Source organism: Ignavibacterium sp., assembly GCF_025998815.1.
GTDB lineage: Bacteria > Bacteroidota > Ignavibacteria > Ignavibacteriales > Ignavibacteriaceae > Ignavibacterium.
Genome location: NZ_AP026678.1, coordinates 3,217,501 through 3,332,843, shown reverse-complemented (window position 1 = coordinate 3,332,843; position 115,343 = coordinate 3,217,501). Strand labels below are relative to the sequence as shown.

Genomic DNA, 115,343 nt, shown 5'->3' with positions numbered 1-115,343 from the left:
TGTTCTTTGACAGATACATCAATCAAAACATTTCCCGGCTTTGAAATCAGAACCAATTTAATTTTTCCTTCAGAAGTTTTCTTATCCGATTTCATAAATTTAATAACAGTACATAGATCAATATTAAAAAGTTTTTTATTTAGAGGAAGAAACTGAAAGTCAGACAAATATTTTTTCATTTCTGATTCCGAAACTAAGCCAAGCTTTTTAGATACAATTAAGGAAGCAAATATTCCTGCTATAACAGCTTCTCCATGTTTAATCTGAAATTTCATCGTTGACTCAAATGCATGTGCAAATGTATGACCAAGGTTTAATACTTTTCTCAATCCCGACATCTCTTTTTCATCATTCTCAACAACTGCTGCTTTAAGTTTAATACATTGTGCAACCAGATTTTCATCAAACTTTTTTTCTGAAAGAAGTTTAGCAAGTTTATTTCTTATCAAAAGATAATTTTCTTCATCAGCAAGAAATGCATATTTAAATATTTCTCCGGCACCTGAAATAATTTCTTTGAGAGGAAGAGTTTCTAAAAAATTCAGATCAGCATAAACTTTTTCTGGTTGATAAAATGCTCCAATTAAGTTTTTTACTTCAAGAAAGTTTATTCCGGTTTTCCCGCCAACAGAGCTATCAACCACTGAAAGAAGTGTTGTAGGAACCTGATAAAAAGGAATTCCTCTCATATAAGTTGCTGCAACAAATCCGGCGACATCCCCAACTATTCCACCACCAAGAGCAATAATAGAATCTTTTCTCGAGAAATTATTCTTCAATAAATACTTATAAATCAATTCTGTATTTCTGAGATTTTTATTTCTCTCGGTAGAATTAAATGCGTAGACATAAAAATTTTTTTTTGAATTTAATAGATCATCTATTCTGTTTTTATGTAACTTGTAAACATTGCTATCACAAACAACCAAAACTTTGAAATCAGTTTTATTTAAATCTTTGATAAGTTGAGAAAAAACATTTTGTCCGATTAAAACATCGTAAGACTTACTCTCTGTTTTAACATTAATTTTCTTCAATGTGAAAATCCTTTCTGAGAATTTTTACAAGTTTGTCAACAGTTATTCCCACAGGTTTGTTATCAGTATTTATTTTCAGATCTGCCTGATTGTAATATTTCAACCTTCGGTTAAGAATCGTGTTAATACGATTGAGAAATTCTTCTTTAGTTGGTTCGTTATCATCAAAAAGTAATGCTGGTCTGTCACGCTTAAATCTCAGTCTACGATAAGCTGCCTCTGGAGAAGTTTCAAGATAGACCAGAATTCCACTTTTCTTCATCTGGTTCAGGTTATCTTCGCTTTCGATTGTTCCACCACCAAGAGAAATAACATGTTTTGAAAGCTTAGTTAATTCCTTCAGAGTTTGTGATTCAAGTTTCCGAAAATATTCCTCGCCATATTCCTTAAATATCTCGACTATTTTTTTATTTGTTTTTTCCTCGATTACTTTATCAAGATCTAAAAAGTCCCAACCAATTGTGTTTGCTAATATTGGTCCAATTGTACTTTTGCCTGAAGCCATAAATCCGGTTAAAAATATCAAATCCCTTTTCATAATTTCTTTTTGTGTGTAATCAATTATCAATAAATTCAATAACTACTTTACTCTTACAATCATTTCAATTTCAACTGCAGCATTCAAAGGAAGTTCACTTACCCCAACAGCACTTCTGACATGCAAACCATTATCTCCAAATATTTTTCCCACAAGCTCCGAAGCACCGTTTGCAACTTTAGGTTGTGCAGTAAAACCATCGGCGCTGTTTACAAATACTGTAAGCTTAACTACTTCTTCAATATCATCAAGGGAACCAACAACACTTTTAATTGCAGCAAGACAGTTTAATGCACAAACCTGGGCTGCTTTTTGTCCATCCTCTTCCGATAAATCTTTCCCAACTTTACCAACAAATTTCATTTCACCTTTAACGATTGGGACTTGTCCGGATGTCATTACAAGATTTCCAACTTTCTTTGCGGGAATATATGCTGCCAACGGTTTGGCGACTTCAGGTAATTCAAATCCAAGCTGTTTAATTTTTTCTTCAATCATATCCGACTCCAAAATTTTACTGAAATTTTTTAACTATTTTTCGCCATAAAAAAAGGAGATTTAATGACGCAAACCAAATTTAATGAATTAGTTCAGATAGTTAAACGATTAAGAGTTGAATGTCCGTGGGACAGAGAACAAACAAATGATTCAATCAAATCAGCTACTATCGAAGAAGCTTACGAAGTTGTTGAAGCAATTGATAAAAAGGATTATGAGGATTTGAAAAAAGAATTAGGAGATCTTTTATTACATGTTGTATTTCATACAGTAATTGCAGAGGAACAAAATCATTTCACGATTGATGATGTAATTGAAACAATTAAAGAGAAACTTATCCGAAGACATCCGCATGTTTTTGGAGAAACCAAAGTAAATGGTTCAGAGGAAGTAAAAAGAAATTGGGAAAAGATAAAACTAGAGGAAGGCAGAGAATCAATTCTTGATGGCGTTCCACCTTATTTGCCAGCTTTGCAAAGAGCGCATCGCTTACAGGAAAAAGCTGCAAAAGTCGGTTTTGATTGGACTGATAAAGCTGATGTCTGGAAAAAAGTAATTGAGGAAATTCAGGAGATGCATGAGATTGATGAAAAAAAGAAGAATTCAGTTTCAAAAGAAGAAGCTGAAAAACTTTCAAAAAAACTGGAAGAAGAGGTTGGTGATGTGTTTTTTGCATTGGTGAATTATTCAAGATTTCTTGGAGTAAATCCCGAAGAAGCTTTGAGATTCACAAATAATAAATTCATAAAAAGATTTCAATACATTGAAAGCAAACTCAGAGAAAATGGTAAATCAGTTACAGATTCGAATTTGGAAGAAATGGACAAGTACTGGAACGAAAGTAAAAACAATAAACTTACTTAATCACCATTTCCGTTAGAATATTTTTCATAAGCGTTAATAATATCTTTAACAAGCTTGTGTCTTACAACATCTTCTTTATCGAAGTAAACAAATCCGACACCATTAATACCTTGCAGAATTTCTTTTGCCTGAATCAAACCACTTTTAGTTTTTGATGGTAAATCAATCTGTGTGATGTCTCCGGTAATGATAGCTTTAGAATTTGCACCAAGTCGTGTTAAAAACATTTTCATTTGCAGAGCTGTTGCATTTTGTGCTTCATCAAGTATAACATAAGCATTATTCAAAGTTCGACCTCTCATGTAAGCAAGCGGTACAATTTCCACAATTCCCTTTTCAATATAGGTTCTGAGTTTTTCTGTAGGAAGCATTTCATCAAGTGCATCATAAAGTGGACGAAGATAAGGATCAATTTTTTCCTGGAAATCACCTGGTAAAAATCCAAGACTTTCACCAGCTTCAACTGCCGGACGAGCAAGAATTATTTTTTTCACCAATCCTTTTTTAAGCGCAGAAACTGCTAAGGCAACTGCCAGATAGGTTTTTCCTGTTCCAGCAGGACCAATTGCAAAGCAGATATCATTTTTTTGTGCAATCTGAATATACTTTTTCTGTCCGGGTGTTTTGGCTTTAACAACATCACTTTTAGTATAAAGAATAATTGATTCGAAATCATTATCCGAAACCACCTCCTTGCCTTCTACTGTAAGGTTCAGAATAGTTTCAACATCATTTGCATTCAATTTACCACTTGTATTAAGAACATAAACCATTTCCTTTAAAATCTTTTCTATAGATTCTACCTCTTCGAGCACTCCTTTAATGCTTACAACATCACCGCGAACAGTAATTGATGCATTAAATCTGTCTTCAAGCAAGTTTAGATTAGCATCATTAACTCCAAGCAATGAAGCTAAATCTACATTTGATAAAGTAATTTTCTTTTCAACTACAGTCATAATTCATTTAAATACAAAAAGCCCTTATCAATAAAGACAAGGGCTTTGATGTTTAGAAAAATTAAACAAGTTAACTATTGAACCGGAGCTGGTTTATAGTTTTTTCTGATTTTTTCGTATTTAGCTTTTTCTTCTTCAGTAAGATTAGGAATCTTGAATACTTGTTTTGGATAAATCAAATCAGGATTCTTAATCTTGTCTCTGTTAGCTTTGTAAATTACAGGCCAAGCAAAACCATTACCATAATGTTCTTTCTTTTTAGCAATTCCCCATAAGTGATCACCTTTAACAACGGTGTACATAATTTCTTTTGGTTCTTCAACCCAGTTGTCTAATGCTCTTTGCATATCAACATGAACTTTGTTGAAGAATTCCGGTAATGCACTGATTCTGTTTTTCTTTAAAGCATCAAGGTCAGTCTGTCTGTCAGCTTTCGGACCTTCTTTTCTTTTAATTTTTCCATCAAGTTCATTGACTGCTTGTCTGAAGTTAGCAACATCATTTCTATTAGCGCCAACCATCTGATAGAGTTCATCAATGCACTCTTCAGGATCCTGAAGATTCATAGCTTTAAGGTTGTCGATATCTGACCTTAAAGCATTAATTTCCTGAGTAAGAGCATCCTTTTTAGCTTTAAGTCTGCTCATTTCTGCTTCCCACTGTTCTTCGGTCATCTCCTGAGCAAAACTTACTGCAGAGAAGATGAACAACAGGGAAAGAATGCCGATTAAATTTAATTTCTTCATTACTATTCCTCCGATACTTTTTTAAAAATCTAGTTAGTTAATTATTTAGGAAGTTTCTCAAGATTAGCTCTTGTCTCATCCTTTTGCTTCTGGCATTCAGCAAGTTTGCGGTTCTGTTCTTCAATCTGCTTTTCAAGTCTTGCTCTTTCTTCTTTGAGTGAATTAGCTTCATTCTCTAAAGACTGAACTTCACTTTTTAAAGCATTGAGTTCAGCGATCTGAGCTTCACTAAGACCGCCGCAAGCACTCAGAAATACAGTCATTGCAGCAATTCCGCCGATTACAACGACTGATTTCATTTTACTTACCATTTTCATTACTACCTCCGGTATTTGTTTGTTTATTGATTAAAGTACCTGTGCAAATTTATGATTTAAATTGGAATTCTGAAAAGAAATTCATCAATTTTCAATACAATTTAACAATTTTTTAGCAATTAAATAAGTCTTCTTTCCACAAAACTTGTGTAATTATTTCCGGCAATTATAATGTGATCAAAAATGGGAATATCCATTATTTTTCCAGCTTCAACCAACTTTCTTGTTATGACGATATCCTCATTACTTGGTTCCGGATTTCCACTGGGGTGATTATGCATTAAAATTAAACTGGCAGCGTTGTTATCGATCGCAACTTTAAAGACTTCTCTCTGATGAACAACACTGGAATTTAAATTCCCGATTGAAATTGCTTCCTGTTTGATAATTTTATTTGAGTTGTTCAAACATAATACCCAAAATTGTTCTTTGGTTTCATTTTTTAGTAATGGGATATAGATTTCCGCAACATCAGAAGGTGAAGTAATCTTTTTATCGAATAGCCATTTTTGTTGGTGAAGAATTCTTTTGGCAAGCTCAAATGCCGCGACTAATGTTGCAGCCTTATCCTTTCCTATACCACTGGTTTTAATCAAAGCAGCATGAGATTTGGATGATAATACAGCAAGGTTACCTTCTTTATTTATCATCTCCTGCGCAATTGTTAAAACTGACTTTCCTTTCATTCCGGTTCGAAGCAGAATTGCTATTAATTCTGCATCGGACAGACTTTGAGGTCCTCTTAAAATTAATTTTTCACGAGGACGATCATCAAGAGGAAGATCTTTTACCTTCTGAGAAATGGTTGTCTCCTTTATTCTGTTCCACGATACTTTTCAATTAGTTGAAATTTACCATCTGAGTAATTCAGAATGTTTAGATAAAGATTTCTCTTTTTCTTGCTGAACGAAATGTTGTTATGATAACCGTTGCTTTTTAATCCTGAGTCAATTTTTAATTTAACGGTATTTCTTGTTGGCTGAATGGCACGCAATACAGTAACAAGATACTTTGCAGCATCGTAGCCATATAAAACATTGCGGGTAATTTCTTTATCGGTTGTATTAAGAAAATTCTGATTGAACTCAGTAAATGATTTATCAGTAAAATCGATAAAATAATCTGAAGTGATTTTTAATGAGTTACTGATTGTACTTGATGTTTCAAGTCCTTTTGCATTTAACCAGTCCTGATTACCATAAACTGGAACAATAAAATTTTGTTTCAGCATTTCGGATAAAATTATTTCTGCATCGGCTTTATCAGATAATGGAATGTAGATTCCGTCAAGTTCACCAAGATATTGAGATAAATTAGAAATTTGTTTTGATAAGTCAACCGATTTTGAACGATAAGTTTCTTTAGAAAGAATATTTCCACCTAACCGTTGAAACTCGTCTGCAAATGATTTAGCCAGGATTGGAGAATAACCTTCGAGCGAATTCAGTATAGCAAAATTTTTCTTTCCTTCTTTCAAAAAAATATACTGAGCAAAAACTTTTCCCCGAACCGTGAAAGGAGGATTTGCCTGATAAAACTGATCATTATTTTCTGTTAAATCTTCATCAGTAGCAGTTGGTGAAATGAACACAAGATCAGTTTGACTCAATGCAGAAACAACTATTTCTGATTCATCGCTGTATACTGGTCCGATAACTGCTTTAACTCGTTTATCTGAATCAAACTCCTGAACGATATCCCTGATTTCTTCCTCATTTCTTTTTGAGTCTCTGATAAGTAAACCAATTTTATTATCCCGATTAAAATTAATTTCGTGGAAAGCGTATTTTATTCCCTCCAGCATTTCCTCTGCAGCAATGTTTCGTTTGCCATCTTTATCTGTAAGCGGAAGAATTACACCAACAATTATTTCATCCTTTACTTGTTGATTTTGATTTGAACCTAATGAATTCCTGGCAAGAAAATATTCATCTGTTTGAGGATATTCGTTAACAATCTCTTCTAATATTTTTATTCCTTTATCCGATTGACCTTCCAAAGAATATAATTCAGCAAGTGTGTAAAGTAAAAAAGCTTTTATCTTTTTATCATTTTCCTTATCTGAATATTCTTTCAGGTCATAACTTGATAAATAATTCCTTGCAATTTTCTGAGCAATTGATTTAGCATCTATTTTATAAGAAGTGGAACTTGATGATTTGAGCAAATCAATCGACTGTCTGAAAGCTGACTTATATTTCTTTTGTTCAAGAAAACTTTTAATCAGAAGAATATTAACTTCATCAGCGTATTTGCTAGAACTGAATTTTTCTAAAAATTCTATAGCTTCTTTTTCAGCTTCAGAATATTTCTTCAGTTCGATAAGTGATTTAACTACAAAAAATTTTGCTGCTGTTTGATTTGGGTTTTCTTTATCCGAAATTACTTTGAAGTTTGTAAGTGCAGTTTGATATTTTCTATCTTTGAATAGTTTAACTGCTTCATTGAATTTCTGCTCATCCGAACTCTGCGCGGTTATATGAAAAGCAAGTATTGTTAAAATTAAACCAATAGTCTTTAATTTCAATTTATTCATTTTGTATCAGATATTTTTGAAATTCTGGATTTTATAGCAATCACTTCCGGATTTTCTGATTCTTCATCATCAATTAATGAAATAACCTTTTCAGCATCTTTAATTCTTTTTAATCCCAAGAAATTTTCAGCAAGAGTAATCAGGTAATCATTTGGAACTGTTTTAGAAACTTCGCCATACATACTCAGATATTTGTTTGCCTTCTTAAACTGTTCAAGTTTATTATAAATTTTTGCAGCTTCTAAAAGTATCCCTGCACTTTTTCTGTTAAGTCTTAGTGCTTTTGTAATGTAGAGTGAAGCGTGAGTAAACATTCCAAGCATCCGATAAGATGAAGCCAGATAAAAATAAAAATCAGCATTGCTGTTCTGATGAAATTCAGATTCCTTAAATCTTTTGATTGCTTCTTCGAAATTGTTTTCATGATAATTAGCGATGCCAAGATAATAAACAGCTTCTATTTTTAATTCAGGATCATCTTCCGACTTTATAAATTTCTCGAGATAGTGTTTTGCAAATTTGTAATCCTCTGTTTTCAGATAAGCGAATCCCAGAATAAAATCAACCACTGATTTTTTATTAGAGTCAACCATTGATAGAATCTCTATGATCTTTTCCCAATTTTTGCTTTTAATAAGAAGAGAGGAAACTTCTAGTCGCATTTCATCATTATTGGGAAATTCATCAAGGACTGAAATGTAGTATTTGTCAGAGGCGTCTATGAAGCCCATTTGAAGATATGTTTCTGCAAGACTGAATTTATAATCCATTTTTCCTGTTTCATCAAGCAAACGATGATAAATCTGAGCAGCGTGCAGATATTTTCCTGTCAGAACAAAATTATCAGCCATCTGTTTTAATTTTTCTTTCTCCTGAGCATCCATTTGTTATTCCCATTCAATTGTAGCAGGTGGTTTAGAGCTTATATCATAAACCACTCTGTTAATTCCTCTTACTTTATTTATGATTGTATTTGAAACTTCAGCAAGAAAATCATGATCAAATGGAAACCAATCTGCAGTCATTCCATCAACTGATGTAACAGCACGCAAAGCAAGTACATTTTCATATGTTCTTGAATCGCCCATAACACCAACACTTTGAACTGGTAAAAGCACTGCAAATGCCTGCCAGATTTTTTTGTATAAATTATGTTGTTTAATTGCTTTGATGAAAATATCGTCAGCTTCTCTTAGAATATCAAGTTTTTCTTTATCAACCGGACCAAGAATTCTTACAGCTAAACCCGGGCCGGGAAAGGGATGTCTTTCAATAAATTCTTCTGGAATGTTAAGTGCTCTGCCAACATTTCTAACTTCGTCTTTGAATAATTCCCTGAATGGTTCAATCAATTTCAGATTCATTTTATCCGGAAGTCCACCTACATTGTGATGAGTCTTAATTGTTGCTGAAGCACCTTTAACTGAGACTGATTCAATTACATCAGGATAAAGTGTACCCTGAACAAGAAATTTAACATTCTCAAATTTTTTAGCTTCTCTATCAAATACTTCAATAAAAGTATTACCAATAATTTTTCTTTTTAATTCAGGGTCAGAAACATTTTTTAATTTCTCAAGAAAAATTTCAGAAGCATCAATGTGAATGTGCTTAAGATTTAATTTCGAATTAAATAGTTCACTGATTTCTTTGCTCTCATTTTTTCTCATCAGTCCGGTATCAATATGAATGCAAATAAGCTGTTCGCCGATTGCCTGCTTAACTAATACAGCTGCAACAGTTGAATCAACTCCACCGCTTAATGCACATATCACATTAGCAGTACCAACTTTGTCTTTAATTTCTTTAATGCTTTGATTGATAAAGTTTGCGGGTGTCCAGTCTCCTTTACATTTACAAATTTCGAAAAGAAAATTTCTAATAATTTTTACACCCTCTTCAGTGTGATGAACTTCCGGATGAAATTGAACTCCATAAATTTTTCTTTCAGCGTTTTCAATTGCACAGATTGGCGAATGTTTCGAAATCGCAATTACTTCAAATCCCTTGGGAGGTTCGGTAACATTGTCTCCGTGGCTCATCCAGACTACAGATTTTTTCTTAACATCTTTAAAGAGAACAGAACCTTTCAAAACTTCACATTCAGTTCTGCCATATTCTCTATCGGAAGCTCTTTCAACTTTACCATATAATTTTTTTGAAATGAGTTGAAGCCCATAGCAAATACCTAATATCGGTATTCCCAAGTTGAAAATTTTATCATCAACATCAGGGGCTCCATTATCGTAAACACTCATTGGACCGCCTGAGAAAATAATTCCTTTTGGATTAAGCTCTGTGATTTTTTCTAATGAAATTGTGTGCGGATAAATTTCAGAATAAACATTCGCCTCTCTGACTCTTCTTGTAATAAGCTGAGTGAATTGAGAGCCAAAATCTAAGATTAGAATAAGTTCAGTATGCTGCATTTTTATAATGAATTTAGTTTAAAATGAAAAAACAAAACTCCGCAATTAAGCAGAATTTTGTTTTTTCCAATTTATCAAAAAACTATTGACCAATCAGATTTTTATAAGCGGTTGCATCTAAAAGATCATCGAGTTCTGAGGTGTTGCTTATTTCAGCTTTGATCATCCAACCTTTGCCATAGGGATCTGAGTTCAATAATTCAGGATTATCCTTAAGCTTCGGATTAACTTCAACAACTTTTCCGGAGAAAGGTGCAAAAACATCGCTTACGGTTTTAACTGCTTCAATTGTTCCGCAAGAAGCACCTTTAGAAATTTCTGCAAGTGATTCGTCTATATCAACAAAGACGACATCACCGAGTTCGCTTTGAGCATAATCAGTAATTCCGATTACTCCGATGTTTCCTTCTACACGAACCCATTCGTGATCTTTTGTGTACTTTAAGTTTTCAGGAATATTCATAATAACCTCTGTATTTAATCTAGTTTTTTAAATGTGAATTTTTCTAAAAAGCCGGTATCAAAATTACCACTAATAAATCTTTCATCCTGCAAAACCTGAAGATGAAATGGTATAGTAGTTTTAATTCCCTCAATGATAAATTCCTCGAGTGCTCTTTTAGCGCGGGCAAGTGCCTGAGGACGATCCTTTGCCCAAACAATAAGTTTAGCAATTAACGAATCATAGTATGGTGGAATTGTATACGACTGATAAATGTGTGAATCTATTCTTACTCCTAATCCACCTGGAAAATGTAACGAAGTAATTTTCCCAGGACTTGGTCTGAAATCTTTTTCTGGGTCTTCTGCATTAATTCTGAATTCAATTGCATGTCCCATATGCTTATGCGGTGGAGGAGATGCTTTCTCTCCTGCTGCAACAAGAATTTGTTCTCTTATCAAATCAACATCGTAAACCATTTCGGTAACAGGATGTTCAACCTGAATACGGGTATTCATTTCCATAAAATAGAAATTATGATATTTGTCCAGCAGGAATTCAATGGTACCAGCTCCGAGGTAATTAACAGAATGAGCTCCAAGTACAGCTGCTTCACCCATTTTCTCGCGAAGATTTTCATCAAGAACAGGTGATGGAGCTTCTTCAATTAATTTCTGATGACGACGCTGAACTGAACAATCTCTTTCGCCATAGTGATAAACATTTCCGTGCTTGTCTCCAACAACCTGGACTTCAATATGTCTTGGATTTTCCAAAAACTTCTCAATATATACATCAGGATTTCCAAATGCTGATTCAGCTTCTGTTTGTGCAGTAACAAATGCTTTTTCAAAATCTTTTTCTTCCCAGACAATTCTCATTCCTTTACCACCACCACCAGCAGAAGCTTTTATTATAACAGGAAATCCTATTTCGTGTGAAATTCTTATTGCTTCTTTTAATTCTCTGACAACTCCATCGCTACCCGGAATTACAGGCACTCCGTTTTTTTTCATTGTGTCTTTTGCATATGACTTATCACCCATTGCGGTGATCATCTGCGGAGTTGGTCCAATAAAAGTGATGTCAGATTCTGTACAAATTTCTGAGAAGTTAGCATTCTCTGCCAGAAAGCCGTAACCCGGATGGATTGCATCTGCTCCGGTAACCTGCGCAGCGGAAATGATTGCCGGAATTTTAAGATAACTTTCTTTGCCTAAAGGTGGTCCGATACAAACGGCTTCATCGGCGAAAGTTACATGTAACGACTCACGATCAGCTTCTGAATAAACAGCAACTGTTTTAATTCCAAGCTCTTTACAAGCTCTGATTATGCGAAGTGCTATTTCGCCTCTGTTAGCAATTAAAATTTTATTAAACACAATCTACCGTAATCTGTGAATTACATTGGTTGAATTAAAAACAATGGTTGATTGTATTCAACCGGTTTTCCGTTTTCGACAAGAATTTTTACTACTTTACCATTAACATCGGATTCGATTTCGTTCATTAGTTTCATCGCTTCAACAATACAAAGAACAGTTCCGACTGAAACAACATCTCCAACCTGAACATAAGGATCAGCATCGGGTGCAGGTGCGCGATAAAATGTTCCAACAATTGGAGAACGAACTGTATGAAGATTTGATTCAGCAGATTCGTCGGATGTTTTCTTTTCAACTGGTTTAACTTCTTCTTTCTGCTGAACGGAAACAGAAGTTGGTTGAGAAGGAACAGTGGAAATCGTTTGCATTGCAGGAGCAACACGGACTTTTTTAGCAACCTTTATTTTGGTTCCATTCTCTTCAATCTCGATGTCAGTTACTTCACTTGTCTCGAGAATTTTAACGAGTTTTTTAATTAGATTCAGATCCATAAACTTCTCCTGTTTAATTTGACTTTACACGTTCAACATATTCACCAGTACGAGTATCAACTTTCAGCACATCCCCTATTTCAATAAAGAGCGGAACATTAATCGTTGCCCCAGTTTCAAGTGTTGCAGGTTTAACAGCACCGGTTGCAGTATTGCCTCTGAAGCCAGGTTCTGTTTGAGTAACTGCAAGGTTTACAAAAATTGGTGGTTCAACAGTTATGATTTCATTATCACTGAAAAGAATTTCAACTTCAGTGCTTTCCTTCAAAAATTCAACTGAGTCACCAAAAAGTTCTTTAGGAACATTTATCTGTTCGAATGTTTCATTGTCCATACAAACAAGAAAATCTCCATCACGATAGAGGTATTGAAATTTTCTTCTTTCAACTCTTATGATTTCAATGCTTTCACCAGCTCTGAAAGTATTCTCGAGTACTCTACCGGTTTTAAGATTTTTCAAAGTTGTACGGACGAATGCACCACCTTTACCAGGTTTAACATGTAAAAACTCTGTAATTACATATGGTTCATTTCTGAACTTAATGATAAGACCATTTCTGAAATCTGATGTATCTGCCATAATCTCCGAATTAATTGTTAAAAAATGGTTGAAAAAAATAGATATAGAACCCGCTAAAGTCAAGAAAATGAATTTTTAAAAAATTAACAAAAAACCGTGAAAAAATTCACGGTTTTATATAAAAATTTGTTAAAAATGCCCAAATTCTGTTTAGTTCAATTCTGTGAAGTAACGGTCAACCTGAGCAAAAGCTGTAGATGTTTTATAATCATCTTTTATTATCTGGAACAATGCCTTTGCTTCATCCTTCTGACCAGCTTTCATATAGTTGATTCCCGCTCTTAGCAGATAATCGGGACGACTTGGATTGATTTCAGAGACATTAGAAGCTTTCTTGAATAAGTCAGCGGCTTTTTCGTATTCTCCTTTAGTTACATAATATCCCGCCTGACCAGCTAATGCAGCTGCTTTATAAATATCATTTGAGCCGCCATAATCCTTATAAAGCTCAAAAGCTTTTTCGTATTGACCCAGGAAAGTATAGGCATTTGCGAGATATATTTTAGCCGTTTCGCCATTTTCGGTACTTCCATAATCTTCCACAATTTTCTTCAGCCCAACAAGGTTAGTTCCTTGTTTGCCTTCAATTGCTTCCAGATAAGAGCCCTGATCATATAAATCAATTACACGAGCTAATAAAGTTCCGGCTTCTTCATTTTTTGAACTTCGGAAATTCAGATAAAAAATCACAGCTACTACTAAAATAGCCAGAGCACCTGCATACATTAAAACTTTATTTTTGTTTTCTTCAATGTAATGCTGAGCTTTATAATAGAACTCAACAAGTTTGTCTTCTTTTATTTCCTTTTTTGTAAGTTTTTTTCTTTTAGTTAACATCTCAATCCTTTTTAAGTTTGATAAAAATAACCCGCCAAATTTAATACAGCAGTGTTGATTGTTCAAAAAGTAATTTGTACGCCCGGCAGGACTCGAACCTGCAACCTTTGGAACCGGAATCCAACATTCTATCCAATTGAACTACGGGCGCAAAGAAGCGTTATCAACATTAATTTCAAATTCCAATTCTGATATGATTTGAAAAAATCCATGCTCTACCGTCTTTATAGATTTCTACCCTGTAAGCACCTTTTTTATTTATTTCAAACTCTGCTGAAAGTCCTTTGACCAGCTCAACAAGATGACCATTTCTTATCAGGCGAATTTCTGATTCCGCTCCGGGTAACAAAACATGAAGCAGAATATTTTTTGAGTCAGAAATTGATTCGCCCATATTAAAAATTTTTCCTTTCTGCTCTGCATAAAATCTGAATCCTTTAGACTCGGCGACATAATCATTCGCAACGAAACATCTTCCTTCTCTTAGTGCATTATAGATTTGCCATTTGGCTGTTTCAATATCTTTCTGGCTTTTACCTTTTTTGATTTCTTTATCCAATAAAACATGAGTTCTTATTGATTTGAAAAGTACTTTGTAAGGAAAAATTTCTACTTCAAGAAATCCGACCAGATTATATTTGTGTGCATGTGCATCAACTCCACCAATACCGACAACTCTTCTTTTAAGATTCAATTCATCCCATACTTTAAGTGTTTCTTTAGGAGGTGCTGTAATTGTTCTTAGCGGATGAAGAAAAGAGCGATATTTATTTTCTTCAGTAAGATTTTCAACCCATTCTGACATATGATTCCAGATTTCAATTCCTGTAAAGTCTTCAATTTCCCAATCAACCCAAGGGTATGCAGGATGTTCTTTATGAGTTCTTTTTTCATGAGGATGAGCAATAAATCCAATTCCACCAAGCTCTTTAACTTTTGCAACATATTTCTTTGCCGGAGTTCTGGTGGAAAATGCTTCATCAATTCCAAAAGCCAGATAATGATTTTTATTTTCTTTATCATTTATTTCACAGCCAACAAGAAGCAATGTGTTGCCATACCATTTTTCATAACCTTCAGTCAAAGCTCTTACTGTATTGTGGTCTGTTAGCATAATAAAATCAAGACCAACCTCATCAGCAAACTTAGCTATATCCGGAACTTCGCCCGTACCATCTGAAAAAACTGAATGAATGTGAATTGCGCCAATATATTCGTGCATACTTAAAACTCAGTGAATGAATAATTTCTAATCAAAGATAGAGATAAAGGATTTTTTTAGAAAGGATATATTAAAACTCAAAATTAAAATCTTGTGGTCAATCCAACTAAAACACGACTTGTTGTTCGAGAGGATTCAAAAGCACCTTCATAAGAAATAAATAGACTAATCATTTTGAATAGGTTTAGATTATAATCAATCAGAAATGCATTTTCATTGAATGAATTTTGAGATACAGGAAATTTATAATTCGTTTTGCGGTAACCAATACTTAAATCAGAATTTAAGTCATAAAAAGTCTTCGTCATATAAACAGAATAAACATCACCATCCACATAATTTGAAATCAATTTGTTGTAAGAAAGATTTATCCCGGATTCAATAATTGGCAGAAGTGAGAAGTAGATTGTTCCTCCAAAATTTCTTGAGGGTTTAACATCAGATTTTCTGAAACGATAACCAGCAAAAAAACTTGCACCAAAGTACTTAAATGGTTTAATTGATGTTCTTATTCGGAATCCTTGTCGGGTTTCATTTTCAATAACACTATCAGTTAATGATTGGAAAGTTTCATAATAAATTACATTCTTTCGGGCATCGTAACTAAGATTAAATGATAATTCACGGATAGGGACATAATTTGCCGAAAGAAAAATACTTGTAAAGCTGAACTGATTTTTTTGAACACCAAGTTCTTTTTTATACAAATCAATTTCAGTTGAAGCAAAAAGATTAAACTTTCTTATTGCATTATTTGAATGTTGGAGATAAAGGAATCTTCTATCAATTTTTGCGTTATTGGTTTGCTGGAAAAATGAAATTGTATTCTCCATATAACCCATAGCAAAACTATCTTTCCTCGATACAAAAGCTCCGTATTCTATGAGTTTTGGATTAAATGTAAAATCTTTCCAATCTGGTCTTGAGCCACCTACGATTCCAAATGAGAATGAATTGAGATTTAGTTCTGCAAGTAATCCATCAATAGTGCTTATGTTAGAAATTCTAGGATGTAAGAATCGTCCAATCCAAAACTGAAAACTTTTACTGAAATCATATTTCAAATGAAGGTCGTAAACCTTGAGAGCTTTAAAATAGTTTTTTGTAACTGAGCTCCAGTCTGAAGTCCGATAATTAAAAATAGAATAAGTAGAAAAAGATAAATCTGAATTCCCGATTCTCTCAAAATCAATTCTTAATGTATGACGCCAGCTTTGATAATCATTTCTGCTGAAGTTATCGATATTAGAATAAGATTGAATGGAATATTTACCTGAAAAATTATTTCCACTAATTTTTGAAAAAGTTGAGTTTGAGGATTCCACATTAATTACTTGAGCGTTATTCTGTTGCTCCGCTAGCGAATCATTTTTCTGTAAAACAAAAGAAGTGTCACTTTCTGATTTATTTGCATCCTTTGTTTCAATAATAGCATAATAAGTGTCGCCAACTTTTAATTCAAAATCATAAATTTTTTCGCAAGCAACTGAAATTGATGATACAAACTTTACTAAAAGTTTTGGCTGGTATTTTTTATTTACAGACTGATATAAAGTATCGTTCGGATTTATTCCATCAGTATTTTGAAATTTAAGATAAATTAACTGTGGAGTAATATAACTTACTTTACCTTCGACAAAGCTCCTGTTCTGAGCCAGAACTGATGAACTAAAAATTAAGAATAATACTAAAAAATTGAATTGGTATCTCATGCTCTATTCATTGATGAATCTTTGTTGAATTAAATTCCTATGCCTTCCATCAGGATGACAATTATAACAAGCGTTGCTTTCATAGACATAATTTTGTACTCCCTGATGCTCAGAATCCATCTTGGTTTTATTATGTTCGTGACAGTTTATACAACTAAACACTGAATAGTTACTTGGCACAGTGTGACAATCCGAACAAGCACTCCACTTACCCTTGTGCTTTCCTGAGTATATCGGGAAAAACTGATTATCGTGATCAAATGTGGCTGGTTGCCATCCATTTGTTGAATGACATTCATTACAAGTTGTAGGAAATGAGACTGCTATGTGATTTGGATTTGTTGTATTATTATAATCAGTCTGATGACAGGAGTAACAATCTGTTGGTGTATTTGAATATCCATTCGAATGACATTGAGAACATTGTGCTGTTGTGTGTTTACCTGTCAGTGGAAAGTTTGTTTGGTTATGATCAAAAGTAGCTGGTGACCAAGCATTAAAACTATGGCAATCTTCACAGCTATTTGGAAATCCGGATGAAATATGATTTGGATTATTAGCATTTTGAAAATCATCGTTATGACAGTTAATGCAACTCTGTCCTAAATTTGAAAAATTTCCGTTATGACAACTATTACAATCGTTAACCTGCAAATGCGCCCCTAATAATGGATACACTGAATTGTGATTCGGAAACAATGCAGGCGACCAATTCGGTGTTGGAGTATGGCAAGTATTGCAATCAGTTGATAATGCTAATGCAGTATGATTCGGATTTGTTGATGAGTTAAATTCTGAAAGATGACAATCAGAACAAATAGTACTGGCATTAGTGTAACCGTTAGTATGACACTGTGAACATTGAGCATTTAGATGTTGTCCAACCAAAGGAAATTCAGAGGTACCGTGATTAAATGCTCCATCTTTTCTTCCTGCAGGATGACAAGAATAGCAAGCATTACTTTCATACAGATAACCTTGTACACCCTGATGCTCAGAATCCATCTTGGTTTTATTATGTTCGTGACAGTTTATACAACTAAACACTGAATAGTTACTTGGCACAGTGTGACAATCCGAACAAGCATTCCATTTATCCTTATGCTTTCCTGAGTATATCGGGAAAAACTGATTATCGTGATCAAATGTAGCTGGTTGCCATCCGTTTGTTGAATGACATTCATTACAAGTTGTAGGAAATGAGACTGCTATGTGATTTGGATTTGTTGTATTGTTATAATCAGTCTGATGACAGGAATAACATTCTGTTGGTGTATTTGAATATCCATTCGAATGACATTGAGAACATTGTGCTGTTGTGTGTTTACCTGTCAGTGGAAAGTTTGTTTGGTTATGATCAAAGATTGCTGGTCGCCATCCATAAATGTTATGGCAACTTTCACAGGTTGTAGGAAATCCCGCATTGATATGATTCGGATTTGTTGCTGACTGGAAATTCGATTGATGACAAGAATAACACTGCTTCGATAGTCCACCAAATCCCTGTCCCTGATGATGGCAGGAGTAACAGCTCGGTAATGAATGACCGCCAACCAACGGAAAGAAACTGTGGTCCACATTAGTTGCACTCCAGGATAATGCGTTAAGATTATGACACTCCTGACAATTTGTTGAAAATCCTGCTTGAAGATGATTAGGTGTTTTAGTATTCCGATAATTTTCAGCATGGCAAGCAAAGCAATCAACATCTAATGGTTCAAACTTTAAATCAGCAAATCCGGTATGACATTGTTTACAATCTGCAGTTTTGTGAGCACCTAATAACGGAAATCTTCCTACCTGATGAACAAAATTAATATCTTTAACAACCCAGGATTCAGATGTATGACATCTTGAGCAATTCTCTCCTACTGTGTTCTGATGAATATCTTTATGGCAACTGTTGCATGTATTTTTCACTTCAGAAAAAATCAAAGACTTATGACAAGACCTGCAATCTGCATTCTGATGTTGCCCAACCAATTCAAAATTTGTGTTCGAGTGATCAAACTGAACTTTTTTCAAATCAATTTTCCAGGTTGTGGACTGATGACATTCAGAACAATCATTCTTTAATCTATCACCATGCGGTGATTGACTAAAAATATTTATAGTCAGTAAAACTATAACCGTTGTGAATGACAGGATGCGCATTTGAAATCATCCAATTTATATTTTATAAAAGTATTTCCGTTTTTTGATTCTGAAGGATGGCACTGCGAACATTTTAATTTGCTATGTGCACCCTCCAATGAAAATCTTGTTTTGTTATGGTTAAACTTCTCTGGCTTCCAATTTTCAAATGAATGACACTTTAAACAATCTGATTTACCATTTACTTCAAACTGTCCGAAGTGAATATCCTTATGACACTCAATGCATTCATTATTCAATGAAACAAATTTGAATTTTCTTTTATTATTACTTTCAATTTTATAATGACAATCGCGACATTCAACTTTAGAATGTTTACCAAGCAGTTCAAATCCTGTTCCCGAATGATTAAATGAAATAGTTCTCCAGGAAGCAGAATTGTGACAGCTCTGGCAATTATTGCCTGGTAAAAATTTCTCTGTTAATTCATTTCCGTGAACATTTTGGTGACAACTTTGACAGTCAGTTCTGGTAAATCTAAAATTCCATTCTTCATTTTTTTTATGACAACTGAAACAAGGAATAGCCAGATGAGCACCATCTAACTTAAACTTCAACTGATTGTGCTGCTCAACAGTAAAAAGCGATGGGCTAAATCCCATTTCATTATGGCATGCTTTACAATCTGTTACGATATTATTCCTGACAAAATCACCATTATGATAATCCTTATGACAATCAGTACACTTTGAAAATAATGGTTTGTTATTTATTGAACCTTTATGACAATCATTACATTTGACAGAATTGTGTTTTCCAACTAACGGAAACCTTGTTTTGGAATGATCAAATGCACTCTGATTAATAATCTTGAATGATTTTGTTATATGACATGATTTACAATCTTTACCAAATGCACCTTTGTGAACATCACTATGACAGGGCGAGCAGTTCGAAAAACTTAATCCTTTGAATTTTGTTTTTTTAACTCCGTTTTTTACTTCAGATGGATGACACTTTGCACATTCAACGGATTCATGAGAACCAGTGAGTTTAAACTGAGTTTTATTGTGATCAAATTTTTTAACATCATTGAACTTTTCTGTATTATGACAGCTTGCACAATCAGTTCCTAAACTGCCTTTATGAAAATCTTCGTGACAGGAAATACAATTTGTATTAAGACCGAGATAAGTATTTTTTCTTTTTTTGATTTTAGCATCAGAAATAAATATTGATTGATGACATTTTTCGCAATCAATTTTTTCATGAGAACCGGTTAAAGAAAATCCTGTTTTTGAATGATTAAAATTATCTTTATTAAAATTTATTATTCTAAAGTTTCTCCCATGATGTTCACTATGGCAAGACCAGCAATCTTTTGATTTAACTTCGCCGGAAGAGTGATAACCTCTGTTGTTTGAGATTAAAAATTTAATTTCTGTATGACAATCAAGGCACTTTGAGTTAAGTACCTGTTTACCAAGTTCGTGACATTTTGTACAATTACTTAATCCTTCAAGATTTGCGTGGAAAGATGTCAGCTCACCGGGTGAAATCTGTGCAGATATCTTTATTGATAAAATTACAATCAAACAAAGTATTTTGTCTAAAACTGTTTTATTCATGTTTCAGAATTGCTTCGCCAAATTTTTTGGTAATCTTTATTCCGATGCTTTCAAGAAAAGTTATTGGAAGAATTCCTCCGACAAAAACATAAACAAGATCATTTTTCAACTTCATTAACTTTTGTTCTGGTCCTACTAATAATTCAACTTCGTTATCAAAAATTTCTTTAACCACAGAATTAAATATTACATTAACTTTTCTCTTCTTTATGTATTGATGAATTCTTTCATAATTAAGTGGTTTTATTCTGGAAAAATTTTCTCCACGATAAGAAAGTGTAACTCTGTTTGATTCATCAGCTAGAAGCATTGCTGACTCAACTGCAGAATCTCCACCACCTACAACAAGTATATTCTGATTATGAATTAATTCAGGTTCAAGTAACCTGTAATAAACTTTACCTTTGTTTTCACCGGGCACACCAAGCTTTCTCGGGCTTCCTCTTCTTCCGATTGCCAACAAAACACCATTTGATGTGTATTGGTCGTGATTGGTAGTAACTATAAAATAATCATCTATTTTTTCAATTCGTTCAACCTTTTCCTCTTCATTAATTTTAATTTTATTTTTCTCAAGAACATTTCGCCATAAATCAATCAATTCACTCTTGTTTGTCTGAAATAATTTGACCTTTCCCCAAAGCGGTAAATCCATTGGTGAAGTCATAACAATTTTAGATCTGGGAAAACTCATTACCGTACCGCCAATTGTATCTTGTTCAAGAGTTAAAAATTTTAGGTTATTCTTTGCAGCAGTAAGAGAAGCAGAAATTCCAGCAGGACCAGCTCCAACAATTATAATATCATATTTAGCTTTTGCTGATCTTTTTAATTTTCTTGCAAAGAATTCTACAGCTTGCTTGCCTTGTTCTACTGCATTTTTAATTAATCCCATTCCGCCAAGTTCACCGGCGATATAAACAGCCGGAATATTAGTTTCAAACTCCTGTGAGATGTGTGGTAATTCAACCCCTCTTTTTTCTGTGCCGATGCAAAGTGTAATTGCCTGAACAGGACAAGCATGAAAACAAGCTCCATGACCAACGCACCTTGATGCGTTAATTGTTGTAGCTTTTCCATTTAGTAATCCGAGAATATCTTTTTCAGGACAAGCTTTAATACAAGCTCCACTTCCGATACAAATATCAGGATTAACAACAGGATGCAACGAAACCGGTTCGTGTAAACCGGTTTCTTTTGCTTTTTTCAGCTTTGCGTAGTTTTGGTAAGATTGTCTTTTGTTCTTCCGCAAGTAAATGAAGATAATGACAATTGCAAGAGAAAAAACTAAAGCATAAGCTATTAGATTTTCTATCAATTGCTCCATTTACTTCAGTATTGTTAATGCATTGCGGGCAAGTTCTGCAGTTTCAGATTTAGGATCTTCCTGAATAAGTTTATTCCAGATTTCACGTGCTTTCTCATTGTTACCTCTTGTGGCTTCAATTGCACCAAGATTATACTTTGCCATCGAATCATTTTTATCAATCTCTAATATTTTTTTTGTTTCTTCCTCTGCTTTATCAAGTTCACCTTTATTGTAATAAATAAATGTTAAAGAGAAACGAATGTCTTTTCTTTTCGGATCTTTCTTTAAAATCATCTCATAATAAGGAATTGATTCGTCTGGTTTGTGAGCAGCGAGTAAGAAGTCAGCAAACTCCCTTACCTTGGAAGTATCATTTGGATTTGCGTCAACAGCTGCTTTCAGCTCTTCCATTTTTTTCTTTACTTCTTCACTAACTTTAACTTGTCCGTGAGGATTTTCTTTACCAAGATTTTTATGAACATCATCCTGAGGCATTTCCTTGTTTGCGATATCTTCAATAGCTGATATTTTTTCCTCTCTCTGATTTGTCGCAATGATTATTACAGCAATCACAGCTATTAAAATAATTCCATAGATATAAACTGGTTTGAATTTCATTTAATTCCTCCTTAAAAAATCCATTTATAACCAAAAATAATTGTAACCATTATATGAACAATCATAATAATAAACATAATTATTGCAAAGGGAAGATGAGCTATGTGCCAGTATCGGAAAAATTTTTGCATAGTTCTTAAAAGCCCGATTCTTCTTGTAAGAATTATCTCAGCTTCAACAAGTCTTTTTAATTCTTTAAATCTGAATTTTGAAATACCAGCTTTTTTAAGATGCGTAATTAATTTTCCTTTAAATCTTCTTATCCTGATTGCATCTTTTATAAAGAAAGAGATTGAGTTTACCAGATTAAAATCTTTATATCTTTCTGGTGATGTAAGAATTGAAAATTCATCAAGTAAAGATTTGTCAAAAATTATTTCGGAACTTAAACGATCGGACATTTCATTCCTCATTTTCATCAGTTCAGTAATATCAAGTTCTCTTCCCTGAATAGTTCTAGGAATCTGAATATAGATAAATCTTCCAACTGCGCCTGAAAGTACTACAAGCACCATACTCCAGAAACTGACAGATACAATTCCACCAAATTTGAAAGCAGTGTGATATAAAACTAAAATCGGTCCAACTGTACAAAGGAAAATATGTAATTCAAGCCAATGTTTGAGATATCCGAAATTAAAAAGTACTCTGCTTCTTTTTCTAATCATATAAATACTTACACCAAGGATCATCATAAGAGAACCTATTATACCAAAACCGTGTCCGAGATAACCACTTGGTTTAATCAAATTATGTTGAGGATGAAAAAATCTCTCTTCGACTGAAGTTGTGTAATAAGAATATCCGTTAACTGCTAATAATACAGTTACTGAAATTCCTATCAGAAAAAATAAAACTATGTAAATCCTGTGTAAGGTTTTATTCATTTTGTGTTAACTGATAAAATTTTTATTCTTGCTCAATCTTAAGGAATGGTTGTATACAAAAAAAGAGCCACAAGGGCTCTTTTATTCTAATTGGGGAAGTTCTACAAGTGTTGTGTATTTAGCTGAATGGTTAACTGTCATATCGGTAATTTTGCTGATGAGAAGATTTACTCGTTCGTCAGTATTGTCGTCATAATTGTCGTAAACTTCTTCATTAGCAAAGACATATATTTCCTGAAAATGATTGGGTTTACCTTTTACCTCATAAACATTGTATGATTCAATACCTTCAGTTTTAACCAATAATTTCAATTCTTTTATAGCTTTAAAGTAATCTTCTCTCTTTTCAGGATTCAGCTCGTACGAAATTGTGAAAAGAACCTTTGCCATTGTTACTCCATTTTAGTGAAAAAATTACCAGAAATTTTTCCTTCAAAGACAATCTTTGCAGGACCCGTTAGCGTTACATTACTAACTTTCTGATTTTCTATATCGAAATTTACAATTAATGTTTCGCCTCCCCAAGTGATTAATGAAATTGGCAGAGAAATTTTTTTATTTACAAAAGCTGATATGGCAACTGCAACCGAGCCAGTTCCACAAGCTAAAGTCTCATCTTCAACTCCTCTTTCGTAAGTACGTATATAGATTTTATCATTTTCGAATTTATAAAAATTCACATTTGTACCAATTGGAGCAAAATCTTTATGGTATCTGATTTCCCTTCCAAGCTCATAAACAGGAACCTCAGAAATTTCCTGATAATTTGAAAATGGATTTTTAGGATCTTTAAGTATTTCAGAAATTTCTATAACAATGTGTGGTGAACCGGTATCAATAAAATCTGCTTTAATTAATTGATCAGCAGCTTTTATTCTGAAATTGAATTTTGCTTTAGTCGGAGGATTGAGATTAAACCTAACTAATTCATCACTGATTACTTCACCGGAATATTCAACTGAATTTGAGATGAATTTAGCTTTCCGATTTTTCAGACGATTAGTTTTTTCTGCAAACCAGATTGCACATCTTGCACCATTTGCACACAAGCTTCCGGTAGAGCCATCAGCATTATAATAAAGCATTTCGAAATCATACTGTGCAATATCTTTAATAATTATAACTCCATCAGCGCCAATTCCGAATCTTCTGTCGCAAATACTTTTTATCTGTGATGCCGATAAATTGATATGTGGATTTTGTCTTTTATCAATAAAGACAAAATCATTTCCTGCACCTGTTAACTTATAGAAATAAATTTCATTCATAACAGGTGTAATTTATTCTTAACAATTTTTGATTACAACTTTTTTCAGATAAGATTAATCAAAAAAAGAGTTGTCCAGTCCTGTAAATGAAATAACTAAGAACTACGAATACTGTTTAATCATCATCGCAACTTGTTGCGCAGTTTTTATATTAAACTCCAGAGCAAGCTTCTTGTGATTAACTAAATCCACAATTGTTCCGATTAAACATAAACCACCAGTAAGAAGATACAGAACACCCATTCCAACCTGACCCAAAACAAATCTGTGAACACCAGCTATTCCAACAAAACCAATCAAAGCGAATATTAGTATGTTGGTTGGATCTTTTCTTCTTGACATATAGGTTAATGCAAACTGCTGTGCCTGCTGATCAGTAAAGTCTTTGATTAATTCCTGAATGTATGCCATTTCTTCCGGTTCAAGACTTGGCATTAATTGAAATACATTAGGCATGACTTGCTCCTTTATTTATTGGTTTGAAATAGTGATTAAAGTTATTTCTTATCAATTGGAAAATTCTGAATAAAATAATTATCAGTGCAGGAATGCCAAGCCAGTGAAAATCAAATGAATGGAGAAACTGTCCATGTAAAACCACAGAGACAGACCTACCCAAACCACAACCAGGACAATTATCAATTCCTAAATTCGAAAGTGGACAAATAGTAAAATGATTCTGATTATAATTTGAATAAGTGGCGAGATAAATTAAAGCTGATATCCAAACGATTCCCTCAAGTCCAACAAGTTTATAAAATGAATTTATTAAACTCTTAACCGTGATGACGAATGATTTAATATTTGGCAAGTAATTTTTCATATTCTCAATAATTTCAACAGAAACATAGATAATTAAATCTGAATGTTCAATTGTTTTGAGGATAAATGGTTGAAATTTTATTTGAGTGAATAAATCAAGTAACTGCAGTAGAATTGAACTTATAAATTAAAAACAGAAATTACTTGTGGAGTGATTTATTTGAGTTATGAAAAAAAGTTTTTAGTGGAGGTGGCGGGAGTCGAACCCGCGTCCGGAATTAAGATCCAAAGAACATCTACGCACATAGTCTGTCTATTTTTTTAGCTTACTACTGCCCGACAGACAGGGATCGTATTAAGCTTGTCTGTTTTAAGTTTCGCCTCGTCTGCACAGACATCAGACTTAGCTATCATACCTAAACGACGTTCATCTTTATCCCGGTATGAGAGGATAAAGTGAACGAGCTGCTTTTAATTAAGCAGCTAAGGCGTAGTTATATTCGCCAGTTATTTTTTATTCCCAATTCTTTAACGTGTACTTGGGGAACACGATGCGCAGTTCTAAGTCTCTTCAATCCCGTCGAAACCAATTTCACCCCCGAGTAAACTTTTTACTGAGGTTTCCAAATTGTGTCAGGATAATTTGAGACTTTATTTTCATAACGAGAAAGAACAAAAAATAAATCGGAAATTCTATTTAAGAAGACAATGATGTTTTCATTAATCTTTTCAAAATTTTTCAAAGCAACAATTTCTCTTTCAGCACGACGACAGATTGTTCTGCAAACATGAAGCATTGCTGAACCTTTAGACCCGCCAGGCAGAATGAAGTTCCGTAGTTCGTCAAGTTTCTCTGTAAAGATATCTATATCGGCTTCTGCTTTTTTTATAAAATCCTCGCCTGTTCTGGTGATATTAAGTTTTTTATTTTTTTCCGTATCCGGTGTAGCCAAATCAGAGCCAACTATGAAAAGCTTGTTTTGCAAATCAATCAGCACATTTCTGATTTCATCACTTTTTATTTCCGTAAGAGCTAATCCGATGAAAGCATTCAATTCATCAACTGTTCCGTAAGCGTTTATTCGTTGATTATTTTTTTGAACTCTTTCTCCTCCAAAAAGACTTGTTTCACCTTTATCGCCGGCTTTAGTATAAATTTTCATCACTATTTCTTAAATGGTAAACTTGTAATTCTTGCTTCCGTCTTTGAATTTCCATTCACAACAAAAAGAGTAGAATCTTCGTTCAAATAATTCTTTTTAACTACTGCCAATCCTATTGGCCTTTTCAACTTTACCGAATTGATAAATGAAGTAACAAATCCCGCACTTTGATTTTCAGAATCAACAAGCTGCGTTTCATTGTTTAGTTCAATAGAAGATTCGAATGTCAAACCGGTTAATTTTTTCTGAACTTTATCATAAGTTTCTAATCGTGCCAAAACTTCCTGACCGATGTAGCAGCCCTTTTTTGTATCAATTAATTCAGAAAGATTTAACTCGTGTGGATTGAATAAATCACATATTTCATTTGGTGCTGCAGGAATTCCCTGCTCAATTCTGAAACTGCTATAAGCTTCTTCGCCAATCAAACTGAAATCAAATGGTCCGGTATTTTCCAAAACATAATTTAGTAATCTGATTGTATGTGAATTATCAGTCAATGCCCAGAATTTTTTAAATCCTCTTTCATCTTTCATTTTTGCAAGGAAAAAAAGTATTCCTTCAACATTCATAACTTTAAATGAATCAACAGGAATATCCGAAACTGCTGAGCCACAAACCCATGTCATAAACGAATCTGCCTGAGGACCTGAAAACTCAAGTATGTTGAAACGATGATTTGCATCGCTTTGTTTTACATCATCACTGATGACATAACGATTTATCCAACTCATCACCTTTACTTTGTTTGATAAATCTCCAACCAAAATCAGATGTGATTCAAAATTAAGAACTGAAACGACATCGATTATTCTTCCCTTTTCGGTTGTGAAAATTGTTTTTCTAATCTGCTCTTTGGTAAGATCTTTAAGTCCATTTGTTGTAATTCTGTGAAGAAAATCAGCACTGTCCTGCCCTCTCAGCTCAATGATCGAGGCAGAATGCAGATGTCTTAGACCAACTCCGTTGTAAAGACTAAATATTTCGTCCTCAGGTTTGGAAAAACTTTTTATAACTGCTGTTCCGTTATTACGATCAACATTGTATCCTTTGGATTCGAAATATGTAAGTAATTCATTAGGTATCATAGTGTTATCGAACATTTATTCTCCGTTTTAATTAACAAATCATCCAAATAGATAGTGATTAGTTTTTGATTTGCTGTGAAAAAATTGCAGGACAAAGATAAAAAAATTTTTAATAACGACGTGTAATTTTTTTGCCTGATGTACTGTGGTATAAACTGTCTTTGGGATTATAAATAAAAGCAACCGAATCTTTATGAATTACACGATCAGGAAAACTGTAGAAAATATGTTCATAATAATCCGGAAATTTATCATCATTTATATCAGCCAAAGTTCTCCGGAAATCTATTCCATTATAAGTCATAAGCAAGTGCGGTTGATTTCTTATTCCGTCAATCAAAAAATAATTATAGTTAATATTGCCAACTCCCTGACCATAATGGAAATTAATTTCAACATAAGTTAAACCTTTTGGCGACCAATTCCTTAAACTAAATTTATTAAATCCACCGTGCGAAGGAACAGGTGCTTCCCAGACGGTAAATAATTGATCTCCTTTACATTCAAATAACACAAGATAAATGAATGGAGTACCAAGCTTTGTGCTATCAAGATCAATAAAGCTTTGATCATAACCAACAATATTTGAAGGTTCAATAAATCTTTCGCCAGGTCTCGAACGAGCAATCATAGCAAATATGTATTTACTTCCATCAGTGTAATCATAATAAATCAAAGCTGGTTTTGGAATATCATAAACTGATGATTTATCAAATTTCAGAGGATATGTTCCGGCCGGAAAATTTTTAAGAATAAACTCAATTACACTTATCGTATCACAAGGAAATCTGTTTGTGCTTTCACTCTTCATCTTTTCAAGATTATAAAATTGAATTGAAGCATCCTTTTCAGAACTCAGCTCAACTTTTTCCTGATAATTAACAGGAATATTTTCTTTCTTTTCTTCTTTGCAGGAAGAAAAAATAATAACACAAGTTAAAAGTATAGTTGAGATTTTATTCATAACTAAAAGAGAGTGTGTCCCGGTCAAGTAATATCCGGGACACATTAAAAAAATTATACTCTTGAAAATTCATCAAGAAAATATGCTGAACTTTTTATTCCAAGTTTAAAGTGATTGAGATTAAAATGTTCATTTGGTGAATGAAGATTTTCACTATCCAATCCTAATCCCATTAAAACGGGACAGGCTTTCAAACGGTTTGCAAAATCAACGACAATAGGAATAGAACCTCCTTCACGCATAAAAACTGTTTTCTTCCCAAATGCCTTTGACATTGCTCTTGAAGCAGCTTTGGTTGCTTTATGATCTAATGGTGCAAGCACAGGATATCCACCGTGAATTGAAGTAACTTTCACATTAACATAATCAGGTGCGATTTGTTTAATATACTTTGTGAAAAGTTTTTCAATCTTTTTCGGATCCTGATTCGGAACAAGTCGCATACTTATCTTAGCAGAAGCTTTTGATGGAATAACAGTTTTAGCGCCTTGTCCTGTAAATCCACCAACAATACCATTGCAATCAAGAGTTGGACGAGCCCAGATTCTTTCAAGCACTGAGTAACCTTTTTCGCCGACAGATTTTTTAATGCCGATACTTTTTGCAAATTCTTTTTCAGAAAATTTAAGTGCTTTGAAATTCTGTCTTTCTTCTTTGGTAAGCTTCAGAACATCTTTATAAAATCCGGTAATCGTTATTCTTCCATCTTTATCTTTCAACTTTGCAATCATTTCAGCAAGAATATTAATCGGATTTGGAACAGCACCACCATAAGTTCCTGAGTGAAGATCACGATTTGGTCCAACAACTTCAACTTCCATATAAGCAAGTCCGCGTAATCCATAAGTAATTGTTGGAACACCAACATCATATAAAGAAGTATCTGAAATCAAAACAGCATCAGCTTTCAGAAGTTCAACATTATTCTTAAGAAAAGAAGTTAAGTTTGAACTTCCGATTTCTTCCTCACCTTCAATAATAAACTTAACATTGAGAGGAAGACTTCCGTAAGTTTTGAAATAAGCTTCAACACTTTTAATGTGAACAAACATCTGACCTTTATCATCTGTAGCACCGCGAGCATAAATATTATCACCTTTAATTGTTGGTTCAAAAGGTGGACTTTCCCACAACTCTATTGGGTCAACCGGCTGAACATCATAATGTCCATAAATTAAAACTGTCGGTTTGCCGGGAGCACCTAACCATTCAGCGTAAACAAGAGGATGACCTTCGGTCTGAAAAATTTCAACTTTATTCATTCCTGCATCTTTAAGTTTAGCAGCAACAAACTCAGCAGCAGTTTGCATATCTCTGCTATGTTCGGGAAGTGTACTTATTGAAGGAATTCTTAAGAACTCTTTAAGTTCATCAAGATATCTTTCATAATTCGAATCAATAAAATCAACAACTTCTTTCATTTAAACTCCTTTCAGAAAATTCGATTAGAAAAATTTTACTTATTCCTGCAAACAAAAATAAGCTATAAGACACTATTAAACCTATGCAATTCATTTCCTTGTTAAGTTTTTTTTGCTTGGTTATATTCGGTTTATGATTTTGTACAGATATATACTTCGTAATCACTTCATTCCATTCATTTTTTCACTGATTACTTTGATTTGCATCTTTTTGCTTCAGTTTCTTATGAAATTTGCTGATAGAATGGTCGGGAAAGGTTTAGATGGCTGGATTATTACCAAGCTTATTGTCTTTAATTTAAGCTGGATGGTTGTGCTTGTAGTTCCGATGGCAACTCTTGTTGCTACCCTTATGGCTTTCGGAAATATGAGTCAGAATAATGAAGTAACGATTATGAAATCATCAGGTGTAAGTTTGTACAAAATGATGTTGGCTCCAATTGTTGCGTCACTGGTTTTATCATATCTCTTATATCTGTTCAACAACGAAGTTCTTCCTGATGCAAATCACGAAGCTAAAAATCTGATGAGCGATATCTCGCGAACAAAACCAACTCTCTCACTTGAGCCGGGATTTTTTTCGCAGGAAGTTCCCAACTATGCGATTCTTGCGCGAAGGATAGATCAGCAAACCAATGTACTTTATGATCTTACAATTTATGATTATTCAAATGCATTGCTGATAAATGTTGTAACTGCAAAAAAAGGAAGAATCTTTTTCTCAGCAAATCAAACAAAGCTTATAATGGCTTTGGAAGATGGAGAAATTCACGAATCGAATGTTGAGAATACAACAATGTACAGAAAACTAAGATTTGAAAAACATAAAATTGCAATGAATGCTGATTTGTTTTCTTTTCAGCAATCAGGACCGACATCAAGAGGAGAACGTGAGTTAAGTGTTGAGGATATGAAATACATTACTGATAGTCTTTATAAAATTCAGGCATCCAATTATAAATCACTAAACAACGAAGTTGAAAAGTATCTGTTGTTTAAAAATAAATTTCCATTCAAAGCATCACCTGTTCAGAATCAAAGTAAAGATGTTGAGAGAATAAAAAACCTTGACAGAGTAAAAACAGCGTTGAATATGGTGCTTTCAGCTTATCGAAGAGTTGAATGGACTCAGCGGGAAATTGAGAAATATGAAGTTGAGATTTATAAGAAATATGCAATTCCTGCTGCCTGTTTTGTATTTATCTTAATTGGAGCTCCACTTGGAATTATGGTTCGAAAAGGTGGTTTTGGTGTTGCTGCGAGTATCAGCTTGTTTTTCTTTTTACTCTACTGGGCATTTTTAATAGGTGGAGAAAAACTTTCTGAACGAGGAATTATTTCTCCTTTTATGGGAATGTGGTCAGCTAACATCCTGCTCTTTATCGCAGGAACATTGTTAACAATTCAGACAAATCTCGAAACAAAAACAATTTCTTTTGATGTATTGAAAAAACTCATACCGAAATCTTTCCAGCAGAAAGCCGAGAGCGATGAAAATCAAAATTCTTGACAGATATTTAATCAAACAATTTCTTCAAACGATTTTATTTGGATTGCTTGCTTTTACTTTGATATTTGTCGTGATTGATGCAATGGAAAATCTTGATGACTTTATTGATCAGAGTGTTCCAACATTAAAGATCCTTCATTATTATTTTGTGTTTTCACCTGAGATAATAAGATTGATGACTCCGGTTGCGGTTTTGTTTGCAGCATTGTTTACCGCAGGAAAAGCTGCAAACCTTAGTGAACTTACTGCAATTAAAGCAAGCGGAGTAAGTCTGTTTCGCTTTATGCTGCCTTTTATTGTAACCACTTTTTTCATTTCATTATTTTCAGTTTACTTTGGTGGCTATCTGGTACCTATGGCAAACAAAACAAAGATAAACATCGAGCAGGTTTATCTGAAAAAGAATTTATCTTTTGCAGAGAGCAACATCTATTTTCAGGATAGCAAGACTAGAATAATCAGTATTTCGTATTTCGATTCTGAAAGAAACCGGGCAAACAGAGTAAGCATTCAGGATTTTTCTTCAGATGATTTAACCAGAATGATCAGAAGAATTGACGCCGTTTTTCTTCAGTATGATTCAACTAAGAAAACCTGGATTGCTGATAATGGCGTTGAAAGAATTTTTTATCCGGATAAACAGGAAGCAAAATATTTTAATCAATTAGAAATAGATAATTTGAATTTTCTGCCGGATGATTTAACCACAAAGCAAAGAAAAACATCTGAAATGAACCTGGCAGAATTAAAAGATTTAATTAATTCTCAATTAAGAGCCGGAAATGATCCTACATCAACACTAATCGAATATCATTCAAGATTTGCCTTTGCTGCAACAAACTTAATTGTAGTTTTATTTGGATTGCCAATCTCTGCAAACAAACGTAAAGGTGGATTAGCTGTTCAGGTTGGAATAAATATACTCGTCACATTTATTTATTTAGTTTTCATGAAAATCAGTCAGGCATTTGGAAAGAACGGAGCACTTGATCCAATACTAACTGCATGGTTTGCTAACATAATATTTCTGATTGCAGCAGTTTATAATTTATTCAGAGCGAGGTTGTAAGGAGAAAGGAAATAAGGAATAAAGGTATAAGGAAATAAGGTATTGGGTCAGAGGAATAATTTTGAGTTTGAAATGAATTAGGTTGTAAAGTTCGAATTCTGTTCTAAGTTAAAAAAGAAAAGGAGCGAACTGTAGTTCGCTCCCGGCAAAAATATTAAATTAGTTAATCTTGTCTTCTTTAATAGGAACAAAACCAAAGTGCTGATTCTGCGGTGGCTCTATTCTAATCTCACCAAATCTTGCTTCATATTTTTTAATGTTATCTTCAAGAGCTTTCATCAGCATTTTTGCATGCTGCGGTGTGGTTATAATTCTTGCATGCACTTTTGCCTTTGGTACACCAGGAACAATTCTGGTAAAATCAATAACAAATTCTGCTGGTGAATGAGAAATAATAGCCAGGTTAGAATAAATTCCCTCGGCTTCTTTTTCACCAAGCTCGATATTTATCTGTTGTCCCTGTGGAGGTTGTTGTTTGCTATCCATATTTACTTTCTTAATTCGTCTGCTTTGTTAAATGCTTTATTTGCATCTTCAGTCATACCTAAAACTGAATAAACCCGACCTAATAATTCCCAGGTGTTTGCATCTGCTTCGGGCATTTCAACTGCTTTTTCAAGATATGGTAATGCTGCGCGATATTTTTCTTTGTAAGATTCATCAATTTTATTTTCAGCTTCGGCTTTCTTTTGAATTGCCAATCCCCATTTAAGATAAGTTACACCAAGATTATAAATTGCATTATTATAGTTCGGATCTATTTCCAGAGCTTTCTTGAATTGCTCTTCTGCTTCAGCAAATTTTTCAGCACCAAGTAAAAGTACACCGTAATTGTATCTGTAATATTTATTATTTGGTTCAGCTTTTACACCTGCTTCAAACTGACTTGTTGCTTCACTAATTCTATCTGCTCCAATGTAAGCATTAGAAAGGAATAAAAGCATATCGGTATCATCCGGATAAAGTTTTCTTCCTTCAGAGAGCACATCAATTGCTTTATTGAAATATGATTTAGCTTCCTCTTCTTTACCTTGATTTTTAAGGTTTGAACCCATTACATAATAAATCTCACCAAGATATTTATATCCATCTTTCGATTTTTCGAGAGCTATAATTTTTTGTAATGGTGCAATTGCTGATTCATTGTCACCTTTACTCATATACGCAAAAGCAAGATTCTTATAAGAGTCAGCACTATCCGGTTCAATTTCAGCAGCAGCTTTAAAATCAGCAACCGCTTTATCGAAGTAAACCATCATACTGTCTTCATCCTGAATTTTTGCTGCTCTCTGGAAGAATGCAACACCACGGTTGAAAACAGTAACCCAGGTCGATTTCTTATAATCTTTAATTTCTTTTTCATAAGTTTTTGAAATTGACAAGGATTTATCAAAACTCTGAACCATATTCTTGTAATCACCTTTCTCAGAATAAACTACACCCATCAGATAATATCCCTGATCACTATTGGGATTTTTCTGAATTTCCTTCTGCAATACTTCCAAAGCTTTATCATAGTTCTTCTGCTGAATATAAAGTTTTGCACTTGTAATTTCAGTTGATGAGCATTGATAACCCATCAATAGCATACCAAATACAATAAATGCAGCATAAATTAAATTTGATTTCTTCATTTTTACTCCAAATGATAATGATGTTTAATTAATTAAATTCAATTTCAGTTAAATATACCTCTCAAAAATAACACTATTAACAAAAATAATATAACTATTTTTTAACGGTTTGATTTAGCGTAAAAATTCCCTCAATGAACCTCATTTAAATTGATTTTAGCAGCTTAAAAAGATATTTTTTGATAAGAAAAAAGAGGAATTTATGACCACTGAACTCATCTTAAAAACTATTCCCAAGGTTCTGCTCCACGATCATCTTGACGGAGGACTCAGACCGCAAACAATAATTGAGCTGGCTGATGAAATAAAATACAAAAAACTTCCGACAAAAGATCCTGCTGAATTAGGTGAATGGTTTCATCGTGGGGCAAACAAAGGAAATCTTGTTGAATACCTTCAGGGATTTGAACATACGACTGCTGTAATGCAAACAAAAGAATCTTTAACCAGAGTAGCTTACGAAATGATGGAAGATATGAAGAAAGATGGTGTGGTTTATGTTGAAACGAGATTTGCACCTGCACTTCATTTGGAAAAAGGTCTTTATCTAGAAGATACAGTAAAAGCTGTTTTGGAAGGATTGGAAAAAGGCAAAGAAGATTTTGGTGTTGGTTTCGGACTTATCTTATGTGGAATGAGAAACATGAAAAATTCTCTTGAGATTGCCGAGCTTGCTGTCAACTTCAGAAGACAAGGTGTTGTTGGATTTGATCTTGCAGGTGAAGAAGGTGGTTATCCTCCCAAAAAACATATTGATGCTTTTCAGTTTATTCAAAGAGCAAATTTTAATATAACAATTCACGCCGGCGAAGCATTTGGTAAAGAATCAATCTGGCAGGCAATTCAATGGTGTGGTGCTCATCGTATTGGGCATGCGACAAGACTGATTGAAGATATTGTTCTTGATAATGAAGGAAATGTGGTTGCCTTCGGCGATTTAGCTCAGTATGTTCTTGATAAAAGAATACCTCTTGAGATTTGCCTTCTTAGCAATGTTCATACAGGAGCAGTAGATAAAATTGAAAATCATCCTTTTGGAATTTTCTACAGAGAAAAATTTCGTGTTACATTAAATACAGATGACAGATTGATGAGCGATACTACGATGACAAAAGAGTTTATGACTGCAGTGAAATACTTTAATCTTAGCTTTGATGACTTCGAAAAAATTACAATCAACTCGATGAAATCAGCATTTATTCCATACAAAGAAAGACTTCATTATATCTACAATGTAATTAAACCTGGTTACCAGAAAATGCGTGAACAAATTTTATCATTCAACAATATTAAAGGAGAAAATGAAAAAGTTATTCAGTAATTACAATTTCGAATTCGATAAAAATGAAAGAAAACTTCTTAAAACTTTTTGTGGTCAGATACTTAAACAAATTTCAGGTGATTCAAAATTTTTTGCGGAAGAAAAAGCTTTAAACTCAATAGTGAATAAACTTAACAGTACCGATGAAACAATAAAACTAACGAAAGATGAAAAGGTAAGATTAACTCATCAGTTAAAACAAAATATAGATTTCCTGAAAAAGCAGATGCACAAAGGATGGCTCTTTAAAAAGTGGTTATATAAATCTTTGTACAATCAATACAGTAACTTATTAGAAAAACATTTCAGAGATTAAAAATGATAACAGCAGAAAAAATTATTAAAGCACCCACAGGGACAAATATTTCCTGCAAAGGATGGATTCAGGAAGCAGCAATGAGAATGCTGATGAATAATCTTGATCCTGAAGTTGCAGAGAAACCGGAAGAACTTATTGTTTACGGTGGCAGAGGCAAAGCTGCCAGAAACTGGCAATGTTTTGAAGCGATAGTTGAATCACTTAAAAATCTTGAGAATGATGAAACACTTCTTGTGCAATCCGGTAAGCCGGTTGGAATTTTCAGAACTCATTTAAATGCACCACGAGTGATTATTTCAAATTCAATGCTGGTTCCCGATTGGGCAACATGGGATGAATTCCGCAGACTGGAAGCAATGGGATTAACAATGTATGGACAAATGACTGCCGGTAGCTGGATTTACATCGGAACTCAGGGAATACTTCAGGGTACTTATGAAACTTTCGCTGAGTGTGCAAGAAAATATTTTGGTTCAACTTTAAAAGGAAAATTTGTGTTAACTGCCGGACTTGGCGGAATGGGTGGGGCTCAACCACTTGCAGCAACCTTCAATGGTGCTGCTTTCCTTGGAGTTGAAGTTGACAGATCCCGTGCACAAAAAAGAATTGATACTGGTTATCTCGATGTGCTTACTGATAATCTTGATGAAGCTCTGAAAATAGTTCTTGATGCGAAAGAGAAAGGTGAGGCAATTTCAGTTGGATTAGTTGGTAACGCTGGAGAAATTCATCCTGAAATTTTAAAAAGAGGAATTATTCCGGATGTTGTTACTGATCAGACATCAGCTCACGATACACTAAATGGTTATGTGCCGATGGGAATGAGTTTCGAAGAAGCACTCGAATTAAGGAAATCAGATCCAAAGAAGTACATAAAACTTGCTCAGCAGACTATCGTAAAGCATGTTGAAGCAATGCTGGAATTTCAGAAAAGAGGTTCAATTGTTTTTGATTATGGAAACAACATTCGTGGTGAAGCAAAAGAAAATGGTGTGAATAATGCCTTCGATATTCCTGGATTTGTTCCTGAATTTATTCGTCCATTATTTTGCGATGGTAAAGGACCGTTTCGTTGGGCAGCTTTAAGTGGAGATCCAAATGATATTTATGTAACTGACGAAGCTGTTAAAGAAACTTTTCCGGATAACAAGCTACTCATAAATTGGATTGAGATGGCTCAGAAGAAAGTTCACTTTCAGGGATTGCCTGCAAGAATATGCTGGCTTGGTTATGGCGAAAGAGCTAAGATGGGGAAAATTTTTAACAAACTTGTTGCAGACGGAAAAGTAAAAGCACCAATAGTAATTGGCAGAGATCATCTTGATTGCGGTTCAGTAGCATCACCAAACCGGGAAACCGAAGGAATGCTTGATGGAAGCGATGCAATTGCTGATTGGCCAATCTTAAATGCTTTGTTAAATGCTATTGGTGGTGCAAGCTGGGTTTCAGTTCATCACGGTGGAGGTGTTGGTATTGGAAAATCAATTCACGCCGGAATGGTTGTAGTTGCTGATGGAACCAAAGAAGCTGAAGAAAGACTTGAAAGAGTTCTGACTTACGATCCCGGAATGGGAATAATCAGACATGCTGATGCAGGTTATCAGCAGGCAATTGAAAATGCAAAAAAGTGGAACATAAAAATTCCGATGTTGAAATGATTTCATTAAACGAAAATAAAAACTTCAATCGATTGAATTATAAAATAACGAAGAAGAGTTCCCATATAAATAAAATTTTTCTTGTTCTGATTTTTATTTTGATATATTGTTCAGATTCTTATTCACAGAAGAAACCTGTTATCGATTTTGATTCCTGCACATTTAATGGAATACAACTTTATGGTAAAATAAAATTTGTTGATTCGTTTCCTGATATAAAAGTTCAGATAGTTGATTCATTTCCGGATTTGAAAGTTAAAATTGTAGATTCTTTTCCTGATGAATGTGGCAAATGGAAGATTGTTGATTCTTACCCAGATATAAAAGTAAAAATAGTTGATTCATTTCCGGATATAAAAATAAAATTTGTCGAATCTTTTCCGGGAAAACCTTAAAAAAGTTTATCCGATGTTTTCTTTTTATTAGTACTCCTAAAATATTCTTCTTAACAAAAAAGAAAGAGGTATCTATGAAACTAAAAGTATTAATCGCAGATAAATTTCCTGATAAGTACATTCAGGAATTAAAAGCACTTGATCTTGATGTTATTTACGAACCCAAACTTGGGGAAAAAGATCTTCCCAAAGCAGCAGAAGATGTTGACATATTGGTTGTTCGCTCAACTGTTGTAAATGAAGAAACAATTAACAACAGTAAAAAACTTAATCTTATAATTCGTGCTGGCTCAGGGGTGAACAACATTGCTATTTCTGCTGCAAATAAAAAAGGCATCTATGTTGCAAACTGTCCGGGAATGAACGCTGTGGCAGTTGCTGAGCTTACAATCGGATTAATGATTGCACTGGATAGATTTATTCCAGATAATGTTTCGGATTTCAGAAATGGAATCTGGAATAAGGATAAATATTCCAAAGGCAAAGGACTCAAAGGAAAAACTTTAGGTATCATAGGTGTTGGTAATATCGGTAAAGAAGTTGCAAAGCGCGCACTTGCTTTTGAGATGAATGTTTATGGAAAAGATATTTCAAGAATTGAAGGTGTTCAGATTAAAGATTTTTCTGAAATGGATCAACTATTGCCACTTTGCGATATAGTAACTATTCACCTTCCTGCTACACCGCAAACCAAAGGATTATTCAATAAACAAATGTTCAGCTATATGAAAGATGGTGCTTATTTGATAAACACATCCAGACACGATATCATTGTCGAAGAAGACTTACTTGAAGCAATTAAAGAAAAGAATCTCAGAGTTGCTCTTGATGTTTTCAAAGGTGAACCAGAAGGAAAATCGGGAGAAGTAAAATCCCAGTTGCAGAATAATCCGAATATTTATGTAACTCACCATATTGGTGCATCAACTGAGCAGGCACAGGATGCAGTTGCTGAAGAAACAGTTAGAATCATTAAACATTATGTTCACAGTGGAGTAATTGATCATTGGGTAAACAGAGCAAAAGTAACTGATGCAAAATATCAATTGGTGGTCAAACACTACGATAAGCCCGGTGTGCTTGCAAGTGTACTTGATGTAATTCGACAAGGAAATATTAATATTGAAGAAATCGAAAACATCATTTTTGAAGGTGGTATTGCTGCTTGTTGCACAATGAAATTGAAACTTCCTGCAACTGCAGAAATGTTAAAGCAAATAAGTGAAAATCCAAATGTTATTAGTGTAAGTCATGTAGAAATTTAACTCACGAATGGCAGTCAGGAGATAGCTTCTGACTGCTTTTCTTTCCGAAAGAATCCATGCCTAAAATAATTGCTTCTGATAGTGTTGAACTTAATTATTCTTTAGAAAAAGTCTGGTCAGTTATTTCTGATTTTGATTCATATAAAATCTGGTGGCCACGATTAGTTAATCTTGAGATCAAAAGTGAAAATCAACAAGTGATTGGTACGACTTTAAAGGCAAGTCCATTTGGTGGAAAATCTTTTTCAATAAGAGTTGTTGAAATAACTAATCTCAAAGAAATAAAGTTGGAATATTTTGATGGTTTATATCGTGGTTTGGGAAGATGGATTATTGAAAGCAATAATGACAGTACAATTTTAACTTACGAAGTGAATCTTGATATTGTCGATTCTCTTACAAAGTTAATTTCTTACATTCTGCCAGTTTCTAAAATTCATTCTATAATTTTCAGAAAAATATTTTCAAACCTGAAGGATTATCTGAAAGAAAAAAATTGAAGATCAGACAAATTTAATTTCAAATAAATCGTTGGTAATGCCGTGATAGTATGGCAACTGAAGTAAAGATTTAATTCCTTCCAAATCCTGCTCTTCCAGATCAAAAATAACATGCTGCATATTAACAGAGATGAACTCAACTGATTGTAACGGATAACCATCCAATAAATTTTCGAATGAGTCCGGGTGACCGGAAATAAAATCATCGCGATGCTTAATTACAAATGACTTTAATGCACTATCATCTTTTGATGCTAAAAGAAAATTCACATAAGGAGCGTTTATCAACTCTATAATTTCTTCAGCAAAGCTTAATCCGTTTAAGAACAACTCTTTTTCATAATTCTCATCACCAGCAATCAATATGTTCTCATCCTGAATCATAAACTCAGGTGTGACCAATCTTGGAGTAATGTCAATATCGTACATTTCCTTTAAAAGAATTTTGCTTAGTAAAGCTTCGTTTGAAGAAATATCTCCTTTGAGGAAAAGCTTATCAATAGTAGTTTGATTTTCTTTGAAATGAAGATATGAATTTGAAAGAAGAGCATTAAAGGAAATCCCTATTTCTGCAGAAACAAAAAAATCTTTATGCGTAACCAAATCCATACTCGGAATAAGACCAATAGCATCATCTTCCGTCATCAACTTTTTTGAAATCAAAGCTGATGGAAGAAACTGAAAACCAATGTCATTATCCTCAGACAACTCTGTTCTGAGAATTTTAGTAAAGATATTTTGAGGTAGATAAAATTTCATAATTATAAAAACTAAAAGCCGCTTTGTTAAGCGGCTTTAATATTATGGATTTTTACTTTTAATCTTGGCTGCCTTACCAGAAAGTTTTCTAAGGTAATAGAGCTTGGCTCTTCTAACGCTTCCCTCTTTAATAAGTTCAACCTTAGCAATTTTGGGAGAGTTAAACGGGAAAATTCTTTCAACACCAACACCGCTTGAAATTTTTCTTACTGTGAAAGTCTTGTTTAATCCCGTTCCTCTGATGCTTATAACATCACCTTCGAAGGGCTGAATTCTTTCTTTTTCACCTTCGATAACTCTTACATGAACACGGATTCTGTCACCCGTGTTAAATTTAGGTATATCAGTTCTTATTTGATCCGATATTACATTATTCAAGTCTATCATTTCGTACTCCGCTAATTATTATAATTCTTCCATTTTTCAGTTAAAATTTTAGATTGTTCTTCTTTCCATTTTTTAATTTCTTTTTCATTTCCTGAAAGAAGAACTTCAGGAACTTTCATTCCACGATATTCAGCCGGCCTTGTATAATAAGGTGCTTCAACAATTTCACCATCCTGAAATGAATCGTCCAGAGCAGCTTCACTATCATTTAAAACTCCGGGAATTAATCGAACCACAGCATCAACTATAATCAATGCAGGAAGCTCACCGCCAGTAAGAACAAATTTACCAATTGATATTTCATCAGTTGCAAAATGTTGTCTTACACGATCGTCAATTTCTTTATAGTGACCAGCAATTATAATTATATTCTTTGCAAGCGAAAGTTTATTAGCATACTTTTGATCAAAAATTTTTCCTTTCGGTGTTGTGAAAATAATATGATCATATTTTCTTTCACTTTGCAGTTTTTCAATACATTCAAAGAACGGTTCGGGCTTTAGAATCATTCCGGGACCGCCGCCAAACGGCTTATCATCAATCTGCTTGTGTTTATTAAAAGCATAATCTCGCAGATTGTGAACATATATTTCTATTTTCTTTTTATTCTGAGCCCTTTTAAGAATACTTGAATTCAAGGGACTTGTTAACAATTCAGGTACAGCAGATATAATATCAATCCTCATCATCACAAATTCCACTATCTTCTTTCACAAAAATAATTTTTTGCTCAGGATTAATTTCATCAAAAAATTTAAGAACAAAAGGTAAAAGCTTAGTTGTATTATTCTCATCAGTTATTTCCAAAACATCATTAGCCGGTGTAGAAAGAACATCCTTAACAATACCTAAAAACTTATCAGCGCAAAACACTTTACATCCAACAAGATCGTGAATGTAAAAAGAATTTTCCTCCAGAGGTGGTAAATCTTTTTGCTCAAGAAAAATTTCTTTACCAACAAAAACCTGCAGCTCTCTTTCAGTTGAAAAATTTTTCAACTTAAGAAGATAACTATCACCCCTTTTCAGAATTTCTTCAATTACGAATTTTTTCTTATTACCCCAGAAATCAACAAAAATAGATTTAGTAGTATAGAGTCTCTCCGGATGATCAGTAAAAAGTTTTAGTTTTACAAAACCATCCCTAGCAGAAACCGCAACTACTTTAGCAATAAGAAAAAAATCATTCAACTTTATCTTTAATCTTCAATTTCCAAAACAGCGCGCTTACCATCTTTAGCTGCTACAGCAGTAAGCAATGTTCTCATTGCCTGGGCAGTTTTACCTTGTTTGCCGATAACTTTACCGACATCTTCAGGTTTTACTTTCAGAGAAAGAACAACTTTCTTTTCTTCAACTGCCTTTTCTTCAACAACAACACCATCCGGGTGGTCAACCAGATGCTTGGCAATGAATTCAATGAATTCTTTCATAGCAGTGCCTCCTACGATTGATGCGGGCGCTTATGTAATTATGTACAGTAATCCGTGAAAAAATAATTACATTTTTTCAACAGTTTTCAGAAGTAGCACCCTTAACTTCTGCTGTACACTGAGAATACAAAATTAGTTAGCAGGTGCTTCTGCTTTCTGCTCTTCTGAAGCAGATTTCTTTTTCTTCCTGGTTTGACCCTTCTGAGCACTGGCTTCTTTTAACTTTTGCCAGTTCTGAATTTCTGCTTCAACTTTTTCCTGCGGAAATCCTTTTTTCTCGAGATGTCTCTTAAGTAATATTCCTTTCTGACTTAATAAACTTCTAACAGTTAAAGTAGGAATTGCACCGCAATTTAACCAGTAGTTTACTCTATCCTCTTTCAGATCAATTGTATGAGGATTTGTCAGAGGATTATACACACCAACTGCTTCAATAAATTTCCCATCTCTTGGTGAACGGGAATCCGCAGCAACAATTTTGTAGATGGGTTGTTTCTTCTTACCCATTCTTCTTAGTCTTAACTTAACAGCCAAGTTATACCTCCGGTATTTATATCATTATCAATTAAATTTAAAATTTTTATTTGATGAGTTGAAGAATCCTTTTTTATTCATCAGGCTCATCATCCTTTGCATTTCCTGAAATTGCTTGATTAAACGATTCACATCCTGAATAGTGGTTCCGCTTCCACGAGCAATTCGTTTTCGACGACTACCGTTCAGAACTTTGGGATTTTCTCTTTCTTGTTTAGTCATCGAGTTAATTATTGCCTCAACTTTTATCAGTGCTTTGTCATCAATTTGCGCATTTTTTATCTGAGAACCAAGTCCGGGAATCATTCCAATCAAACTTGACAAAGAACCCATTTTCTTTATGAGCTTAATTTGCTTAAGAAAATCTTCAAAATCAAATTTATTCTTTCTTAATTTTTCTTCCATTCGCTTGGCTTCAAGCTCATCAATGCTTTCCTGGGCTTTTTCAACCAAAGAAATAATATCGCCTTTGCCAAGAATTCTGGATGCTAATCTGTCAGGATAGAACACATCAAGATTTTCTAACTTCTCACCGTTTGAAACAAATTTAATTGGTTTGCCAACAACAGACCTAATGGAAATAGCAGCACCACCTCTTGCATCACCATCAAGTTTCGAAAGAACAATTCCATCAAAGTTAACAGTTTCATTAAAAGCTTTTGCAGAATTAACTGCATCCTGCCCTGTCATCGAATCAACAACAAATAAAGTCTCTGTTGGTTTTACAATTTCTTTAATGTCAGCAACTTCTTTCATCATTTCATCATCAACATGAAGTCTTCCGGCAGTATCAATAATAAGAGTATCTAAACCTTTGTCCTTAGTATACTTTAGTGATTCCGAAGCTACCAGCCGGGCATCCTTTTGCGCAAGTGAGAATACGGGAACATCAATTTGCTGACCTAAAATTTTTAATTGTTCGATTGCAGCAGGTCTGTAAATATCTGCAGCAACAAGCAGTACTTTTCTTTTTCTTTCTTTAAGTCTTTTAGCAAGCTTTGCTGAAAAAGTTGTTTTACCAGAACCTTGTAATCCTACAACAAGAATTATCGTCGCACCGGTTGGATTAAGTACAATTTCCGAATGACCACCACCAAGTAATTCTACAAGTTCATCATAAATTATCTTAGTAATTAACTGACCCGGTGTGATGGAAGCGATAACTTCCTTACCAAGAGCTTTTTCTTTAACTTTTTCAATAAAGTCTTTTGCAACTTTATAATTTACATCAGCATCAAGAAGTATTCTTCGGATTTCTCTGAGAGTATCAGAAATGTTAGCTTCGGTAAGTCTTCCCTGACCTGTTATCTTCTTAAGAGCAGCATCTAATTTTAAGGATAATTCTTCAAACATATTCTCAATACCTTTCTATACATATCAATTCTTAAATCAGCTTGCCTTTAATGCATTTGCACCGGATACAATTTCAAGTATCTCTTTTGTAATTGCAGCTTGTCGTTCTTTGTTGTATTTAAGATTTAAAGTTCTAATCAATTCCTTGGCATTAGTTGTTGCATTATCCATAGCAGTCATTCTCGCCGCAAATTCAGCAGCATTTGATTCGAGTAAAACTCTCCAAAGCTGAGCTTTGAGATGTTTGGGAATAAGATATTCAAATATTGCTTTTTGATTCGGCTCGTAGATATAATTTGCTTCAGCGTGGCTTTCACTTTTTTCATTGCTATCAACAGGAATCGGAAGGAATTGCTCTACAACAATTTTCTGTTGAATAATTGATTTAAATTCATTGAATATCAGAATCACTTTATCAAATTCACCATTTAGAAAACCAGAGATTAGTTGATCAGAAAGCCGCTGTGCAATTGAATAATTGAGCGAAGCGAAAATGCCGGGATTTATCTGAACAACATTATAATTTCTTTTTGAAAAATAATCAGAACCTTTTTTACCGAGGCAAAACAAACTATGTGAAATATTTTTTTCCTGCAGTTCTTCCTGAATATAACGAGTGGCTTCACGAATAATATTTGTATTGAATGCACCGCAAAGGCCTCTGTCAGCAGTCACAACAACAACAGCAACATTTTTAACATCGCGAGAAATAAACAAAGGATTATTCATCAGGTCGTCATTGCTTGCAAGGTGTGAAAGTAAAGTTTGAATTTTTCTTGCGTATGGTCTTGCATTTAAGATAGCTTCCGTAGCACGACGCAACTTTGCCGCAGCAACCATTTTCATTGCTTTAGTAATTTGCTGCGTACTTTTAACGCCTTTTATTCTCTGCTTTATGTCTCTTAATGTTGCCATTCAGTTTTTGCTTAGCTTAAGATTTTTTAAATGTTGGAAGAAACTCTTCAGCAGCTTTTTTAATCATTTCTTCTGTTTCTTTACTTAAGTCTTTTTCTTTCTTAATATTCTCAAATATCTGATTATACTTCACACTAATGAACTCAAGAATTTCTTTTTCAAATCTCTTTATATCGTGAACTGCAATTGAATCCATATAACCGCGCGTACCTAAATAAATACTAACGACCTGACGCTCAACAGGAACCGGCGAATACTGACCTTGTTTTAACAATTCAACTAATCTGGAACCTTTTGCAAGAGTTGCCTGAGTTGCTTTATCCAAATCAGAACCGAATTTTGCAAATGCTTCGAGTTCTCTGTATTGTGCTAAATCAAGTTTCAATGAACCTGCAACTTTTTTCATAGCTTTGATTTGTGCATTACCGCCAACACGAGATACAGAGATACCAACATTGATTGCAGGTCTAACTCCTGCGTTGAATAAATTCGACTCCAGATAAATCTGACCATCGGTAATCGAAATAACATTAGTTGGAATATAAGCCGATACATCACCTTGCTGAGTTTCAATTACCGGTAATGCAGTTAAACTTCCGCCACCAAGTTCATCACTAAGTTTTGAAGCTCTTTCAAGCAATCGTGAGTGAAGATAGAAAACATCACCAGGATAAGCTTCACGTCCGGGAGGTCTTCTTAAAAGAAGAGAAAGTTCTCTGTATGCCTGAGCTTGTTTTGATAAGTCATCATAAATGCAAAGAGCATGTCTTCCTGAATCCCTAAAGAATTCACCCAAAGTTGCACCTGAATACGGAGCTATGAACTGCAGTGGTGCCGGATCAGAAGCAGACGCAGTAATAACTGTTGTATAAGCCATTGCACCATGTTCTTCAAGTTTTGCCACAACCTGAGCAACAGTAGACTCTTTCTGACCAATAGCAACATAAACGCAATAAACTGGTTTGATTCCTAACTGCTTTGCTTCCTCTGTGTGAGTGTATTTTTGATTGATTATTGCATCAATAGCAACTGCAGTTTTTCCGGTCTGTCTATCACCAATAATTAATTCTCTCTGTCCTCTTCCTATTGGAATCATCGCATCAATAGCTGTTATACCAGTTTGAAGAGGTTCTTTAACCGGTTGTCTTTGAATAACACCAAGAGCTTTTCTTTCAATTGGCAAAAACTTTTCTGTTTTGATTGGTCCTTTTCCATCGATTGGAATACCAAGCGGAGTAATAACTCTTCCAAGCATCTCTTCACCAACGGGCATCGAAGCAACACGCTTTGTTCTTTTGACAACATCACCTTCTTTTACTTTGGTTGATTCGCCAAAAAGAACAACACCAACGCTGTCTTCTTCGAGGTTAAGAACCATTCCGAATACATCATTAGGAAATTCAACAAGTTCACTTGCCATAACCTGGGATAATCCATAAACGCGGGCAATACCATCACCAACCTGCAGAACAGTTCCTACATCATAGATATCAACTTCACTTTCGAAACCTGTTAATTGTTTCCTTAATATTTCGGATATTTCATCAGGTCTTACTTCTGCCATATAAAATTCCTTTTTAATTCCTTTAGTTAAGTAATAAACTTCCTTTTAATAATTGCTGACGCAACAACTCAAGCTGATGGGCAATAGAGGCATCATAAACTGTATCTTTAACTTTTGCAACAAAACCACCGATAACTTTTTCATCAACCGAATAATTCGCAATAACTTTTTTATTGAGAATTGATTCAAATCTCTGCTCAAGCATTTTTTTCTGCTCAGAGCTAAGCTCAAATGCAGATTTTATTTCGACTCTTGCGACACCGGAATATTCATCTTTAAGTTCTAAAAATTTCTCTGCAATATCTTTAAGTGCAGACTCACGATTTTTATCAACTACAAATTCAATGAAATTGATTGTATCAGCCGAAACATTTTTGCTAAAAATTTCTCTTAAAACAGATTTCTTTTGCTCAGTTTTAACAACCGGATTTTCAAGAAATCTTCTCAATAAAGAACTGGATTCAATCGCATTTAAAACGACACTCATATCATCGGCTGCTCTATCAAGAGTTTTCTTCTCGATAGAGGATTCAAGAAATGAAGTAGCATATCTTATTGCAACTTTTCCGTAACTCATATTCAGTTCTTTGAGATTTCCTTGATATACTTTTCAACAAGCTGTTTGTTTTTTTCAGCATCCAAATTTTCTTTAAGAATTTTTGATGCTGCGTCAACAGCAATCTGAGCAACCTGATTTTTCAATTCATCGAATGCTGCGAGTTTTTTTCTTTCTATTTCAGCAGAAGCATCTTCAATAAGTTTCTGTGCCTGAGCTTTGCTTTCATTGATAATCTGTTGTTTAAGATTTTCAGCATAAGCTCTGCTCTGTTCAATAATCTTTTTAGATTCCTCTTCTGCTTTTGCCAAACTTGCCTGATTTTCAGCAAGAATTTTTTTGGCTTCTTCTTTTGCTAATTCTGCCTGAGCTAAAGATTCCTTTATTGCTTCTTCTCTTTGCTTAAGTGCAGTAAGAATAGGTTTCCAGGCAAACTTGCCAAGAATAAAGAGAAGGATCAGAAAAGTTAAAGTGGTCCAGAATGCCAAACCTCCATCAACGGAGAGCAATCCACCACCACCGCCTTCTGATGCAATAATAGAAATCACAGCAAAGTAAATTTTTGCTATCATAATTTTAAAATTAATTATTAGTTAGAACCGGATTGAAAATCCGTTTAATTATTTACTTGCAAGAATAAAGCAAATAACCAATGCAAATAGAGAAATACCTTCAATAAGTGCAGCAGCAATAATCATTGAAGTTCTGATTGCACCAGCAGCTTCAGGTTGACGACCGCTTGCATCCATAGCTGCAGCAGCTAATTTACCAATACCTAAAGCTCCGCCAAAAATTGTTAATCCAGCTCCTAAGCCAGCTGCTAAATATGCGAAATCCATTAATTTCCTCCTTAAATAGTTTAATGAATAATTTTAATGTTCCTGATGAACTGCCATTCCGATAAACAGAGATGACAGCATTGTGAATATATAAGCTTGTAGCAATGCTACTAAAACTTCCAAACTATAAATAAACAAAGCCATTCCCACTGAAACAGGAGAAATAAGATAGCTTTGCATAACAAATATCAAACTTATCAATGCATAGATAACAATATGTCCGGCAGTCATATTAGCAAAAAGACGAATCGCTAAAGCAAATGGTTTTGTAAATAAGCCAAGCACCTCAACTACAATCATAATCGGTAAAAGAAAAACCGGAACGCCGTGAGGTATTAACCCCTTAAAGTATCCAAAGAATCCGTTGTTCTTAATTCCACCAAGTTGAATTGCTAAAAATGACATCGTTGCAAGTGTTGCCGTAACAGCAATGTTACTTGTGAATGTTGCGGAAAAAGGTATAAGTCCTAAAAAGTTTCCAAACAAAATGAAAAAGAATGCTGTTAACAAATACGGAAGAAATCTTTCGTAACCTTTACCAATGGTTGGTTTAGCAATTTCATCGCGAACGAATACAATAAAAACTTCCCAGAAATTTGTTGTGCCTTTTGGAACAAGAGAATTTTGATATGATTTTGCTACTTTAATAAAAACATATGTAAGCAGAATAGCTGCCAGCCACATAAACACAACATGCCGTGTAATTGAAATATCAAATCCAAACAATTCCAAATGCGGAAGATAGACCTTTCCAAACGGTGAGAAATCCAGATAGTTTCCATCCATAACATGGTGAAGAATCCAACTTCCACCGGATTCTGAGTGAGAATTTTTCAGACTGTCGGTTGCTATCTGTGTTGTTAAAGAATCCATCAATTATTCGTTTTTTATCAAAATTTTTTGGTTTTTGAGATATAAAATTTCTACAATTAGAAAATAAAAATAGAAAGTAAAGGTTGTAAAAATAAAAGAATTCATTCTAACATACAAGAAACTTAATGTCAGAATAATCAAAGCGAATATCAAAAAAAACCTGACTACAACTGCCCCAAAAACTATTAATAGAAAACTTTTATTTGGCTTATTTAGACCAATCTTTATGGCGATAAATCCTATGAGAAAATTGATAGAAGCAATTAAAACTCCTAAAGAATATGATTTGAATAAAGAAAAGTCTATTGCGGCTGAAAGAAACAAAGCAGAAAAAACAGAAAGTGCAAGTAAAGGAATTATCACGGAAAAAAAGATAAAAAGTTTATTTTTCTGCATTGTTTGATTCTTTTTTTCTTTTTTCAAGATAATTCAAAGTTTTAAGCAAATTATACATCCCTGAGAAAATACCCAGAAGACCGAAAATCAAAGTAAATATAAATTTCTGGCCGAATTTTTTATCCAGCCAGTTTCCAATCAAAACCATCAACACAATTGTTGCTGCAAGTTGAACCCCTATCCCAAGATAAGGTCCAACTTCTTTAAGTGATTTACCAACACCGGATAGTTTTTCCGGATCAGTTTTCATATTGCTCAGGACTGAATTTTAGGAGCTGACGAATGTCCGCTCATCGAACTTTTTCCTTCGAACACAGCACCAGCTTCAACAACCAATACTTTGGTAACAATATCTCCTTTTAGAACAGATTTTGCTTCCAGTACAAGTTTATCTTTAGCATTTACAGAACCTTCAACTTTTCCACCAATGGTTACTATATCGCCTGTTAGCTGTCCCTGAATATTTCCTGAATCACCGACAGTAAGATTCCCCTGAGCAACGATATCCCCTTTAATTGTTCCGTCAACACGGATATTGCCATTGCTGTTTACTTTACCTTCAATGACAACACCACTGCTTATGATAGTGACTTCGTCCATATAACTTCCATTTGTTTTTGATTTCAAAATAACCTCCTTAAAATTTTATAAGAAACTTTTCAGGATCCACAGGTTTGCCTTTATGCCAGATCTCAAAATGTAAATGCGTACCTGTTGTTCTGGTACCGGAATTACCAGCTAATGCTATAACTTCTCCCTGAATAATCCTTTCGCCTTGCTTTCTGATTATTGCTGAACAATGCATATATCTTGTTATAAAGTCATCAGGATGATTAATTATAACAACATAACCGTATTCCGGAGTATAGCCAGCAAAAGAAATATAACCTCCTGCTGATGCAAATATCGGATTATTTTCTTTAGTTGCAAAGTCGATACCGAGATGCCCGTTTTCCGGGTCAAATTTCCTACTCAGATATCCATCCGTAGGTTTAATAAAAATAACCTGAGTAGTATTATCTTCTGTGAAGATTGTTGATAAAAAATTCAGAAAAGCAAAATAGACATTCCCGCCGGCTGGATTTTTTTTAAATTGAGGAGAACTCTGTGTATTCTCATCTCTGAATATTGTTGAATCCTGATTTAATAAAATATTTTTTAATCTCTCATTGTTAGATTTGAGTTTTTCTAGTTCATTGGCAAGACGAATAATTTTTTCATTCAATTCTCTCAACTGCATTTTTTCAGGTGTGTTATATCTGTAACTATCCGGAAGTAGATAATTATCGAGTGAGACAAAAGTGATAAGATAAAATCCTAAAATCAAAACGATTAAAGTATAAATCAGAATTAGTGTAGTGATTTTTAGAAAAGAAAGTTTGATAGTTTTAGTTCCGGTTGATGGATCGTGTGGAACCAAGACCACAGAAAATTCAGTTAGTTTCTTTAACCGTTTTTTATCGAATTTAATTTTCATTTATTTGAAATTTTTGATTATGTCAGAGAATTTAATCTTCCCTTCGCGAATTAACTTAGGTTTATCATCACTTAAGTCTATAACAGTTGACGCTTCAAAAAATGATTTTTGGGATGAATAAAAAAGTGCATCTATTTCTTTCCCAAATTCCTGCATTATCATATCAGGATCATTCATCGGCTCCTTGCCAGAACGATTTACACTTGTGGAAATGAGTGGCATTTTTATTTCATTAAGAAACCTGAGACAAAATCTGTTATTAGGGATACGAAATGCTCCGGTATCAGAGCCAAGAATATCACGAGTCTGCTCATTCAGTTTTAACACAACCGAAATCGGATTAGGCCAAATGCTCAGAAGAAAATCATAAAACTTTTCGGATTTTATATCAGCATACTTTGCCAGGATTTCAACACTGCCAATGAGATGAATATATCTTTTCCAATCCGGTCTTCCTTTTATTTTTGTAATCTTTCTTAGCACTTCATCATTAAATGGATTACCACCAAAACCATAAATTGTATCAGTAGGATAAATAAAAACTCCGCCATTAAAAAATAGCTCGGTTGCGAATTTTATTGCCTGATCAAAATTCTCATCAATATTTATAAATTTAACTACCTGTGTGTTCATTTAACATTTCCTCTGCAATTCTTAGAACTTCATTTTCAGATAATTTATTTGCACAATTAAAATGATCCAACGGACATTCTTTATATCCATGAATTCCACAAGGTTTACAATCGAGTTTATCAAAACTTACAAAACGACTTCCGTATAAGTAAGGATAAAACCCAAAACCCGGTATAGTAGAGCAATAAATTGTAAGAACTTTAATTCCTGAACACATACCAAAATGTGTTGGAGCGCTATCGTTTGAAATTAATAATTTACATCGCGTAAGCAAATTTATTGATTCCACGATTGAAAATTTTCCTGCAGCGTTAAAAACTTTTTCATCACTGCTTTCGGAAATTGAGCTACATAATTGCTCATCATCTTTTCCACCAATAAGAACGACAGAAAATCGGTTCTTTAAAAAATGATTAACAATCTTATTCCATTTTTCAATTGGATATCTTTTTGTTGCCCAGATACTGCCGGGTGCAAATGCTATCAGATTTTTTGTGTCAACATCTTTAATAAAATTATCAACCTTATTTACAACTTCATTGCTGAATTTGATAAACGGTTTAATTCTCCACGATGAATCATCATATTTGAATCCGATTAAATCAAGATTACGTTGAACTTCGTGCTTCGATAACTCATATTGAATAATATTTTTATAAACATATCTGAGCGAAGCATTTGAAAAGCCATAGCTTTCATTTACTTCTGAAAGTAAGACAAGCAAAGATGTTCTTAACGACCTATGTGCAGAGTAAATTTTATCGTAATTATTTTTTTTCAATTCTTGTGCAAACTTGATCAATGAGAAGAATGATTTTTGTTTTCCGCGTTTATCAATTACGATTGCATTATCAACATAAGGTGCCGCAAGGAAAATTTCCTGAGTTGAAGGAATACAAAGTACATCAAGCTGCGAATCAGGATTAGATTCCTTTAACTTTTCCAGAGCTGGTAAAGTTAAAATTGCATCACCAGGAAAAGCTGTCTGTATGAATAAAAATTTTTTCATAATGATGTTTAATGCTTCCATCTTCTGTGCATCCAGAGCCACTGCTCAGGATTCTGTGAAATAATTTTCTCGAGATACCTTATCATTCTTTTTGTGATAATTTTTACTTTCTCATCAAAGTCATCAGGAAGATTTGTTTGATCAAGTTCAATCAAAGTTGCTTTATATGTAAAATCTTTTTGTCTGACTGGAATTCCAAAAATAATTGGCGCTCCTGTTTTTAATGAAAGAACTGCCGGACCAGTATAAACTGAAGTTTTCTTTCCAAAGAATTCGAGCTTCAATCCTTCTTCCGGTCCTCTCTGATCAGCGACCATCGCGGCAATTCCATTATTCTTTAGTACTGCATAAATATTTCTAACCGAAACACCAAGAGTTACTACTTCATTAAGCCATCGGGTTCTCATCCTGTTCATCCAGTCATTAACCAGCTTATTGCGCTGGTTTTTTACTATGATATAAAATTTTTTATTCAACTGCAGTGAAGCTGAAGCAGCAATATATTCCCAGTTTCCAAAATGAGCCGAAAGTAAAATTACACCGTTGCCCAGATTATTCTTTTCGGTAATAAGATTCAGATTTTCTATTTCCACTGCGTTCTTCATTTCCGATTCTTTCATCCAGGGCAGATATAAAATTTCCACAATCGAGATTGCAAAGCTGAGATAACTTCCATACGCAATCTTGTTTTTTTCTTTTTGTGAAAGATCAGGAAATGCAATATCCAGATTTTCAAAAACTGTTTTTTTTCGTATAGGAATTAAATAGAAAAATGTAAAGGCAAGAACCTTTGCAAATTTTCTTGCCATCTTTAATCCAAGAATTCTGAATAAATAGCTGAACGCAATGAAAAGTATGTATTCTAAACGATCTTTCAATTTGAAATGAAATTTATTTGATATGTAAAAATAAGGATAAGAATTAAGTATAGAATGATTTAAAACAATACGGCTGTCCAACTTTCATCAGACAGCCGGGAAAAATTTTAGCGGGCAATTATAATTCTTCTGCCCCAATTATCATCTCTTAGTTCACCTCGTTTTGTAGAATGAACAAGAGTATATTCAGAAAATCCTGTGAGATCAGCAAAGATGAAATAAACACCACCTTCAATATCATTGTAATACCAGATCTCATAAGGTCGACTTTCAATCTGATTCGGGTATCTTTCTATTTCTGATGGCTCGCCATAAATTATGAATACTCTTCCTCTGTCAGTTTTCCAACCAGCTTTTTGCATCGAACTGAATCTCGTGTTTGCTGATTCAACTCTTTGCAGATAATCATAAAAATATTCATTCTCTTTCGTTGACGGATCCTGATCTCTGCCATTCCAGAAATTAAAAAGAAATTCCCGCTTCCCATCAACACCACTTAACTTTTTATATTTATCAATTTCCTGCGAAGTTGCGATGTACTTTGACTTATCAAATATATCATCGAGCTCTTCTTCTGACATTGTTCCAAAGGTCGAGCTAAGTACGGGTTTTACCTGATGATATACGGAATCGGTTTCAATAACATCAGGATTATAGACAAAGAATTTTTTTGAAGAAGTAACTCCAATATCGCTGGCAGTATCAATTAGTGAGATTGCAAGAGTATAAGTGTCAGTTGGCAACTGAGAAAGAATAAATGATCCAACTTCAACTCTTGTATCATTTTTTCTTGAAATCATTTTATTTTTTTCGCGAACAATTTTACCTCGACTGTTGAAAATAATTTCATTTAATTTTAATGTATCACTCTTCATCGCGGGATCAGATATGTTGTAAATTTCAGAGTAGAAAAACAATGCTGGCTGATTGCCACCAAATACTAAATTTGGAATTGGTATAACTTCATAAGTGTTCTTATAAAAAATCGAATTTTTATTCTCACTTCCCTGAATCATTTTTGAAGCAAGTTGAATATCACTTATTGCAGCTGAAGAATTTAATAAAGGTTTTACTCTCAGAAATTCTGTAATTGACCTGAAGTTATCAGTTTTGTTAAGATCAGTTCCTTTAACAACGCATTTTAATATTCCTTTTGGAAGAATAAAACTTACAACACCGACCAGACTCTGAGCTCCGGTTGTTACAACTTCTACCGGATGTCTTATCAGCCATTGATTGTTTACCAATGTATCACTTGTAGTGCTGTCAGTAATTTGAATACTTAAGGCGGCTTCAACCAGATTTTCACCTTCTTTATTGACGGTGGTTAGTTTTGACTGATCAAATACATAATAGATTTCAACATAATTTGATGCTGAATCATAAGCAAACTGAGCATAGTCAAAATCAAATCCAGCATCCTGAGAAAAGAGGACTGATGATTTAGTAAGCAGAACAAATAAAACAGTAAATAATTTTTTCATTTTACAATATCCTCAAAATAAAACAAATAAGGCGTCTATTTACTTAAAAACAGACGCCTTAAAATTAGATTTTTCTATCTGCTATTCAAGACCAAGTTTAACGGTGAAAATATGATTAGCAGTTGGGAATTCTTTAACATCTCTGAAAGCATAATCAAGAACAACATTAATTCCGTCGGTCATTTGATAGTTTATACCGGCGCCGGCTGTGAAACCAAATGTATTCTGATCAGTATTTTCAAGAAGTAAATCATAACCAGCTCTCAGGAAGAACATCTGATTGAATCCATATTCGAGACCAAATTTCATCTGATCTTCAAGTGCATTATTGTTCCTGAAAGTTGAAGCTATCTGAAGCATATTCTGTTCGTTAATATCATAAGTATAACCAACAGCTAATTCAAAATAGCTAGGAATCTGGAATGGTTCAGCAACTACTTCGAAGGTGCCTTCTCTTGAACCTGGCAATGTTCCAGGTATACCAGTGTTAACCTGCAAATTAGAACCGCTATAAACCATATTAGTACCGATATTTTTTACAGCAGCACCAAGTGTTAAATTATTATTAAATCTATACTGAACACCAAAATCAACCGCAAAACCAGTAGCATTAGCATCGAGTATAGTTTCGCTAATAACTTTTGCATTTACACCAACACTTACTCTATCTGTTATCACTTTAGCATATGATAATCCTGCAGTCAAAAATCCCGGAGAATAAGTGGAACCATCACCATCAGGAGCATCAAAAGTGGTAACAGGAATATCACCGATATCGAATGTTTTTATACTGAAAGCAAAGGAACCTAAATCGCCAAGATTGGTTCCGATAGCAAAATAAGAAACATTGATATCAGCAATGTAAGTCATATAACTGAACATTGCTTCACTTCCGGTGGTATGAGCAAAACCAGCCGGATTGTAATACAGTGCTTCCAAACCAGTAACATTAGAAAGGAAAGCTTCACCAGTTGCTATACCTCTTGCACCAACAGGAACAAGCAGCTGGTCAGCACCAGTAGTTCCTTTCCTCGATTTATCGCCTGCAATGCTTGGAACAATGCAAGCTACAGCTAAAAATATAATTATCAATTTTTTCATTTCAATTAACTCCTCAACTTTTTTCAATTTTATTAAGCGGCGGAATAAACTCCGCCGCACAATTTTATTAATATTGCTGAATCTGCTTCTGTGGTTGAATTATCGAGAACTTCAGAATTTTTTCACCGAACTTTGGTGAAGAGACTATAGCGATGTATAATCCAGAAGCTACTCTTAATCCATCTTCATTCTTTAAGTTCCATCTGAGGAAAGTAGAACTTGGAGATGATTTATCAGATGTATTAAGAGTTCTTACAAGTGTTCCACCCAGAGTAAATATTTTGATAGTTACTTCATCCGGCAAGTTTGAGAAAGTTACAAATGGTTCATCCGGAGAATTTGCCGGATCATAACTTGTTGCCGGATTGAATCCAAACAACGGATTCGGGAATACATTTACCTTATCAAACAATGCTCTCTGCTGATCTTCACTTAACTGACCTTTAAAGATAGTTTTGAAAGTAAATTTATCAGCTGATGTGTATGGATAAGTTTCCATTGGGATGGTTAATACATCACCTGGTTGATAGAAATCGCCGTTAGCATTTTTCTTTAAGCTAACAACATACATAGCATTAAAGAATGGGGATTGTGCCTGAGCAACTTCATCGGGAGTAGCATTCGGATCATTCAGATTATATCCCTTGATAACATCAGGCCAGTTACTGCCCGAATATGTTCCATTACCACCAGTATAAACATTCTGATTTCCATTTGGGTCATAAGGAGCATCAAATATAATGATTGCCTCATTACCTAATGGCGATGTAACAGTACCTGGGTCCCAAACGCCATCGGGATTGCCGAAAATTGTTTTTGATAACTCGACAAAACCAACAGCTAATTGTCTTTCTTCTCCATAGCGTTCATCTTTAACCCAGGCCTGGAAAGGAACATCTACAAAACCTTCGCCAAATTTCTGAATACCTGAACCATTTGTGTCAGCAGCGAAAATATATGGAGCATAAATATAAGTTGAGCGCCTTGTAATCGGAGTGCCTTTAAATCCATTAAGATATCTGTAGGCCTTTCCCTGGACTCCGAATCTTAACTCAACAGTTCTCAACTTGTTAGCTCTTATATAATTTGATTGAGCATTTGAAGTCGCACCAATTTGTGCCGGAGTTCCTTGTGGTAAGTCTTTACCTACATAAAATATACCTGTAGCAGAATCGGAACGAAAACTTGTGTACCACTTATTTGTTGATGGTGTGTACACAGGTGATTCTAAACCGATAGATGCCTCAACAGGTTTAACTTTAACAATAAAACCGTCAACCACTTTACCGGCATATTTTGTAGTATCGAAATCATATGTTTTACTTGAATCAATAAGAATTGAATTTGTTCTGTTATTTCTAATTCTCCAGAACGGTGAATAAGGGGTACCTGGTGCCTGATTTACATCTTCAAAGAATTCAACAGTATATTCATCTCCTGTAAGTTGATCTGAATTAACAGTCAAAATCTTAACATCACCATCAGAAGCACCTGATAATCTTGTTCCCTGTGTTCCTCTATAGGCAGGTGCATATTGGTCTTCGCCAAAGATTGCATAAATAAGAGGTGTTTCAAATTCTTCATAAGCACTACCTACCGGGTCATAATAATCACCAACATCACCATAATTACCACCTGAACGAGGAACAATTACCTGATGATTAAGATAATATTGAGTTATTGCAAAATAGTACTCGTGACCTTTAACGAAAGGTTCACCTGTAAATGGATCTCTCTCAAGTCTTAATCTAATTCTGCCACTATTCGGATCGCTATATATTGCAGGATTTAATTTATTTGAAGCATTAGCTTCTTTAATAATTAAATTCTGTCCTCCATTTGGAGCTATCTGATAAACATTTTTTATAAAATTATCAATCTGATAGTCGGCTACAATCTTACTATTAACCTGACCAGCCACTACATCCGACTTAGAACGGGTTTTGAAGGCTGTAACATAGAAGCCCTGTAGTCTTCTTTCAACTCCTAACACTGTATCAACTCCTAAATAATTTGCCTGTTCATAAGTATCCCAGTCAATATCAATAAAATTGCTTCCATTCTTAACACTGAAATTAATCGGCGGAGGTGAAGGAAGTGTTGGGAAATTTGTATCAAATAATAATTGAGCAACCTGATCATATTCTTTGGCTACTGTGACAGAATTGGCCGCATTCTGACCAATACCGACTACATAAGCAGCAACTATATCAACAGGTTGTCCCTTAACTAACTTAAACGGACCGGTGTTCGACATCTGTCTCTGATCATCCGGACCAATGTTTAACCATCCATTTTTAGTTACAGGATCTCCAGAGTACATAAATTTAGGATTTATTCCAAGACTTCTGATAACAGCAGTATCTGTCAACTGAACACCATTCTGGAATACTCCTCCAAAAGACCAGGTCGCGGGATCAACATTATTTCCAAATTTGTCAAACCCGAGCATATAGTTTCGAGCTTCAAACTGTGTATTGGGGTCGCCCTGAGTTGGGTGGCTTTGAATGTATTGCACAAAGGACGATAATCCAACATTTAACGCGCCAGGATATTCTTTCACGCCCCGAACCTGTCCCTGAACATTGTGGGCAGTATCAAGAGGAGTATCCACCCCATCATCATAAACACCATTACCATTATTATCTGTAAAACTTACACCTGGAACATAAGCAATAGGACCCTGGAAAAAGTCAATTAAAAAGCAAGGAGGTGTTGCACCCCACTGAGTGTCATCACCATCGTTATATGTAAAACCAGCATTTAATGTTGTATCACAACCTACGAGGTCATCGGTGTAGCCAACAGAACCACCAATATCTGCATCAGCCCAAACTCCGAAATAAACATCATCAAGAGTGTCAGCCACTAAACCAGTATTAAGAATGCTGTAGCGAATAAAAATCATATTTCCCGTAATTCCCTTAGAAGCAAAACCAAATACACTCTGGCGAATTTCTATTCCCTGAGGAGTAACATCAATATATCTTCTGAGTGAAGGTCTTTGGGAATCTTTTATTACTAGCCATGCAGTTGCATCACCGATTAAATCAGGTCTGTCTTCTGTAGGGTCCCATTTCCCGTTACCATTTAAGTCAACCGGGTTATATTGACCATCGCCATCGCCATCATAATAATAAGCTCCAAGTGCAACTGCATCTTTCCACTCAATCCAGCTATCAGCAAAATCACCGTCACTCTGACGTAACACATAAATACCATTTCTGGAATCATTAGTACCAAATTCGTAAGTGCCTCTTTCATAATCCTGAACACGGGAAGCAGATGCGACTGCATTTGCCCAAGGTGTTCCATTTGTTTTTCCGCTAAGGAAGAATCCACCCGAGAAAAGGAAAGTGTTTTCACCAACACGACCACCTTCCCTTCCATCGATGGAAACATCAGCCAGAACACCTTCCCAGTTCATCGGCATTTCGATATTATTTATAAAGAACCTATAAGAATCACCGGCATAAAGGTTCCCTTTATAGGTAGTTTTCTTACCACCATCACCACTGGTAAAAGCTAATGACACGATTACCAATAAGATGATAGTAAAAAGTTTAATTATTATGTTTTTATTTCTCATTTTTATTTCCTCTCTAATTATTCAGCATCAATTAAAAGGTTATGTTTGAAAAATTAACCTTAAATCCAACTTTTATCGTTCTTGGTATTCCGAAATTAAATGGATTTCGTTCAAGAGATTGATAATCCTGTTTGAATTTTTCAGGATTAGGAGTACTCTCAGCATATGTTCTTCCGTTCGGAGTATTGAGCCATCCAGTAGTCAACGGAGAACCGGTTGAACGGTAAACATTTACAACATTGTCTGCGTCAAACAAGTTTTCAATCCATAAATAAGGTGTAAACATTGCATTACCCAAAGCAAATCCTTTCTCAAGTTTCAAATCAACTCTAAAGTTTCCCGGACCATAAGCAGAATTAACATATCCTTTTGTATCACCATAGTTGGTATTTCCAACTAAAAGATTTTGTTCTTTAAGTGGTGTATATGGTCTTCCACTATTGAAAGAGATCAATACATTTGCACTAAGCAATTCAAAAATACCAAGGTCACCTTTAGGTACATAGAAATCAAGGTTAATAGTTCCAGTATGTCGCTGATCGAAATCAAGTGGTGCAATAACCTTAGGGATTCTATCTCTACCAGTATTTCTAAACGCAGCGACAAAGTTTGAACTTGTTGATGAACCGGTTCCCTCTGCAATGGAATAAGTATAATTAAAAGACATTGAGAAATAGCTTACTCTGGAAACATCCAAAGAGAATGCTAATCCTTTAATTGTACCAAAATCAGTATTTGTTGGTGCATAATATTCTTCCTGTGCACCACCAATAGTTCTTGAAAAGAATACAACCTGTTGATTTATTAATCCTCTGGTATTCTTATAAAATGCTGTAATATTAAGTGCAGCAACATTTCCTAAAACTTGTCTGAAACCAACTTCATACTGAGTTGTTTCTTCACTGTTTACCTGACCGTTAAGAAATGTTGCCTGAGCATCACTCAATAAGAAATCATAATCAAATCTAGCAGCATAAAGTTGATTGAGCGAAGGTTGCTGTATAAACTTTCCATATTGAGCATGGAAAACTGTTGTAGCAGTAACCGGGAATCCAAGACCGATTCTTGGACTAACTTTAAATTCAGCTTTCTTTTTAACAAAATCTGCTGCATCAAATTCCTGAGGATTACCGGCAGCATAAGGCAGTTCAGGATTCTTTAATATATCTGCTTTAGTATCAAAGTAGTCAAATCTTACACCTACATTTAATACAAGATCCTCTAATTCGAATCTATCCTGAATGTAGCCATAAGCAAGAAGTGGATTTCTTGGAGCAAATTTTGTGAGCTCTGCATTATCTTCCGATGTTTCTTCCTTACCAAAAATATCAAAACCAATAACAGAAGGTGTTAAAGTTTTATATCTTTCTTCTGGTGTTAAACTTTGGAGACTTGGTAATGCTAAACCAATAGGTGCGATTGAATAATTTCTGATAGTATGATAATTTGCTCCGAACCCAACTTCAATCAAATGATTTTCAATTTGTGAGGTAAAGTCAAAATCACCACTTATAGTATTTGATTGATACTTAGAATAATTATTCCACATTCGACCATTCCTTGCAAAAATACCATTTTCATCAAATTGAATTCTCTGGCCGTTTGCTGGAAGAATTATTCCAAATTTTTGTGCATTTTTAGCACTATCACCATAAGCTTCTATATCGTCAAACCATAGACCATCGCCGGACTCCTGTTTAAAGAATTTATAACCAGCCGTTAAATTCCAGAACGAATTTGAACTGACATTTTGAGATAATCTAAGGGTATATGACTGGTTCATTTCTTTATTTCTTGTATTATGTTCAGCATTATTTTTCATATAAGACTGAACCACACCTCTATAATCTCTTGTATTTATATTAGCTCCTAAACGTGCTGTCCAATCACCGAAACCGTGACTGGTTCTAGCGGTAATTCTATAAACACCAGCATCATTCTCGGGAATAAAGTCATAAGATTTTCCTATTGAAGGGAATTCATAATTGATTGCTCTTGGATCTGAGTCTTTAAACCATCCTCTTTCAAAAGAAAGGAAGAATGTCTGTTTAGGATTGCCTGGTATAATCGGACCACCAATAGTTCCTGTATAAAGGTTATATCCATAATTATCCGTATAGGATGATGTCAATACATCTGCATACAAAGAATAGTTAGCTGAACCTGTTTTAGTGGTAACATTAACGATACCAGACTGTGCTTGTCCATATTTCGCTTCATAGCCACCAATTTCAAATGCTATCTGTTCAATGGCCGCGTTTGACACCTGCGAATAGTTAGAGCCAGTAAATACATCATTCTGAGGTATTCCATCAACTATATATAATACTTCGCCACCACGACCGCCTCTAACATTTATGGTAGCATTTCCATCAGAACCACCACTTCCTTCTGACATAACCACACCAGATTGAAGTGATGCTAACTTCTCTACACCTTTTACAGGTAAGCGATTAATCTGTTCTGAGTCTATAACTTTTTTAGTGTTAGTAGCTTTTTCTTCAAAAAACTTTTTGTCCTGAATTACAATTTCAGGTAATGTAAAATCTGTGCTCAATTCAACATTAAGTTCATAAGTTACGCCTGCAACAATTCGAACATTTTGAACTGTTTTAGGTGCATAACCAACATAACTGAATCGAACATCGTAGTTTCCGGGAGGAATGTTAAGAACAAAATATTCTCCCTCGACATTAGTCGCGGCACCCCAGTCTGTATTTAATATAACAATGTTTGCTCCAACAAGCGGTTCTTTTGTATCAGCGTCAATGACTTTACCGCTTAGCTTTCCAACGCCGGATTGTGCATAAAGTGAAAAGCTGAGAAGGAGCGTACCTATTAGTACGGTAAAAATTCGTTTCATCTCTTCTCCACCATATATTGTTATTAGTTAAGGTAATAGTAAAAATCTAAGTTTAATAAATCAAAAAGCGGATGGTCAAACCTATTTATAGGAATGTGCCACCCGCTTTAGTTAAAAGAACATTATTTTCAACACTTGAATTACTTCAATAACATCATCTTTTTGGTTGCTGTAAAGTTACCAGCAGTAATTGTGTAAACATACATTCCTGAAGCAAGATTTGAAGCATTAAATACAACATTGTGAGTTCCTGCATCCTGAACCTGATTTACTAGTGTAGCAACTTCACTACCGAGCATATCATATACTTTAATTGTAACATTGCTTCTTTCAGCAATTGAGTATTTAATGTTTGTGCTCGGGTTGAATGGGTTTGGATAGTTCTGAGCTAATTCAAAAGTGCTTGCAACAGGTGTTGGGTCTGTTGAAGTAACAGTAATATCAAAGGTTGTATAAACAAGATCATTATCAGTTAAAATATTATCAAATGGACCAACACCGGTTGTCTGGTCAGCAAGATAAATTATATGTGCTCTGTAAGTTGTTGGATTAACCTGCTGTAAATGCTGAGCAGCATGTCCGAATACTTCAGAAAGGCTTGAGCTCATGCCAGGGAATGTTCCACCATAGTTCCAGGTGTTTCCACCATCAGTAGAGAAAGCATGATATAAATCTCTCCAGTAATATGTGGTAGCGGCTCCGTTATCAGCGGTGTCTAATCCGCCTTGAGCATTAAACTGTGGACCAGTCCACATAACATAAATTACCTGACCATCATCGCTGACCGAAACTGATGGATAAGCCTGACCAATACTGTTAGTAGGATAGTAATCGGCAATAGCCTGAACTGTATCAATAGCTTCGATCACTTATAGATACCCAGGTATTAGACGAAGAATTCCAATATAAAACAGGGAAGGCATTTCCGATTGCAGTATCTCTTGTTGCATTAAATACTAATCCATAACCATTAGCAACGGCGTGCATAACACCATTGTTATCAACAGCAATATCAACCTGCCCAAAGTTTTCGAATAATGGGGCATAGTTTGGAGTGTGATAACCAGATACTAAATCAAATTTTCCATCAGGAGCTATTGTTTTTCCGGTCCAGAGTCGCACCGCCATCTGTGGAAGAGATAGCCCAGAAGTTATCTGCTTGGGCTTCAGGAACACCATCAAAAACATGTCCGTCACCAACGTTTGTTCCAAAGTAAGCAACATATTGTTCGTTCTTTGATTTAGACATACCAACTTCAACTCCACCATTGTCTACCCAATAAATTGGTGATGGCGAATAAGCGCTTATGCTATCCCAATTTACAAATGATACACCGAAATCGGTTGATTTATAAAACTGAAATTGAGTTCTATTACCAGAAGTTCCTAACCAGATATTATCGCCTGCCATCTGAACAGATGGATCAGATGAAGGATCAAACTGGGCAACGATGTAACCAGTTGAACCATCCCAAATAGCTAGTCTGCTTGGAGTATGAAATACCATTCCAACTGTTCCGGCTAATTGTCCGGTTAATCCTAAATCGATTTGAGGCCAACCACCAGCACCATTACTAGCTGACTGATTTGTCCAGGAGCCGCCCGACTTGAATGAGTGAACTGCATTTCTGGTAGCAGCTCCCTGCCAAGGTCTGACCATGTTGAAGCAGTGAACAACATCATTTGCTTCATCATAAACTATTTGATCACGTACAACCGAATTAGTGAAATAGTCATAATTTGTGGTAACACCAATCGATTCACCATTAATTATAACAGGTGAAGGATTATGTTTCTCAACATAAGTAACATTTGCATTATCATCCACTAATTGCTTGGAATGAATCTTTACAGATGCATTCTGAGCAAGGATGAAATTTGTCATTAAAAATGACAAGAGGAGAATTGTAAGAAGATTTTTAACCATTGCGGTCTCCTTTTATTTATGATTTGATATTGGTTAGTTAATTGTTATCTAACTGTTAAATTTTTGTTAAAATTTAAATGCTCACTTGTTGAAAAATACAGTAAACTGTGATTTTAGTCAAGTTTTTTAAACTTTTTTTATTTCTGTTTGCTTAATAGTTTTTTTTTGAGAAAATGTCAAGCAATCAAATTTTCCTTAATTCAAACCTGGACAAAAGAAATTTCATTAATTCCACCTAAAGTTTTTATTTTATTCAATTCACTTTCTGTAATCAAATCATCCGTGCTGATTAGTGTAAGTGCATCTTTACCTTGAGTAATTCTACCCAAAGATAATCCAGCAATATTAATATTTTTCTCGGCTAAAATTTTTCCCACTGATGCAAGCATTCCGGGTTTATCAATATTTTTATATATGAGTAAATTACCCTCAGGTTTTACTTCTACAAGATAATCATCAATTTTAACGATTCGCAATTCGCTTTTGCCAAATACAGTTCCTGAAATTGTTTTTGTGCTTTCTTCAGTGCTCATTTCAACATTTATCAGATTTCTGAATGTAGAATCCTCCGAAGATAATTTTTCATCAATGGAAATTTTTAACTCTTTAAGAATTACAGGTGTGTTTACAAAATTGACACCTTCAGTCATTTTCCGTGAAAGAAATCCTTTTGCAAAAGCCAGAGATAATTCTTTAGAATATTTGTGAAGATTATCTCCACTTAGTTCGATTGTGATTTTCTTTAATCTTTCATTAAGTAATTGAGCTGAAAATATTCCGAGCTTTTCACTCAGATTAAAAAACATTTTTATTTCTTCAGGAAGTTCTTCACTAAATGCTAAAAGATTCACAGCTCCGGAAATTTTTCCTGCAGAGAAATAATCTACTATCTGCTCAGCAATTTGAATTGCAACTAATTCCTGAGCTTCTTCTGTTGATGCACCCAAATGCGGAGTGCAAATTACTTTTGGATTTTTCAACAATGGATTTGAAAAATCCGGTGGTTCTGTTTCAAAAACATCCAATGCAGCACCGGATACTTTAGTTTGATTAATCGCTTCCAACAAATCAGATTCATTCACTATTCCACCCCGGGCGCAATTGACAATCTTAACTCCATCTTTGCATTTATTTAATACTTCTTTGTTAATCAGATTTTTTGTTTCAGAATTTAAAGGCACATGGACAGTGATTATATCAGCAAGTTTCCAAATTTCTTCAAGCTTGAACAGCTTTACACCTAATTCAGAAGCAACATCATCAGCAAGCAAAGGATCATATCCAATTAAGTTCATTCCAAATGCTTTGGCTCGCTTGGCAACTTCCTTCCCGATTTTTCCAAGCCCTAAAATTGCTAAAGTTTTGCCCTTGAGTTCGGTTCCGCTATATTTTTTTCTGTCCCATTTACCATCAAAGATTGATTTGTTTGCCTGAGGAATATTTCTGCACAAAGCAAGAATCATTGCCATCGTGTGTTCTGCAGTGGAAATTGTATTCCCACCAGGAGTATTCATAACAAGGATGCCTTTTTGCGTTGCGGCATTAATATCAATATTGTCTACTCCAGCGCCGGCTCTGCCAATCACCTCCATTGATTTCATTCGGGAAATTAATTCAGCATCTACTTTTGTAGCACTGCGAACAACTAATACATTATAATCAGAAATAATATTTAAGAGCTCATCGCGGGAATAATCTGTTTTATATGTAACAGAATATCCCGCTGACTTAAAAATTTCTATACTCTTTGAATTGACAGAATCTGAGATGAGAATTTTTTTCATTCAGACTTTAAGCAGTTTTAAGAAGAGGTTCAATTTTACTTACAATCATCGGTTTAGGTACAGCACCAATAATTGTATCAACAACTTTTCCATCTTTAAAGATTAGTAATGTAGGAATACTTCTAACTCCGTATTTGATAGCTGATTGCTGATTGTTATCAACATCAAGTTTACCGACTTTTAATTTGCCATCATATTCCGCTGCAAGCTGCTCAACTATGGGTGCAATCATTTTACAAGGACCACACCATACAGCCCAGAAATCAACTAATACGGGAATATTTGATTGAAGAACTTCCTGCTCAAAATTTTCATCAGTAATTGTAATTGGTTTCATAATTCCTTCCTTTGTAAAGTTTAAAAGTCGATTGGTTTTCCTTGTCCGACAAAATTAACAATATCTTCACCACCATCAGCGTGAATAACACTGCCCGAAATCCATTCACCACCATCCTTGCAAAGCAAAGAAATTACTTTGGCAATATCTTCAGGTTGAGTTAATCTGCCGTGAGGATTTTTTCGATATGCAATTTCAATCATTTCTCTGTTGCCAGGAATTTTTCTTAAAGCAGGAGTATCAGTTACTCCGGCCATGATTGCATTAACAGCTGCACCTGTTGAACCAAGCTCAACCGCCAACTGTCTGCAGTGAGATTCGAGTGCTGCTTTAGCTGCAGAAACTGCTCCATAATATGGAATAGAAGTGTGGCTGCCAGAGCTTGTCATTGCAAATATTCTTGAAGATGGTGCAAGCAAACCATTAATAAAAATATCCTGTGTCCAGTAAACTAATGAGTGAGCCATTACATCAAGCGTCATTTCCATCTGGGCTTTAGTAATTGCCTGCTCTTCACCTGACGGAATGAATGGTTTCAGTGTTCCGAAAGCTAATGAGTGAAGTATAACTTTAATCAGAGGTTTACCGTTTAATTTGGATTTAATTGTAGAAACAATTTCTTTTCTTTTTACTTCGTCAGCAGCATTGGCATTAAAGAATTCAACTTCAACACCAGAGCTTTTGATTTCTTTGATAATTCTTTCAACATTGGGCATTGTTGCCTGACGGTCAAGATGTACGCCGAAAATATTGTAACCGTCTTTGGCTAATTTAATTGCAGTGGCTTCTCCAAATCCTGATGATGCACCAAGAATCAAAGCCCAAAATTTTTGATGATCTCCGCTTTTCATTATCAGTTCATCCTATCTGTTGTTAAATACGGGCGCAATAATACTAAATACAAAAAACCTATACAATATTGTTGTGATTTGAATTCACTTATTATTTTGATTTTAGTGTTATCGAATCTTCACCTAAAAGCTTAGTAACTTCTTTGACAAAAGATTCATTGACCTTTACTCTAAAATTATCAAGTGCAAATAACTTTCCTTTAGTTCCGTTTTCTGCGAAAGAAATGAAAACAGGAACACTTCCTTCATTTTTCTGAAAGACATTTTTAAGAAGAGAAACTTTTTCGGGTTGGACTTTTTCTTTATCAATTATTATTCTGACACTTTCAGTAAGTTCATCACTAACTTTTTCCATCGGAATAATTTTATTGATATGAATTTTAACTGCATCGCCGCTACTTTCCAGATTTCCGATTGCCAAAACCGGTTCATCCTCACGAACATATTTTCCATATTCATCAAATGTCTTTGAAAACATAATACATTCACACGATCCGGTGAAGTCATCCAGCTTAAAGAAAGCCATATTATTTCCGGATTTATCAATCTTTGTTTTAAGTTCAGTTATGACTCCGCACGCACGAACAGAATCCATCGACTCAATATTTTCAGTTTCACCAAGATGAATAGTAGCGAATGAACTATACTCAGTTTCATATTTTCTTAAAGGATGATCTGTGATATAAAATCCCACAACCTTTCTTTCGAGTGAAAGCTGTTCTTTATCTGTCCACGGTTTTACCTCAGGAAGTTTTGGTTCTGATATTTGAATCTCTTCAAGTCCACCAAAAAGACTTTCAGTAGTAAGCAATTTGGAATTCTGATATTTGTGTGCAAAGTCAAGAATGGTTTCAACATTGTTGAATAATTGTGCCCGATTTTTATGAAGCGAATCAAATGCACCTGCAAGAATAAGTCCTTCCAAGGCTCTTTTGTTCACAATCCTTGTATCAACATTGATGCAGAAATCAAAAATACTTTTGAAATCTCTGCCGAGATTTTCTTTTGCATTTATTATTTCTCTAACAGCCGGAACGCCAACATTTTTTATCGCAGCCATACCGAAAATTATTTTCTCATCAACGACATCAAAATAAACTGAAGGACGGTTTACATCAGGTGGTAAAACAGGGATTTTAAGTTTTCGACAATCTTCGAGAAACTTTGTTACTTTATCTGTATCTCCATATTCGTTTCTGAGGTTTGCCGCAAGAAATTCTGCAGGATAATGTGCTTTCAAATATGCTGTCTGATATGCAACTAAACTATATGCAACTGCGTGACTTTTATTAAAACCATAATTTGCGAATTTGAATATGTTATCAAAAATCTGTTCAGCAATCTTTTTATCAATTTTATTTTTAACTGCACCGTCAATGAATTTCACTTTCTGTTCTTCCATTGCGTGCAAATCTTTTTTACCCATTGCACGACGAAGAATATCCGCTTCTGCCAGCGACATTCCCGCAACTTTGTTCGCTATTTGAATTACCTGTTCCTGATAAACTATAACGCCATAAGTTTCTTTCAGAATTGGCTCAAGCACCGGATGATCGTATTTAACTTCTTTCCTGCCAAATTTTCTGTCAATAAAATCATCAATAAACTCCATTGGTCCTGGACGATAAAGAGCATTCATCGCAGCAAGATCATTAAGTGTTGTTGGCTTCAAACGCTTCAGATACTCACGCATCGGAGCAGATTCAAACTGAAATACTCCGGTTGTTTGTCCTTTCCAGAATAGCTGATAAGTTTTTTCATCATCGAGCGGAATATTGTCAATATCTATTTCAACATTATGATTGCGTTTTATCATTTCAAGTGCATCACGAATAATTGTAAGTGTACGCAATCCAAGAAAATCCATCTTAAGCAATCCAACTGTTTCAATGTCTTTCATATTAAATTGCGTTACAATTTCATCCTGCGATGTTGCAGTTGCAAGCGGAACATAATTACTAACATCATCCGGTGTAATCACTACTCCTGCAGCATGCTTTGATGCGTTTCGATTCATTCCTTCAAGAACTTTAGCATACTTTATCAGATTCTGAATTTGTTCGTCATCAGAATCTTTAACCCATTTCAATTCCGGTACTTCAGCAAGTGCCTGATCAATTGAATAAACTTTACCAAATTTTGAAGGAATATACTTTGTTATTTTGTTTACTGTTGGAATTGGAATTTTAAGTACTCGTGCTACATCACGGATAACAGCTTTTGAGGAAAGCGTATTAAAAGTTACAATCTGACTAACACAATTGCTTCCATACTTTTTCTTAACATACTCAATTACTTCTCCACGTTTGTCATCAGCAAAATCAACATCAATATCGGGCATTGATTTTCTGGATGGATTAAGAAATCTTTCGAACAGAAGATTGTAATCAAGTGGATTTATGTTCGTTATACCAAGTGCATAAGCAACAAGACTTCCGGCAGCACTTCCTCTTCCTGGACCAACAGGAATATTATTTTGTTTTGCAGCATTAATAAAATCCTGAACAACAAGAAAGTATCCGGAAAATCCCATTTGTTTTATTGTTTCAACTTCATAGTTAAAGCGGTCTTCAATTTCCTTTGTTATCTTCTTTACTTTTTTGTGAAGACCTTCCTTAGCCAGCAGTTCAAAATATTCATCAAGAGTTTTTGCAGGAGAATTTTCAGGTATTGGAAAGTTTGGGAAATAATGCTTACTGAAATCAAGTTTCAGATCTATCTTTTCATCAATCTCAAGTGTGTTTTCAATTGCATCTTTGTGTTTGCGGAAAAGTTTTTTCATCTCTTCGGCAGATTTGAAATAAACCTGATCAGTTCCATATCTCAGTTGAGTATAATCATTTCCATTCTTATCAGAAAGTAAAAGAAGAATGTTGTGCGGAATCGCATGATCTTTTTCGATGTAATGACAATCATTTGTGGCAACGAGTTTTATTCCCAGCTCTTTAGAAAGTTTTGGCATATTCTCGAGAATGGGTTTATCAATTTCCATATTATGATCCTGAATCTCGAGATAAAAATCGTCACCAAAAATTTCTTTGTAAGTTTTTGCAACTTCTCTCGCCTTTTCATATTCGCCGTTAACAAGATGAGTTGAAACAACTCCGCCTGCACAGGCAGAAGTACAAATTAATCCTTCGCTGTGCTGTCTTAATACTTCAAGATCAATTCTTGGTTTGTAATAAAATCCTTCGGTATGTCCGATTGTAGAAAGTTTAACTAAATTTTTGTAACCAGTTTCATTCTTAGCAAGAAGAATAAGATGATTATAATGTTTGGATTTTTTCTTTCCATTTGTTTCATCAACTTTTCCTCTGTCAAACCGGCTGCCTTCACGAACAATATATGCTTCCATTCCGATAATCGGTTTAATGCCTTCTTTCACTGCTTTCTTATAAAACTGAGTAACACCGTAAAGGACACCGTGATCAGTAAGTGCAACTGATTTCATATTGTGTTTTTTTGCTGCGAGTACAAGATCATCAACGGTGCAAGCACCATCCTGCAAACTAAAATGTGTGTGATTATGTAAATGAATAAAATCTGACATTGGCATTAAAAAAAGAAAAATTTGAAGAAAAAAGATTTGAAAATTTTCTACTGAAGTTTAATCATTTAAAAGAAATTTTGCTAAAATTTTTTTATAAGAATTTCTCTGAAAAGAATAAAAAGTTTTTAAGTAAATGCAAAACTAAAAAATTATTTTTTACCAGTGTGACCGAAACCTCCTTCACCTCTTTTGCTTGAGTTAAGATTTTCAGTCTCAATAATCTTTGCCTGATAAACTTTTGAAACAACAAGCTGAGCAATTCTATCGCCACGATGAATTACAAATGGTTCATTACCAAAATTCATCAGAATAATTTTCACTTCACCACGATAATCAGAATCAATTGTGCCTGGTGAATTTAATATTCCGATTGAATGATTCGCTGCAAGTCCGCTTCTCGGTCTAACCTGAATTTCATAACCGTTTGGGATTTCAACAGAAATGTTTGTTGGCACTAAAGCAACTTTTCCCGGTTCAATTATTAATTCACTTTTAACTGCAGCTCGAATATCCATTCCGGCACTTCCTTCAGTAGCGTAAGCAGGAAGTTGAACATCAGAAAATTCGTCACTAAGTCTTTTAATTTTTATTTCAATTGTTTCAGACATTTCTTCTTTTAATAAGATTATTTTTAATAAACTGAAATTCTTTTTTATCAAACACAAAGAAAAGTATATAAAGCAAATATGCCACTGAAATTATTAGTTTGAACGGAATTGCATTTTCCAAATTCAATAATGATGAATAAAGTAAAATTCCAATTATTGAAAGAGCAAAAAACATCTTCAAAATTTTTCCATACTCATAATGGATGTGATAATACTTTTGAGTTACAATGTAATATCCTGCAGCCATCACAACATAACTTGCAAGTGTTGCAAGTGCGGCGCCAATTATATTGAGAGAAGGAATCAAAGCATAATTAACAACAACATTAACAAGAGCACCAAGTCCTGTGACAATCGGAGCGAAAATACTTTTTTCTTCAATGTAGATTCCTGCGGAAAAAACCACATAAAGTCCATTAAAAAAATATCCGAGTAAAATTATTGGTACGATAGGAATTCCGCTCCAGTATTTTTGACCAAGTAGATAAAAACCGGCAAAGTTTAATTTCACAAGTTCACTTATAAAAAGAGAAAGAACAACAAGCAGCACACTTCCGACAACAGTAAAGTAAGTAAGAACTTTTGAGAAAATTTCTTTTGCATTTTCTTCTTTTGCATTATTCAGAAAAAATGGTTGCCAGGCATATTGAAACATACTTACAAACAGCATCATAAAAATTCCGAGCTTATAATTTGCTTTATAAATTCCGACCGTATCAACATCCGTTAATGCCTGAAGAATCGGTACATCAATAACCTGAACAATCATCACTGCAAGTCCTGCAGGAAGATATGGAAGACCAAATTTCAAAAGTCTTTTATAAAGTAAAGAATGAATTTTTGGTCTGAAATTTTTTAGAATGGTTGGAAGAAGAAATATCAGCGTTAAAGCAGACGCAATAAGATTACTTATAAAAATTGCTTCGATACCAAGTTTAAACTTCAAAATAAGAATGAAGTTTGCAGCAATGTTTATTGAGATATTCGAAACTTTGAGCAATGAAAAAAACTTTGCTTTGCGCTCAAGTCTTAATTTTAAAAATGGTATTGATGCATTTGAATCAAAGAAAATTATCAGAACAGAATAGATGATCAGATAGTTAAAATTCTCCGGAAGATTTATCGCATAGCCAATCGGATTTTTAAAAAGAATAATAACTAAAGTGAACAGAATGGAAGTGAAAAGGATACTTAAATAAGGAGTTGAAAAATTGTCTTTCTCATCACCGATGTCTTTGAATGCAGCGTACTTAAGAAAGGCAGAATCAAGTCCATAAACAAAAATTATATTAAACAATCCGATGTAAGCATAAAGCAACATTACATAACCATATTCATTCGGGTCAAAAATATTTGTAAAGAACGGAACAAGAATAAAGTTGAGAAATCTCCCAACCATTGTGCTTATTCCGTAGATAGCAGTGTCTTTGGTTAATTCTTTTAGTTTATTTAACATCTGAAATCAGAGTGGTGTTATTTCAAGTGAAATATCGAGAGCTTTGACACTGTGAGTTAATCCTCCAACAGAAATGTAATCAACTCCCGTTTCAGCTATTGCTTTAATTGTATTTAGATTAACTCCACCTGAAGCTTCAACTTTACATTTACCATTTATCAATTCAACTGCTTTTCTCATTTCTTCAATATTAAAATTATCAAGCATTATCATATCAGCTTTACATTCAAGAGCTTCCAGAACTTCGTCTAAATTTTTTGTTTCAACTTCAATTAAAAATTTTTTCTTTTTCTTCCGCATAAATTTTCTGCAAGCTTCAACTGCTTTTGTGATTGAACCGGAAATTTCGATATGATTATCTTTTATTAAGAACATATCATAAAGACCTAAACGATGATTATCACAGCCACCAATTTTAACTGCAATCTTATCAATCATTCTTAATCCCGGAGCAGTTTTCCTCGTATCAATTACTTTTGCTTTTGTGTGAGAAACTGCTTTTGCATAGATAGAAGATGCAGTAGCTATTCCACTCATCCTCTGAAGAAAATTGAGTGCAGTTCTCTCAGCACTTAATATTGCTCTCGCATTTCCCGAAACTTCTGCAACAACATCACCCGGCTTAACTTCAAAACCATCTTCAATTAAAACTTTTAATTTTATTTTCTTATCGAGAGACCGAAACACCAGTTTTGCTATTGATAATCCAGCAATAACACCGTTATCCTTCACTAAAAATTTTCCAATAGCAATTTGATTTTTTTTAATCGTTGCAAGCGAAGTAATATCTCCACTGCCAATGTCTTCCTGTAAAGCAAGATTAATAATTTGTTTTATTTGTTCGGATTGTTTCATGTTTCATAAAACTTTTTAATCGCATCAATAAAAAACTTTGGTGCTCGTGTTGGTCGGTATGTTTGAGCATTAAGAAATGCAAGTTCAACATAACCCGTTGCTACTACAACATTTCTTTCCTTTGCTTTCACGACATGATCAATATGCACTTTTGAGGTTGGCAGCTGTTCAACTCTTGTTTCAACTTCAAGAAGTTCATCATAATATGCAGGGCTGTGAAAAGTAATTTTAGTTTCAATCACAGGCATAAAATATCCGTTCTCCTCGATTACTTTGTAAGGAAGCCCGACTTCACGCATCATTTCGGTTCTTCCGACTTCAAAATATTCAAAATATTTTCCATTGTATGCATACTTCATCTGATCTGTGTCAGCATACCGGACACGGACATAAGAATAATGTTTGAACATAAGATTTCAATTTGTTTTTGTAAACATAAAGAAATTCAGGGATTTTAGATTTGAGAAAATTTGAAATGTGATTAAAGTGCTGGAGCGAACTTTTGATTGTTCGCTCCACTAGAAAAATTTGTTACTCTACAAACACTCCCATTTTACCAAACTTTTCTATTCTTGATGAGACAAGTTTTTCAGGTTTAATTTTTATTAGTGCATCAAGTTCTTCTATCAAAGCACTCTTTAATGTTTCTGCCATTTGCTTGTGATCTTTGTGTGCACCGCCGAGTGGTTCGGGAATTATTCTGTCAATTATTCCCTGCTCGAGTAAATCCGGAGCAGTAAGTTTCAATGCTTCAGCTGCTTGTTCCTTGTAATCCCAGCTTCTCCATAAAATGCTTGAGCAGGATTCGGGACTGATTACAGAGTACCAGCAATTTTCAAGCATAAGAATTCTGTCACCAACTCCAATTCCTAAAGCTCCTCCACTTGCACCTTCACCAATAATGACAACAACAATCGGAACTTTTAATCTTGCCATCTCAAATAAATTTCTTGCAATTGCTTCGGCCTGTCCTCTTTCTTCAGCTTCAATTCCGGGAAAAGCGCCCGGAGTATCGAGCATTGTGATAACAGGTTTGTTAAACTTTTCGGCAAGCTTCATCAGGCGCAAAGCTTTTCTGTAACCTTCGGGATTCATCATTCCGAAATTTCTGTAAAGATTTGATTTTGTATCACGACCTTTCTGTTGACCCATTATCACAACTTTGTGATTGCCAAGTTGAGCTAATCCTCCAACAATGGCTTTATCATCTCTGAAAAGTCTGTCGCCATGCAATTCAACAAATGATTCAGTCATTGCGTAAATGTAATCCAGCGTATAAGGTCTTTCAGGATGACGAGCTAGTTGAACACGCTGCCATCTTGTAAGTCCTTTATAGACTTCTTCTTTCAACTGTCTTACTTTCTCCTCCAGACGGACCATATCTTTTTCGATATCAAGTCTGTCTGAAAATTTTCTCATCTCCTCGAGCTTCTGCTCGAGTTCAAAAATTGGTTTTTCAAAATCTAAAATTGTTTTTGCCATACTTAATTTTTTTTGTTCAACATTTTGTTAAGCGATTTCGAAATTATTTCTATATCCATCCAGATGTTTTGATTTTTTGCATAATAAAAATCCAGTTTTTCAATTTCATCTTTATCATCAGTTTCATAATACCAAAAACCCGTGAGACCTTTCTTACCTAAAAAAATATTTTGCGAATTATAATCCTCTTTCGGACCAACGAAACTGTATCTGCCGGAAAGCACATAAGGAACTTTGAGAATCATTTCTGCAAAATCGGATTTCTTTTGTGCTGCAATCCTGTATTTGAAAAATATGAAAGGATAAACCAAAAACAAAGTTAACAGAGCAAGTGAATAATCAAACATTGTTTTAATAAATCTCATTTTTGAATCAGAGATATTAAAACTGATTTCGAATAGCGGTGTGTCATCTAATATTGAAACCGAAGTTTTTCCGACAACAAAATCCTGATCGCTTCCAACAACTTTAAATTCAATGTTTTCTTTTCTAAGTGATGAAATTATCTGAATCATCTGATTATATGATAATTCATCTGATGAAAAGATTACTTCATCAACTTTATAATCTCTTATCACTTTCTGAATATTATGATCTGTTCCGATAACTTCAAATGAATCAATTTTATTTCCGACATCTTTATATGAGCTGCTAATTAATCCAACAATATTTCTCAACTCAGTTTTCTTTTGCTTTAGCTTTAAGGCAATATTCAGTGCATTGTTCTGAGTTCCTACAATTAAAGTTCGTTTTTGTTTTTCTGAATCATAAATAAAAAGTTTATGGAAAAGTTGTTTGAATAATATTCTCCATAGAATGAAGGAAAGTAAAACCAGAATATAAGCAATCAGTATTGCTGCACGACTGAAAGCAAATTGCTTGAAGAAAAATGTAAGTGATGTAAGTAAAGGAAAACTAATCGCAATTGAAATAAGTACTTTCAGTATTGAAAGTTTATTTTTCTGATACGCTCCGGCAAATGATGCAATGATAATCTGAAGTAGAGCAGGAATAGTGTAAACAATCCATTCGGCATATTCGGGAAATCCACGCCAACTTGGTTTAATCACTTGATAAATTTCCTGCGCTGCATAAAGACAAAGATTGAAAACAATGAAATCAATTAACACCGAAATAATGATAAGTTTTTTCTTTCCGAGAAAGGCAAAGAGACTTCTAATTGCAATAGCAGAACGAAGAATTAACTCAACGATAAAAGAACTTGAAAGATGTTTCTTAACGAACAGGTGCATTGCCTGATAAAAAACTTTTGTTTCATCCAGACTGCTGCGTTTTGTGCTTTCACCTTTGTAATGAATAATCTGAGTTGTGTGAACATAATAAATTTTATAACCTGCCTTCTGTATTCTGAAACATAAATCAAGGTCTTCTCCATACATAAAAAATTGCTCATCAAATCCATCAACCTTATCATAAACTTCTTTCCTCATCATCATAAAAGAACCACTTATAGCATCAACTTCATAAGTTTGGTTTTCATCAAGGTATGTGAGATTATATTTTGCAAATAGTTTGCTTTTGGGAAAAAGAGTGCTAAGTCCCGTAACTTTTGTGAATGAAGTCCATGGACCCGGGAAACTTCTTCTGCAAGCAAGTTGAAGTGAGCCATCAGGATTTAAGATTTTACAACCGACCATTCCTGCATCGGGATGAGTTTCAAAAAATTCAATAAGCTTTGTAAAAGTGTCTTCGGCAACAAGAGTATCGGGATTAATCAGAAGAATATATTTCCCTTTTGCTAACTGAAGTCCTATGTTGTTAGCTTTTCCGAAACCAAGATTTTTATCATTTGCAATTAATTTTACTTCCGGAAATTTTTCACGAAGCATTTCAATACTTCCGTCATCGGAAGCATTATCAACTACAATTATTTCTGTGGAAAGATTCTGTGATGCTTTTTTAATTGAATGCAGTAAGTTCTTGAGGAACTCTTTTACATTATAATTTACTATGATGATTGATAAATCTGTCATCGTTAATGATTATAATCTTCCGATGATACTTCTTAATCTTAATTTCCAAACCATAAATACTGCTTCGCGAACAATTTTTTTGGACATCTTCGATTTACCTTTGACACGATCCATAAATACAATTGGAATCTCTTTAATACGGAATCCTTTTTTGAATGCTTTAAAGGTCATTTCAATCTGAAACGAATATCCATTCGATTTGATTCTGTCAAGATTAATTGAACGTAAAACATCAATTCTGAAACACTTGAATCCGCCTGTTGCATCTTTAACTGGTAAACCTGTAATTATTCTTGTATAAACGCTTGCAAAGTAACTGAGAAGGAGTCTTCTCATTGGCCAGTTAAGAACTCTCACACCATTTATGTATCTGCTGCCAAGGACAACATCTGCATCTTTAATTGCATTAAGAAAATTATTTATTTCTTTCGGATCGTGTGAAAAGTCAGCATCCATTTCAAAAACAAAATCATAATTATTTTGAAGTGCATATTTGAATCCGGCAATATAAGCTGTTCCAAGCCCGAGTTTCTTTTCACGACGGATTAATTTCACCCTCTGATTCTGTTTACTTAATTCTTCAACATAATCACCAGTTTTGTCAGGGGAATTATCATCAATAATCAGAACATCAATCTGTTCATTCTGCTCAAGCACAGCAGGAATAATTTTTTTGACATTCTCAAGTTCGTTGAAAGTGGGAATTATAACTAAAATTTTACTCATAGTGACCCTTTCCAAATAGCACCACAAAAATAGTTCTGAAAAGAATCTTTAAATCCATTCTGATTGACATATTTTCGATATAGAACAAATCGTATCGCAATTTGATTTTAACATCTTCAATTGATTCGTCATACTTATGTTTAACCTGAGCCCATCCGGTAATTCCCGGACGAACTTTTAGTCTTCTTTTGTAGTATGGAATTTCCTGTGACAGTTTCTCAACAAAATATGGTCGTTCGGGTCTGGGACCAACAACCGACATATCTCCTTTAAGCACATTTATGAACTGTGGAATTTCATCAATCCGGAGTTTGCGAATAATTTTTCCAACCCGTGTTACTCTCGGATCATTTTTCTGCGACCAAACAGGACCGGTAAGTTTCTCGGCATCTTTTCTCATTGAACGGAATTTTATCATTTTAAAAATCTTTCCATTCATTCCCATTCTTTCCTGAGTAAAAAATACCGGACCTTCGCTATCAAGTTTGATTGCCAGAGCCGTTATTAGTGTTACCGGCAAAGAAACTAATAATATTATTATCGAAACTACAATATCGAGAAGACGTTTAAGTTTACGTTCCCATTCCGGCATCAGTTCAGGCATTATATCAATTAAAGGCATACCATAAATCTGACTCGTTCTTGCCTGTCCGCTTAAAATTTCATAAAGGTCGGGAACGATTTTTATTTTGATATTCTTATCACTGCAAAGAGAAATAATATCAACAAGAGAATCATGTTCATCTTTTTCCAATGCAAGAATTATTTCCTGAACATTGTATTTGTTGATTATCTCTGCAAGTGAATTAAGGTTAGACTCAACTTTAATGTTGTTGTAGGATTTGTTTAGATGTTCGTCTTTAATAGTTACAAAAGCTTTAACATCAATACCAAGCGCAGGAGCTTTAAATAAAGTATCGAGAACCTCAAAAGCTCTTTCATTAAAACCAACAATAAGTGCATTTCTTCTTCCAAAACCTTTTATCAGTAAATTACGCTGAATACTTCTGATTACAACTCTTCCAGTTCCAACAAAAGCAACAAGCAAAGCCCAGTAAATAAAAATCAGAATTCTTGTGCTTGAAGAAACATTGTTTAGATAATCATCAAGAAATATTATGAAGAAGAGAATAAAGATTCCCACAAAGGTTGCTTTAAACAAAGTTGATATTTCATCAAATCGTGAAGCAGCAAACCACGAGCGATACATTCCGACAAAAGTAAATATCAAAAGCCAGTAGAAATAAAGAGCAATCATAGGAAGGAAGAACTCAGGCATAATAACCAAATCAAACAAACCGGACTGAACACGCAGAGCAAAGTAAACAATAAATGCAAGATTGATCATTATAAAATCAGTAAAGACGAGGAGGAATTTTTCTAGTTTTTTAGACATAAAAGTTTAAAGGTCATTTTCTAATAAGTTTTTATACAATTCATAAACCCTAGAAACCATTTTATTATCATTAAATTCAGACAAGGCTCTTTGCTTTGCATTGTTACCTAAAAAATTTCTTAAAGAATCGTCACTCAATATTTTATTTATTGCAGAGGCTAATGCATTCGAATTCTCAGGTGGAACTACTAACCCGGTCACGCCATCCAAATTAATAAATGTTGTTCCAGTACCAATCTCTGTACAGACTACCGGTTTGCCGCAAGCCATTGCTTCAATTTGAACAATTCCAAATGTTTCACTTTTACGAATTGAAGGGAGAACGAATAAATCACATGACTTAAACAAAGAATTTAATGAATCTCTATCCAACTCAGGAATAATTTCTATTCTTTCGCTCAGATTATTATCAATGATTTGATTTTTTAATTTTTTTTCGAGAGGACCTGAACCAACAATGATAAGCTTTGCTGTTTGTATGTCTTTCATAGCATCAATCAAATATTCAAAACCTTTATAATAGACCAACCTGCCTACACTTAAAATAATTGGTATTTCATTCTTGATACTATTAATATTAGCAGATTTTGTCCAATCCAAATTGATTCCGATAGGAATTACCTCACATTTTTCACTAAATGTTTTAAGAAAATCAGAGTTTTTGATAAGTGCAGGATTACTAACTATGATTTTATCAACCAACTCAAGAAATCTTAGAATGTACTTACCATAAAAAACCAAACTCCATTTTTGGCGTATAATATCGCTATGCCATGAAACTATGATTTTTTTGAAGTTTTTTTTTACTTTTTTATTGAACAGTACTGAAATATCGCTTAACGGGAATGGCTCATGAATATGCAGTATATCTCCGGAATATTTTTCTAAAGAAAAAAAATATCCTGGGCTAAGTGGTAACGAATGTAAAAATCCATAAGTCGGTAAATATTTAACATTAACTCCATTAATAATTTCGTTTCGAGTTGAAATTTTTACATTATGATGACAAGTAAGAACATCAACCTTTAGATTAAAATCTCTCACTAATCCTTCCGAAAGAGTTGTAATTGTAGTTTCGATTCCTCCAACTTTAGGATAATAAGCTTTATTAGTCTGTAAAATTTGCATTATATAAGAATTTTATAAATGATAATAACAAATTTACCTTAATTATTTATTATTTAAGATTATCAAATATTTGTATCAATTTTCGTAAATGATTTTCAGCAGTAAATTTTTCTGAATGTTTTAAGGCTTTTTCACTCATTTTTCTATGGAATTTTTCATCAGAAAAAATTTTAATAATAACATCAGCAAAAAAATTATAATCTTGTGCATCTCCTAACACTCCTCCTTCTCCGACTACTTCCGGCATTGAAGAATTATTTGAGGCAATCACCGGTACACCACATTTCATTGCTTCAAGTGGTGGAAGCCCAAAACCTTCATAAAAAGTTGGAAAGATAAAGGCTTTTGCCATGTTATATATTTTAACCAGATCATCATCTTCTATCTCACTGAGAATGAAAATCCTTTCCTTTCTTGTTAATAATTTTTTTTCAAACTTATTGTATCCAAAACCTTTTCGGCCAACTAAAACAAAATTTATTTTCATTCCTTTTTCAAGAAGGATATCGGATATTTTTATAATTCCAGAAATATTCTTCCTTTCTTCAAATACACTTACGAATAAAACATATTCTTCCGGAAGGTTATATTTTTTAAGCAATGATCGTTTTTCTTCAAATTTAATATTTAAAGGTTTATATCTTTTATCAGTCCATAAATGAAGAGCTGTTATTTTATCGGCAGGGGTATTAAAGTAAGTAATTATATCTTTCATTGCTGACTCAGAAACAGTAATGATTGCATCACTTCGCTTAATCGATTGAGGGACTAAAACATCCATGTACTTTTTATAATGATAGCTGTAATATTCACTACATACTTTTGTTAAAGCATCATGAATAACAATTACATTTTTCCAGCCAGCTTTTTTGAATGGAACAAATACATAAGGAGTAAAAAAAATATCTATCCTTCTCTCCTTGATAATTTGCGGAAGTATGAAGTTTAGCCAATAATGTTCATAGATCTGACGCGGTAATTTACTTCTTTTGATAGGGATATATTCGTAAAAGTCATTATTGCGTGGAATATCTTCATACTGAAATATATAATACTCATTATGATCATCATATTGGGGCAAAAAATCTAGAACATTTTGAAGGTAACGGGCTGTTCCTCTTATTTTAGTACCAAGCAAACGTGCATCAATTCCTATTCTCATTCACAATTTCCCGAATCCTTCTTCAGAAATAATACCTTTTTTATCTTGAAGAAAATCTATTATTGCATAAAAAACTGCTTTAACATTATTACTCTTTCCTATGAAAATCCAATAAAGAGATTTAATTAGCATTGTCACAATGATATAAGTAAAAGTTAGAGGTAAATAATGTTTAAAGTGCTTATTAACTAATAACAATCTATTTCTTGTAGTGTAGTAAAGCGAAATAGGTTTTTCCAGCTTAAAAGTAGATTTACTAACTTTATGATAAATTACAGAATTATTTGCCACATAAATTTTGAAACCTGCTTCCTTAACCCGGACACAGAAATCTGTGTCTTCAAGGTAAAGGAAAAAATCCTCATCCAACAGGCCAACTTTATTAAACAAATCTTTTTTTATTAGCATACAACAACCGGAGACGAATGACACTTCTTTAATTTCTTCTTTAATAGAATCACTTTTTATATTGCCTATTGCAAAACCCGAGCCTCTTATTTTACTTATCTTACCACCGGCAGACCAGACCAAGTCAGGAAAATCGTAATAATTTATTTTAGGAGAAGCTATACCTGCATTTATATCATGTTCAAAGACACTTATTAATTTGGAAAAAGAACTTGGTTCAACAATTGTATCATTATTTAGTAAAAGTATATAATCAGCACCTTCTCTCAACGCTTGCTGAATTCCAATATTATTTCCCCCAGAAAAGCCAAGGTTTGATTCATTGAAGATCAAAGTTATGTCTTTATAGTTTTCTTGAAGCTCTTTAAGTTTAGTTTTATTGAATTCATTTGAGTTATTATCAACTATGGTAATTTTATAATTCTCATAATCTGTGGTTTTTAATGATTTAACACATTCAATTGTATCATCTAAACCATTCCAATTGATTATTATTACTGTAATTTGGGGTTTACTTAACATTTATGTATTAAAACAAAGCCATATTGTTTAACGGTTTTTTGTTAACTCAGATTGATTACCATTTGCTAATTTTTTCAAAGCATTAAGTATAATCTTGACATTTTTTGTTGCAAGAAAATTTTCTTTTGCCTTACTCAACCCCTTTTCTGCGATTCTTAATCGGAGATTTTCATCATATAATAAATTATCTAATGCTTTTGCAAGTGAATCAGAATCATTTGAAGGATAGAGAATTCCATCAACACCTTTGTTAATTAAATTTATATTATGTTGAATATCCGAAGCAACAACAGCCTTTTTTTGTGCCCAAGCTTCGATAATCGGCCTGCTAAAATGTGATTCCACAGAACAAGAAACTATTATATCTGCTATACTAATTATTTCGTTAATATTTGTAACATTGCCCAAAATATTTATAGCATTTTTTCGAGTAGACGAATTAATTAATTCGGTGCATTGAATATAATAATCATAATTTTTTTTCACCTGCGGATTGTTTTGAATATTCCCAGCAATTAAAAATTTTGTGTCAGGGTACTTGATTTTATTAATAGCCTTAATAAATATTAAAGTTCCTTTAATAGCATTAATTCCTCCCAGAAAAAGTATGACTTTATCATTAGGACCAATGCCATATTTTTTTTTAATATGAATTAAATCCGGAGGGGTTTTGAAATCTGATTCGTCGAGAAATTCGGGAACAACAATAGTATTTACTTTTTTTTCTTTACCAATTTGAGCAGCTTCCAGTTCTGTTATTGCAAAGTTTAGAGTTACAACTTTCCGAAGTATTGTTTTTAGAATAAAAATTCTAAAATTAAATTTTTGATCAATGAATAAACTTCTTATATGAACCACTGAAGGTATAGATTTTAATTTTGCATAAAGGGCAAATTGAGCAGTTACATATTCATTTAAATAGATTAAATCTGGTTTAACTTTATTGATTACTTTTACAGAAAGGAATATCCCATTAAAAAAGTAAAGTATATCTTTTATCAGATTCTTAAACCACTGATAACTGAAAGGAGAAGTTTTATCAGAAATATGAAAAGACAAAGTAATTGATCTGAAATTTGAATTACTATATGAAATAACTTTAGAACCTAAAGATGTAAGAAATTCTTTTTCCTTTTCACCAGCCTTAGTTAAAATAAAAACTTCGAACCTATTTTTTACAAATTCTTTAATTAAATAGGAAACACTAATTAGCGATCCTGAGAACTCAAAATTATGATCAACAATTAGTATTTTGAATGAAGAGTTCATTGTGATTGTTGGCTAAGTTTTCTGATAATTTTTTTTATCGTTGGTATAAAACATGGTAAACCAAGATATCTTTTAATCACAAACCAATACATATCTAGTGAAATTCTTTCAGAATATCTCCTCATTACCCTATAAATTTCAACGGCCTGATCTTTTCTTTTTGAAAGCGTTTTAGTTGAAGGATAAGTCCTATAAAAACTCAGATTTCTATTAATGTAAAAGGTATTGCCATATTTGAAAAACTTTAAGAACAAATCTAAATCCATTACTAAATTTAAGCTTTCATCCAACCCACCAAATTCAAAAAATTTATCTCTGCGCCAGAAAAATGATGGTTGTCTAATCAAATCCGGATTATGAAGAAGTGAATTAAAATTTATTTCATCTCCTTTTATCCTAAATAACAAGTTATTTTCCTGATCAACATAAGTTATATCCCCATAGAGTAGATCACATGATGGATTCTGCTCAAAAAATTCAACGATCAAAGAAAAAATATTTTTCTCAAAATAATCATCTGAATTTAACCAAGTGCAAATTTCTCCCGTAGCCAAAGCAACTCCTTTATTAATGGCGCTGGTCTGCCCGCTATCTTTTTCACTAATCCATTTCAGATGCTTATATTTTTTTAGAATATCAATTGTATTATCTTCAGAGCCGCCATCCATTATAATGTGTTCGAAATTACTATAATCTTGTTCAAGAACAGATAGAATTGTCTGCTCAATAAATCTTCCCTGGTTAAATGATGGTGTAACAACAGAAATTTTCATACTACTTATATTTAATAATCTATTTAGAATAATCTTTTGATTTAAATAACAATAATGTTTTATTGATTTCATCCTTAAATTTTTTAATATCTGTAAAGAAAAGTAAAAATGATAAAACTGACAATGTAGAAGTAAGCAGATAAATATTAACATCGAGGAAGACATTAAGAGAAATTATAACAATAATTACCCCCAGCAAAGTAAATAATCTTGATAATCTGAAACCCGATAAATAATCTTTTATTGTTATGGCAGCTTCTTTTTTAACTAAAAATATCAATAATATATTCATAATTAAAACTGAGATAAAATAACCAACTAAACCAAGTTCAGAATTAAAAGTTAAAAATCCGATAATAAGAAAAGTTGTTAAGAAAATAATATTTGATGTCTGAATAAAAATTAAATATACACCTTTACCTAATCCCATAAAAAAAGTGTAAAGAGCAAATCCAAAGTTATTTATAATTTCAGCCAGACTTAACAAAAAAAAGATTATAATGCTTTCACGATATCCAAACCATAATTCTATTATTACTGAAATTGGTAAAGACATAATTCCATAGAAAATGCCAGAAAATAAAATTGAGAATCCGGCAACTCTTAATACGTCACCTTTAATAAAACTTTTATACTCGGATAAATTAATTAATCCGCTGGCTTTAGGAAGCAGATTTTTAAACGAGTTATTAAATAAACCTGATATTGCAATTGCAAATCTTCTAGCTATTTCATAGTGAGATACAGTATTCGAAGTATTAAAATTTACAATAATATATTTTATCAAAGGGTCAATTAACGCACCTATAAAAAAAGCTATTTGAATATTAAAGCTAAAACCAAACATTTTTTTAAAGTATTGGGAGGAAAATTCTAAAGGGTTGATTTTTATAAACTTAAATTTAGTTTTAATGACCGTAAAATACAGTGATAGTAATATTATATTAGTTATCAAATATGAAAAGGCCAGATAAACGATATCCAGTTTGAGTGAATATATTATTGTTATTTGAAATAAAATAAAAAAATATGAAGATATATTTAGAATGCTTACTATTTTAAAGTTATTCATCCCTTCAAGAATTGATTTTAAAAAGATTGTTAGGTATTGGAAATAAAACGATGCTCCTAGTATAAGAAATACTATTACGAACTTTTCTTTAAGCTTTTCGTTAAATATGCTAGTATTTGAAAAATAAATAATATAACCAAAGACAAAACCACAAATAATTAACAAAATTCCAAATAAAAGAAAAAACAAACTCCCAGTCGAAATAGTATTGTTTAATTCATCATTATCATTCTTTCTTAAAGCCATAGCAGTATATTTAACAATTGCAGTTCCAAAGCCTAAATCTAAAATCGAACTCAATCCCCAGAATGATATCAACAAAATCCATAATCCGAAAATTGCTTCACCAAAGTGCAAAAGATTAATTTTCAAAGTAATGAATGAAATCAGGATAGATGTTGAATATTGAGTGGCAAGCCAAAGCGAGTTTCTTTTATCTTGACTCATAAATATTTTAAGACGACTGCTTTAATAAAATTTTATGGTTAGCTACTGATAAACCTGCTAATAAGCCCCAAAGCGTTCCGCATTGACCCCAAAGCCAGGCATCAGTTAATAACAATGAAATTATTATATAAATCTGGAAAGCAAAAAGCACAAATGAATAATATTTGTCCAAAGCTGTTTTAGATATCTTTACAGATTTTATGGACATTCTTATTATTGAATAAAGAAGGATCAGAAATCCGATCAATCCAATTAGACCAGTTTCGGTCAAGACAGCTAAGTAACCAATATGTACACTGAGTGATTCAACGAACTCTTTATAAAGAATTTTCGATATTGTGTAATATCTAACTGACTCAAAAGGAAATGAATATGCACCGATACCTATTATAGGATGATGATTAAATGCATTTAACGCGGTATCCCAAATAAGTAATCTTGTGAATAGAGAACTTCGACCGAAATCAGACTCACTTTTTATTTCCATAGAGAAGGTTTTCCCCAATTCCTCAAATCGCCCAAATGCTGATGGTTTAACAGAGCTCAGAATAATGGCTGAAATTGCAAAGAAAATTAAAATAGAAAAAAATACAATTAAAATCTTTTTGCCATAATCAGAAAAAGTTTTCTTGTTAAACAAAAGAAATAGCATTATTAGAACAATGGATATGAAAAGCGAGAGAAAACTGTTTCTTGTTTGGGTTATGATCATTGCGACGATTAAAAGTAGTATTCCCAGTGATAAAAGAACTTTCTTTAATGGAGAATTTTCAGGATGGAAAAACAATTTAGAAATAAAGAATAATATTATTAGGGCACTGTAGTCAACAATGACTACTCCAGAAAATCCAAAAATTCTGAGATTACCACCGATACTTTTGATAATAATAAAAAGTGAATCCAAAATAGTAAGTGTTGTAAAAAAAGTGAGTATATTTTTAATTTCTTTGGTTTCAGTAATAACATAACCAACTATATAAATTAAAATTGCAAATGAAAAAAAATTATTCATTAAAAAGAGACTTAGAAATATTTTAGAGGAATTAAACAATGAAGGTAAAATCGCAAAGAAGTAAATCATTAATGCTTTTGAAATTGGGGTTCTGAACAGATCGGTAGAAATATCTCTGTGAACAATTAAAAAACTAAGAAGAAGAATAAAAACTGAATATACACTTAAATATAATCCGCTGATAAATAAATTGCTGAATAATGAGGTTACAACGAGGTATTTAATTATTTCGAAATTAAAAATTAAAGTTGCTATTAAAGGGATACCCATTAAAAAAACAAATGCTATTTCAGCTGATAAGAGTTGAGATATCAATAATATCGGCAGAATTGAATATAACATTCCTATTATTATATAAAATTTATTTTCTCTGATAGAAATGTTTTGGTTCATTTTCTTTGAATAAAAAAATTATTAAAGCTTTTATTTTTTAATTATCTTTTTCAGTTCTAAAATCTTTGGATTGGTTGAGTTTTTCAACAATTCTTTAAACACAAGAATGAAAAATACCAGCAGCACAGATGATAGAGTGATTAAAATTGAAAATAATATTCGAGGTGGATATGCTTTTTTCTCTGGAGGGATAGCTTTATCAATTACTTGCAAAACAGGCATTTCTTTTTGCTCCTCGAATTTAGCCTGCTCATACAAAGGTATTATAAACTCCAAAATAGCTGTATAAATTTTTACATTTCTGTAAAGTCGAAAATATTCTAATGACTTATCTGGAATAGATTTCAATGAGAGCAGTAATTGACTCTTTTCTTTACCAGATTTGAATTTCTCATAACTCTTTTGGAACTCATCAACTGAAATAGAATGTGCCAAAACCTGAGGAGCATTTTCACCATAAATTTTTTCTAAAATTTTTAATTCAATTTTTTTATTGGCGAGTTCTGCTTCCATTTTTGCAAATTCTTCAACAGTCTTTTTAGTTTGTTCTTCAGCTTCAAAAATTCCAAATTTCTTTTGAAAACTATTTAATGAGTCCTCAGCTTGTTTCAAATTATTTTTAATTTCACCATATCTTTCTTCAAGAAAGATTCTATTATCTTTTGCTTTTTGGATATTTAGTTCAATTATTTTACTGTTGAGTTCATCTATAATAAAATTATTTATTTGAGCAGACTTTTCTGGATCATAAGCTCTAACTTTTATGCTGAAAGCATTTTCAGGTGTTTCGTCGGCTTTAATTTTATCCTTGAGTACTTTTCTTGCATTTTCAAGACTTTCTAGATTATAGTCAGATAACAAATTAAACTCGGCTATAATTTTATCAAGGGTGGTTCTACTGTAAATTATGGTTTTATATTTATCTATTACGTCATTTTTAGAAAAACCACCAAGCCCAATAGGTAAATTTCCAATATTTTTCAGAAAACTACTTATTCCCCCAAATTGTTCTTGTTGAGAGGGTATTATAAGGGACGTGGAATCATATTCAGGTGGGATAAATAAATAAATTGAAATATAGGAAAGAACTAATACAATAATTGAGATTATAATTAGTACTTTTTTCCATTTTAGAATAACTAAAAGATAGTCAAGCAAATCAAAGGATAATTTTTGTTTTTCCATAATTATTTTTGACAAATTAATAAAATAAAATTTATTTAAAATAGACTTGAGACTTTTAAGAATTAAGTTTCTATACTTAATTACTTTGAAATCAAAACTTTTGGTGAACCCGAATAAAGAGTTATTTAATATTCATAGATGATTTTTTTATTTACTAGAAAAATTTAAAGTAAAATCTAACAAGACAAATAATTTTTCTTTAGTTTCTAAAATATATATTAATTACAAGAATATTTTGGTACAATTAGTGATTATTACATTTTACTTGTCTTAAATTTAAGATTTAATCGTCTTAATACTAATCATAAATTAGATTGGTGTAAATTTACAAACCTTAAACAGCTTACTGTTAATCCAAGTTAACTTTTGCTTCTACATACTCAATTTTAATGCTCCTTAATTATTCCTCATTCGAGTTTTTTTCTTAAAAATATACTATAAGCATATAAATTTATTAAAAGTCTCGTTTTTTATTTTTCAATTTTCATAGATTTTAAATATGAACTGAGTAATACATTAAAATTTTTTGCGATGATATTTTTTCGCTCTCTTTCTTGACTTTCTTAAAAGATTTCTAAATATTTGCGTTAGTAATTAACAAAAGGAATAAATTTTATCACTGATTTGCTACTTTTTTAATTTTTGTTCGTCTAATTTTTTGACCAGATTAAAATAGTAGCAAATTTCCACCGATTTGGGAATTTCTCTTATCGGTTTTTTGTTATTCAGATAAAACAAGGAGGAATATTCAGAAACACTGCTACGGTTTATCAGGTAAAAGTATCCATAAAAACCAAAGGAGGATCGAGCGATGAAAGAAATCAAAGCAAAAGTAGAAAATCCGTTATCTGAACTCATCAGTGATGAAATTTATGAATTGCTGAACTCTCACGGCTTGATTGATGAAAAAGCTGTAAGAGATTATCAGATAAGGAAAAAATTCAAACAATTGCGCGCAAGTAAAGTCTCTGCCGGCGATGCAATTGATGCGATAAGAGCAGAATATCCTTATTTGCAGTTCGATACTATTCGCAAGATAGTTTATCAGATTAGCAAATAATTATTGCCTCTTGACAAGCATTGAATAACGGATTATTTTTCAAGCGACTCTTTCAAAGGGTTCTCCCCTGCCCTTTGATGAAGCAGAGTCGAGCCCGGTGATTCCCCGTCACCGGGTTTTATTTTATATTTGCTATTGAATTAAAGGAGTTTATTTATGACCAAGGTTAAAAAGCGTGCTTCAGTTAAATCAGCAAAGAAATTACCTTCGCCTTTTAGCATTTACTGGGAAAAGAATAATTACATTTTATTAATAGTTGGAATTATTGTAACCATTATTGGTTACTACTTAATGAGCATTGGTCCCTGGAATAGCAATGAATCGTTAGTTTATTCTCCTATAGTTTTGTTTATAGCTTATGTAATTATTTTTCCTCTCGCAATCGTTTACAGAAAAAAGAAACAACAGGATACCGAAGTCAGCAACCAATAAAACTAAATTTCAAATTGGGTAAACTTTCTTTTGAGCAGTTAGTTGATTTGTTTCTTCTGCTTTCAGTTGAGCGAATTGGTCCCGCCAAAATCAGATCTCTTCTATCAAAGTTCAGAAATCTTCATAATATTCTTGATGCATCAATCAATGAACTTCAGGAAGTTGAAGGCATTAGTAAGGAGCTGAGCTCACGAATAAAAAAGATTTCATCGCATAAAGATGAAATGAAATCTTTTGTTGAAAAAGAATTGACAAAGCTCAAAAAAATTGGAGGTAGAATTATAACCGTTTGGGATGAGGATTATCCCCCTTTGCTTAAAAAAATTTATGATCCGCCATTAATACTTTACCTAAAAGGAAATTTTGATGAAAGAGATCAATACTCAATCGCAGTGGTTGGTACAAGGTCTCCGACTAATTACGGGAAAATCCAGGCTGAAAGAATTGTTACAGCTCTCGCTGAGCAAGGAATTACAATAGTTAGTGGATTAGCGCGGGGAATTGATTCAATTGCTCACAAAACTGCGTTGAAAAACAAAAGTAGAACGATTGCGGTTGTTGGTTCTGGTTTAGATGTTATTTATCCGCCAGAGAATAAAAAATTATTCGAAGAGATATCAGAAAACGGAGTTATTATTTCGGAGTTTGCTCTTGGAACAAAACCAGATGCAGTAAATTTTCCGAAACGAAACAGAATAATTTCAGGAATTTCATTGGGGACTTTGGTAGTTGAAACCGGAATTAACGGTGGTGCAATGCAAACCGCCCGTTTGGCACTCGATCAAAACCGTGAAGTGTTTGCCATCCCAGGTAATATTGGCGTCCGTCAATCTGAAGGAACAAATCTTCTCATTCAAAGAGGTGAAGCTGAACTTATCACTTCTGCCGAGGATATTCTAACAGAATTGGAATTAAAACTAAAACCCGTTATAGGAAAGAATATTCCTAAACCTGAAAAAGATCTAAATATGTTTGAGGAAAAAATATATAACTCATTAACAAACGAACCTCTGCACATAGATAAAATCGCAGAGCTGACAAATCTTTCCACTTCTGATTGTCTTGTGCATTTGCTTTCACTTGAGTTTAAGGGATTAGTAAAACAACTACCAGGTAAAGTATTCGGTTTGATTTAGGTTATTAATACTTCTTTTTCTTTTTCCACAAGGATTTTAACCATTCTTTTATTTTCTTTTCCTGACCTTGTTCAGTTGGAAAATAAAATTGCTTGCCCGCCAGCTCATCAGGCAGATAATTCTCTTCAACAAAATGATTCTGAAAATCATGAGCATATTTATAATCAGAACCATAACCAATTTCTTTCATCAGTTTTGTTGGGGCATTTCTTAAATGTAATGGAACTTGTGCGATTGGATTTTTTCTTACCTCTTCAAGTGCTTTTTCAATTCCAAGATATGAAGCATTGCTTTTAGGAGCTGAAGCAAGATAAGTAACACATTGAGCTAAGATGATTCTTGCCTCTGGCATTCCGATTTTATCGACGGCACTGAAAGCTGCTTCAGCGAGCACCAGAGCATTTGGAGATGCATTACCAATGTCTTCGGAAGCAAGAATGATTAACCGTCTTGCTATGAATAAAGGATCTTCCCCACCTTCGAGCATTCTCGCTAACCAATATAATGCTGCGTCAGGATCGCTGCCTCTAATGCTTTTAATAAAAGCTGAAGTAACATTGTAATGCTCTTCTCCGGCTTTATCATAAATTATATTTTTTCTCTGAACTACATTTTCAAAAATTTCTTTTGTGAGGATAATTTTATCCTTGTTCATTTCCTGAATGACTGATGCTTCAAGAATGTTCAACAAAATTCTCGCATCTCCACCTGATAAATAAATCAAAAAATCTTTATCAATGGATTCAATATTAAGTGATGAGAGAAATTCATCTTTACTTAAAGCATAATCAATAATTTTCAATAAATCATCTTTTGATAATTCATTCAGCACAAAAACTCTCGCTCTTGAACGAAGAGCCGGAATAACTTCAAAAGAAGGATTTTCAGTAGTTGCGCCAATAAGAATCAGCAATCCTGATTCTATTGAATGAAGCAAAGCATCCTGCTGTGCTTTGTTGAAGCGATGTATCTCATCAATGAAAAGAATTGTTCGTTTACCAATTTTTTTATTTTGTTCGGCAAGTTCAATGATGTGGCGAACTTCTTTTACTCCGCTTGATACTGCATTTAAACTAAAGAACTCCGATTGAGTTTGATTGGCGATTATTTTTGCAATTGTAGTTTTACCAGTGCCAGGCGGTCCCCATAAAATGAATGAACTTAAAGTATCATTCTCGATCATCAATCTTATCGGTTTACCTTCACCAAGCAGATGAGATTGTCCAACAAATTCAGAAATAGTTTTAGGTCTTATTCTTTCAGCTAAAGGTACGGATGGGATATTTTTTTTATCCATTTATTCTTCTTCAAATTCAATTTTCTTTTCATTCGGTTTAATCATATCATACTTTTCGCGAGCAATCTTTTCAATCTTAGATGGATAACCTTTTTTGATTGAGTCAATTTCAGATTCAAGGTTTTTGTTTTCCTGCTCAAGTTTCTGAATTTTTTCGTTAAGTTCATTCAGCTCGCTTTTCAGTCGGATATATTTAATCACACCATAACTATTAAATAGTAAATACATTGTTGCAAAGAAAACAATTGCGAGCAGCAGAAAGAATCTGAATTTATTATCAGCCCAAAATTTATTCATAAGCTCAGTTGAATTATTCTGTCAATTAATTGTTCGAAAGATATTCCAACAGCTTTTGCCATTTTCGGAACAAGACTTAGTGAAGTCATTCCTGGCAGAGTATTAATTTCCAATAAATAATATTTATTTTCAGGAGAAAGTCGGAAATCAATTCTTGCATAACCTTCGCACTCGAGATATTTGAAAGCGAGCAAAGATGTTTCCTGTAATTGTTTAGAAATATTTTCGGGAATTTCAGCAGGGACAATATATTCACTCATTCCCGAAGTGTATTTGCATTCGTAATCATAAATTTCATGTTTTGGTTTTATTTCAAGAACAGGTAAAGCTTCTTCACCCAATACACCAACAGTAAGTTCTCTACCTGGAATAAATTCTTCGACAAGAATTTTTTCTGAATAATCCCTGGCAAGTGAAAGCGCCTGCTTAACATCATTTTTATTCCTGCAAACTGATAAGCCGACTGTTGAACCCTGATCATTCGGTTTAATGATTGCCGGATAATCTAATTCTTTCTCAATCTTTTCTGCAACATTCTCGGATGACATTTCACTGTTGTTGAATGAAAACCATTTGGGTGTCGGGATATTAAATTTATCAAATAAAATTTTCGAGAGAATTTTGTCCATCGTGACTGCACTTGAAAGAGTTTTTGAACCGGTATATTTCACTCCTTTCAAATCAAGTATTGCCTGAACAGTTCCATCTTCACCCCATTTACCATGCAGCCCGATAAATACTAAATCAGCTGAATCAAATTCCTTTCTGTTAAAACATTTTATATAGTTTGAATTTGAAGTCTCAGTAAAATCATTTTCATCAAAAAATTTTCCGGGTTCAGTTGGTTGATTATCACCATAAGCAGGATCAAGCAAGATAACTTCGTGTCCTAATGTTTTAAGCGCATTATAAATTGATTTAGATGATAGCTTTGAAATGTATCGTTCAGTTGATGTTCCGCCTACAAGAAGTATTATGTTTAGTTTTTTATGCATGATAAACTTCTACAAGATTTTATTAATATCTAATTTAATTCCGTATGTGCTTTCGGAAATTGAAAGTAAATCCGTGATATTTTTTTCAGTCAGTTCTCTGGGTTTGCCGATGGATTTTGCAGCGATAATCGTTTTTGCAGCGTGTTCAAGCTTTTCCATTTTATAGTATGCGTCCATTAAACAAGCTCCGACTGTTACAGCACCATGATTCTGAAGGATGAATGCATTCGAGTCACTAAGAAAATCTTTAATTGAATCCGTTACTTCTTCTGTTGAAGGAGTTGCATATTTGCAAACAGGTATTTTGCCTAAAGTTAATAACACTTCAGGAAAGTAGTGAGAAAGATGATTCCCTTCAACCAAACCTAAAGCTGTAGCATAGATAGGATGACAATGTACAACAGCTTTAACATCTATACGGTTTTTATAAATGAAGAAATGAAGTTTGTTCTCCGTTGAAATTTTTCCGTTACCATTAATTAAGTTTCCATCAAAATCTGTTTCGAGAATATCATTAATTGTAACATCTCCTTTACAAATACCTGAGCGTGTAATCAGAACGGAGTTATTATCAGTTCTTACAGAAATGTTACCGTCGTAAGCTGATACAAATTTATTCTGATAGACGAGATGACAAACTTTAACTATTTCATCTTTGATTGACATTTTCTTTCAAGCTCTTCCATAATCTTCATATTGATTAGTCCATCTTCTCCTGTTACCAATGGTTTTTCATTTCTCATAAAAGATTTTTGAAGCGATTTAAGAACAAAAACCATTTTATTTCCTCTTCGGCGGAAACTTTTTCTTGCTTCACCTTCAAGCAGAATAGAAAGTTTCGGTCCAATTAATTTTCTTCCAATAAGATTTTCAATTTCAATTGCACCTTTATGACAAAGAATATCTATTCGATTAAATGCTTTTCTTGTGTTGTAAGAAACATTGAAATAACCATAGCCACCTTTTTCAAACTTCACTATAGCAGATGCAAAATCGTCAACTTCACTTTGATAGATAAGATTATCAACAACTCCGTCAATTTCTACTATTTCTCCACCAAAAAATCTAAGCAAATCAATCATATGTGTTCCGATATCTCGCAAAGCACCGCCACCACTGAGTTCTTTCTTGAATCTAAAATTGTTATCAGGTGGAAAATCAATATTGAAGTTGACCTGAACGGAAACAAGCTTGCCAAGCTTTTGATCTTTAAGAAGTTCTTTTGCCTTTAAAACCAATGGATGGAAATGATGAACATAATTAACAGCAAATTGAACATTATTTTTTTTTGCTGCTTCAACCATCTCTTCCGCCTGAAGCGAATTTAATGCAAGAGGTTTTTCACAAAATATATGCTTACCTGAGTTTGCTGCTTTAATTACCTGTTCATAATGAAAAGCATTTGCCGAAGCAACATAAACAACATCAATATCAGACTTCAGAAATTCATCATAATTATTAAAGTAATTTGGTACACCGAATTTTTGAGCAAGTTCTTTTGCACGATTCAAGTCACGACTACAAAGAGAAACGACCATACTTTTTCTTACAGACTTCATTGCCGGAAGAAAAGAATTTTCAACAAATCTTCCAAGGCCTACAACACCCCATTTTAACTTTTTCGTTTTAATTAAATCTGTAACCATAATTAAAGTTTTAGTTTCTCCATAAGTTTAATAATTGGTTTTGAATTCTGCATAATATAAAAATGTACGGCAGGAACATTTTTATTAAGTAATTCTTCAACTTGTTTAACTGCCCACTCAACACCAATATCAATTACATGCTCAGGTTTTGCAGAAAGTACTTCGTCAGATAAAGCTTCAGGAATATTTATGTAGAAATTTTTCGGAATAGTGTTTAATTGAACTTTTGAAGTAAGAATTTTTAATCCGGGAATTATAGGAACATTAACTCCCATTTCTCTGGCAAGCTCAACAAATTTGAAATAATGCTGATTATCATAAAACATTTGAGTAACTATATACTCAGCACCAGCATCAATTTTTTCTTTCATGAATTTAATATCAGTTTTAAGGTTCGGAGCTTCAAAATGTTTTTCAGGATAACCGCTTACTCCAACACAAAAGTTTGTTGGCTTAGCATCAAGCAAACTATCTTCAAGATATTTTCCCCGATTCATATCCATAATCTGCTTTACCAAATCAACTGCATACTGATTAACGCTTCTGCCTTGTGGAATAGGTTTGTTATATCCGCTATCATCTCCCCGAATAGCAAGCACATTCTGAATTCCCAAATAATTTAATTCAATCAGAAAATCCTCGGTCTCTTCTCTCGTAAATCCTTTTGTAAGAACATGAGGAACTGCATCAATGTTATATTTATTCTGAATCAATGCACATATGCCGAGTGTGCCTGGTCTTTTTCTTTTGATTATTTTTTTGATTCCATTCGGAGTTTCATCATAGTAAACTTCAGCGGCGTGACTTGTTATATCTATAAATGGAGGATTGTATTTTATAAGATCATCAAGCAGAGAAAGAATACTGCCTATGTCTCCTCCTCTTTTAGGCGGAATAATTTCAAAACTTATTAAAGGATTTTTCGCTTTGGATAAATGTTCAATTACTTTCATATACTTAATTGTTTTTTAACGACGGGCAAATTTAATATAAACAACAGTAAACTGCATATTGATTTAATTTGCTCTGATTATTCTCAAAATTTTTTTGTCACTACTTTTTATTGATGCTTCATCAGTCCGGATTTTCAGCAGCTTACCTTCGAGCCATTTCTGACTCATATCAGAATAATGATTACTGAATAAATTACCTGATTGACCTGTTGTCAAAATAAGATAAAATTCATCCGGCTTTGCAAAATCAAAAATAAATCTCATCGAAGGACCCAAAACATTCTCGAATTCTTCGTGTCTGAATGCAGAAAATTCTTCTATACTTTTGGCAAAAGGATATTCGGTATTAAAAATTGTTGTACCATCGCCACCAATTTCATAAGGACCAATATTGATGAATCTATCAACGGGATTGAATGCACCGCTGAATGGATGTTTGAAAGTAACTTTATGAATTCGTCCCCATTGCCAATTGCTTAAATCTTTTCCGTAATTTTTTTCAAGATAAGTTAGAGCATCGGATAAAGATTTTCTGATAATGGCGTTTTTGTTTTCAATCTGAGTTGTATAAACATTGTCAAACCAATTTGAGTCAGATTGAAGTACTTTCAATAAACTTCGATAAGGTACATTTGCAATAAATAAAAATTTGTTAAATAAATCTTCTCCCATTTCATCCAAATAAATATTTCGTAAAAGATATTTTATAAATACCTGGTAGATGCTTGTCACTTGATTGAATTGGCTCATTTCATAATCCCAATTTTCAAGCAACTCGAGAGACTCAGAAAGATTTTTGTCTTTAACTTTTACATCTTTGAAAGCACTCAGAATATATGGAACAACCTGCTTCGCGTATTCCGATGTTTGATCCATCTGATAATTCTGGAAATCTTTTACTGAATGTTTTACTTTTTGTTTAAGCAGAAAATTTATTCTATCTATTCTTGAAGACGGTTCCCACAAATTCGAAATATGATACTTAAAGTTGGGAAACAAATTGTTGTTAGCAGTTGCAAAAAAATTCTCAGTTGGATTAAACACAAATGCCATTTCATCTTTTGCGGCAAATCCTTTCCAATCATTGGCAGAGGTTGTTCCATCACTTATTATTGTTGATGCCGATGTTGATCTGATTGGAATTTTTGCGCCCATTACATAACCGATGTTTCCCCGTTTATCAGCATACAAAAAATTTTGTCCCGGAAGTGCAAAGTAACCGACCGCTTCTTTGAACTCGTTAAAGTTTCCGGCTTTATTAATTTTAAGAAAAGCTAGCATCTCATCACTGAACAGATTTCCAAGCCATTTCATACTGATTGCAGAATATTTTTTATCACTTTCATTATAGATAAATGAAAATGGATGAATTTCTGAAATAAGTGGTCCTCTGTGGGTTTTCCTGGTTTCAAATATTTCATTTTTCTGATTTTTGATTTTAATTGTGTCTTTGATTATCTCAAGTGGTTGCCATCTTCCATCAAGAAAATAATTTTGTCGTGTTGAATCCAACTTTTCATAAAAATAATCAGCATCATCATTCATAAGATTAGTTAATGCCCAGCTGATGTTTTCATTTTTCCCGATAACAATTCCCGGGACTCCAGGTAATGTAACTCCGGCAGCTTTCCATTGTTTACTATTTATTACAACTGCATACCATTTACCAGGCGCACTAAAAGCCAGATGTGGATCGTTTGCAATAATTGGTTTGCCTGAGATGGATTTATTTGAATTCACTGTCCAGTTATTTGAGCCAACCTGTGAACCTCTCCATCCAATCAGATTACGAAATTCTAAATTTGTTTTAATATAATCCTTCGAAAGTTGAGAAATTGATTTTGAGGACGGAATTTTCCGAAGATTATTTTCACTTATATCAGGAAGAATTTCGAGTAATTTATCCTTACCAAATTTTTCAAGTAGTTCAGCATAAGTAAAATCAACCCACCAACTTAAATTTAATTCCCAACCCATCATTCGAATTATAATCAAACTATGCAACGGTTTCCACTTTTCCGGTTGATAACCAAGCACATCAAACTCAATCGAATAATTACCTTTGTTCTGTTCAATGTAATGATTAACTCCGTTTGAATATGCCTGAAGAATTTTAATAACCTGAGGATCGTAGTTTGAATAGTTTTGAAGAATGTTTCTTTTAATTCCAACCGTACGAAACATTTTATCAAATGGCAAAGCTTTTTCACCGAGAATTTCAGCTAATCTTCCTTCACCGGCACGACGAATCAAATCCATAATAAAAAGTCTTTCCTGTGCATGAAGATAGCCGAGCGCAAATGCAACGTCTTCGTCATTATCAGCGATGATGTAGGGAACAGCAAAGCTATCACGATAAATTTCTATATCTGAAAATATTTTATTGCTCCGAATCGTTCCTTCATACTTTGGAAGAGATGAGGAGAGCATATTATAGAAAAATATTCCCGCGAAAATTGTCACTAATAACAGCGAGGAGAAAATTCCAATAATAATTTTTAACCACTTAGGCATGATAGTCTTCTTTTTTTTGACAAATATAATCTTTACTTCTCGTTTTCATCTAATAGGAGACTATGAGGTACTAATCAACCTGATAACAAATCTTAAGGTTTTTCGATTACATTCGCAAAATATTATAATAATTTTCGATTACGATCGAAATTTCTTGAAAGTCAATTGCAAACCGGATTACTATTCCGATGGATGACACTCCATCTCGGTTTGTGAGACGGTTTGAACAGAAATTTTTGGGGAAATGTAAGGAATTCCCAAAGACATACCCCTCAGGATAAACAGTATAGCAAGAACCACAGCAAATACCGGAACTGCTTTGGTTAATTTCTTTCTGAGATTGAGATTAATAAATCTTCCGAAAATTGTTGCTGCAAACATTGCCGGAAAAGTTCCTAAACCGAATAAAGTCATATAAAGCATTCCTGATACAGCATCACCAGAAGCAACGGCTCCTGCAATAGCAATGTAAACCAATCCGCACGGAAGAAAACCGTTCAACACTCCTATTAAAAACATCGAAGGAATTGTTCCTTGCTTAAACAATTCACCAATTCCGTATTTGATTGGTGAAGAAATTTTCTGAATGATTTTATGTTGAGTGATTTTTGCTTTGTACTTAAACGGAGTAATCACAACAAGTATAATTATAACTCCAAGAACGATAGTCACAAACTGTTGAAAACCGGCAATTACTATTCTTGAACCGAGTAATCCGAATAAAGCACCGAGGAATGAATAAGTGAAAATCCTTCCAATGTTATACAATACTCTTCCTGAAACAAAATTAAAAACATTTGATTGAGGGACTGGTAAAGCTATTGCAATTGGTCCACACATTCCGATACAATGAGCCGAGCCAAAAAAACCAACCGCAAGAGCGGATAAAACTTCTGGGGTCATTTCATTTAACCAAAAATTTATTCAACACGAAATGAGCTTTCATCATAATAATCCTGACCATCGTATTGCCATCTTAGTTTTACACGCCAAAAACCTTTTTTCAGATTTGAAACTGGAATTATCTGACTAAGACTATCTGTTTGAAGTGGAAGTTTAATATCAAGTCCTGAATCAGAAGGACGATAAAATAAAATCTCACCACTGATTTTGTTATCAGAAAGATTTTCAGGAAATGAGATTATCAGATACTGACCATTAAAATCAAATCTGACTTGTTCTGAAAGTTCACTCGTCTTCTTTTGAACATCAATGTCTTTCTGATATTCTATTCCCTTTTTATAATAATCCTCTTCTACGAGATCAACTTTTTGATTCATTAGATAAATTGTTTGCACAAGAACCAGTACAACAAAAATAATTATCGCAATTACTATTCCTGTTCCCCAACTAATCTTTTTCATTTTATTTTTTCTCCACAGGACCTAAAAATGAAGTTTTAATTTTCCTGATAAGTTTATCTCCATCATAAACACCAATTTCAATTGGTGTATTCATTTTCGTAATTGATTCCTTTGGTAAAAGAATCATAAACTTTGCTTCAACAATCTGCTGTGGTTCAAGTTTTAAATCAGTACCAATAATTTTCAATTCACCATTAGATGGATTTTCAAGTTTTAACTTTATTTCAGTCGGATCGAATGTTTTATTAACAAGATTCAAATCATATAAATTACTGATTGTTCCATCAGGTTGTTGTTGGAACAACATTCCGGGTGTCCTGAGGATATTAACACTAAAGTCTGTTCGGTTAATCATTAGAACAGTTAGCACCGAAAGAAGGATGAAAAGTATCACAGAGTAAAGCATCATTCGGGGTGTGAATTTAAATTTGGCTTTATTCTCTATGTTACGCAGTGAAGCATATCTGATTAATCCACGCGGTCTTTGAATTTTATCCATCACATTATCGCAGGCATCAATACAAGCAGTGCAATTTACGCACTCAAGTTGAATCCCATTTCTTATGTCTATTCCGGTTGGACAAACATCAACACAAAGATGGCAATCAATACAATCACCTCTGTTAGAGAAATCTTCTCCTTTTTTAAGTTTACCTCTTGGCTCACCTCGCTTGTAATCGTAAGCAATAACGATTGAATCCTGATCAAGTAAAACTCCCTGTAATCTTCCGTAAGGACACACAAGAGTGCAAGCTTGTTCACGGAAATATGAGAAGACGAAATAAAATACTCCTGAGAATATTGTGATTGCAAATAATCCACTCAGATGTTGTGAAGGTGGATCAGTTACAATCTCAATCAGTTTGTCCATACTGATTATGTATGAAAGAAAAATATTAGCTATGAAGAAAGAGATTGCAAAGAAGATTATGTGTTTCAATCCTTTCTTGAAAATTTTATTTGCTGTCCACGGAGCTTTCTTTAATTTGATTTGTTGGATTGCATCACCTTCAATCCAGTATTCTATTTTACGAAAAACCATTTCCATAAAAATTGTTTGAGGGCAAATCCAACCACAAAATATTCTGCCGAATATCACTGTGAACAAAACAATAAATACCACAAAAGAAATCATTGCAAGAACAAACAAATGAAAATCGTGTGGTCCAAAAGGTACGCCGAATAATATAAAATGTCTGTTGGGGAAATCAAGAAGAAGAAACTGATGTCCGTTAACTTTTATAAAGGGAGTGATAATTAAAAATGCGAGCAGAAAAATACTCACTATCGTTCGTGCATTATAAAATCTTCCCGAAGGTTTCTTCGGGAAGATCCATTTTCTTTTTCCTTCTTTGGTAACCGTTGCTAAATGATTTCTAAATTCCTGATGTTCTTCATCTAATATTTCGATATCCATAATAAACCCTGGAAGAATGTTATACTAAATTACTCTTTCCAAATATCTCCCTCAGGAGCTTTGGGATTTGCTGGCTTGGTGCCATGAAGCGAAATTACATAGCTTGCAACTGCCTGCATCTGTTTTGGATTCAACTGATTTTGCCAGGCAAGCATACCCTTATTTGTTACACCGTATTTAATAACCTTAAATACATTTTTAATTCCACCACCGTGAATCCAATAATCGTCAGTTAAATTTGGTCCGACTAATCCACCGCCATCAGCAGCATGACAAGCCACACAGTTTTTGGTAAATATTTCTTTACCTTCATTTAAATCAGCAACATCAGTTAACAATGTTACGGTTTCTTCATTTATCAGTGCACCGGATTTAACAAGCTCGGCTTTTTTAATTTCAGCTATGCGAACTTCTTCTGCATATTCCTGTTCCTGCAAAGGACCTGCATCAACTACGTGGTAGTAAATCATATACCACACAGAAAAAAGAATTGTAACATAGAACAATCCACTGAACCAGGGTGGAATTCTGTTATCAAGCTCTCTTATTCCATCATAATTGTGATCTACAAGAAGAATTTCATTTTCTTTTTCGATTGGTGTTGAACGAGTCAGATACTGTTTTATTTTCTCCCAAAGTACTGACTTCTTCTTTTCTGCAGCAGGTTTTTGTCTTCCTTCAAAATAAGCAAGAGCCAGGAAGGCAAGGATAATTACAGCTACTAAAAATATTGCAACTTTATCGTAGTAGTTTTCAGGATAATCTGCCTCACCAGCAGCAAATAGATATCCACTTAAGGATAAAGCTGCAAATAAAACTTTAATTGAAAATGAATTAAGCATGTTTTTCATTTAATTCACCTGAATTTATTTTTTTATTGTCTTCATTATTTAAAGGTAGTTGTTTCATTTCGTTGATATAATTTTTATCCATTCTTATCAAGCTGATAGTTACAACTATAAAAAACAACACAAACACGATTAAAGATATAATCGGATAAATTTCAACGCCTTCAATTGATTGTAAAATTTCTTTATACATTTTACTTCTGCGCCGTTTGATTATTAACTTTAATATCAGTACCCAATCTCTGCAAGTATGCAATCAATGCAATTATCTCTTTTTGTGGTTCTGCAGGAATTCCGTTTTTCTGCAAATCAAGAGCAATTGCGTCTGCTTGTTTTACGAGTTCATCATTTGCAATATCCTCGTAACCTTCAGGATAAGGTACTCCAATTTTTCTTAATGCATTTATCTTTGCTGCCGTAGTTGATGTGTTCAAATCATTTTCGAGAAGCCAGGGATAAGGTGGCATTAAAGAACCCGGAGACATTGACCTTGGATTTTCCATATGCAGATAATGCCAGGAGTTTGGATATTTACCACCAACTCTGTGTAAGTCAGGTCCTGTTCGTTTCGAACCCCAAAGGAAAGGATGATCATAAACATATTCACCTGCTTTTGAGTACTCACCATATCTTTCAGTTTCTGATCTGAATGGACGAACCAGCTGTGAGTGACAGCTATTGCAGGCTTCTCTTATATAAATATCTCTGCCCTGAAGTTCTAACGGAGTATAAGGTTTAACAGAAGCAATTGTAGGAATATTTGATTTTATCAAAAATGTTGGAACGAATTCCACAATTCCACCAATAAGAATAACGATAAGTGAAGCAATGGTGAAATAAACGGGTTTACCTTCAAGCCAACGATGTCTTGTTCCTTTCTTAAATGGATCCTTGAAAGGATGAAGAGCAGGAGCTTCTGCAGTTTCTTCAGCAAGGAATGAACCTTGTTTGATTGTTTTAACAAGGTTGTAAATCATCAGAACAACACCTGTTAAATAAAGTGTGCCACCTGTAGCTCTGATTATGTACATTGGTACAATCTGAAGAACAGTTTCAAGAAAGTTTGGATACTGTAAAGTTCCAAGATCATTAAATTGCTTCCACATCAACGATTGAGTAATTCCTGAAAACCACATAGATAATGCATAGAAGACAATTCCTAAAAATCCAATCCAGAAGTGAACATTAGCCATTTTAACAGAATACAAATTTGTTCGCCATAATTTTGGAATTAACCAATAAAGAATTCCAAAGGTTAAAAATCCATTCCAACCCAAAGCACCAACATGCACGTGCGCAATTATCCAGTCAGTAAAGTGTGCAATTGCATTTACATTCTTAAGTGAAAGAGTTGGTCCTTCAAATGTTGCCATACCGTAAGCAGTTACAGCAACAACCATAAATTTGAGAATTGGATCCTGACGAACTCTGTCCCACGCACCACGAAGAGTAAGCAGACCATTTATCATTCCACCCCAGGAAGGAGCAATTAACATTACAGAAAATACTGTTCCTAATGATTGTGCCCAATCCGGTAATGCAGAATAAAGTAAATGATGCGGACCAGCCCAGATGTATATAAATATCAAGGTCCAGAAATGTAAGATTGATAAACGATAAGAATAAACCGGTCGATTAGCGGCTTTCGGAAGATAATAATACATCAAGCCGAGGTATGGAGTTGTAAGAAAGAATGCTACAGCGTTATGTCCATACCACCACTGAACCAAAGCATCCTGAACACCTGCATAAAGTGAATAACTTTTAAGAAATGTTACAGGTATTTCAAATGAATTTACAATGTGAAGTACAGCTACAGTAACCCAGGTTGCGATGTAAAACCAAATTGCTACATAAATATGACTTTCTCTTCTTTTCAGAATTGTTCCAATCATATTTATTCCAAAGACAACCCAAACAAGTGTGATTGCAATATCGATTGGCCATTCAAGCTCAGCATATTCTTTCGAAGTTGTAATACCTAATGGTAAAGTTATTGCTGCAGCTACAATAATTAATTGCCATCCCCAGAAATGAATGGCACTTAAAAGCTTACTGTACATTGGAGTTTTAAGTAGTCTCGGCAGCGAATAATAAATTCCCATAAAAATCGCATTTCCAACAAATGCAAAAATTACAGCGTTGGTATGCAATGGTCTTATTCTTCCGAATGTCAGAAAGGGAATACTGAAGTTAAGTTCAGGTGCAAAAAGCTGAGTAGCAATAAGTAATCCGACCAACATACCAACAACACCCCAGAGCATTGTTGCAAATGCAAAGTTCCGGACAATCTTATTATCATAACTGAATTTTTCTAACTCCATATAATAATTCTCCTATAATTACTTTTTAGAGTTGTTATTTTGATTTTGTTCTTTTTTCTCTTCATCTAATAAAATTCTTACTGAAGGAGTGTAAGTATCCTGATACTGTCCGGATTTTACACTCCATATAAATGCAATCAAAAATCCGATTGCGACTAATAAACTTGCACCAATTAAAATTACAATAACTTCGATGACAAACCTCGCTTCTTACCAAAGATGTTAGTCATAACAGTTGCAAATAAAACTACCGAAATTGAACTGACCGGCATTAGTATAGCCGCTAAAATTGGTGAAAGCATTGCCTCGACTGCAAAAGACAGCCCTATAAGATTATACAAAAATGAAATTATAAAACTGGCATAAATAATTTTTACGCTGTCTTTGGAATAAGCCAGAAATTGTGGCATCTTCTTCAACTCACTACCGTGCAATATTGCATCGCAAGCAGGTGAGAAGTTACTGATATCATCGGTTACTGCAATTCCAACATCACTTTGGCTAAGCGCACCTGCATCATTCAATCCATCACCAAGCATTAAAACTTTCTTGCCTTTCAGTTGCTGTTCTTTTACAAAAATCAGTTTATCCTCAGGAGATTGACGAAAATTTAAATTCGATTCTTTACCGAAGAAATTTTCAAGTGTGGTTTTTTCTCCTTCATTGTCCCCGGAAAGAAGACTAAGATGATAATCTGATTTTAGTCTTTTTATAACATCAGAAATTCCTTCACGATATGAATTTGCAACAATGAATTTACCAACAACTTGTCCGTTAATTGATAAATGAATTTTTGTCTGAAGATTATCATCTATATCTTTCTCTTCACCGACAAACTTTGCTGATCCGAGCTTTAATTCATTACCATAAATTACACCTGAAATTCCGAAGCCAGGTTTTTCTTCAAACCTGGTAACAGGAAAAACTTCATTTAAATCTATTGAATCATAAATTCGTTTGCTTAAAGGATGAGTTGAATTTCTTACAAGTGATTTGACCAGTTTCTGTTCAAATGGCGTCAGCACTTTTCCGTGAAAAATTATATCTGCCTTACCGGATTCTGTTATAGTCCCTGTTTTATCAAAAACAATTTCATCAACCTTAGCCATATCTTCTATTACTGATGAATTCTTCAGATAAAATTTATTTCTTCCGAAAATTCTCATCGCATTTCCAAGAGTAAACGGTGTTGATAAAGCAAGAGCACATGGACAAGCAACAATCAGTACAGAAGTGAAAACATGAACAGCTGTTTTCAAGTCCACTGTTAACCAATAACTTCCGGCACCAATGGCAATCAAAAGAACGATTATTGTAAAATATTTACTAACTGTGTTCGAAAATCTTGTAAAATAGCTTTCACCTGCTTTATTGAATGTGTCGTTGTTCCATAATCTTGTCAGGTAGCTTTGCGAAACTTCTTTAATTACTTCCAATTCGATTGCACCGCCGAGTTGTCTGCCACCGGCAAAAATCATTTCGCCACTAACTTTGGAAACAGGATGAGATTCTCCGGTAACAAAACTATAATCAATAATTCCTTCTCCATTTATTAAAATAGAATCCGCTGGAATGATTTCATTTTTTCTTACAAGTATTCTGTTACCAATCATCAGCTTTGAAACCGGGATAGATTTTTCGTTTTCATTCTGCTTGATTGTAACAGAAAGCGGAAAATATGCTTTATAATCCCGCTCAAAATTCAGAGCATCATAAGTTTTTTCCTGCAGTATTTTTCCAATCAGTAAAAAGAAAACCAATCCTGTCATCGAATCAAAATAACCAGCACCAACATTGAAAAGAATTTCATAAGCACTTCTTATAAACAAAACAAGTATTCCAAGTGAAATAGGAACATCAATGTTTATTACTTTTTTACGCAAACCTTTGAATGCAGAGATGAAATAATCGGATGCAGAATAAAAAAATACAGGAAGAGCCAATATCAGATTTAAATACGAAAAAAATTTTTTGAGAAAAGTTTCTGTAATATCAATTGAAAAATATTCGGGGAACGAAAACAGCATTATATTACCGAAAGCAAATCCTGCAATTCCAATCTTATAGTAGAGATGTCTGTTCGGATGCTTTTCTTTTTTCGATTCAACACTATCAAGCGATATTTGTGGCTCATAACCAATCGACGCAAGAAGCTTTACTAATTCCTTGAGTGATAATTTTTCGTGAAGATATCTTACGCTTAATTCTTTTCTAACAAAATTTACTTTGGATAAAACTACAGCAGAATTTAGTTTATAAAGATTTTCAAGCAACCAGATACAACTGCTGCAATGCATTTGGGGAATGTAAAAAGTTAGTGATGTGTATTTATCATCTCTAAAATCAGTAAGCTTTTCTATTACATCCGGTTCGTCAAGATAATCATACTTCTTATCTGATACACTTGCAGGAGAAATTCCAGGATTATTTTCAAAGTTATAGTAACTACAAAGCTGATTCTGATTCAGAATTTCGTAAACAGTTTTACAACCATTGCAACAAAAATTTTTATCTTCAATTTGAATTGAATCATCCGGACAATCCTGTCCACAATGGTAACAAATCAGCTTTACACTTTTTGTAGAAGTTTCGTTCATTAAAAATTAACTTATTTGCTCAATCAGATGCATGTTTAAATTCAGGGTTTCTGAACATTTACCAACAATATGCCATCAGAAAAAAATTATTTTGAACAAAAATAAGATATTTTTATCTGAATATTTCTTTTTTCTGAAAAAAGAAAAAATTTTTTTCTAAAAATTTAGAAAGCAACTTTTTAATCGGTTTAATAATTTTTAATGACAAGTGTTATTTAAAGTGTTTTCAGACTGGAAAATAGAAAGTCAAGTGATGTTTCTGCTAAAGCTACATATTTATCTGCTGCGCCATAATAAATCAGAATTTTTTCATAATCGTTAGCAATCCATCCATTGCAGAAAACAACATTCGGAACTACACCAACTTTTTCATATTTATATCGAGGTGTGAGAATAGGTTTAGTTGATTTGCCAATTATTTTTTGAGGATTATTCTTCTCTGTTAAAATTAAATTCATAGAATATATTTGATTATCTCCGCAGGAATGGTAAAATATAAGCCAACCTTTATCTGTTAAAAGTGGTTGAGGTCCAGCACCAATTTTGGTTCTTTCCCACTTGTTATTCGTTGGAGTTAAAAACAATCTATGTTCTCCCCAATGAATTAAATCATCTGACTGAGCAATCCAAATTGATGGTTTTCCAATAAATGAAACAGTCGGACGATGTAAAGAAAAATATTTTCCATTAATTCTTTCCGGAAAGAAAACTACATCTTTGTTTTCCGGCGGGAAAATAATTCCAAGTCTTTCAAATTTTCTAAAGTCTTCCGTGGAAGCTAAACCAGTGCAGAAACCATTTTCGGAGACTGCTGTGTAGGTTATATAATATTTTTCTCCGATGTTTATAATCCTTGGATCTTCAACACCATAAATCTCGTAGTCAGCAGAAGGTGTAAATACTGGAGTTCTGCTTATTTTGAAATGAATCCCATCTTCACTTCGTGCAAGATAAAATAAACTGATTGAAGTAAGATATCTTATTCCGTTTATATCAATGAATCTTGCATCATTATCTTCTACTTTCAGTAATTTATGTTTTTTCCATTTCAGTATTTTAATATTGAATGAATCATTTTTATCAGCAACAGGAATTTTAATCCAATCTTTCTCCGATTTTGCTTTTAATGCAACACGAAGGAGTAAAAGAATTTCATCTTTAAATTTTGTTGCTGCGGGATTAAATACACCAAAAATTTCTAACTCATCATTTTCAATTGAAATGTCTTCGGGTTTTATGATTGGATTTGATTCATACCTCTTTATCATATTCGTTAAACTTTTACCATCTCATTAATTAAATCTTCAAGTGGAAGAATTGCAAAGCTGCTTGCATAATCAGACATTGCATATGGAATAATCAGGTTGCCATTAAAAATCTGTCCACCACAAGTATAAATAACATTCGGGACATAACCTTCTCTTTCATTTTCGTTTGCTGTGAGTATCGGTTCTTTTGTTCTTGCTATCACTTTTGTTGGATCATTTTTATCAAGTAAGAATGCACCTAAAGAATACTTTCTCATTGCACCAACTCCGTGATACAAAACAAGCCATCCGTAATCAGTTTCTATCGGAGAGCCACTATTCCCTATTTGAACAAACTCCCAATGATAAGTTGGTCGAAGCAATAATTTTTTATGATACCAGAAATGAATCATATCCGAAAACATTATATAAATATTTTCTCCATCTTGTCGGGAAAGCATTGCATAGTGACCATTTATTTTTCTGGGAAATAAAGCCATTCCTTTGTTTTGAATTGCGGGTCCGTTAAGAGTATTCACTTTGAAGTGATAAAAATCCCTGGTTTCAAGTAACTGTGGAAAAACTACTTCTCCATCGTATGCTGTGTAAGTTGCGTAATAAGTAATTGCGCCGTCTTCATCTTTAAATTCACAGAATCGTGCATCTTCAATTCCGTTTGTTTCGTTTGGTGTTGATGGAAAGATCACTCTTTCAGAAATATCAGTGTTAGTCGAAAATTGAATTTCATAATTTGATTTGGCAAGATTAAGAATTTTCGATGCGATTAAATCGGCATTTTGATAAAAATATGAGAGTGACTTTACCATCCTTCTCAAAATATCTTTTAACTCATTAATTGTAAAAAATTCGTTTAACTCATCCAGTATTTTTTTAGAAAAATCATTGAGAAGGTTTAACTCTTTTAATTTTCTTGAAAATAATTCTTTTTCATAGTACGAGTCAGGAATCATATCCGCAGAAGTAACAAACTTAGTCGGTTTGTCAATTGAGATATTTCCTTTATTATCAACAATACCTGAACGAAAGGTGATTGATGAAATATGACCTTCACCAATAGCTCTTAAACTTAGAATGAATCGCCTGCTTCCTTCAGGAAGATTTGATTGGTCCGGATGCCATATCATTGAAGGATTAAATAATGCCGAAGATTCGAACGAATATTCCAGAGTAAAGTAGGCACCTATTAAAAGTTTTCTTATGTCAGATAGTCTTTCATCAGTAAATACAAGATCTTTAACAGATTCATATTGCTTGAGAAAAAATTCATCTATTCGGTTATGTCTGTTTCCGAATTCTTTTATAACCTCATGATATTTTTTATTAACTTCTTCATCACTGAGCTTCAGAATCCTTGCAACAATTTTCAATATTTGTTTTCTCGTTTTAGGAACAAATGGTCTGAATAATACTCTTTTAGGATCAGGTCGAAGAATAATATCTTTTCTGATAAGATTCATACTCACCTCATCTTAGTTTGTAATAACAGAAAGTTTTTCACTATCTACTTTTTCAAAATTGTTATCAGAATTTGAATAAGCTTCGGAGTACAAATGCATCAATGTAAGTGAAAGCAAGTATGAGAGAGTTGACTCTGCACCCATATTTGAATTAGCACGATCTATGTGTAAACCATCTCTGCAGGCACCGGAATTATGATCAACCAAAGAAATCTGATTATCATTTCTTCCAAGGAACCATTCGAAAGCTAATCGGGCTTCTTTTAACCATTCATTTTCTTTAGTTGCTTCATAAGCTTTCAATGTTGCAGCAACGGTTGAAAAAGCTTCTATTGGTTGTTGATCGTACCAGGCGCGCTTTTGATTTCGTATATAGAATCCGTCATTACCAATTGGGGCAAAATTTCCACCAGGTGACTTCTGAATTTTACAAAGCCATTTAAGAGAATCTAATCCAACTGACAATGCTTCCTGATTTCCGGAAATAATAGCTGAAGAAATCAATCCTAAAGATAGCTTTGCATTTGAGTAGGTGAGATAATTCTCAAACCATTTCCAATCATCTGAAGAAACAATTTTAAATATGTTTATTAACCTTTTTTCTAATTCATCTCTTATTTGATTGACTAATCTATCTCCGCCAAATTTTGATAAATACTCTGAGATACCTGCAAGTATAAATGCCCACGCTCTTGGTGAGGTAAAATCAGTAATGTGCTCCAAAGCTCTAACAAAAACATCCGCTGCCCAGTTTTGCAGTTGTTGATTTTTACTTCTGTTAATTACAGTTCCAAGCGCCCAAATTGCTCTACCGTTACTGTCTTCAGAACCTTTTTCTTCAAGCCATTTTCTATCAAAAGAAAGTATGTTTCTGAAAAGTCTGGTATTTTCATCAAAAGCATAATTAATAAATGCAGCATAAGTTTCCTGCAGACTATTTATTTCTTGATTGTAAAATGGAGTACTTTCTAGAAGTACTGTTAACATTAAAGCTCTGGCATTATCATCAAGACAATATCCATCTCTAAAATTTGGGATTGAATACTTTGCATGTTGAATAATTCCTGTTTTATCAGTCAGTTTCCGGAGGTAATCTGTTTTTATCTTGGGAAGATTAAGAGTTTCTTCATCGAGAGTTTTTATAACTAATCTATGTTTTGAATGAGCGATTCCTGATTTTCTTGCCTTAATAAATGATTCCATATAAAGATGAGCCACATTACTCCAAATCATCTCGCGACCGATAATATACGCTCTCTTTCTCATCGAATGTCTTAATGTCTCGTTTGAAATTAAGAGCTCAATTGCATCAGCTATCGCATTAGGATCATTGAACGGAACTAGTATTCCGCGATCGTCAATTAATAATTCTTTCGCATGCCAATATGGTGTTGATATAACAGCTTTGCCACAACCAAAAGCATAAGACAAAGTTCCTGAAGTTATTTGAGCTTCATTTAGATAAGGCGTAACATAAATATCTGCTGCCCCGATAAATTCTTTTAATTCATCAAGGCTTACAAAACGGTTATAAAAAATTACATTTTTATTAATACCCAGATCATTTGCTAATCTTTCCAGGCTTAATCTGTAAGATTCCCCCTGTTGTCTTAACAGATTAGGATGAGTTGCACCAAGAACAATGTAAACTGTATTCGGATATTTTCTAATAACTTTAGGTAATGCTTTAAGTACATTCTCGATTCCTTTGCCCGGAGAGATTAATCCAAAAGTTAAAATCACATTTTTACCTTCAACACCAAATTGATCTTTATAAAAATTCGGATCAACAAATGGCATATCCGGAATACCGTGTGGTATTACATCAATTCGCACAGGATCAGCATTATAGATTTGCTCAAGAAATTCTTTTCCGGTTTCAGACATTACAACATATCTTGCCGAAAGTCTTATTAATTCCCTCATAACTTTCATCTGTTCCGGGTCAGGGTTTTTCAGAATTGTATGGAAAGTTGTAACAACAGGAATTTTAATATCCTTCAGAATAGCAAGAAGATAATTTCCGGCAGAACCACCAAAAATTCCAAATTCATGTTGAACAGAGACAATATCTGCAGGATTAAAATTAAGATAATCAGCAGCATTGCGGTAAGTAGAAATGTCATTATGTTGAATTTCAAATCTAACCTCAGGTGGATAATTGTAACCTTCAACAATATCATTAACCGAAATAATAAATGTATCTGAGTGAGGGTATTGAGAACTAATAGCATTTCGAAGGTCTTGAGTAAAAGTTGCAATTCCGCACTTGCGTGGTGGATAATCAGAGATGAAAGCAATTTTATTTATAGAATCGTTCAATCTCATACTTCCTCCTGTACATTAACATTCTAATACACAAGATTTGATAGAATTAAACGATAAAAAGTTTCGATAGAAATTTTAGCAAAAAAAATCCCGACCTTAAAAAGATCGGGATTAAAAATAATCTTGGCAGCGACCTACTCTCCCACCCACCTGCGCAGGCAGTACCATCGGCGTTCCGGGGCTTAACTTCTCTGTTCGGAATGGGAAGAGGTGTTTCACCCGGACAATAGCCACCAAAATTAAAACTCGAATAAACAATATTTCGGTCTTAACAAAAACAAAAAGATTGGAAGAGCTGAGCTTAAAAATTGATAGAGAATCAAATCTGTATATAAAAATTTAATGGTTAAGCCGCACGACCTATTAGTACTGCTCGGCTGAATCCCTTGCGGGACTTACACCTGCAGCCTATCAACCTCGTCATCTCCGAGGAGTCTTTAGTCCCAAATGGGAGGGATACCTAATCTTGAAGCGTGCTTCGCGCTTAGATGCTTTCAGCGCTTATCACAACCGCACATAGCTACCCAGCGATGCCACTGGCGTGACAACTGGTGCACTAGAGGTGCGTTCACTTCGGTCCTCTCGTACTAGAAGCGACCCTTCTCAAGTATCCTGCGCCCGCATAGGATAGGGACCGAACTGTCTCACGACGTTCTGAACCCAGCTCACGTACCGCTTTAATTGGCGAACAGCCAAACCCTTGGGACCTTCTTCAGCCCCAGGATGCGATGAGCCGACATCGAGGTGCCAAACCTTGCCGTCGATGTGAACTCTTGGGCAAGATCAGCCTGTTATCCCCGGCGTACCTTTTATCCTTTGAGCGACGGCACTTCCACTCGCTGCCGTCGGATCACTAAGTCCTGCTTTCGCATCTGCTCGACTTGTAGGTCTCGCAGTCAAGCTCCCTTGTGCCTTTACACTCGACGCATGATTACCAACCATGCTGAGGGAACCTTTGAGAGCCTCCGTTACATTTTAGGAGGCGACCGCCCCAGTCAAACTACCCGCCTAACACTGTCCCTGACCCTGATTCAAGGGCCGAGGTTAGAATCCAAGTAAAACAAGGGTGGTATTTCACTGGCGGCTCCACCGAAACTAGCGTCCCGGCTTCATAGCCTCCCACCTATTCTACACATGCTTTACCCGAACCCAATGCTAGGGTGCAGTAAAGGTGCACGGGGTCTTTCCGTCCATATGCGGGTAACCGGCGTCTTCACCGGTACCACAATTTCACCGAGCCCGTGGTTGAGACAGTGCCCAAATCGTTACACCATTCGTGCAGGTCGGAACTTACCCGACAAGGAATTTCGCTACCTTAGGACCGTTATAGTTACGGCCGCCGTTTACTGGGGCTTCGGTTCAGAGCTTCTGGCTTGCGCCATGACCCCTCCCCTTAACCTTCCAGCACCGGGCAGGTGTCAGTCCCTATACATCGTCTTAATTGACTTCGCAGAGACATGTGTTTTTGTTAAACAGTCGCTTGGGCCCTTTCACTGCGGCCCCATTCAGCTCAATCCGCAAGGATCTCACCTACTAGGGGCACCCCTTCTCCCGAAGTTACGGGGTTAATTTGCCGAGTTCCTTAACCACGGCTCACTCGAGCACCTTAGAATATTCATCCCATCTACCTGTGTCGGTTTGCGGTACGATCTGATAAACTTCTCCCGTACGAAGCTTTTCTCGGCAGCTTGCTTAGGGTCAGTTTGTGTCCAAAGGACTCCCGTTCGCCTCTCGGCTTTAACGAGGTTGCGGATTTGCCTACAACCTCAGCCTACCAGCTTAGACCACCTAATCCGTCAGGTGGCTGACCTTTCACTTCTGCGTCCCTCCTTACGGTAAAACGAAGTTTACCAGGTACAGGAATATTAACCTGTTTCCCATCGCCTACGCCTTTCAGCCTCAGCTTAGGATTCGACTAACCCTGAGATGATTAACATTGCTCAGGAAACCTTAGATTTTCGGTGGGCCGATTTTTCATCGACCTTATCGTTACTTATGCCTACATTTGCTTTTCCATACGCTCCAGCATGGCTCGCACCACACCTTCACTGCCTATGGAATGTTCCCCTACCGATCCGATAAATCGGATCCCATAACTTCGGCAGACAGTTTAAGTCCCGAGTATTGTCGACGCCGAGTCGCTTGACTAGTGAGCTATTACGCACTCTTTAAATGAATGGCTGCTTCTAAGCCAACATCCTAGTTGTCTGAGCAACTCAACATCCTTTCTCTGTTAACTGCCATTTAGGGGCCTTAGTTGATGGTCTGGGTTGTTTCCCTTTTGGCCACGAAGCTTATCCCTCGTAGCCTGACTCCCGAGGAACATATAAACGGAATTCGGAGTTTGTCTGGGTTTGGTACCGTTGTGACAGCCCTAGCCCAATCAGTGCTCTACCTCCGTTATACTATTACTCGAGGCTAGCCCTAAAGCTATTTCGGGGAATACGAGCTATTTCCGAGTTTGGTTGGCCTTTCACCCCTACCCTCACCTCATCCAAGCGGTTTTCAACCCACATTAGTTCGGACCTCCATGAGGTTTTACCCTCACTTCATCCTGGACAAGGGTAGATCACCCGGTTTCGCGTCTACCGCACGTTACTTCGATCGCCCGGTTAGGACTCGCTTTCGCTACGGCTCCATCCCTTAGGGATTTAACCTTGCAACGTACGAGTAACTCGTAGGCTCATTATCCAGAAGGCACGCCGTCATCCCGATAAATCGAGACTCCGACCGTTTGTAAGCATATGGTTTCAGGTACTATTTCACTCTCCTACAAGGAGTTCTTTTCACCTTTCCCTCACGGTACTATGCGCTATCGGTTACGAGAGAGTATTTAGCCTTACCAGATGGTTCTGGCAGATTCCCACAGACTTCCACTTATTCCGTGGTACTTGGGAGATTACTCCAAAGAGTTATAACATTTTCGCCTACAGGACTATCACCTTGTATCGTTAACCTTTCCAG

The 115,343-nt window shown here is 34.1% G+C and carries 109 protein-coding genes, 1 tRNA gene, 2 rRNA genes and 1 other RNA gene (2 of these 113 only partly in view); 13 read left to right on the top strand and 100 right to left on the bottom strand.

Annotated features, from left to right (window positions below; translation table 11 throughout):
- The 3 genes in view from aroB to Q0X14_RS14500 are tightly spaced (at most 42 nt apart) and all read right to left on the bottom strand, a layout consistent with a single transcriptional unit that may run on beyond the window.
- Positions 1-1,037 carry the 5' portion of a 3-dehydroquinate synthase gene (gene aroB / locus Q0X14_RS14510; protein ID WP_297840149.1) on the bottom strand. Its footprint begins 52 nt before the window's first position, so the window shows 1,037 of its 1,089 coding nt (coding positions 1-1,037); it begins with the start codon at positions 1,035-1,037; its stop codon lies off the left edge, out of view.
- On the bottom strand, positions 1,024-1,575 hold the full coding sequence (locus tag Q0X14_RS14505) for a shikimate kinase (RefSeq protein ID WP_297840144.1): 552 nt from the start codon (positions 1,573-1,575) through the stop codon (positions 1,024-1,026). The genes aroB and Q0X14_RS14505 overlap by 14 nt, the downstream gene beginning before the upstream one ends.
- Positions 1,576-1,617: 42 nt before the next feature.
- Positions 1,618-2,073, bottom strand: coding sequence for a RidA family protein (locus tag Q0X14_RS14500; RefSeq protein WP_297840141.1), 456 nt, complete (start codon positions 2,071-2,073; stop codon positions 1,618-1,620).
- Positions 2,074-2,136: 63 nt separating this feature from the next.
- On the opposite strand from Q0X14_RS14500, the gene mazG reads away from it, so the two are divergent.
- The gene (gene mazG / locus Q0X14_RS14495; RefSeq protein ID WP_297840139.1) at positions 2,137-2,937 is read left to right on the top strand and encodes a nucleoside triphosphate pyrophosphohydrolase; all 801 of its coding nucleotides are present in this window, start codon (positions 2,137-2,139) and stop codon (positions 2,935-2,937) included.
- Here mazG and Q0X14_RS14490 read toward each other — a convergent pair.
- The 29 genes from Q0X14_RS14490 to Q0X14_RS14350 all read right to left on the bottom strand — a co-directional run bounded on the left by Q0X14_RS14490 (position 2,934) and on the right by Q0X14_RS14350 (position 29,795).
- Positions 2,934-3,896: a PhoH family protein gene (locus Q0X14_RS14490; RefSeq protein ID WP_297840136.1), complete on the bottom strand. Its 963-nt coding sequence runs from the start codon at positions 3,894-3,896 to the stop codon at positions 2,934-2,936. The two genes, mazG and Q0X14_RS14490, sit on opposite strands and share 4 nt — an antisense overlap.
- 74 nt (positions 3,897-3,970) lie before the next feature.
- On the bottom strand, positions 3,971-4,642 hold the full coding sequence (locus Q0X14_RS14485; RefSeq protein ID WP_297840133.1) for a LysM peptidoglycan-binding domain-containing protein: 672 nt from the start codon (positions 4,640-4,642) through the stop codon (positions 3,971-3,973).
- Positions 4,643-4,683: 41 nt separating this feature from the next.
- The gene (locus Q0X14_RS14480; RefSeq protein WP_014559682.1) at positions 4,684-4,959 is read right to left on the bottom strand and encodes a hypothetical protein; all 276 of its coding nucleotides are present in this window, start codon (positions 4,957-4,959) and stop codon (positions 4,684-4,686) included.
- Between the two features lie 119 nt (positions 4,960-5,078).
- On the bottom strand, positions 5,079-5,762 hold the full coding sequence (gene radC, locus Q0X14_RS14475) for a DNA repair protein RadC (protein WP_297844762.1): 684 nt from the start codon (positions 5,760-5,762) through the stop codon (positions 5,079-5,081).
- Between the two features lie 11 nt (positions 5,763-5,773).
- Complete coding sequence (locus Q0X14_RS14470) at positions 5,774-7,495, bottom strand: ABC transporter substrate-binding protein (protein ID WP_297840129.1); 1,722 nt, start codon at positions 7,493-7,495, stop codon at positions 5,774-5,776.
- Positions 7,492-8,379, bottom strand: a complete 888-nt coding sequence (locus Q0X14_RS14465; protein WP_297840126.1) for a tetratricopeptide repeat protein — start codon at positions 8,377-8,379, stop codon at positions 7,492-7,494. The genes Q0X14_RS14470 and Q0X14_RS14465 overlap by 4 nt, the downstream gene beginning before the upstream one ends.
- A gap of 3 nt (positions 8,380-8,382) precedes the next feature.
- Complete coding sequence (gene guaA / locus Q0X14_RS14460; RefSeq protein WP_297840123.1) at positions 8,383-9,924, bottom strand: glutamine-hydrolyzing GMP synthase; 1,542 nt, start codon at positions 9,922-9,924, stop codon at positions 8,383-8,385.
- Between the two features lie 82 nt (positions 9,925-10,006).
- Positions 10,007-10,387, bottom strand: a complete 381-nt coding sequence (gcvH, locus tag Q0X14_RS14455; RefSeq protein ID WP_297840121.1) for a glycine cleavage system protein GcvH — start codon at positions 10,385-10,387, stop codon at positions 10,007-10,009.
- Between the two features lie 14 nt (positions 10,388-10,401).
- Complete coding sequence (accC, locus tag Q0X14_RS14450) at positions 10,402-11,748, bottom strand: acetyl-CoA carboxylase biotin carboxylase subunit (protein WP_297840120.1); 1,347 nt, start codon at positions 11,746-11,748, stop codon at positions 10,402-10,404.
- 20 nt (positions 11,749-11,768) lie between these two features.
- The gene (accB, locus tag Q0X14_RS14445; RefSeq protein WP_297840117.1) at positions 11,769-12,242 is read right to left on the bottom strand and encodes an acetyl-CoA carboxylase biotin carboxyl carrier protein; all 474 of its coding nucleotides are present in this window, start codon (positions 12,240-12,242) and stop codon (positions 11,769-11,771) included.
- Between the two features lie 13 nt (positions 12,243-12,255).
- Entirely contained in the window at positions 12,256-12,822 is a 567-nt protein-coding gene (gene efp, locus Q0X14_RS14440; RefSeq protein ID WP_297840114.1) for an elongation factor P, read from the bottom strand.
- 150 nt (positions 12,823-12,972) lie between these two features.
- Positions 12,973-13,659, bottom strand: a complete 687-nt coding sequence (locus Q0X14_RS14435; protein ID WP_297840112.1) for a tetratricopeptide repeat protein — start codon at positions 13,657-13,659, stop codon at positions 12,973-12,975.
- A 77-nt stretch (positions 13,660-13,736) separates the two neighbouring features.
- Positions 13,737-13,810 (bottom strand) — tRNA-Arg (locus Q0X14_RS14430).
- Between the two features lie 24 nt (positions 13,811-13,834).
- Entirely contained in the window at positions 13,835-14,881 is a 1,047-nt protein-coding gene (locus Q0X14_RS14425; RefSeq protein ID WP_297840109.1) for a CehA/McbA family metallohydrolase, read from the bottom strand.
- 83 nt (positions 14,882-14,964) lie between these two features.
- Positions 14,965-16,593: a hypothetical protein gene (locus Q0X14_RS14420; protein WP_297840107.1), complete on the bottom strand. Its 1,629-nt coding sequence runs from the start codon at positions 16,591-16,593 to the stop codon at positions 14,965-14,967.
- 3 nt (positions 16,594-16,596) lie between these two features.
- A complete protein-coding gene (locus tag Q0X14_RS14415; protein ID WP_297840105.1) occupies positions 16,597-18,747 on the bottom strand; it encodes a hypothetical protein in 2,151 nt (716 codons plus the stop codon).
- Positions 18,717-20,315, bottom strand: a complete 1,599-nt coding sequence (locus Q0X14_RS14410) for a cytochrome c3 family protein (RefSeq protein ID WP_297840102.1) — start codon at positions 20,313-20,315, stop codon at positions 18,717-18,719. The genes Q0X14_RS14415 and Q0X14_RS14410 overlap by 31 nt, the downstream gene beginning before the upstream one ends.
- The gene (locus Q0X14_RS14405; protein WP_297840099.1) at positions 20,308-21,642 is read right to left on the bottom strand and encodes an NAD(P)-binding domain-containing protein; all 1,335 of its coding nucleotides are present in this window, start codon (positions 21,640-21,642) and stop codon (positions 20,308-20,310) included. The genes Q0X14_RS14410 and Q0X14_RS14405 overlap by 8 nt, the downstream gene beginning before the upstream one ends.
- Entirely contained in the window at positions 21,643-22,242 is a 600-nt protein-coding gene (locus Q0X14_RS14400) for a tetratricopeptide repeat protein (protein ID WP_297840097.1), read from the bottom strand.
- Between the two features lie 11 nt (positions 22,243-22,253).
- Positions 22,254-23,129, bottom strand: a complete 876-nt coding sequence (locus tag Q0X14_RS14395) for a hypothetical protein (RefSeq protein WP_297840094.1) — start codon at positions 23,127-23,129, stop codon at positions 22,254-22,256.
- An 81-nt stretch (positions 23,130-23,210) separates the two neighbouring features.
- A complete protein-coding gene (locus Q0X14_RS14390) occupies positions 23,211-23,519 on the bottom strand; it encodes a hypothetical protein (RefSeq protein ID WP_297840091.1) in 309 nt (102 codons plus the stop codon).
- 2 nt (positions 23,520-23,521) lie between these two features.
- Positions 23,522-24,397 carry a diaminopimelate epimerase gene (dapF, locus tag Q0X14_RS14385; protein WP_297840088.1) on the bottom strand — a complete coding sequence of 292 codons (876 nt, stop codon included), beginning with the start codon at positions 24,395-24,397 and terminating at the stop codon, positions 23,522-23,524.
- Between the two features lie 102 nt (positions 24,398-24,499).
- Positions 24,500-24,853 (bottom strand): TM2 domain-containing protein, encoded by a 354-nt coding sequence (locus Q0X14_RS14380; protein WP_297840085.1) that lies wholly within the window; start codon positions 24,851-24,853, stop codon positions 24,500-24,502.
- A complete protein-coding gene (locus Q0X14_RS14375) occupies positions 24,846-25,220 on the bottom strand; it encodes a DUF2752 domain-containing protein (protein WP_297840082.1) in 375 nt (124 codons plus the stop codon). The genes Q0X14_RS14380 and Q0X14_RS14375 overlap by 8 nt, the downstream gene beginning before the upstream one ends.
- A gap of 181 nt (positions 25,221-25,401) precedes the next feature.
- Positions 25,402-25,759: a transfer-messenger RNA gene (ssrA, locus tag Q0X14_RS14370) on the bottom strand.
- An 11-nt stretch (positions 25,760-25,770) separates the two neighbouring features.
- Positions 25,771-26,322: a cob(I)yrinic acid a,c-diamide adenosyltransferase gene (locus Q0X14_RS14365; protein WP_297840080.1), complete on the bottom strand. Its 552-nt coding sequence runs from the start codon at positions 26,320-26,322 to the stop codon at positions 25,771-25,773.
- 2 nt (positions 26,323-26,324) lie between these two features.
- Positions 26,325-27,425 carry a glycine cleavage T C-terminal barrel domain-containing protein gene (locus Q0X14_RS14360; protein ID WP_297840077.1) on the bottom strand — a complete coding sequence of 367 codons (1,101 nt, stop codon included), beginning with the start codon at positions 27,423-27,425 and terminating at the stop codon, positions 26,325-26,327.
- 94 nt (positions 27,426-27,519) lie between these two features.
- Positions 27,520-28,374 carry a hypothetical protein gene (locus Q0X14_RS14355; RefSeq protein WP_297840076.1) on the bottom strand — a complete coding sequence of 285 codons (855 nt, stop codon included), beginning with the start codon at positions 28,372-28,374 and terminating at the stop codon, positions 27,520-27,522.
- 53 nt (positions 28,375-28,427) lie between these two features.
- Positions 28,428-29,795, bottom strand: coding sequence for a dipeptidase (locus tag Q0X14_RS14350; protein ID WP_297840073.1), 1,368 nt, complete (start codon positions 29,793-29,795; stop codon positions 28,428-28,430).
- A gap of 133 nt (positions 29,796-29,928) precedes the next feature.
- On the opposite strand from Q0X14_RS14350, the gene Q0X14_RS14345 reads away from it, so the two are divergent.
- Positions 29,929-31,305, top strand: coding sequence for an LptF/LptG family permease (locus Q0X14_RS14345; RefSeq protein WP_297844759.1), 1,377 nt, complete (start codon positions 29,929-29,931; stop codon positions 31,303-31,305).
- On the top strand, positions 31,286-32,374 hold the full coding sequence (locus Q0X14_RS14340; protein ID WP_297840071.1) for an LptF/LptG family permease: 1,089 nt from the start codon (positions 31,286-31,288) through the stop codon (positions 32,372-32,374). Before Q0X14_RS14345 ends, Q0X14_RS14340 begins: the two co-directional genes overlap by 20 nt.
- A 159-nt stretch (positions 32,375-32,533) precedes the next feature.
- On the opposite strand, the gene Q0X14_RS14335 is transcribed toward Q0X14_RS14340, so the two are convergent.
- Together Q0X14_RS14335 and Q0X14_RS14330 are read right to left on the bottom strand one after the other, a co-directional pair.
- On the bottom strand, positions 32,534-32,860 hold the full coding sequence (locus Q0X14_RS14335; protein ID WP_014559655.1) for a DUF3467 domain-containing protein: 327 nt from the start codon (positions 32,858-32,860) through the stop codon (positions 32,534-32,536).
- Positions 32,861-32,862: 2 nt separating this feature from the next.
- On the bottom strand, positions 32,863-34,008 hold the full coding sequence (locus Q0X14_RS14330) for a tetratricopeptide repeat protein (RefSeq protein ID WP_297840067.1): 1,146 nt from the start codon (positions 34,006-34,008) through the stop codon (positions 32,863-32,865).
- Between the two features lie 202 nt (positions 34,009-34,210).
- Here Q0X14_RS14330 and Q0X14_RS14325 point away from each other — a divergent pair, with 202 nt between their 5' ends.
- From Q0X14_RS14325 to Q0X14_RS14300, 6 genes are all read left to right on the top strand, one after another.
- The gene (locus Q0X14_RS14325) at positions 34,211-35,329 is read left to right on the top strand and encodes an adenosine deaminase (RefSeq protein ID WP_297840064.1); all 1,119 of its coding nucleotides are present in this window, start codon (positions 34,211-34,213) and stop codon (positions 35,327-35,329) included.
- Positions 35,310-35,645: a hypothetical protein gene (locus Q0X14_RS14320; RefSeq protein ID WP_297840061.1), complete on the top strand. Its 336-nt coding sequence runs from the start codon at positions 35,310-35,312 to the stop codon at positions 35,643-35,645. The genes Q0X14_RS14325 and Q0X14_RS14320 overlap by 20 nt, the downstream gene beginning before the upstream one ends.
- A gap of 2 nt (positions 35,646-35,647) precedes the next feature.
- Positions 35,648-37,306, top strand: a complete 1,659-nt coding sequence (gene hutU / locus Q0X14_RS14315) for a urocanate hydratase (RefSeq protein WP_297840059.1) — start codon at positions 35,648-35,650, stop codon at positions 37,304-37,306.
- Between the two features lie 95 nt (positions 37,307-37,401).
- On the top strand, positions 37,402-37,701 hold the full coding sequence (locus Q0X14_RS14310) for a hypothetical protein (protein WP_366522813.1): 300 nt from the start codon (positions 37,402-37,404) through the stop codon (positions 37,699-37,701).
- 74 nt (positions 37,702-37,775) lie between these two features.
- On the top strand, positions 37,776-38,966 hold the full coding sequence (locus tag Q0X14_RS14305; protein WP_297840053.1) for a 3-phosphoglycerate dehydrogenase: 1,191 nt from the start codon (positions 37,776-37,778) through the stop codon (positions 38,964-38,966).
- 56 nt (positions 38,967-39,022) lie between these two features.
- Positions 39,023-39,466, top strand: coding sequence for an SRPBCC family protein (locus Q0X14_RS14300; RefSeq protein WP_297840052.1), 444 nt, complete (start codon positions 39,023-39,025; stop codon positions 39,464-39,466).
- 3 nt (positions 39,467-39,469) lie between these two features.
- Here Q0X14_RS14300 and Q0X14_RS14295 read toward each other — a convergent pair whose 3' ends face one another.
- The 13 genes from Q0X14_RS14295 to atpB all read right to left on the bottom strand — a co-directional run bounded on the left by Q0X14_RS14295 (position 39,470) and on the right by atpB (position 48,679).
- A complete protein-coding gene (locus Q0X14_RS14295; protein ID WP_297840049.1) occupies positions 39,470-40,225 on the bottom strand; it encodes a hypothetical protein in 756 nt (251 codons plus the stop codon).
- A gap of 42 nt (positions 40,226-40,267) precedes the next feature.
- Entirely contained in the window at positions 40,268-40,603 is a 336-nt protein-coding gene (gene rplS, locus Q0X14_RS14290) for a 50S ribosomal protein L19 (protein WP_041294324.1), read from the bottom strand.
- A gap of 20 nt (positions 40,604-40,623) precedes the next feature.
- Positions 40,624-41,298, bottom strand: a complete 675-nt coding sequence (gene trmD, locus Q0X14_RS14285; protein ID WP_366522812.1) for a tRNA (guanosine(37)-N1)-methyltransferase TrmD — start codon at positions 41,296-41,298, stop codon at positions 40,624-40,626.
- Positions 41,288-41,803: a ribosome maturation factor RimM gene (rimM, locus tag Q0X14_RS14280; RefSeq protein WP_297840043.1), complete on the bottom strand. Its 516-nt coding sequence runs from the start codon at positions 41,801-41,803 to the stop codon at positions 41,288-41,290. Before rimM ends, trmD begins: the two co-directional genes overlap by 11 nt.
- An 8-nt stretch (positions 41,804-41,811) precedes the next feature.
- On the bottom strand, positions 41,812-42,045 hold the full coding sequence (locus Q0X14_RS14275) for a KH domain-containing protein (RefSeq protein ID WP_290660995.1): 234 nt from the start codon (positions 42,043-42,045) through the stop codon (positions 41,812-41,814).
- 132 nt (positions 42,046-42,177) lie between these two features.
- Positions 42,178-42,579, bottom strand: a complete 402-nt coding sequence (gene rpsP, locus Q0X14_RS15660) for a 30S ribosomal protein S16 (protein WP_366522783.1) — start codon at positions 42,577-42,579, stop codon at positions 42,178-42,180.
- A gap of 27 nt (positions 42,580-42,606) precedes the next feature.
- Entirely contained in the window at positions 42,607-43,932 is a 1,326-nt protein-coding gene (ffh, locus tag Q0X14_RS14265; protein WP_297840037.1) for a signal recognition particle protein, read from the bottom strand.
- A gap of 36 nt (positions 43,933-43,968) precedes the next feature.
- Positions 43,969-44,847: an ATP synthase F1 subunit gamma gene (gene atpG, locus Q0X14_RS14260; RefSeq protein ID WP_297840034.1), complete on the bottom strand. Its 879-nt coding sequence runs from the start codon at positions 44,845-44,847 to the stop codon at positions 43,969-43,971.
- Positions 44,848-44,863: 16 nt separating this feature from the next.
- Positions 44,864-46,411 (bottom strand): F0F1 ATP synthase subunit alpha, encoded by a 1,548-nt coding sequence (gene atpA / locus Q0X14_RS14255; protein ID WP_297840031.1) that lies wholly within the window; start codon positions 46,409-46,411, stop codon positions 44,864-44,866.
- A gap of 22 nt (positions 46,412-46,433) precedes the next feature.
- Positions 46,434-46,988: an ATP synthase F1 subunit delta gene (gene atpH / locus Q0X14_RS14250; protein WP_297840028.1), complete on the bottom strand. Its 555-nt coding sequence runs from the start codon at positions 46,986-46,988 to the stop codon at positions 46,434-46,436.
- Between the two features lie 2 nt (positions 46,989-46,990).
- Positions 46,991-47,539, bottom strand: coding sequence for a F0F1 ATP synthase subunit B (atpF, locus tag Q0X14_RS14245; protein WP_297840025.1), 549 nt, complete (start codon positions 47,537-47,539; stop codon positions 46,991-46,993).
- A 48-nt stretch (positions 47,540-47,587) separates the two neighbouring features.
- Positions 47,588-47,806 (bottom strand): ATP synthase F0 subunit C, encoded by a 219-nt coding sequence (locus Q0X14_RS14240; protein ID WP_014559637.1) that lies wholly within the window; start codon positions 47,804-47,806, stop codon positions 47,588-47,590.
- 33 nt (positions 47,807-47,839) lie between these two features.
- A complete protein-coding gene (gene atpB, locus Q0X14_RS14235) occupies positions 47,840-48,679 on the bottom strand; it encodes a F0F1 ATP synthase subunit A (protein ID WP_297840022.1) in 840 nt (279 codons plus the stop codon).
- 241 nt (positions 48,680-48,920) lie between these two features.
- On the opposite strand from atpB, the gene Q0X14_RS14230 reads away from it, so the two are divergent.
- Entirely contained in the window at positions 48,921-49,082 is a 162-nt protein-coding gene (locus Q0X14_RS14230) for a hypothetical protein (RefSeq protein ID WP_297840019.1), read from the top strand.
- On the opposite strand, the gene Q0X14_RS14225 is transcribed toward Q0X14_RS14230, so the two are convergent.
- The 33 genes from Q0X14_RS14225 to Q0X14_RS14065 form a co-directional block, all read right to left on the bottom strand.
- A complete protein-coding gene (locus tag Q0X14_RS14225; protein WP_297840014.1) occupies positions 49,062-49,325 on the bottom strand; it encodes an AtpZ/AtpI family protein in 264 nt (87 codons plus the stop codon). The two genes, Q0X14_RS14230 and Q0X14_RS14225, sit on opposite strands and share 21 nt — an antisense overlap.
- A gap of 5 nt (positions 49,326-49,330) precedes the next feature.
- Entirely contained in the window at positions 49,331-49,702 is a 372-nt protein-coding gene (locus tag Q0X14_RS14220) for a polymer-forming cytoskeletal protein (RefSeq protein WP_297840012.1), read from the bottom strand.
- 10 nt (positions 49,703-49,712) lie between these two features.
- A complete protein-coding gene (locus Q0X14_RS14215; RefSeq protein ID WP_297840009.1) occupies positions 49,713-50,552 on the bottom strand; it encodes a M23 family metallopeptidase in 840 nt (279 codons plus the stop codon).
- Positions 50,553-51,185, bottom strand: a complete 633-nt coding sequence (locus tag Q0X14_RS14210; RefSeq protein ID WP_297840005.1) for an L-threonylcarbamoyladenylate synthase — start codon at positions 51,183-51,185, stop codon at positions 50,553-50,555.
- Complete coding sequence (locus tag Q0X14_RS14205) at positions 51,166-52,194, bottom strand: glycosyltransferase family 9 protein (protein ID WP_297840002.1); 1,029 nt, start codon at positions 52,192-52,194, stop codon at positions 51,166-51,168. The genes Q0X14_RS14210 and Q0X14_RS14205 overlap by 20 nt, the downstream gene beginning before the upstream one ends.
- 8 nt (positions 52,195-52,202) lie before the next feature.
- Positions 52,203-53,072, bottom strand: coding sequence for a lysophospholipid acyltransferase family protein (locus Q0X14_RS14200; RefSeq protein ID WP_297839999.1), 870 nt, complete (start codon positions 53,070-53,072; stop codon positions 52,203-52,205).
- 107 nt (positions 53,073-53,179) lie between these two features.
- On the bottom strand, positions 53,180-54,556 hold the full coding sequence (locus Q0X14_RS14195) for a GWxTD domain-containing protein (RefSeq protein WP_297839996.1): 1,377 nt from the start codon (positions 54,554-54,556) through the stop codon (positions 53,180-53,182).
- An 81-nt stretch (positions 54,557-54,637) separates the two neighbouring features.
- Positions 54,638-55,657, bottom strand: a complete 1,020-nt coding sequence (locus Q0X14_RS14190) for a PorV/PorQ family protein (protein ID WP_297839993.1) — start codon at positions 55,655-55,657, stop codon at positions 54,638-54,640.
- Positions 55,658-55,724: 67 nt separating this feature from the next.
- Positions 55,725-59,246: a hypothetical protein gene (locus Q0X14_RS14185; RefSeq protein WP_297839990.1), complete on the bottom strand. Its 3,522-nt coding sequence runs from the start codon at positions 59,244-59,246 to the stop codon at positions 55,725-55,727.
- Between the two features lie 31 nt (positions 59,247-59,277).
- The gene (locus Q0X14_RS14180) at positions 59,278-62,109 is read right to left on the bottom strand and encodes a TonB-dependent receptor (RefSeq protein WP_297839988.1); all 2,832 of its coding nucleotides are present in this window, start codon (positions 62,107-62,109) and stop codon (positions 59,278-59,280) included.
- A gap of 140 nt (positions 62,110-62,249) precedes the next feature.
- Complete coding sequence (locus Q0X14_RS14175; protein WP_297839986.1) at positions 62,250-62,978, bottom strand: T9SS type A sorting domain-containing protein; 729 nt, start codon at positions 62,976-62,978, stop codon at positions 62,250-62,252.
- On the bottom strand, positions 62,962-63,231 hold the full coding sequence (locus Q0X14_RS14170) for a hypothetical protein (protein ID WP_297839983.1): 270 nt from the start codon (positions 63,229-63,231) through the stop codon (positions 62,962-62,964). The genes Q0X14_RS14175 and Q0X14_RS14170 overlap by 17 nt, the downstream gene beginning before the upstream one ends.
- Positions 63,197-64,036 (bottom strand): hypothetical protein, encoded by an 840-nt coding sequence (locus Q0X14_RS14165; RefSeq protein WP_297839980.1) that lies wholly within the window; start codon positions 64,034-64,036, stop codon positions 63,197-63,199. The genes Q0X14_RS14170 and Q0X14_RS14165 overlap by 35 nt, the downstream gene beginning before the upstream one ends.
- Positions 64,037-64,236: 200 nt before the next feature.
- Positions 64,237-65,820: a phosphoglycerate dehydrogenase gene (serA, locus tag Q0X14_RS14160; RefSeq protein ID WP_297839977.1), complete on the bottom strand. Its 1,584-nt coding sequence runs from the start codon at positions 65,818-65,820 to the stop codon at positions 64,237-64,239.
- A 7-nt stretch (positions 65,821-65,827) separates the two neighbouring features.
- Entirely contained in the window at positions 65,828-66,157 is a 330-nt protein-coding gene (gene trxA / locus Q0X14_RS14155; protein ID WP_297839974.1) for a thioredoxin, read from the bottom strand.
- 20 nt (positions 66,158-66,177) lie between these two features.
- Complete coding sequence (locus tag Q0X14_RS14150; protein ID WP_297839972.1) at positions 66,178-67,008, bottom strand: SDR family oxidoreductase; 831 nt, start codon at positions 67,006-67,008, stop codon at positions 66,178-66,180.
- Between the two features lie 91 nt (positions 67,009-67,099).
- On the bottom strand, positions 67,100-70,558 hold the full coding sequence (gene dnaE, locus Q0X14_RS14145; RefSeq protein WP_297839969.1) for a DNA polymerase III subunit alpha: 3,459 nt from the start codon (positions 70,556-70,558) through the stop codon (positions 67,100-67,102).
- Between the two features lie 149 nt (positions 70,559-70,707).
- Positions 70,708-71,166, bottom strand: a complete 459-nt coding sequence (gene dut, locus Q0X14_RS14140; protein ID WP_297839968.1) for a dUTP diphosphatase — start codon at positions 71,164-71,166, stop codon at positions 70,708-70,710.
- Complete coding sequence (locus Q0X14_RS14135) at positions 71,159-72,622, bottom strand: oligosaccharide flippase family protein (protein ID WP_297839965.1); 1,464 nt, start codon at positions 72,620-72,622, stop codon at positions 71,159-71,161. The genes dut and Q0X14_RS14135 overlap by 8 nt, the downstream gene beginning before the upstream one ends.
- 6 nt (positions 72,623-72,628) lie before the next feature.
- Complete coding sequence (gene nadC / locus Q0X14_RS14130; RefSeq protein WP_297839963.1) at positions 72,629-73,477, bottom strand: carboxylating nicotinate-nucleotide diphosphorylase; 849 nt, start codon at positions 73,475-73,477, stop codon at positions 72,629-72,631.
- Positions 73,474-73,887: a thioesterase family protein gene (locus tag Q0X14_RS14125; RefSeq protein ID WP_297839960.1), complete on the bottom strand. Its 414-nt coding sequence runs from the start codon at positions 73,885-73,887 to the stop codon at positions 73,474-73,476. The genes nadC and Q0X14_RS14125 overlap by 4 nt, the downstream gene beginning before the upstream one ends.
- Before the next feature lie 121 nt (positions 73,888-74,008).
- The gene (locus Q0X14_RS14120; protein ID WP_297839957.1) at positions 74,009-74,959 is read right to left on the bottom strand and encodes an acetyl-CoA carboxylase carboxyltransferase subunit alpha; all 951 of its coding nucleotides are present in this window, start codon (positions 74,957-74,959) and stop codon (positions 74,009-74,011) included.
- Between the two features lie 2 nt (positions 74,960-74,961).
- Complete coding sequence (locus Q0X14_RS14115; protein WP_297839954.1) at positions 74,962-76,953, bottom strand: glycosyltransferase; 1,992 nt, start codon at positions 76,951-76,953, stop codon at positions 74,962-74,964.
- Positions 76,954-76,962: 9 nt separating this feature from the next.
- The gene (locus Q0X14_RS14110) at positions 76,963-77,679 is read right to left on the bottom strand and encodes a polyprenol monophosphomannose synthase (RefSeq protein ID WP_297839952.1); all 717 of its coding nucleotides are present in this window, start codon (positions 77,677-77,679) and stop codon (positions 76,963-76,965) included.
- A complete protein-coding gene (locus Q0X14_RS14105; protein WP_297839949.1) occupies positions 77,672-79,075 on the bottom strand; it encodes an undecaprenyl-phosphate glucose phosphotransferase in 1,404 nt (467 codons plus the stop codon). The genes Q0X14_RS14110 and Q0X14_RS14105 overlap by 8 nt, the downstream gene beginning before the upstream one ends.
- A gap of 6 nt (positions 79,076-79,081) precedes the next feature.
- Positions 79,082-80,203 carry a glycosyltransferase gene (locus tag Q0X14_RS14100; RefSeq protein WP_297839946.1) on the bottom strand — a complete coding sequence of 374 codons (1,122 nt, stop codon included), beginning with the start codon at positions 80,201-80,203 and terminating at the stop codon, positions 79,082-79,084.
- 49 nt (positions 80,204-80,252) lie between these two features.
- The gene (locus tag Q0X14_RS14095; RefSeq protein ID WP_297839943.1) at positions 80,253-81,365 is read right to left on the bottom strand and encodes a glycosyltransferase family 1 protein; all 1,113 of its coding nucleotides are present in this window, start codon (positions 81,363-81,365) and stop codon (positions 80,253-80,255) included.
- Positions 81,366-82,295 carry a glycosyltransferase family 2 protein gene (locus tag Q0X14_RS14090; protein ID WP_297839940.1) on the bottom strand — a complete coding sequence of 310 codons (930 nt, stop codon included), beginning with the start codon at positions 82,293-82,295 and terminating at the stop codon, positions 81,366-81,368. It abuts the gene before it with no gap.
- 27 nt (positions 82,296-82,322) lie between these two features.
- The gene (locus tag Q0X14_RS14085; RefSeq protein ID WP_297839938.1) at positions 82,323-83,564 is read right to left on the bottom strand and encodes a glycosyltransferase family 4 protein; all 1,242 of its coding nucleotides are present in this window, start codon (positions 83,562-83,564) and stop codon (positions 82,323-82,325) included.
- Positions 83,561-84,409, bottom strand: coding sequence for a glycosyltransferase family 2 protein (locus tag Q0X14_RS14080; RefSeq protein ID WP_297839936.1), 849 nt, complete (start codon positions 84,407-84,409; stop codon positions 83,561-83,563). Before Q0X14_RS14080 ends, Q0X14_RS14085 begins: the two co-directional genes overlap by 4 nt.
- Positions 84,357-85,856, bottom strand: a complete 1,500-nt coding sequence (locus Q0X14_RS14075) for an oligosaccharide flippase family protein (RefSeq protein WP_297839934.1) — start codon at positions 85,854-85,856, stop codon at positions 84,357-84,359. The genes Q0X14_RS14080 and Q0X14_RS14075 overlap by 53 nt, the downstream gene beginning before the upstream one ends.
- Positions 85,857-85,863: 7 nt before the next feature.
- Complete coding sequence (locus tag Q0X14_RS14070; protein ID WP_297839932.1) at positions 85,864-87,261, bottom strand: O-antigen ligase family protein; 1,398 nt, start codon at positions 87,259-87,261, stop codon at positions 85,864-85,866.
- 30 nt (positions 87,262-87,291) lie between these two features.
- Positions 87,292-88,446, bottom strand: coding sequence for a Wzz/FepE/Etk N-terminal domain-containing protein (locus Q0X14_RS14065; RefSeq protein ID WP_297839929.1), 1,155 nt, complete (start codon positions 88,444-88,446; stop codon positions 87,292-87,294).
- 811 nt (positions 88,447-89,257) lie between these two features.
- On the opposite strand from Q0X14_RS14065, the gene Q0X14_RS14060 reads away from it, so the two are divergent.
- From Q0X14_RS14060 to dprA, 3 genes are all read left to right on the top strand, one after another.
- Positions 89,258-89,506, top strand: a complete 249-nt coding sequence (locus Q0X14_RS14060; protein ID WP_014559605.1) for a hypothetical protein — start codon at positions 89,258-89,260, stop codon at positions 89,504-89,506.
- A gap of 156 nt (positions 89,507-89,662) precedes the next feature.
- Entirely contained in the window at positions 89,663-89,938 is a 276-nt protein-coding gene (locus Q0X14_RS14055) for a hypothetical protein (RefSeq protein ID WP_297839925.1), read from the top strand.
- A 14-nt stretch (positions 89,939-89,952) separates the two neighbouring features.
- The gene (dprA, locus tag Q0X14_RS14050) at positions 89,953-91,074 is read left to right on the top strand and encodes a DNA-processing protein DprA (protein WP_297839923.1); all 1,122 of its coding nucleotides are present in this window, start codon (positions 89,953-89,955) and stop codon (positions 91,072-91,074) included.
- A gap of 4 nt (positions 91,075-91,078) precedes the next feature.
- On the opposite strand, the gene Q0X14_RS14045 is transcribed toward dprA, so the two are convergent.
- The 20 genes from Q0X14_RS14045 to Q0X14_RS13950 all read right to left on the bottom strand — a co-directional run.
- Complete coding sequence (locus Q0X14_RS14045; RefSeq protein WP_297839919.1) at positions 91,079-92,371, bottom strand: replication-associated recombination protein A; 1,293 nt, start codon at positions 92,369-92,371, stop codon at positions 91,079-91,081.
- Entirely contained in the window at positions 92,372-92,668 is a 297-nt protein-coding gene (locus Q0X14_RS14040) for a septum formation initiator family protein (RefSeq protein WP_297839916.1), read from the bottom strand.
- Positions 92,665-93,663, bottom strand: coding sequence for a D-alanine--D-alanine ligase (locus Q0X14_RS14035; protein ID WP_297839915.1), 999 nt, complete (start codon positions 93,661-93,663; stop codon positions 92,665-92,667). The genes Q0X14_RS14040 and Q0X14_RS14035 overlap by 4 nt, the downstream gene beginning before the upstream one ends.
- A gap of 9 nt (positions 93,664-93,672) precedes the next feature.
- The gene (locus Q0X14_RS14030; protein ID WP_297839912.1) at positions 93,673-94,329 is read right to left on the bottom strand and encodes a class II aldolase/adducin family protein; all 657 of its coding nucleotides are present in this window, start codon (positions 94,327-94,329) and stop codon (positions 93,673-93,675) included.
- On the bottom strand, positions 94,308-95,309 hold the full coding sequence (locus Q0X14_RS14025; RefSeq protein WP_297839909.1) for a Gfo/Idh/MocA family oxidoreductase: 1,002 nt from the start codon (positions 95,307-95,309) through the stop codon (positions 94,308-94,310). Before Q0X14_RS14025 ends, Q0X14_RS14030 begins: the two co-directional genes overlap by 22 nt.
- Before the next feature lie 2 nt (positions 95,310-95,311).
- On the bottom strand, positions 95,312-96,262 hold the full coding sequence (locus Q0X14_RS14020) for a methylenetetrahydrofolate reductase (RefSeq protein WP_297839906.1): 951 nt from the start codon (positions 96,260-96,262) through the stop codon (positions 95,312-95,314).
- A gap of 63 nt (positions 96,263-96,325) precedes the next feature.
- On the bottom strand, positions 96,326-98,692 hold the full coding sequence (locus Q0X14_RS14015) for a penicillin acylase family protein (protein WP_297839904.1): 2,367 nt from the start codon (positions 98,690-98,692) through the stop codon (positions 96,326-96,328).
- Between the two features lie 264 nt (positions 98,693-98,956).
- Complete coding sequence (locus Q0X14_RS14010; protein WP_297839901.1) at positions 98,957-99,679, bottom strand: sulfite exporter TauE/SafE family protein; 723 nt, start codon at positions 99,677-99,679, stop codon at positions 98,957-98,959.
- 17 nt (positions 99,680-99,696) lie between these two features.
- The gene (locus Q0X14_RS14005; protein ID WP_297839899.1) at positions 99,697-100,140 is read right to left on the bottom strand and encodes a FixH family protein; all 444 of its coding nucleotides are present in this window, start codon (positions 100,138-100,140) and stop codon (positions 99,697-99,699) included.
- Between the two features lies 1 nt (position 100,141).
- Positions 100,142-101,557, bottom strand: a complete 1,416-nt coding sequence (gene ccoG, locus Q0X14_RS14000; protein ID WP_297839896.1) for a cytochrome c oxidase accessory protein CcoG — start codon at positions 101,555-101,557, stop codon at positions 100,142-100,144.
- A 29-nt stretch (positions 101,558-101,586) separates the two neighbouring features.
- Entirely contained in the window at positions 101,587-102,408 is an 822-nt protein-coding gene (locus tag Q0X14_RS13995; RefSeq protein ID WP_297839893.1) for a cbb3-type cytochrome c oxidase N-terminal domain-containing protein, read from the bottom strand.
- Positions 102,392-102,598: a cbb3-type cytochrome c oxidase subunit 3 gene (locus tag Q0X14_RS13990; RefSeq protein WP_297839891.1), complete on the bottom strand. Its 207-nt coding sequence runs from the start codon at positions 102,596-102,598 to the stop codon at positions 102,392-102,394. Before Q0X14_RS13990 ends, Q0X14_RS13995 begins: the two co-directional genes overlap by 17 nt.
- A 1-nt stretch (position 102,599) precedes the next feature.
- The gene (gene ccoN / locus Q0X14_RS13985; RefSeq protein WP_297839889.1) at positions 102,600-104,729 is read right to left on the bottom strand and encodes a cytochrome-c oxidase, cbb3-type subunit I; all 2,130 of its coding nucleotides are present in this window, start codon (positions 104,727-104,729) and stop codon (positions 102,600-102,602) included.
- A gap of 18 nt (positions 104,730-104,747) precedes the next feature.
- On the bottom strand, positions 104,748-104,870 hold the full coding sequence (gene ccoS / locus Q0X14_RS13980) for a cbb3-type cytochrome oxidase assembly protein CcoS (RefSeq protein ID WP_244405204.1): 123 nt from the start codon (positions 104,868-104,870) through the stop codon (positions 104,748-104,750).
- Between the two features lie 38 nt (positions 104,871-104,908).
- Entirely contained in the window at positions 104,909-107,326 is a 2,418-nt protein-coding gene (locus Q0X14_RS13975) for a heavy metal translocating P-type ATPase metal-binding domain-containing protein (RefSeq protein ID WP_297839887.1), read from the bottom strand.
- Positions 107,327-107,541: 215 nt separating this feature from the next.
- Positions 107,542-108,594, bottom strand: coding sequence for a glycoside hydrolase family 130 protein (locus Q0X14_RS13970; protein WP_297839884.1), 1,053 nt, complete (start codon positions 108,592-108,594; stop codon positions 107,542-107,544).
- Between the two features lie 5 nt (positions 108,595-108,599).
- The gene (locus Q0X14_RS13965) at positions 108,600-110,051 is read right to left on the bottom strand and encodes a glycoside hydrolase family 130 protein (protein WP_297839881.1); all 1,452 of its coding nucleotides are present in this window, start codon (positions 110,049-110,051) and stop codon (positions 108,600-108,602) included.
- Between the two features lie 12 nt (positions 110,052-110,063).
- A complete protein-coding gene (locus Q0X14_RS13960; protein ID WP_297839878.1) occupies positions 110,064-112,379 on the bottom strand; it encodes a glycosyltransferase family 4 protein in 2,316 nt (771 codons plus the stop codon).
- 121 nt (positions 112,380-112,500) lie between these two features.
- Positions 112,501-112,617: ribosomal RNA gene (rrf, locus tag Q0X14_RS13955) — 5S ribosomal RNA — on the bottom strand.
- A gap of 104 nt (positions 112,618-112,721) precedes the next feature.
- Positions 112,722-115,343, bottom strand: a 23S ribosomal RNA gene (locus Q0X14_RS13950); it runs 386 nt beyond the window's last position.

Bases quoted from the DNA above. Each gene is read 5' to 3' on its own strand.
- Q0X14_RS14325 (WP_297840064.1), top strand. From the start codon at position 34,211: ATGACCACTGAACTCATCTTAAAAACTATTCCCAAGGTTCTGCTCCAC.
- Q0X14_RS14080 (WP_297839936.1), bottom strand. From the start codon at position 84,409: ATGAAATCAATAAAACATTATTGTTATTTAAATCAAAAGATTATTCTA.
- Q0X14_RS14400 (WP_297840097.1), bottom strand. From the start codon at position 22,242: ATGAAATTCAAACCAGTTTATATCTATGGAATTATTTTAATAGCTGTG.
- Q0X14_RS14230 (WP_297840019.1), top strand. From the start codon at position 48,921: ATGAGAAAATTGATAGAAGCAATTAAAACTCCTAAAGAATATGATTTG.
- Q0X14_RS14120 (WP_297839957.1), bottom strand. From the start codon at position 74,959: ATGGCAAAAACAATTTTAGATTTTGAAAAACCAATTTTTGAACTCGAG.
- ccoG (WP_297839896.1), bottom strand. From the start codon at position 101,557: ATGGATATCGAAATATTAGATGAAGAACATCAGGAATTTAGAAATCAT.
- Q0X14_RS14190 (WP_297839993.1), bottom strand. From the start codon at position 55,657: ATGAAAAAATTGATAATTATATTTTTAGCTGTAGCTTGCATTGTTCCA.
- Q0X14_RS14110 (WP_297839952.1), bottom strand. From the start codon at position 77,679: ATGAGTAAAATTTTAGTTATAATTCCCACTTTCAACGAACTTGAGAAT.
- Q0X14_RS14465 (WP_297840126.1), bottom strand. From the start codon at position 8,379: ATGGATGCTCAGGAGAAAGAAAAATTAAAACAGATGGCTGATAATTTT.
- Q0X14_RS14415 (WP_297840105.1), bottom strand. From the start codon at position 18,747: ATGCGCATCCTGTCATTCACAACGGTTATAGTTTTACTGACTATAAAT.
- Q0X14_RS13975 (WP_297839887.1), bottom strand. From the start codon at position 107,326: ATGAACGAAACTTCTACAAAAAGTGTAAAGCTGATTTGTTACCATTGT.
- Q0X14_RS14300 (WP_297840052.1), top strand. From the start codon at position 39,023: ATGCCTAAAATAATTGCTTCTGATAGTGTTGAACTTAATTATTCTTTA.
- Q0X14_RS14375 (WP_297840082.1), bottom strand. From the start codon at position 25,220: ATGAAAAATTACTTGCCAAATATTAAATCATTCGTCATCACGGTTAAG.
- mazG (WP_297840139.1), top strand. From the start codon at position 2,137: ATGACGCAAACCAAATTTAATGAATTAGTTCAGATAGTTAAACGATTA.
- Q0X14_RS14100 (WP_297839946.1), bottom strand. From the start codon at position 80,203: ATGCAAATTTTACAGACTAATAAAGCTTATTATCCTAAAGTTGGAGGA.
- Q0X14_RS14180 (WP_297839988.1), bottom strand. From the start codon at position 62,109: ATGAAACGAATTTTTACCGTACTAATAGGTACGCTCCTTCTCAGCTTT.
- Q0X14_RS14490 (WP_297840136.1), bottom strand. From the start codon at position 3,896: ATGACTGTAGTTGAAAAGAAAATTACTTTATCAAATGTAGATTTAGCT.
- Q0X14_RS13965 (WP_297839881.1), bottom strand. From the start codon at position 110,051: ATGAATCTTATCAGAAAAGATATTATTCTTCGACCTGATCCTAAAAGA.
- dut (WP_297839968.1), bottom strand. From the start codon at position 71,166: ATGTCTGAAACAATTGAAATAAAAATTAAAAGACTTAGTGACGAATTT.
- Q0X14_RS14390 (WP_297840091.1), bottom strand. From the start codon at position 23,519: ATGGCAAAGGTTCTTTTCACAATTTCGTACGAGCTGAATCCTGAAAAG.
- dnaE (WP_297839969.1), bottom strand. From the start codon at position 70,558: ATGTCAGATTTTATTCATTTACATAATCACACACATTTTAGTTTGCAG.
- guaA (WP_297840123.1), bottom strand. From the start codon at position 9,924: ATGCAGCATACTGAACTTATTCTAATCTTAGATTTTGGCTCTCAATTC.
- ccoN (WP_297839889.1), bottom strand. From the start codon at position 104,729: ATGGAGTTAGAAAAATTCAGTTATGATAATAAGATTGTCCGGAACTTT.
- Q0X14_RS14345 (WP_297844759.1), top strand. From the start codon at position 29,929: ATGATTTTGTACAGATATATACTTCGTAATCACTTCATTCCATTCATT.
- Q0X14_RS14025 (WP_297839909.1), bottom strand. From the start codon at position 95,309: ATGGTTACAGATTTAATTAAAACGAAAAAGTTAAAATGGGGTGTTGTA.
- Q0X14_RS14045 (WP_297839919.1), bottom strand. From the start codon at position 92,371: ATGGATAAAAAAAATATCCCATCCGTACCTTTAGCTGAAAGAATAAGA.
- efp (WP_297840114.1), bottom strand. From the start codon at position 12,822: ATGGCAGATACATCAGATTTCAGAAATGGTCTTATCATTAAGTTCAGA.
- Q0X14_RS14350 (WP_297840073.1), bottom strand. From the start codon at position 29,795: ATGAAAGAAGTTGTTGATTTTATTGATTCGAATTATGAAAGATATCTT.
- Q0X14_RS14020 (WP_297839906.1), bottom strand. From the start codon at position 96,262: ATGAAAGTAATTGAACATTTATCCAAAGCGAAAAATCCTTTAATAAGT.
- Q0X14_RS14165 (WP_297839980.1), bottom strand. From the start codon at position 64,036: ATGGTTAAAAATCTTCTTACAATTCTCCTCTTGTCATTTTTAATGACA.
- Q0X14_RS14410 (WP_297840102.1), bottom strand. From the start codon at position 20,315: ATGAATAAAACAGTTTTAGACAAAATACTTTGTTTGATTGTAATTTTA.
- Q0X14_RS14095 (WP_297839943.1), bottom strand. From the start codon at position 81,365: ATGAGAATAGGAATTGATGCACGTTTGCTTGGTACTAAAATAAGAGGA.
- Q0X14_RS14395 (WP_297840094.1), bottom strand. From the start codon at position 23,129: ATGAATAAAACCTTACACAGGATTTACATAGTTTTATTTTTTCTGATA.
- Q0X14_RS14070 (WP_297839932.1), bottom strand. From the start codon at position 87,261: ATGAACCAAAACATTTCTATCAGAGAAAATAAATTTTATATAATAATA.
- gcvH (WP_297840121.1), bottom strand. From the start codon at position 10,387: ATGAATATTCCTGAAAACTTAAAGTACACAAAAGATCACGAATGGGTT.
- Q0X14_RS14195 (WP_297839996.1), bottom strand. From the start codon at position 54,556: ATGAAAAAATTATTTACTGTTTTATTTGTTCTGCTTACTAAATCATCA.
- Q0X14_RS14065 (WP_297839929.1), bottom strand. From the start codon at position 88,446: ATGGAAAAACAAAAATTATCCTTTGATTTGCTTGACTATCTTTTAGTT.
- Q0X14_RS14215 (WP_297840009.1), bottom strand. From the start codon at position 50,552: ATGAAAATTAAATTCGATAAAAAACGGTTAAAGAAACTAACTGAATTT.
- Q0X14_RS14505 (WP_297840144.1), bottom strand. From the start codon at position 1,575: ATGAAAAGGGATTTGATATTTTTAACCGGATTTATGGCTTCAGGCAAA.
- Q0X14_RS13995 (WP_297839893.1), bottom strand. From the start codon at position 102,408: ATGAAAAACATGCTTAATTCATTTTCAATTAAAGTTTTATTTGCAGCT.
- Q0X14_RS14090 (WP_297839940.1), bottom strand. From the start codon at position 82,295: ATGTTAAGTAAACCCCAAATTACAGTAATAATAATCAATTGGAATGGT.
- Q0X14_RS14115 (WP_297839954.1), bottom strand. From the start codon at position 76,953: ATGACAGATTTATCAATCATCATAGTAAATTATAATGTAAAAGAGTTC.
- Q0X14_RS14480 (WP_014559682.1), bottom strand. From the start codon at position 4,959: ATGAAAATGGTAAGTAAAATGAAATCAGTCGTTGTAATCGGCGGAATT.
- Q0X14_RS14185 (WP_297839990.1), bottom strand. From the start codon at position 59,246: ATGAGAAATAAAAACATAATAATTAAACTTTTTACTATCATCTTATTG.
- Q0X14_RS14485 (WP_297840133.1), bottom strand. From the start codon at position 4,642: ATGAAGAAATTAAATTTAATCGGCATTCTTTCCCTGTTGTTCATCTTC.
- Q0X14_RS14040 (WP_297839916.1), bottom strand. From the start codon at position 92,668: ATGAATAAATTTTGGGCTGATAATAAATTCAGATTCTTTCTGCTGCTC.
- Q0X14_RS14305 (WP_297840053.1), top strand. From the start codon at position 37,776: ATGAAACTAAAAGTATTAATCGCAGATAAATTTCCTGATAAGTACATT.
- Q0X14_RS14425 (WP_297840109.1), bottom strand. From the start codon at position 14,881: ATGCACGAATATATTGGCGCAATTCACATTCATTCAGTTTTTTCAGAT.
- dapF (WP_297840088.1), bottom strand. From the start codon at position 24,397: ATGAATGAAATTTATTTCTATAAGTTAACAGGTGCAGGAAATGATTTT.
- atpA (WP_297840031.1), bottom strand. From the start codon at position 46,411: ATGGCAGAAGTAAGACCTGATGAAATATCCGAAATATTAAGGAAACAA.
- Q0X14_RS14125 (WP_297839960.1), bottom strand. From the start codon at position 73,887: ATGTTCAAACATTATTCTTATGTCCGTGTCCGGTATGCTGACACAGAT.
- Q0X14_RS14105 (WP_297839949.1), bottom strand. From the start codon at position 79,075: ATGTCTAAAAAACTAGAAAAATTCCTCCTCGTCTTTACTGATTTTATA.
- Q0X14_RS14035 (WP_297839915.1), bottom strand. From the start codon at position 93,663: ATGCATAAAAAACTAAACATAATACTTCTTGTAGGCGGAACATCAACT.
- Q0X14_RS13970 (WP_297839884.1), bottom strand. From the start codon at position 108,594: ATGATAAAGAGGTATGAATCAAATCCAATCATAAAACCCGAAGACATT.
- Q0X14_RS14335 (WP_014559655.1), bottom strand. From the start codon at position 32,860: ATGGATAGCAAACAACAACCTCCACAGGGACAACAGATAAATATCGAG.
- Q0X14_RS14240 (WP_014559637.1), bottom strand. From the start codon at position 47,806: ATGGATTTCGCATATTTAGCAGCTGGCTTAGGAGCTGGATTAACAATT.
- Q0X14_RS14470 (WP_297840129.1), bottom strand. From the start codon at position 7,495: ATGAATAAATTGAAATTAAAGACTATTGGTTTAATTTTAACAATACTT.
- trmD (WP_366522812.1), bottom strand. From the start codon at position 41,298: ATGAGGATTGATATTATATCTGCTGTACCTGAATTGTTAACAAGTCCC.
- accB (WP_297840117.1), bottom strand. From the start codon at position 12,242: ATGGATCTGAATCTAATTAAAAAACTCGTTAAAATTCTCGAGACAAGT.
- Q0X14_RS14295 (WP_297840049.1), bottom strand. From the start codon at position 40,225: ATGAAATTTTATCTACCTCAAAATATCTTTACTAAAATTCTCAGAACA.
- Q0X14_RS14205 (WP_297840002.1), bottom strand. From the start codon at position 52,194: ATGAAAAAATTTTTATTCATACAGACAGCTTTTCCTGGTGATGCAATT.
- atpB (WP_297840022.1), bottom strand. From the start codon at position 48,679: ATGGATTCTTTAACAACACAGATAGCAACCGACAGTCTGAAAAATTCT.
- Q0X14_RS14150 (WP_297839972.1), bottom strand. From the start codon at position 67,008: ATGAAAAGCGGAGATCATCAAAAATTTTGGGCTTTGATTCTTGGTGCA.
- serA (WP_297839977.1), bottom strand. From the start codon at position 65,820: ATGAAAAAAATTCTCATCTCAGATTCTGTCAATTCAAAGAGTATAGAA.
- Q0X14_RS14330 (WP_297840067.1), bottom strand. From the start codon at position 34,008: ATGAAGAAATCAAATTTAATTTATGCTGCATTTATTGTATTTGGTATG.
- Q0X14_RS14060 (WP_014559605.1), top strand. From the start codon at position 89,258: ATGAAAGAAATCAAAGCAAAAGTAGAAAATCCGTTATCTGAACTCATC.
- Q0X14_RS14355 (WP_297840076.1), bottom strand. From the start codon at position 28,374: ATGAATAAAATCTCAACTATACTTTTAACTTGTGTTATTATTTTTTCT.
- Q0X14_RS14380 (WP_297840085.1), bottom strand. From the start codon at position 24,853: ATGCCTAATGTATTTCAATTAATGCCAAGTCTTGAACCGGAAGAAATG.
- Q0X14_RS14320 (WP_297840061.1), top strand. From the start codon at position 35,310: ATGAAAAAGTTATTCAGTAATTACAATTTCGAATTCGATAAAAATGAA.
- Q0X14_RS14030 (WP_297839912.1), bottom strand. From the start codon at position 94,329: ATGTCAATCAAAGATGAAATAGTTAAAGTTTGTCATCTCGTCTATCAG.
- Q0X14_RS14420 (WP_297840107.1), bottom strand. From the start codon at position 16,593: ATGAGATACCAATTCAATTTTTTAGTATTATTCTTAATTTTTAGTTCA.
- trxA (WP_297839974.1), bottom strand. From the start codon at position 66,157: ATGAAACCAATTACAATTACTGATGAAAATTTTGAGCAGGAAGTTCTT.
- Q0X14_RS14500 (WP_297840141.1), bottom strand. From the start codon at position 2,073: ATGATTGAAGAAAAAATTAAACAGCTTGGATTTGAATTACCTGAAGTC.
- Q0X14_RS14405 (WP_297840099.1), bottom strand. From the start codon at position 21,642: ATGGAGCAATTGATAGAAAATCTAATAGCTTATGCTTTAGTTTTTTCT.
- Q0X14_RS14135 (WP_297839965.1), bottom strand. From the start codon at position 72,622: ATGTTAAATAAACTAAAAGAATTAACCAAAGACACTGCTATCTACGGA.
- Q0X14_RS14225 (WP_297840014.1), bottom strand. From the start codon at position 49,325: ATGAAAACTGATCCGGAAAAACTATCCGGTGTTGGTAAATCACTTAAA.
- Q0X14_RS14015 (WP_297839904.1), bottom strand. From the start codon at position 98,692: ATGCTCTCCTCATCTCTTCCAAAGTATGAAGGAACGATTCGGAGCAAT.
- Q0X14_RS14010 (WP_297839901.1), bottom strand. From the start codon at position 99,679: ATGACCCCAGAAGTTTTATCCGCTCTTGCGGTTGGTTTTTTTGGCTCG.
- ffh (WP_297840037.1), bottom strand. From the start codon at position 43,932: ATGTTTGAAGAATTATCCTTAAAATTAGATGCTGCTCTTAAGAAGATA.
- Q0X14_RS14435 (WP_297840112.1), bottom strand. From the start codon at position 13,659: ATGTTAACTAAAAGAAAAAAACTTACAAAAAAGGAAATAAAAGAAGAC.
- Q0X14_RS14360 (WP_297840077.1), bottom strand. From the start codon at position 27,425: ATGTTCGATAACACTATGATACCTAATGAATTACTTACATATTTCGAA.
- atpH (WP_297840028.1), bottom strand. From the start codon at position 46,988: ATGAGTTACGGAAAAGTTGCAATAAGATATGCTACTTCATTTCTTGAA.
- Q0X14_RS14210 (WP_297840005.1), bottom strand. From the start codon at position 51,185: ATGAACACACAGGTAGTTAAATTTATAAATATTGATGAGAATTTTGAT.
- atpG (WP_297840034.1), bottom strand. From the start codon at position 44,847: ATGGCAACATTAAGAGACATAAAGCAGAGAATAAAAGGCGTTAAAAGT.
- Q0X14_RS14365 (WP_297840080.1), bottom strand. From the start codon at position 26,322: ATGAAAATTTATACTAAAGCCGGCGATAAAGGTGAAACAAGTCTTTTT.
- Q0X14_RS13990 (WP_297839891.1), bottom strand. From the start codon at position 102,598: ATGTATAAAGAAATTTTACAATCAATTGAAGGCGTTGAAATTTATCCG.
- Q0X14_RS14340 (WP_297840071.1), top strand. From the start codon at position 31,286: ATGAAAATCAAAATTCTTGACAGATATTTAATCAAACAATTTCTTCAA.
- Q0X14_RS14005 (WP_297839899.1), bottom strand. From the start codon at position 100,140: ATGAAAAAGATTAGTTGGGGAACAGGAATAGTAATTGCGATAATTATT.
- Q0X14_RS13960 (WP_297839878.1), bottom strand. From the start codon at position 112,379: ATGAGATTGAACGATTCTATAAATAAAATTGCTTTCATCTCTGATTAT.
- Q0X14_RS14075 (WP_297839934.1), bottom strand. From the start codon at position 85,856: ATGAGTCAAGATAAAAGAAACTCGCTTTGGCTTGCCACTCAATATTCA.
- nadC (WP_297839963.1), bottom strand. From the start codon at position 73,477: ATGAAACAATCCGAACAAATAAAACAAATTATTAATCTTGCTTTACAG.
- Q0X14_RS14055 (WP_297839925.1), top strand. From the start codon at position 89,663: ATGACCAAGGTTAAAAAGCGTGCTTCAGTTAAATCAGCAAAGAAATTA.
- hutU (WP_297840059.1), top strand. From the start codon at position 35,648: ATGATAACAGCAGAAAAAATTATTAAAGCACCCACAGGGACAAATATT.
- atpF (WP_297840025.1), bottom strand. From the start codon at position 47,539: ATGATAGCAAAAATTTACTTTGCTGTGATTTCTATTATTGCATCAGAA.
- Q0X14_RS14085 (WP_297839938.1), bottom strand. From the start codon at position 83,564: ATGAACTCTTCATTCAAAATACTAATTGTTGATCATAATTTTGAGTTC.
- Q0X14_RS14275 (WP_290660995.1), bottom strand. From the start codon at position 42,045: ATGAAAGAATTCATTGAATTCATTGCCAAGCATCTGGTTGACCACCCG.